Origin of the sequence: Actinomadura rubrobrunea NBRC 15275 (assembly GCF_001552235.1) — a bacterium.
GTDB classification, from domain to species: domain Bacteria; phylum Actinomycetota; class Actinomycetes; order Streptosporangiales; family Streptosporangiaceae; genus Spirillospora; species Spirillospora viridilutea.
On record NZ_BCQU01000006.1, the window covers coordinates 1 to 115218 of the forward strand.

General features: G+C 72.9%; 97 protein-coding genes and 2 pseudogenes. 52 read left to right on the forward strand and 47 right to left on the reverse strand.

Annotated features, from left to right (window positions below):
- Window positions 1-1065: CHAT domain-containing protein (locus AR3_RS02910; protein WP_157406602.1), on the forward strand; the 1065-nt coding region annotated here is incomplete at its 5' end.
- A gap of 133 nt (window positions 1066-1198) precedes the next feature.
- Here the strand turns inward: AR3_RS02910 and AR3_RS02915 are convergent.
- The 4 genes from AR3_RS02915 to AR3_RS02930 form a co-directional block, all read right to left on the reverse strand.
- A complete protein-coding gene (locus AR3_RS02915) occupies window positions 1199-2026 on the reverse strand; it encodes a sulfurtransferase (RefSeq protein ID WP_067907910.1) in 828 nt (275 codons plus the stop codon).
- A 53-nt stretch (window positions 2027-2079) separates the two neighbouring features.
- A complete protein-coding gene (locus tag AR3_RS02920) occupies window positions 2080-3204 on the reverse strand; it encodes an alkaline phosphatase family protein (protein ID WP_067907913.1) in 1125 nt (374 codons plus the stop codon).
- Between the two features lie 76 nt (window positions 3205-3280).
- Complete coding sequence (locus AR3_RS02925; RefSeq protein WP_067907918.1) at window positions 3281-3874, reverse strand: DUF5998 family protein; 594 nt, start codon at window positions 3872-3874, stop codon at window positions 3281-3283.
- Between the two features lie 281 nt (window positions 3875-4155).
- On the reverse strand, window positions 4156-6636 hold the full coding sequence (locus AR3_RS02930) for a bifunctional acetate--CoA ligase family protein/GNAT family N-acetyltransferase (RefSeq protein WP_067907921.1): 2481 nt from the start codon (window positions 6634-6636) through the stop codon (window positions 4156-4158).
- A 167-nt stretch (window positions 6637-6803) separates the two neighbouring features.
- Here AR3_RS02930 and AR3_RS02935 point away from each other — a divergent pair, with 167 nt between their 5' ends.
- Entirely contained in the window at window positions 6804-7727 is a 924-nt protein-coding gene (locus tag AR3_RS02935) for a carbohydrate kinase family protein (RefSeq protein WP_067907925.1), read from the forward strand.
- A 111-nt stretch (window positions 7728-7838) separates the two neighbouring features.
- On the opposite strand, the gene AR3_RS02940 is transcribed toward AR3_RS02935, so the two are convergent.
- The gene (locus tag AR3_RS02940) at window positions 7839-8888 is read right to left on the reverse strand and encodes a LysR family transcriptional regulator (RefSeq protein ID WP_083950885.1); all 1050 of its coding nucleotides are present in this window, start codon (window positions 8886-8888) and stop codon (window positions 7839-7841) included.
- Window positions 8889-9025: 137 nt separating this feature from the next.
- On the opposite strand from AR3_RS02940, the gene AR3_RS02945 reads away from it, so the two are divergent.
- The 3 genes from AR3_RS02945 to AR3_RS02955 all read left to right on the forward strand — a co-directional run bounded on the left by AR3_RS02945 (window position 9026) and on the right by AR3_RS02955 (window position 11935).
- Entirely contained in the window at window positions 9026-10402 is a 1377-nt protein-coding gene (locus AR3_RS02945; protein ID WP_067908160.1) for a threonine/serine exporter family protein, read from the forward strand.
- Window positions 10403-10526: 124 nt separating this feature from the next.
- The gene (locus AR3_RS02950) at window positions 10527-10853 is read left to right on the forward strand and encodes a DUF8820 family protein (RefSeq protein ID WP_067907928.1); all 327 of its coding nucleotides are present in this window, start codon (window positions 10527-10529) and stop codon (window positions 10851-10853) included.
- Window positions 10853-11935: a DUF6745 domain-containing protein gene (locus AR3_RS02955; protein WP_067907931.1), complete on the forward strand. Its 1083-nt coding sequence runs from the start codon at window positions 10853-10855 to the stop codon at window positions 11933-11935. Before AR3_RS02950 ends, AR3_RS02955 begins: the two co-directional genes overlap by 1 nt.
- A gap of 198 nt (window positions 11936-12133) precedes the next feature.
- Here the strand turns inward: AR3_RS02955 and AR3_RS02960 are convergent, their stop codons facing one another.
- From AR3_RS02960 to AR3_RS03020, 13 genes are all read right to left on the reverse strand, one after another.
- The gene (locus tag AR3_RS02960) at window positions 12134-13033 is read right to left on the reverse strand and encodes a helix-turn-helix domain-containing protein (protein WP_067907934.1); all 900 of its coding nucleotides are present in this window, start codon (window positions 13031-13033) and stop codon (window positions 12134-12136) included.
- A 208-nt stretch (window positions 13034-13241) separates the two neighbouring features.
- Window positions 13242-14054: an SAM-dependent methyltransferase gene (locus AR3_RS02965; RefSeq protein WP_067907936.1), complete on the reverse strand. Its 813-nt coding sequence runs from the start codon at window positions 14052-14054 to the stop codon at window positions 13242-13244.
- Between the two features lie 112 nt (window positions 14055-14166).
- Window positions 14167-15021, reverse strand: coding sequence for an STM4011 family radical SAM protein (locus AR3_RS02970; protein WP_067908164.1), 855 nt, complete (start codon window positions 15019-15021; stop codon window positions 14167-14169).
- 76 nt (window positions 15022-15097) lie between these two features.
- Window positions 15098-16393, reverse strand: coding sequence for an STM4012 family radical SAM protein (locus AR3_RS02975; RefSeq protein WP_067908167.1), 1296 nt, complete (start codon window positions 16391-16393; stop codon window positions 15098-15100).
- A gap of 29 nt (window positions 16394-16422) precedes the next feature.
- Window positions 16423-17214, reverse strand: a complete 792-nt coding sequence (locus AR3_RS02980) for an STM4013/SEN3800 family hydrolase (protein WP_067908170.1) — start codon at window positions 17212-17214, stop codon at window positions 16423-16425.
- Window positions 17211-18497: an STM4014 family protein gene (locus tag AR3_RS02985; protein WP_227023309.1), complete on the reverse strand. Its 1287-nt coding sequence runs from the start codon at window positions 18495-18497 to the stop codon at window positions 17211-17213. The genes AR3_RS02980 and AR3_RS02985 overlap by 4 nt, the downstream gene beginning before the upstream one ends.
- 49 nt (window positions 18498-18546) lie before the next feature.
- Window positions 18547-19449 (reverse strand): STM4015 family protein, encoded by a 903-nt coding sequence (locus tag AR3_RS02990; RefSeq protein ID WP_067907939.1) that lies wholly within the window; start codon window positions 19447-19449, stop codon window positions 18547-18549.
- Window positions 19450-19563: 114 nt separating this feature from the next.
- Window positions 19564-20472: an STM4015 family protein gene (locus tag AR3_RS02995; RefSeq protein ID WP_067907942.1), complete on the reverse strand. Its 909-nt coding sequence runs from the start codon at window positions 20470-20472 to the stop codon at window positions 19564-19566.
- A gap of 123 nt (window positions 20473-20595) precedes the next feature.
- Entirely contained in the window at window positions 20596-21501 is a 906-nt protein-coding gene (locus tag AR3_RS03000) for an STM4015 family protein (protein WP_067907945.1), read from the reverse strand.
- Window positions 21502-21615: 114 nt separating this feature from the next.
- Window positions 21616-22539, reverse strand: a complete 924-nt coding sequence (locus tag AR3_RS03005) for an STM4015 family protein (protein WP_067907948.1) — start codon at window positions 22537-22539, stop codon at window positions 21616-21618.
- A 145-nt stretch (window positions 22540-22684) separates the two neighbouring features.
- Window positions 22685-23491: a MetQ/NlpA family ABC transporter substrate-binding protein gene (locus tag AR3_RS03010; protein WP_067907951.1), complete on the reverse strand. Its 807-nt coding sequence runs from the start codon at window positions 23489-23491 to the stop codon at window positions 22685-22687.
- A 97-nt stretch (window positions 23492-23588) separates the two neighbouring features.
- A complete protein-coding gene (locus AR3_RS03015; protein ID WP_067907955.1) occupies window positions 23589-24245 on the reverse strand; it encodes a methionine ABC transporter permease in 657 nt (218 codons plus the stop codon).
- Window positions 24242-25285 (reverse strand): methionine ABC transporter ATP-binding protein, encoded by a 1044-nt coding sequence (locus AR3_RS03020; RefSeq protein WP_067907958.1) that lies wholly within the window; start codon window positions 25283-25285, stop codon window positions 24242-24244. The genes AR3_RS03015 and AR3_RS03020 overlap by 4 nt, the downstream gene beginning before the upstream one ends.
- Before the next feature lie 616 nt (window positions 25286-25901).
- On the opposite strand from AR3_RS03020, the gene AR3_RS03025 reads away from it, so the two are divergent.
- Window positions 25902-26474 (forward strand): hypothetical protein, encoded by a 573-nt coding sequence (locus AR3_RS03025; protein WP_067907961.1) that lies wholly within the window; start codon window positions 25902-25904, stop codon window positions 26472-26474.
- A gap of 23 nt (window positions 26475-26497) precedes the next feature.
- Window positions 26498-26893: a CopD family protein gene (locus AR3_RS03030; RefSeq protein WP_067907964.1), complete on the forward strand. Its 396-nt coding sequence runs from the start codon at window positions 26498-26500 to the stop codon at window positions 26891-26893.
- A gap of 499 nt (window positions 26894-27392) precedes the next feature.
- On the opposite strand, the gene AR3_RS03035 is transcribed toward AR3_RS03030, so the two are convergent.
- Window positions 27393-28562, reverse strand: a complete 1170-nt coding sequence (locus AR3_RS03035; RefSeq protein WP_067907967.1) for a lactate 2-monooxygenase — start codon at window positions 28560-28562, stop codon at window positions 27393-27395.
- 203 nt (window positions 28563-28765) lie between these two features.
- Between AR3_RS03035 and AR3_RS03040 the strand changes: the two genes are divergently transcribed.
- A complete protein-coding gene (locus tag AR3_RS03040) occupies window positions 28766-31225 on the forward strand; it encodes a DNA gyrase/topoisomerase IV subunit A (RefSeq protein ID WP_067908173.1) in 2460 nt (819 codons plus the stop codon).
- A gap of 123 nt (window positions 31226-31348) precedes the next feature.
- Here the strand turns inward: AR3_RS03040 and AR3_RS03045 are convergent, their stop codons facing one another.
- Window positions 31349-32314 carry a DUF5996 family protein gene (locus AR3_RS03045; RefSeq protein ID WP_227023310.1) on the reverse strand — a complete coding sequence of 322 codons (966 nt, stop codon included), beginning with the start codon at window positions 32312-32314 and terminating at the stop codon, window positions 31349-31351.
- A gap of 185 nt (window positions 32315-32499) precedes the next feature.
- Here AR3_RS03045 and AR3_RS03050 point away from each other — a divergent pair, with 185 nt between their 5' ends.
- Both AR3_RS03050 and AR3_RS03055 read left to right on the forward strand, forming a co-directional pair.
- Window positions 32500-33342, forward strand: a complete 843-nt coding sequence (locus AR3_RS03050) for a 3-hydroxyacyl-CoA dehydrogenase family protein (protein ID WP_067907974.1) — start codon at window positions 32500-32502, stop codon at window positions 33340-33342.
- Window positions 33342-34085, forward strand: coding sequence for an enoyl-CoA hydratase/isomerase family protein (locus AR3_RS03055; protein ID WP_067907977.1), 744 nt, complete (start codon window positions 33342-33344; stop codon window positions 34083-34085). The genes AR3_RS03050 and AR3_RS03055 overlap by 1 nt, the downstream gene beginning before the upstream one ends.
- 20 nt (window positions 34086-34105) lie before the next feature.
- Here AR3_RS03055 and AR3_RS03060 read toward each other — a convergent pair whose 3' ends face one another.
- Together AR3_RS03060 and AR3_RS03065 are read right to left on the reverse strand one after the other, a co-directional pair.
- The gene (locus AR3_RS03060) at window positions 34106-34942 is read right to left on the reverse strand and encodes a PaaX family transcriptional regulator (protein WP_067907980.1); all 837 of its coding nucleotides are present in this window, start codon (window positions 34940-34942) and stop codon (window positions 34106-34108) included.
- A 135-nt stretch (window positions 34943-35077) separates the two neighbouring features.
- Window positions 35078-36505, reverse strand: a complete 1428-nt coding sequence (locus AR3_RS03065; protein ID WP_067907983.1) for an aldehyde dehydrogenase family protein — start codon at window positions 36503-36505, stop codon at window positions 35078-35080.
- A gap of 105 nt (window positions 36506-36610) precedes the next feature.
- Here AR3_RS03065 and boxC point away from each other — a divergent pair, with 105 nt between their 5' ends.
- The 15 genes from boxC to AR3_RS03140 all read left to right on the forward strand — a co-directional run bounded on the left by boxC (window position 36611) and on the right by AR3_RS03140 (window position 51923).
- Window positions 36611-38314 (forward strand): 2,3-epoxybenzoyl-CoA dihydrolase, encoded by a 1704-nt coding sequence (boxC, locus tag AR3_RS03070; RefSeq protein WP_067907986.1) that lies wholly within the window; start codon window positions 36611-36613, stop codon window positions 38312-38314.
- Window positions 38315-38316: 2 nt separating this feature from the next.
- Window positions 38317-39735 carry a benzoyl-CoA 2,3-epoxidase subunit BoxB gene (gene boxB, locus AR3_RS03075; RefSeq protein WP_067907989.1) on the forward strand — a complete coding sequence of 473 codons (1419 nt, stop codon included), beginning with the start codon at window positions 38317-38319 and terminating at the stop codon, window positions 39733-39735.
- A 13-nt stretch (window positions 39736-39748) separates the two neighbouring features.
- Window positions 39749-41347 (forward strand): benzoate-CoA ligase family protein, encoded by a 1599-nt coding sequence (locus AR3_RS03080; protein WP_067907992.1) that lies wholly within the window; start codon window positions 39749-39751, stop codon window positions 41345-41347.
- The gene (locus AR3_RS03085) at window positions 41344-42318 is read left to right on the forward strand and encodes an NAD(P)/FAD-dependent oxidoreductase (protein ID WP_067907994.1); all 975 of its coding nucleotides are present in this window, start codon (window positions 41344-41346) and stop codon (window positions 42316-42318) included. Before AR3_RS03080 ends, AR3_RS03085 begins: the two co-directional genes overlap by 4 nt.
- A gap of 35 nt (window positions 42319-42353) precedes the next feature.
- Window positions 42354-42692: a ferredoxin gene (gene fdxA / locus AR3_RS03090; protein ID WP_067907997.1), complete on the forward strand. Its 339-nt coding sequence runs from the start codon at window positions 42354-42356 to the stop codon at window positions 42690-42692.
- An 11-nt stretch (window positions 42693-42703) separates the two neighbouring features.
- A complete protein-coding gene (locus tag AR3_RS03095; RefSeq protein ID WP_067908000.1) occupies window positions 42704-43570 on the forward strand; it encodes an amidohydrolase family protein in 867 nt (288 codons plus the stop codon).
- A gap of 74 nt (window positions 43571-43644) precedes the next feature.
- Window positions 43645-44172, forward strand: coding sequence for a gamma carbonic anhydrase family protein (locus AR3_RS03100; protein ID WP_067908003.1), 528 nt, complete (start codon window positions 43645-43647; stop codon window positions 44170-44172).
- Window positions 44173-44453: 281 nt separating this feature from the next.
- Window positions 44454-45653, forward strand: coding sequence for an ABC transporter substrate-binding protein (locus AR3_RS03105; protein ID WP_067908008.1), 1200 nt, complete (start codon window positions 44454-44456; stop codon window positions 45651-45653).
- Between the two features lie 23 nt (window positions 45654-45676).
- On the forward strand, window positions 45677-46549 hold the full coding sequence (locus tag AR3_RS03110) for a branched-chain amino acid ABC transporter permease (protein WP_067908013.1): 873 nt from the start codon (window positions 45677-45679) through the stop codon (window positions 46547-46549).
- Window positions 46546-47538 (forward strand): branched-chain amino acid ABC transporter permease, encoded by a 993-nt coding sequence (locus AR3_RS03115; RefSeq protein WP_083950886.1) that lies wholly within the window; start codon window positions 46546-46548, stop codon window positions 47536-47538. The genes AR3_RS03110 and AR3_RS03115 overlap by 4 nt, the downstream gene beginning before the upstream one ends.
- On the forward strand, window positions 47535-48311 hold the full coding sequence (locus AR3_RS03120; protein WP_067908017.1) for an ABC transporter ATP-binding protein: 777 nt from the start codon (window positions 47535-47537) through the stop codon (window positions 48309-48311). Before AR3_RS03115 ends, AR3_RS03120 begins: the two co-directional genes overlap by 4 nt.
- On the forward strand, window positions 48308-49015 hold the full coding sequence (locus AR3_RS03125; RefSeq protein ID WP_169803777.1) for an ABC transporter ATP-binding protein: 708 nt from the start codon (window positions 48308-48310) through the stop codon (window positions 49013-49015). Before AR3_RS03120 ends, AR3_RS03125 begins: the two co-directional genes overlap by 4 nt.
- Before the next feature lie 106 nt (window positions 49016-49121).
- Complete coding sequence (locus AR3_RS03130) at window positions 49122-49688, forward strand: thioredoxin family protein (protein WP_067908019.1); 567 nt, start codon at window positions 49122-49124, stop codon at window positions 49686-49688.
- 133 nt (window positions 49689-49821) lie between these two features.
- Complete coding sequence (locus AR3_RS03135) at window positions 49822-50952, forward strand: acyl-CoA dehydrogenase family protein (RefSeq protein WP_067908022.1); 1131 nt, start codon at window positions 49822-49824, stop codon at window positions 50950-50952.
- Complete coding sequence (locus AR3_RS03140; RefSeq protein WP_067908026.1) at window positions 50949-51923, forward strand: acyl-CoA dehydrogenase family protein; 975 nt, start codon at window positions 50949-50951, stop codon at window positions 51921-51923. Before AR3_RS03135 ends, AR3_RS03140 begins: the two co-directional genes overlap by 4 nt.
- Before the next feature lie 17 nt (window positions 51924-51940).
- On the opposite strand, the gene AR3_RS03145 is transcribed toward AR3_RS03140, so the two are convergent.
- On the reverse strand, window positions 51941-52561 hold the full coding sequence (locus AR3_RS03145; RefSeq protein ID WP_067908030.1) for a TetR/AcrR family transcriptional regulator: 621 nt from the start codon (window positions 52559-52561) through the stop codon (window positions 51941-51943).
- 165 nt (window positions 52562-52726) lie between these two features.
- Here AR3_RS03145 and AR3_RS03150 point away from each other — a divergent pair, with 165 nt between their 5' ends.
- Complete coding sequence (locus AR3_RS03150) at window positions 52727-54628, forward strand: CocE/NonD family hydrolase (RefSeq protein ID WP_067908033.1); 1902 nt, start codon at window positions 52727-52729, stop codon at window positions 54626-54628.
- Window positions 54629-54640: 12 nt separating this feature from the next.
- On the opposite strand, the gene AR3_RS03155 is transcribed toward AR3_RS03150, so the two are convergent.
- The gene (locus tag AR3_RS03155; RefSeq protein WP_067908036.1) at window positions 54641-56011 is read right to left on the reverse strand and encodes an APC family permease; all 1371 of its coding nucleotides are present in this window, start codon (window positions 56009-56011) and stop codon (window positions 54641-54643) included.
- Window positions 56012-56130: 119 nt separating this feature from the next.
- Window positions 56131-58218, reverse strand: a complete 2088-nt coding sequence (locus AR3_RS03160) for a DNA gyrase/topoisomerase IV subunit B (RefSeq protein WP_067908038.1) — start codon at window positions 58216-58218, stop codon at window positions 56131-56133.
- 557 nt (window positions 58219-58775) lie between these two features.
- Between AR3_RS03160 and AR3_RS31965 the strand changes: the two genes are divergently transcribed.
- Window positions 58776-59006, forward strand: a complete 231-nt coding sequence (locus AR3_RS31965) for a DUF7455 domain-containing protein (RefSeq protein WP_067908041.1) — start codon at window positions 58776-58778, stop codon at window positions 59004-59006.
- A 191-nt stretch (window positions 59007-59197) separates the two neighbouring features.
- The gene (locus AR3_RS03170) at window positions 59198-59941 is read left to right on the forward strand and encodes a YaaA family protein (protein WP_067908044.1); all 744 of its coding nucleotides are present in this window, start codon (window positions 59198-59200) and stop codon (window positions 59939-59941) included.
- A 63-nt stretch (window positions 59942-60004) separates the two neighbouring features.
- Here AR3_RS03170 and AR3_RS03175 read toward each other — a convergent pair whose 3' ends face one another.
- The 3 genes from AR3_RS03175 to AR3_RS03185 all read right to left on the reverse strand — a co-directional run bounded on the left by AR3_RS03175 (window position 60005) and on the right by AR3_RS03185 (window position 65253).
- Window positions 60005-61681, reverse strand: a complete 1677-nt coding sequence (locus tag AR3_RS03175) for an RNA polymerase sigma factor (protein WP_067908046.1) — start codon at window positions 61679-61681, stop codon at window positions 60005-60007.
- 259 nt (window positions 61682-61940) lie between these two features.
- On the reverse strand, window positions 61941-64175 hold the full coding sequence (locus AR3_RS03180; RefSeq protein ID WP_067908049.1) for a SpoIIE family protein phosphatase: 2235 nt from the start codon (window positions 64173-64175) through the stop codon (window positions 61941-61943).
- Between the two features lie 502 nt (window positions 64176-64677).
- Window positions 64678-65253: an HhH-GPD-type base excision DNA repair protein gene (locus tag AR3_RS03185; RefSeq protein WP_067908051.1), complete on the reverse strand. Its 576-nt coding sequence runs from the start codon at window positions 65251-65253 to the stop codon at window positions 64678-64680.
- 193 nt (window positions 65254-65446) lie between these two features.
- Here AR3_RS03185 and AR3_RS03190 point away from each other — a divergent pair, with 193 nt between their 5' ends.
- The 10 genes from AR3_RS03190 (at window position 65447) to AR3_RS03235 (ending at window position 75272) form a co-directional block, all read left to right on the forward strand.
- A complete protein-coding gene (locus tag AR3_RS03190) occupies window positions 65447-66172 on the forward strand; it encodes a molybdopterin-dependent oxidoreductase (protein WP_067908054.1) in 726 nt (241 codons plus the stop codon).
- Complete coding sequence (locus AR3_RS03195; protein WP_227023311.1) at window positions 66159-66890, forward strand: cytochrome b/b6 domain-containing protein; 732 nt, start codon at window positions 66159-66161, stop codon at window positions 66888-66890. Before AR3_RS03190 ends, AR3_RS03195 begins: the two co-directional genes overlap by 14 nt.
- A 190-nt stretch (window positions 66891-67080) precedes the next feature.
- A complete protein-coding gene (locus tag AR3_RS03200; protein WP_067908057.1) occupies window positions 67081-67371 on the forward strand; it encodes a hypothetical protein in 291 nt (96 codons plus the stop codon).
- A 259-nt stretch (window positions 67372-67630) separates the two neighbouring features.
- Window positions 67631-69169 (forward strand): hypothetical protein, encoded by a 1539-nt coding sequence (locus tag AR3_RS31455; RefSeq protein ID WP_067908060.1) that lies wholly within the window; start codon window positions 67631-67633, stop codon window positions 69167-69169.
- Between the two features lie 148 nt (window positions 69170-69317).
- Entirely contained in the window at window positions 69318-70874 is a 1557-nt protein-coding gene (locus tag AR3_RS03210; protein WP_227023312.1) for a TY-Chap domain-containing protein, read from the forward strand.
- An 85-nt stretch (window positions 70875-70959) separates the two neighbouring features.
- Window positions 70960-72546: a TY-Chap domain-containing protein gene (locus AR3_RS03215; RefSeq protein WP_067908066.1), complete on the forward strand. Its 1587-nt coding sequence runs from the start codon at window positions 70960-70962 to the stop codon at window positions 72544-72546.
- Window positions 72546-72914 (forward strand): UCP033725 family protein, encoded by a 369-nt coding sequence (locus tag AR3_RS03220; protein WP_067908070.1) that lies wholly within the window; start codon window positions 72546-72548, stop codon window positions 72912-72914. The genes AR3_RS03215 and AR3_RS03220 overlap by 1 nt, the downstream gene beginning before the upstream one ends.
- A gap of 125 nt (window positions 72915-73039) precedes the next feature.
- Window positions 73040-73792, forward strand: a complete 753-nt coding sequence (locus AR3_RS03225; protein WP_067908073.1) for a LamB/YcsF family protein — start codon at window positions 73040-73042, stop codon at window positions 73790-73792.
- Window positions 73789-74406, forward strand: a complete 618-nt coding sequence (pxpB, locus tag AR3_RS03230) for a 5-oxoprolinase subunit PxpB (protein WP_067908076.1) — start codon at window positions 73789-73791, stop codon at window positions 74404-74406. The genes AR3_RS03225 and pxpB overlap by 4 nt, the downstream gene beginning before the upstream one ends.
- Complete coding sequence (locus AR3_RS03235; RefSeq protein ID WP_067908079.1) at window positions 74403-75272, forward strand: 5-oxoprolinase subunit C family protein; 870 nt, start codon at window positions 74403-74405, stop codon at window positions 75270-75272. The genes pxpB and AR3_RS03235 overlap by 4 nt, the downstream gene beginning before the upstream one ends.
- Here the strand turns inward: AR3_RS03235 and AR3_RS03240 are convergent.
- A complete protein-coding gene (locus AR3_RS03240; RefSeq protein WP_067908083.1) occupies window positions 75260-76000 on the reverse strand; it encodes an SDR family oxidoreductase in 741 nt (246 codons plus the stop codon). The two genes, AR3_RS03235 and AR3_RS03240, sit on opposite strands and share 13 nt — an antisense overlap.
- A 77-nt stretch (window positions 76001-76077) precedes the next feature.
- Here AR3_RS03240 and AR3_RS03245 point away from each other — a divergent pair, with 77 nt between their 5' ends.
- Window positions 76078-76665: a TetR/AcrR family transcriptional regulator gene (locus tag AR3_RS03245; RefSeq protein WP_067908086.1), complete on the forward strand. Its 588-nt coding sequence runs from the start codon at window positions 76078-76080 to the stop codon at window positions 76663-76665.
- A 25-nt stretch (window positions 76666-76690) separates the two neighbouring features.
- On the opposite strand, the gene AR3_RS29280 is transcribed toward AR3_RS03245, so the two are convergent.
- Window positions 76691-79387 (reverse strand): AAA family ATPase, encoded by a 2697-nt coding sequence (locus tag AR3_RS29280; RefSeq protein WP_067908089.1) that lies wholly within the window; start codon window positions 79385-79387, stop codon window positions 76691-76693.
- 462 nt (window positions 79388-79849) lie between these two features.
- Between AR3_RS29280 and AR3_RS03255 the strand changes: the two genes are divergently transcribed.
- Both AR3_RS03255 and AR3_RS03260 read left to right on the forward strand, forming a co-directional pair.
- Window positions 79850-80623 carry a ribonuclease HII gene (locus tag AR3_RS03255; RefSeq protein WP_067908179.1) on the forward strand — a complete coding sequence of 258 codons (774 nt, stop codon included), beginning with the start codon at window positions 79850-79852 and terminating at the stop codon, window positions 80621-80623.
- 172 nt (window positions 80624-80795) lie between these two features.
- Window positions 80796-81434 carry an HhH-GDP family DNA glycosylase gene (locus AR3_RS03260; RefSeq protein ID WP_067908092.1) on the forward strand — a complete coding sequence of 213 codons (639 nt, stop codon included), beginning with the start codon at window positions 80796-80798 and terminating at the stop codon, window positions 81432-81434.
- A gap of 93 nt (window positions 81435-81527) precedes the next feature.
- Here the strand turns inward: AR3_RS03260 and AR3_RS03265 are convergent, their stop codons facing one another.
- The 5 genes from AR3_RS03265 to AR3_RS30225 form a co-directional block, all read right to left on the reverse strand.
- A complete protein-coding gene (locus AR3_RS03265; protein WP_067908095.1) occupies window positions 81528-82577 on the reverse strand; it encodes a lipoate-protein ligase LplAB in 1050 nt (349 codons plus the stop codon).
- Between the two features lie 410 nt (window positions 82578-82987).
- Window positions 82988-83605 carry a TetR/AcrR family transcriptional regulator gene (locus tag AR3_RS03270; protein ID WP_067908098.1) on the reverse strand — a complete coding sequence of 206 codons (618 nt, stop codon included), beginning with the start codon at window positions 83603-83605 and terminating at the stop codon, window positions 82988-82990.
- A gap of 668 nt (window positions 83606-84273) precedes the next feature.
- A complete protein-coding gene (locus AR3_RS03275; RefSeq protein WP_067908101.1) occupies window positions 84274-87099 on the reverse strand; it encodes a vitamin B12-dependent ribonucleotide reductase in 2826 nt (941 codons plus the stop codon).
- A gap of 110 nt (window positions 87100-87209) precedes the next feature.
- On the reverse strand, window positions 87210-87686 hold the full coding sequence (gene nrdR, locus AR3_RS03280; protein WP_067908104.1) for a transcriptional regulator NrdR: 477 nt from the start codon (window positions 87684-87686) through the stop codon (window positions 87210-87212).
- A 1542-nt stretch (window positions 87687-89228) separates the two neighbouring features.
- Window positions 89229-89534, reverse strand: coding sequence for a LysM peptidoglycan-binding domain-containing protein (locus AR3_RS30225; protein ID WP_067908107.1), 306 nt, complete (start codon window positions 89532-89534; stop codon window positions 89229-89231).
- Between the two features lie 308 nt (window positions 89535-89842).
- On the opposite strand from AR3_RS30225, the gene lexA reads away from it, so the two are divergent.
- Window positions 89843-90544 (forward strand): transcriptional repressor LexA, encoded by a 702-nt coding sequence (gene lexA, locus AR3_RS03290; protein WP_067908110.1) that lies wholly within the window; start codon window positions 89843-89845, stop codon window positions 90542-90544.
- 414 nt (window positions 90545-90958) lie between these two features.
- On the opposite strand, the gene AR3_RS03295 is transcribed toward lexA, so the two are convergent.
- Together AR3_RS03295 and leuS are read right to left on the reverse strand one after the other, a co-directional pair.
- Complete coding sequence (locus tag AR3_RS03295) at window positions 90959-91300, reverse strand: YciI family protein (RefSeq protein WP_083950892.1); 342 nt, start codon at window positions 91298-91300, stop codon at window positions 90959-90961.
- Complete coding sequence (gene leuS, locus AR3_RS03300; RefSeq protein ID WP_067908185.1) at window positions 91297-93777, reverse strand: leucine--tRNA ligase; 2481 nt, start codon at window positions 93775-93777, stop codon at window positions 91297-91299. The genes AR3_RS03295 and leuS overlap by 4 nt, the downstream gene beginning before the upstream one ends.
- A 429-nt stretch (window positions 93778-94206) precedes the next feature.
- Here leuS and AR3_RS03305 point away from each other — a divergent pair, with 429 nt between their 5' ends.
- On the forward strand, window positions 94207-94797 hold the full coding sequence (locus tag AR3_RS03305) for a lytic polysaccharide monooxygenase auxiliary activity family 9 protein (RefSeq protein WP_067908113.1): 591 nt from the start codon (window positions 94207-94209) through the stop codon (window positions 94795-94797).
- Window positions 94798-95067: 270 nt separating this feature from the next.
- Window positions 95068-96609: a long-chain-fatty-acid--CoA ligase gene (locus AR3_RS03310; protein ID WP_067908116.1), complete on the forward strand. Its 1542-nt coding sequence runs from the start codon at window positions 95068-95070 to the stop codon at window positions 96607-96609.
- Window positions 96610-96869: 260 nt separating this feature from the next.
- Here AR3_RS03310 and AR3_RS03315 read toward each other — a convergent pair whose 3' ends face one another.
- Together AR3_RS03315 and AR3_RS03320 are read right to left on the reverse strand one after the other, a co-directional pair.
- A complete protein-coding gene (locus AR3_RS03315) occupies window positions 96870-98117 on the reverse strand; it encodes a cytochrome P450 (protein ID WP_067908118.1) in 1248 nt (415 codons plus the stop codon).
- 91 nt (window positions 98118-98208) lie between these two features.
- Window positions 98209-99111 (reverse strand): alpha/beta fold hydrolase, encoded by a 903-nt coding sequence (locus tag AR3_RS03320; RefSeq protein WP_067908188.1) that lies wholly within the window; start codon window positions 99109-99111, stop codon window positions 98209-98211.
- A gap of 199 nt (window positions 99112-99310) precedes the next feature.
- Here AR3_RS03320 and AR3_RS32865 point away from each other — a divergent pair.
- Window positions 99311-99472: pseudogene (locus AR3_RS32865) on the forward strand (transposase); the annotation flags it as partial.
- A 468-nt stretch (window positions 99473-99940) separates the two neighbouring features.
- Here the strand turns inward: AR3_RS32865 and AR3_RS03325 are convergent.
- The gene (locus AR3_RS03325; protein WP_067908121.1) at window positions 99941-101206 is read right to left on the reverse strand and encodes a class I SAM-dependent methyltransferase; all 1266 of its coding nucleotides are present in this window, start codon (window positions 101204-101206) and stop codon (window positions 99941-99943) included.
- A gap of 75 nt (window positions 101207-101281) precedes the next feature.
- The gene (locus AR3_RS03330; protein ID WP_067908123.1) at window positions 101282-102649 is read right to left on the reverse strand and encodes an FAD-binding oxidoreductase; all 1368 of its coding nucleotides are present in this window, start codon (window positions 102647-102649) and stop codon (window positions 101282-101284) included.
- Window positions 102650-102740: 91 nt separating this feature from the next.
- On the opposite strand from AR3_RS03330, the gene AR3_RS03335 reads away from it, so the two are divergent.
- Window positions 102741-103289 (forward strand): pyridoxamine 5'-phosphate oxidase family protein, encoded by a 549-nt coding sequence (locus AR3_RS03335; RefSeq protein ID WP_067908126.1) that lies wholly within the window; start codon window positions 102741-102743, stop codon window positions 103287-103289.
- A gap of 147 nt (window positions 103290-103436) precedes the next feature.
- Here AR3_RS03335 and AR3_RS03340 read toward each other — a convergent pair whose 3' ends face one another.
- Entirely contained in the window at window positions 103437-103949 is a 513-nt protein-coding gene (locus tag AR3_RS03340) for a DUF1707 and DUF4870 domain-containing protein (RefSeq protein ID WP_067908129.1), read from the reverse strand.
- Window positions 103950-104041: 92 nt separating this feature from the next.
- On the reverse strand, window positions 104042-104692 hold the full coding sequence (locus AR3_RS03345) for a polysaccharide deacetylase family protein (protein WP_083950894.1): 651 nt from the start codon (window positions 104690-104692) through the stop codon (window positions 104042-104044).
- A gap of 380 nt (window positions 104693-105072) precedes the next feature.
- Here AR3_RS03345 and AR3_RS03350 point away from each other — a divergent pair, with 380 nt between their 5' ends.
- Complete coding sequence (locus tag AR3_RS03350; RefSeq protein WP_067908132.1) at window positions 105073-105441, forward strand: hypothetical protein; 369 nt, start codon at window positions 105073-105075, stop codon at window positions 105439-105441.
- 225 nt (window positions 105442-105666) lie between these two features.
- Window positions 105667-105784, forward strand: a pseudogene (locus AR3_RS31970) (IS5/IS1182 family transposase); the annotation flags it as partial.
- 377 nt (window positions 105785-106161) lie between these two features.
- Here AR3_RS31970 and AR3_RS03355 read toward each other — a convergent pair.
- The 3 genes from AR3_RS03355 to AR3_RS03365 all read right to left on the reverse strand — a co-directional run bounded on the left by AR3_RS03355 (window position 106162) and on the right by AR3_RS03365 (window position 108633).
- A complete protein-coding gene (locus tag AR3_RS03355; protein WP_067908135.1) occupies window positions 106162-106437 on the reverse strand; it encodes a GlsB/YeaQ/YmgE family stress response membrane protein in 276 nt (91 codons plus the stop codon).
- A 605-nt stretch (window positions 106438-107042) separates the two neighbouring features.
- On the reverse strand, window positions 107043-108065 hold the full coding sequence (locus AR3_RS03360) for a DUF4192 domain-containing protein (protein ID WP_067908138.1): 1023 nt from the start codon (window positions 108063-108065) through the stop codon (window positions 107043-107045).
- A 70-nt stretch (window positions 108066-108135) separates the two neighbouring features.
- Window positions 108136-108633, reverse strand: a complete 498-nt coding sequence (locus AR3_RS03365) for a phosphoribosyltransferase (protein WP_067908141.1) — start codon at window positions 108631-108633, stop codon at window positions 108136-108138.
- Window positions 108634-108747: 114 nt separating this feature from the next.
- Here AR3_RS03365 and AR3_RS03370 point away from each other — a divergent pair, with 114 nt between their 5' ends.
- From AR3_RS03370 to AR3_RS03385, 4 genes are all read left to right on the forward strand, one after another.
- Complete coding sequence (locus tag AR3_RS03370; protein WP_067908191.1) at window positions 108748-110883, forward strand: ATP-dependent DNA helicase; 2136 nt, start codon at window positions 108748-108750, stop codon at window positions 110881-110883.
- 232 nt (window positions 110884-111115) lie between these two features.
- Window positions 111116-112009: an IclR family transcriptional regulator gene (locus AR3_RS03375; protein WP_169803778.1), complete on the forward strand. Its 894-nt coding sequence runs from the start codon at window positions 111116-111118 to the stop codon at window positions 112007-112009.
- Window positions 112010-112144: 135 nt separating this feature from the next.
- A complete protein-coding gene (locus tag AR3_RS03380) occupies window positions 112145-113164 on the forward strand; it encodes a sugar kinase (protein WP_083950896.1) in 1020 nt (339 codons plus the stop codon).
- Window positions 113161-113790, forward strand: coding sequence for a bifunctional 4-hydroxy-2-oxoglutarate aldolase/2-dehydro-3-deoxy-phosphogluconate aldolase (locus tag AR3_RS03385; RefSeq protein ID WP_067908150.1), 630 nt, complete (start codon window positions 113161-113163; stop codon window positions 113788-113790). Before AR3_RS03380 ends, AR3_RS03385 begins: the two co-directional genes overlap by 4 nt.
- 93 nt (window positions 113791-113883) lie before the next feature.
- Here the strand turns inward: AR3_RS03385 and AR3_RS03390 are convergent, their stop codons facing one another.
- Window positions 113884-115110, reverse strand: coding sequence for a pyridoxal phosphate-dependent aminotransferase (locus tag AR3_RS03390; RefSeq protein WP_067908153.1), 1227 nt, complete (start codon window positions 115108-115110; stop codon window positions 113884-113886).
- Window positions 115111-115218: the final 108 nt, after the last annotated feature.

Genomic DNA, 115218 nt, shown 5'->3' on the forward strand with positions numbered 1-115218 from the left:
GCCGACCTGGCCGCGTCCGCCGAACGGCTCGCCCGGCTGGAGCGGGCCGTGCAGACGGCGACCCGGGCCCGGGCCGCCGCGGCGCGGGTGCCGCCCTGGGATCCGGCGGACGTCCCGCTGGCGCTGATGCGGCTCCCCGACGCTCTCGGCGACCGCGCGCTGCTGGAGCTGGTGCGGATCGGCGACGACCTGCACGCCGTGACCGTCGCCGGCGGACGGTGCCGCCGCCTGCGCCTCGGCCCCTACCGGGCGGTGGAGCGGGACGTGCACCTGGTGCGGTTCGCCCTGCGGAGCCTGGTGATGGCCGACGGCCTCGACGAGGCGGCCTGGGCGGGCCTGACGCAGGCGGCGAGACGCGTCCAGGCCGCCGTTCTGGAGCCGCCCGCCGACGCGCTGGGCGACCGGGAGCTGGTCATCGCGCCCACGGGAGCGCTGCACGGGCTCCCCTGGCGGGCGCTTCCCCTGCTGGCGGCTCGGCCGTTCACCGTGGTGCCGTCCGCCGCGGCCTGGCTGCGCGCCCACGAGGCGTCCAGGCCGCGCGCGGGCCGGGTCGTCCTGGTCTCGGGGCCCAGGCTGGAGCACGCCGCGGGAGAGGTGCTGGCGCTGGCCGAGCTCCACCCCGACGCGACCGTGCTGACCGGGTCCGCGGCGCGCGTCGACGACGTCCGCCGTGCCCTGGACGGCGCCGCCATGACACACCTGGCGGCGCACGGATACGTGCGGCGGGGCAACGCCCTGCTGTCCCATCTGGAACTGGCCGACGGCCCGCTGATGGGCTACGACCTGCAGGACCTCGAGCGTCCCCCCGCCACGATCGTCCTGTCGGGGTGCGACACCGGGCGGTCGGAGGCCGGGGACGCGGTGACCGGGCTGGCCGGGGTGCTGCTCGGCGCCGGCACGGCCACCGTGATCGCCAGCGTCGCCCCCGTCGGGGACCGCGCCGCCCGCGACGCGATGATCGACTTCCACGTGCGGCTGGCCCGGGGCGTCCCGCCGGCGGCGGCGCTCGCCGCCGTCCCCCGCACCCCCGGCATCACCGGCTTCCAGTGCTTCGGCGCCGGGTGAGCGGCAGGGCGCGGGGGCGGGTCACGGCTCCCCGGTCACGGCTCCCTTGTCACAGCTCCCTGGTCACAGCTCCCTGGTCACAGCTCCCTGGTCACAGCTCCCTGGTCACAGCTCCCTGGTCACGAGGTCCCGGTCACAGCTCCCCGGTCGCGACGGGGTTGGTCGGATCGCTGATCCAGTTGGACCAGGAGCCGACGTACAGGGCGGCGGGGATGCCGGCCACGGTCAACGCCAGCACCTCGTGGGCGGCGGTCACCCCGGAGCCGCAGTAGACGCCGACGTCCACCGCGTCCGTCGCGCCGAGCTTGCCGAAACGGTCGCGCAGCACCGCGGGCGGCAGGAAACGGCCGTCCACGCCCACGTTGCCGGTGGTGGGCGCGCTCACCGCCCCGGGGATGTGCCCGGCGACGGGGTCCACCGGCTCGTTCTCGCCCCGGTAGCGCTCGGCGGAGCGGGCGTCGAGCAGCACGCCGGTCTTGGCGAGCGCGGCGGCGCCGTCGGCGTCCAGCAGGGGCATGCCGCCGGGCCGGGCCACGAAGTCACCGGGCCGGACGTCGGGCACGTCGGTGCTCACCGGAAGGCCCGCGTTCACCCACGCGTGGTACCCGCCGTCCAGGACGCGCACGCGGGTGTGGCCGAAGTAGCGCAGGGTCCACCAGGCGCGCCCGGCGGCGGTGGAGTCGGCGTCGTCGTAGACCACCACGGTGCGGTCCGCGGACACGCCGGCGCGCCGCATCGCGTCCTGGAAGTCCCGCGGCGACGGCAGCGGGTGGCGGCCCTGCGGCCCCGGCGGCGCGGCCAGGTCGTGGTCCAGGTCGACGAAGACCGCGCCGGGCAGATGGCCCCGCTCGTAGGCGGCGCGGCCGGGCGGGCCGCCCAGCCGCCAGCGCACGTCCAGCAGCGTCGGGGGGTCGCGGCGCAGGAGCCGCTCGAGGTCGGTGACGTCGATGAGAGGCTGCACATCGCCAGTTTGACCGTGCTTGCCCGACTTTGACAGTGGAGTGTCCACGTTCCTCACCCTCGGTGAACGGCCAGCAGCGGGACCAGCTGCTCGGCGGGCAGCAGCGAGCCGTGCATGCCGACCAGCCGGGACGGCACGGGCTCGGCCCGGCTCGCGATGATCGCCAGGTCGCCGTCGGGGACGGCGACGACGTCGCCGACGCGCGGCAGGACCGCCGGATCCACCGGCCCGAACCAGCCCGCGTCCACGGCCTCCTCGCGGCTGAGCACCCACGCCTTGCCGCCCAGCGTCTCCCGCCAGGCCGCCAGGACGTCGCCGGCGGCGCCCGGCTCGGCGTACACGTGCCGCGCCCGCGCCTCGCCGCCCAGCCGCGCCACGCCCGCGCGCAGCGCCGGCATCTCGTCGACGTCGACGCGCTCGGACGGATTGATCATGCCGTGGTCGGCGGTGACGTACAGGGACGCGCCGGGCGGCAGCGCCTCGGCCAGGCGCTCGGCCAGCAGGTCGACGAACCGCAGCTGGTGGCGCCAGTGCGGCGAGCCCGCGCCGAACACGTGGCCGGTGGAGTCCAGGTCGGGGTGGTAGACGGTGACGTACGCCCGGTCGGCGCGCAGGGCGTTCTCGGCCTGGGCGACGAGCTGGCCGAGGGTGTCGGCGGCCAGGTAGTCGGCGCCGCGCGCCGTGGCCAGGCTCAGGCCGCTGCCGCGGTAGGCGCCGGAGGCGACGTAGGACACGGACACGCCCGCCGCCGCGGCCCGCTCGTAGGCGGTCGGCCGGGGCTGCACCACCACCGGATCGGCGTCCTCGACGCGCCACTTGAGGCACTGCAGCAGCCCGTTCACGCCCGGCACGGCGAACGCGATGCCGACCAGCCCGTGCGCGCCGGGCGGCAGCCCGGTGCCCAGGGACGCCAGGCTGGTGGCGGTGGTGGCCGGGAACCCGGCGGTCAGGGAGCGCCCCTCGGGGATCAGCGAGCCGAGGAACGGCGCGTCCTGCGCGTGCTCGCGCAGCAGCTCCCAGCCGAGCCCGTCGACCAGCAGGACGCAGACGCGGGGGCGCTCCGGAAGGCCCAGCACGTTGGCGGCGCCGGGGACGCCCAGCGCCGCCAACGCCGACGTGGGCAGATCGGCCAGCGCCCCGGAGCCGTAGCGCGGCGCCGCCGGCAGCCCGGCGGTCACGGCGCGCTCCCGCGGCCCGGGCCGCGCGTCGGTGTCCCGCTCATCGTCCCGTTCATCGTCCCGTTCATCGTCCCGCTCATCGGGCGGAGGCGCGGGCGGTGGCCGCGGACAGGGCCTCGGCGAAGGCCAGCACCTGCGCGACCGCGTCCGCGCCGTCGGCGGCCTCGCTGACCCGCAGCGACAGGTCGTCGGCGGTGACGCTGCCGGTGTAGCCGTGGTCGGCCTCGCAGTTCTCGTCGCCGCAGGTCGCCGGCTCCAGGTCGACGTGGGAGATCGCGCCCCAGCCGATCGTGAGCACGACCTCCGAGGGCGGCATGCCCGGGACGTAGGACGCCGGGTCGGGCACCACGCGCGTCACCGCGAGCGACTGCACCCGGTCGAGCCGGACGGCCTCGGTGGTGGTGGAGGCGTGCGGCCGGGGGTTGCCCTCGCCGGGCGGGTGCTCGTCGGTGTGGCAGACCAGCAGGCGGGTCGGCGACAGGACCAGCACGGTCACGTGCCGCCGCATCTCCATCGCGGGATCGAAGGTCGCCTCATGGTGCACCACGAAGGCGTCCACCTGCTCGGCGCCGATGGCCGACTCGACCGCGTCCGCCACGAGGGCCGGGTAGTAGCCGCTGCGTTCGATCGCCGTGCGCAGCCCATGCGCCGTCGCTCGGGTGTCCCTCATGCCCCCATCCTGCCCTGTCGCGTCGCACCTCGCACGCCGATGCCGCCGCCGGGGTCGCCGCGCGCGGGCCGGGTAGGGGTGGAGCATGAGCACGACCGATCCGCCGCCGGTGCCGCCGCCGAAGCCGCCGCCGCGGCCTCCGCAGCCGGTCCCCGAGCCCGAGCCCGAACCGATTCCGCCCATTCCGGAGCCGGACCCGGTGCCGCCCGAACCGGGACCGTCGCCTTACCCGGAGTAGTCGCCTTACCCGGAGTAGTCGGCGGCCGCGCCGCCGGCGCGCCCTAGCGCAGGCGCCGGGGCGCCAGTTCCTGGCGGGGGCCGGGCGGACGGTGCAGGCGCAGCGACGCGCGCCGCACGGAGACCCCGGAGGCGTCCGCGAGGACGGGGTCGAGTTCCAGCCGGGCCACCTCCGGCAGGTCGTCGGCGAGGCGCGCCACGCGCAGCAGCAGCTCCTCGAGGGCGCCCACGTCCACCGGGTCGGCGCCGCGGTGGCCCAGCAGCAGCGGGGCGGTGCGGATCGCCCGCACCATCTCGGCCGCGTCCACGTCGGTGAGGGGCGCCAGACGGTAGGCCCGGTCGTCCAGCAGCGCGGCCGTCTCGTCGGCCAGCCCGAACGAGACGATGGCACCGAAGGCGGGGTCCTCCCTTGTGGAGATGCGCGTCCGCACGCCGCCGTGCTCCCCCATCGCGATCTGCTCCCCGACCGCGATGCCGTAGCAGCGCAGCAGCGCGGCGGCCTGATCGGCGGTGGCCTCCACCGGGGCGTCCGCGGAGTCCAGCCAGCCTTCCACGAGGGTGCGCGCGCCCTTGCGGTCGACGTTGGGCAGGTCCGGGACGGATCCCTGCGGGCGCCGCCGCCACTGCGCGTACCGGATCACGTAGGCGAGGGCCCGCACCGCGTCCTCGGGCGCCGGATACGAGGGGATGGACCCGGCCGCCGCCGTCCCGTCCGGGCCCGTGACGCGCAGCTCCTCCGGCATGCCCGTCATGCCCAGGTAGGTCGCGACGATCGGCTTGGAGCCGCCCGCCGCCAGCTTCATGATGCGCTCGGGCACGCGCACGTCGTAGCCGCCGATCGTGGGCGGGGTGAACAGCGCCACCACCGCGTCCACCCGATCGTCGTCGAGGGCCTCGGCCAGCGCCGCCTCGTACTCGGCGGCGCCCGCCCGCGGCCCCAGGTCGACCGGCGGCCGCACCTCCAGGCCGTGCGCGATGGCCGCGTCCTGGGCCAGCAGCCGCAGCGAGTCGGAGTTGTCGATGATCGCGATGCGGTCCCCGGCGGGCAGCGGCTGGTAGGCCAGCAGCTGGGCCACGTCGAACAGCTCGGCCAGGTTCTCGACCCTGATCACCCCGGCCTGCGCGAACAGCGCGCTGACGGCGTGGTCGGGCAGGGTGAGCGCCTGCGCCGCGTGCCCGAGCGGCACGCCCTGGGTGCTGCGCCCGCTCTTGACCGCCACGATCGGCTTGCGGCGGCTCAGCCGGCGCGCCAGCCGGGCGAACTTGCGGGGGTTGCCCAGCGACTCCAGGTACAGCAGGACGGCCTTGGTGGCGGGGTCCTCCTCCCAGTACTGCAGCAGGTCGTTGCCGGACACGTCGGCCCGGTTGCCCGCCGACACGAACGTCGACAGGCCGAGGCCCCGTTCCGCCGTCCGCTGCAGGATCGCGATGCCGAGCGCGCCGGACTGGGAGAAGAACCCCACCGGGCCGCGGCCCGGCATCGTGGGGGCCAGGGTCGCGTTCAGCCGCACCTCGGGGTCGGTGTTGGCGATGCCCAGGCAGTTGGGGCCCACCACGCGCATCCCGTTGGCGCGGGCCAGGCGCACCAGCTCCTCCTGGCGTTCCCGGCCCTCCGGCCCCGTCTCGCCGAACCCGGACGACACCACCACCAGGCCGTGCACGCCCTTGCCCGCGCACTGCCGGACGACCTCGTGCACGGCGTCGGCGCGGACGGCCACCACCGCCAGGTCCACCTCGTCGGGGATGTCGAGGACCGACGCGTACGCCCGCACCCCCGCCACCGCCGTCGCCGTCGGGTGGACGGGGTACACCGGGCCGCTGAAGTCCCCGTGCAGGAGATTGCGCAGCACGGTGCGCCCGACGCTGTGCTCGGCCCGGCTCGCGCCGATCACCGCCACCGACCGGGGGAACAGCAGCCGCTGGATCGACCGCGACTCGGCCCGGTGCTCGCGCGCCGCCATGACCTCCACGGACGTCTCGGTGGGCTCCAGGTCGAGCACCAGCTCGATCACGCCCTCCTCGAAGCGCTGCTCGGCGCGGTACCCGGCCTCGCGGAACACCCGGGTCATCCGCCGGTTCTCGGGCAGCACGCTGGCGACGAACCGCCGCACGCCCCGCTCGCGCGCCGCCGCCGCGATGTGCTCCAGCAGGACCGCCCCGAGCCCCCGCCCCTGGTGGGCGTCCTCGACCAGGAACGCCACCTCCGCGGTCGTCCCCGGCTTGTCGCCGTCGGCGAGCCGGTCGTAGCGGACCACCGCCACCATCGCGGTGCCGATCGTGGCGATCAGCGCCACCCGGTTGTCGTAGTCGACGGTGACGAAGTGCTCTACTTCACGGTCCGACAGCGTCGGCCGCGGCGAGAAGAAGCGGTAATAGATTGACTCGGGCGACAGCCGGGCGTAGAAGGCGCGCAGCAGCGGGCCGTCATCGGGCCTGATGGGGCGCAGGTGCGCGGTGCCGCCGTCGGTCAGGACGACGTCCGCCTCCCAGTGGTCCGGATACGCCCCGGCGCGCCCATCGGTCACGTACCAGAGCGTAAGGCACCGTCCGCGGCGCGGCGGCGGTCGGGAAAACGCGGCGTTCTGGTTTTCGCTGCGAGTTCGAGACCTAATCAGGGGTCAAGAACTGTTACGGTCGAGCACACGCCCAGTATGCCGCTCGCGCGGGCCGTGTTGATCGAGGTGATGACTCCATGACGCGCGTGGTCGTGGTCGGCGATCTGATGACAGACACCGTGGCACGTGCCGCCTACCCTCTGGCCAAGGGCAGCGACACGCCCGCCGCCGTGACGACGCACGGAGGCGGCTCGGGCGCCAACGTCGCTTCGTGGCTGGCCCTCGAGGGCGTCGAGGTGGCGTTCGTGGGCCGCCGCGGATCCGACATCGCGGGCCGGAACCGGGACATGGAGCTGATGGGGTACGGCGTGGACGCCCGTCTCGTCATGGACTCCGAGCGTCCCACCGGCACCTGCGTGGTGCTCGTCACCCACAAGGGCGACCGCACCATGCTGTCGGACCCGGGCGCCAACGCCGCGCTGCTGCCCGAGGACGTCGAACGCTGCCGGGACCTGTTCACCCAGGGCAGCCACCTGCACCTGTCCGGCTACTCGCTGATCAACGAGGGCTCGCGGAAGGCCGCCACGCACGCCCTCGAGCTGGCCCGCCAGGCCCAGATGTCGATCTCGGTGGACGGGGGGTCGTCGTCCCCGCTCAAGCGCATGGGCGCCGAGCCGTTCCTGGAGTGGACGCAGGGCGCCCGCCTGCTGGTGGTGGACGAGCGCGAGGCCGAGGTGCTGACCGGCCGCGAGAACGCCGACCAGGCCGCCAAGGTGCTCACCGCCTGGTACCCGCAGGTGGTGATCAAGCTGGGCGCCGACGGCGCGCTGTGGTTCACCAACGGCCGCGCCGAACCGGTCACCGTGGCCGCCGAGCCGATCGACAAGATCGTCGACGGCACGGGCGCGGGCGACGCGTTCATCGCGGGCTTCCTGCCGCCCTGGCTGGACGGCAAGCCGCCCGCCGAGGCCCTGGCCGCCGGCTGCCGCCTGGCCTCCCGGGCCATGCAGCACCTGGGCGCCCGCCCCACCCTGGACGTCGTCGACAACCAGATCAAGTAGTCGGGCGGCGCCCCGCCGTCCCGGCGTCCCGGCGGCGCGGCACGGCGGCGCACGGCGGTCTCCTCCCCCGGCGCACGGGTGCGACCGCCTCGCGCGGCGGACCCGGAACGCTCAGGTGGACCGGTAGGCGCGGGCGTCCTCGCGCACGGCCGTCCAGATGCGGTTCAGGGGGTGGTCGCGCGCGTAGCGCATGAGGTCGGCCCGGCGGACGAACGCGCCCGTCATGATCTCGACGCGGGGCTCCCGGTCGTCGCGCAGCCGCAGGGAGCGCAGCGCGACGTCCTCGGGGGCGCCCTGGGCGGTCATCCGGCGGCCGATCGACGCGGTGACGATCATGCAGCCGCGGACGAAGCCGGAGCGCAGCAGCGACAGCCCGTAGTGGACGTCGTCGATGTCGGCCACCACGTTCAACCGGTCCCGGAAGTTGGGGCCGTACCAGCTGCTGAGGTACTCGGCGACCAGCCCGGCCGGGGGCACGACGAGGGGCAGGTCGGCCAGGGCCGCGGTGCCGACCGCGTCGCCGGGCAGCTCCGCCTCGGTGAGGTTGGTCAGCAGCTCGGGGCGCCCGCGGGCGTACTCCACCACCTCGTAGTCGGCGAGCCTGCCGTCGTCCCCGGACGTGACGATGCTGCCGCACATCAGGTCCACCTGCCGGGCCTCCAGGCGGCTCCACAGGTCGCGGGTGCGGACGTGGACGACCTTGAACTCCACCTCTTGGCGGCGGAACTGCTCGGCGACCCGCTCCCAGGCCCGGGAGATGATCGGCAGGGTGAACTCGGTGGTGCCCACGGTGAGCATCCGGCCGAGGCGCCGCCGGTTGCGGTGGATCGACTCCTGCCACTGCGACAGCGTGGCGCGGGCCAGCCGGACGGCGGCCTCCCCGGTCTCGGTGAACAGGCAGTCCTTGCCGCGGCCCTGCCGGATGGTGAGCACGTCGCCGCACGCCGCATGGCTGTTGCGGTTGAGCGTGTTGAGCTGCTTTTGCACGCTGGACTGCTCGCGGCCCAGCGCCCGTGCCGCGCGCAGGGCCGAGCCGGTCTCGTAGACGACCAGCAGCGTCCTGAGCTGGTCGAACGTGGTGTCCAGCAGTGCGGGCGGGCAGTTCAGCAGCTCGTCCAGGGCCCGCTGGACGGTCACGCGGGCGTGATTCGAGGCGGCCACGGACTCGGACGGTACTACCGCCCGCGTCGGGGGCGCGAGCGCGGGACGGGCCGGCGTCCGGTCCAGGCCACGAACGCGCCGTCGGTAGCCTGCCCCAAACGAGTCGTTTACCGCCGCTTGGGGAGGTCGTGGGCGGCATGGAAAGGGTCCGGGAGCGTCTGCGGCGCACGTGGCACGCCCTGATGGACGGGACGCCGTCCGAGCCGCCCGAGGAGGAGCCGTCCGAGGTCGTCGACGCGCGCGCCATGGACCTGGTGCTGCGCGTGGGCGAGCTCCTGGTGGCCAGCGGCGAGTCCACCGAGCGGGTCAACGAGGCCATGCTCAGCCTGGCCGTGGCCTACGAGCTGCCGCGCGCGGAGGTGCAGGTGACCTTCACGGGCCTGCTGGTGTCGGCGCATCCCGGGGCGGGCGCGCCCCCGGTCACGGGCGCCCGCGCCATCCGGCGCCGCACCCCCGCGTTCTGGCGGCTCACCGCGTTGCACGCCCTCGTTCAGGACGCCTCGATCGGCATGTTGGATCTGGATGAGGCGCACCGGCGGCTGCGGGAGATCAAGCGGGGGCGCGGCCCGTACCCCCGGTGGCTGCTCGTGGTCTCGCTCGGGCTCATCGCCGCCTCGGCGAGCGTCCTGGTGGGCGGCGGGCCGCTGGTCGCCGGGACCGCGTTCGTCGCCACGCTGCTGGGCGACCGCGCCGCCGTCGCCCTGGCCCGGCGCGGCGTCGCCGAGTTCTTCCAGCTGGCGGTGGCGGCCGCGATCGGCGCGGCGGCCGCGGCCCTCGTGGTGGCGTGGGCGGGAGACCCGGCCCGCGCGTCCACCATCGTCACCGGGGCGATCCTGGCGCTGCTGCCGGGGCGCCCCCTGGTGGCCAGCGTCCAGGACGGCATCACCGGCGACCTGGTGAGCGCGGGCGCCCGCCTGCTGGAGGTCTTCTACATCATCGCGGCGATCGTGTCCGGGCTGGGCGTCGTCGTGTACGCCGCGGTCCGGCTGGACGTCCCGATCGACGTGGCGCACCTGCCGAACGTCCCGGCGCTGCTGCAGCCGGTGCCGGTGATCGCGGCCGCGGCGGTGTCGCTGTCGTTCGCGATCTCCCTGGCCGCGCCGTGGAAGGTGCTGCCCGCGGCGGCGCTGGGCGGCGCGCTGATCTGGGTCCTGTACGTGGGCCTGCTGAACCTGGACGTCACGTCCGTGCTCGCCACGGCCGTCGCCGCCGTCGTCGTCGGCCTGCTGGGCAGCCTGCTGGCGCGCCGCCACCAGGCCCCCGCCCTGCCGTACGTCGTCCCGGCCATGAGCCCGCTGCTTCCCGGGACGCTGCTGTACCGGGGCATGGTCGAGCTGAACACGGGCGCCCCGCAGGCGGGCATGCTGAGCCTGATCGGCGCGTTGTCCACGGCGCTGGCGCTCGGCGCCGGGCTCAACCTCGGAAGCGAGCTCGTGCGCGCCTTCCAGCGCGTCGGGCTGGGCGCCTCCGGCCGCTGGGCCCGCCCGGCCGCCCGCCGCACCCGCGGCTACTGACGCCCCGCGCCGGAACCGGGGCGGCGACGGCGCACCGACCGTCCTGGCACGCCCGCCGGCCCGCGCTCCGAGCCGAAGATCCTGATCCTCGAGAAATGTCAGTGGCGGCGGTTACGTTCGCGGCATGTACCGACAGGGAGACATACTTCTCGTGCGGGTGCCGGAGGACGAGGTCCCTCAGGAGGTCCGCGACCTTCCTCCCGAGCCCCGGGACGCCCGCGGGCGCATGGTGCTGGCGCTGGGCGAGGCGACCGGACACGCGCACGCCGTCAAGGCGCCCGGGACGCTGCTGCGCTCGCCGGACCCGCTGACCCCCGATCATCTGCACCTTCCGTCCGGGGGCCGGCTCGAACACGAGGAGCACGCGGCGATCTCGCTGCCCAAGGGCTGGTACCGGGTGATCCGCCAGCGCGAGTACGTTCCCGGCTCGGTGCGCGTGGTGGCCGACTGATGACCGTCGCCGTCGAGAAGGCCGCCGACTGGGCGTCCATCCCGTTCACCACCGGCCCGGCGGACCGCGCCCGGGCCGAGGCCGCCATCGCCGACGCCTACGCCCGCGCGGGCCTCGCCGCCCCCGAACGGGTGGTGTGGCTGCCGTCGCCCGTCCACGGCGCGGTCGCCGCGGCGCTGCTCGCCGGGCACGCCCTGGACGCCGAACCGCTCGCCGGGTTCGTCGGGCCGGTGCGGGAGGCGCTCGGCGACGCCGATCCCGGGCCGAGCGTGCGCGACGCCGTGCGGACCCGCCCCTGGGAGGCCGCCCGCACCGCGGCCTGCGCCGACCTGGGCCCGCAGGAGTGGCCGCGGCTGTGGGCGCGGACGGGGGGACCGCTCTGGGATCCGGTCACCGCCCTGGTCACGCGCATCCGGCAGGCGATCGGCGGGCTGGGCGGCGACGACGAGGCGCTGCTGCGCGCCGCGACGCTGGACGCGGTGCTGGGCCAGCACGACGCGCCCTGGCTGGCGGCCTTCGACGCCCTGGGGATGCTGGACGGACCGTTGGCCGGGCTGGCCGAGACGGCGCGCCACACGGGCTGGTGGTGGCCGTACGAGCGCCTCGCGGTCGTGACGGAGCGGCCGGTGGAGCTGCACCGCGACGAGCAGGGGCGGCTGCATCGAGGGGACGGTCCCGCGCTCGCCCACGAGGGCGGATTCGCCCTGCACGCGTGGCGGGGCATGCCGGTGCCGCCGGACTTCATCGCGTCCCTGACCGACCTCACCGCCGACCGCATCCTGCGGGAGGAGAACGCCGAGCTGCGCCGGGTGATGTTGGAGGTGTTCGGCTACGACCGCTACCTGGCCGAGACCGGCGCCGAGCCCGTGCACCGCGATGAGACCGGGGTGCTGTGGCGCATCGATCTGCCCGGCGACGAGCCCGTGGTGATGGTGGAGGTGGTCAACTCCACCCCCGAGCCGGACGGGTCGTTCCGCACCTACTACCTGCGCGTCCCGCCCCACACGAGAACGGCCCGCGAGGGCGTCGCCTGGACGTTCGGGGTGGACGAGGCGTCCTACCGCCCCGAAGTCCAGACCTGACCCGCGCCCACCCGGCGGCGGGTCGCACCGACTCCGGCGGGGACCGGACGGCGGGCGGGCGTCCGTTGGTGGTACTTCCCCTGCCACCAACGGCCCCCGCCCGCCGGCAATCGCCCGCCGGCTCTCGACTGCGGGGATGCCCGCCCGTGGCGCGCGGACAGCGCCGCCCCCGGCCGGCGGGGGCGCGGACGTCCCTTCTCAGTAGGAGGCGAGGACGCCGGTGAGGATGCGCGGGGTGTGTTCGGGGAGCGCGGCGTCGGTCACCAGGGTGTTGAAGGCGTGCCAGTGGCGTTCGATCTGCTCGGGCCGGGACGGATAGCACGCCCCCTCGGGGCGGTCGAGGTACACCAGGTCCGGCAGGTCCTGCTGCATGAAGCGGACCAGGGTGAACGGGGTCTCGAGATGGCCGGTCGCGGTGTGCGGCGCGACCTGCACGGTGACGTTCGGCCGCCGGGCGACGTCGATGATGTGCTGGAGCTGCGCGCGCATCGTCGCCGTGCCGCCGACGGGCCGCCACAGCACGACCTCGTCCAGCACCACCCACAGGTTGACCGGCCGCGGCCGGGCCCGCAGGACGCGCTGGCGGCCGATGCGCAGCGCGACGCGGCGGCGCAGCTCCTCGGCGGTGGCGTCGGGGTGGCGCCGGGCGATGTCCGCGCGCGCGTAGTCGGGGGTCTGCAGCAGCACCGGCACGGCGTCGGGTTCGAAGCAGCGGATCAGCCGGGCGGACTGCTCCGCCGACAGGTAGAGGCGCTCCCGGGCGGGCACGAGGTCGCGTTCGGCGTCCCACCAGCCGGGGGCGCGGGTCTGCTCCACCAGGGCCAGCGCCGTGGCGCGTTCGGCCTCGTCGTACACGCCGTACAGGGCGAGCAGGGCGGCGACGTCGCGGTGCTTGAAGCCGGTCCGGCCGCGCTCCATGCGCCCGAGCGTGGTCGCGGACACGCCGACGGCCTTGGCCGCCTGCACCCTCGTCAGACCGCTCTCCTCGCGCAGGGCGCGCAGGCGCCTGCCCAGCAGCAGCCGCGGGACGAGCGGTCCGCTGGGCGGGGCCGCGGCGGTCGGGTCGCTGGATCGTGCGCTCCGGACGACGGCGACCAAGGCGGGCTCCTCGATTGGACTGCCATGGACGAATGAACACCGGCTCTACACGGTACCGCTCCGCTTCTGCGAAAGCGCTTGCACGACGGATCGGGTCTGGCGCCGCCCGGCGGCGCGGCGCGGTCGGCGGACACGGCGCGACCTGCGGTTCAGGGGTCGTCCAGGGACGGGCGCGAACGCGCGCTGCGCCAAAAATTACCCATACGGCCTAGGGTTTACGGGCGACACCGCACAGGGTCGGCTGGACGACCGCTTCCAGCGGCTCGACCTCCGGGCGCCACAGGGGGCACGGCACGATCCCCGGTTCGACCGGCTGGAAGCCTTCGAAGTAGCGGCGGACGTAGTCGGGCGAGCGCAGCCGGTAGGGGACGGCCCCGGTGTCGTCGTAGGCGCGCTGCGCCTCCTTGAACGCCGCGTCGGTGTCGGTGGCGTCGTACATGGCCAGGTAGCTGCCGGGGGCCAGCGCGTCCTTCAGGCGCCGCACGATCGACTGCGCCTCCTCGTCGTCGACGATGTGGCCCATGACGCCCATCAGCAGGAGCGCGACCGGACGGGACAGGTCCAGGAACTCCCCCGCCATCTCGATGATCTTCTCGGGCTCGTGCAGGTCGGCGTCGAGGTAGTGGGTGGCGCCCTCGGGGGTGCTGGTGAGCAGGGCGCGCGCGTGCGCCAGGACGAGGGGGTCGTTGTCGACGTACACGATGCGCGACTCGGGGGCGACGCGCTGGGCGACCTCGTGGGTGTTGTCGACGGTGGGCAGGCCGGTGCCGATGTCGAGGAACTGGCGCACGCCGGCCTCCCCGGCGAGGAACTCGATGGCGCGGGACAGGAACAGCCGCCCGGTGCGGGCGATCTCGACGATCTGCGGGAAGACCTCGACGTACGCGTCGCCGGCGCGGCGGTCGACCTCGTAGTTGTCGGTGCCGCCGAGCCAGTAGTTCCAGATGCGGGCCGAGTGCGGCACCGAGGTGTCGATCTTGGGGGTGGACCCCGGGGAGGCGGCCGGGTGGTCGTGGGTCACTGCCGACTGTCCTTCCGTCCACGATGGCGGGCACGGTGGCTCACCAACGTAGACGCGCGGCGCCGCCCGGCCAGTGGAACGCGATATTCGGACAGGCCGGAAGAATGCTTGTCTACTTCACATCTGCCAACCGGGGAATGCGTTCCAGCACACCCCCCGCAAAGACGTCATAGAGGCCGAGCGGCTCCAGGTGCACGTAGCCGATATGGCAGTCGCAGTAGTCCAGAGGGCAGGGGCGGGGCGTGAGGTTGTGGCGGAACGTGCCGTCGTAGAGGTTCCCCAGCACCGCCGGGACGAAATGGCAGCGCCGCACCGTCCCGTCGCCGTCCACGGAGATCACGCTGTGGCCGGTGCGGCACGGCAGGCCGCGGCTGCGGTGCGGGTACCGGCTGTAGGAGAACAAGGGGTCCAGCTCCGTCCAGGCGGCGGCCTCCTCATCGGTGTAGGCGCGCCCTTCGGCGGCGTTCACCCACAGGTAGACGTGGTCGGGCAGCGCGGCCCGCAGCCGTCGCGCGGCGTCGAGGTGCTCCGGCAGGCCCACGACGCCGACGCTGAAGCGCACGCCGTACTGGAGCAGCTCTCGGCACCTGTCCAGGAACCGCTCGGACGGCACCTGCCCCGGGTGGTAGGTGGTCCACAGCGCCAGCCGCGAAAGGTCGGCGTCGGCCGTCCAGCCGACGCGGTGGCTGAGGTTGGTCTGGACGGCGGCGCGCACGACGTGCGGCATGTGGCTGAGGTCGACCAGCGCCCGCCGGTACCAGGACCGGACCAGTCCCTCCCCCCAGGGCGTGAACAGCACAGAAACGGGGTGGGTCTGCTCCGAGACCCAGCTCACGAAGCGTTCCAGTGCGGCGCGGTCCGCGCGCAGCTGGGCGGGGGTGTCACGTCGCTTGGCGAAGGGGCAGTACGGGCAGTCGTAATCGCAGCTCGCCAGCGGTCCGCGATAGAGGATGGTGAGGTGGTCCATGGGCGTCGCGTCCCGGTGGTCCCCGCCCGCGTTCCGGTGCTCCGTGCAGGCGCGTCGGTTTCCCATCAGCGTCCTCTCAGCGCGTCTCGTAGGTCTCCATGAGGCCGCGTACGCGGGGCGAGAACAGCGCGGGCCCGATCGCGTCGGAATAGGCGAGCCCCTCTGGGGTGAGCCGCAAGACGTCGGGCGTCTCCTCCAGCCAGCCTTGGTGAGCGAACCGCTCCATCTCGGGGCCGAAGTCGGCGACGGGGTCGCTGCCGAAACGCGCGTGGTAGGAGGCGCGGTCGAGGCCCGACGCCTGGAGCAGCGACTGGATGAGATGGCGTCGACGCCGTTCGTCGTCGTCCATTTCGAAACCGACGCGTGCGACGCCGAAGTCCTTCTCGCTGATGTAGTCGTCGAGGATGGCGCGCACGGCCCGGATGTCGACGGCGTACTCGAACGAGTAATGCAGATCCGTGGTGTAGGAGCGGGCGCCGCAGCCCAGGCCGACCATACCGTCGGTCTGGCAGCAGTAGCGGGTGTCGGCCTCGGCCACGCCGCGCCGCCGGAACATGCGCATCGACACCTGCTCGTAGCCGTTGGCCAGCAGGTGGTCGCGCCCGACCCGGTACAGGGTGAGCCGCTGGTCGTCCCAGCCGTCCGAGCCTCCCGCGCGGCGGCCGAGCCCCGTGAGCGGGCGGACGTACAGCGGATACAGGTAGATCTCCTCGGGGCGCCACGCTAGGGCGGCGTCCAGGGACGACAGCCACGACGACGGCGTCTGCCCCTCGATGCCGTAGATGAGGTCGATGTTGAGCGTCGGGAAGCCCGCGGCGCGGATACGGCCGAGGGCGGCCTCGACCTCGGCGCGCTTCTGCGGCCGTACGGCGGCGCGCGTCTCAGCCTCCACGAAGCTCTGCACGCCGATCGACACGCGGGTGGCGCCGCGTTCGGCCAGGACGGCGAGGCGGTCTGCGGTCGCCGTCGCCGGGGACGTCTCCACGGCCAGCGGCACGGCCTCCAGGTCGGCGAAACGGGCGGCGATGTCGCACAACCGTTCCAGCTCGGCGGCGGTGAGGTAGGTCGGGGTGCCGCCCCCGAATGCGGCGACCTCGAACGACGCCTCCCCCAGGGCGTCGCGCACTGCGGTCGCCTGCCGGTCGAGCGCATCCAGATAGGCGCCGGTGAGCTCCTCGGACGCGCCGGTGCGGGCGAACAGGTTGCAGAAGCCGCAGCGCACCTCGCAGAACGGCACGTGCAGGTAGAGGAACAGCGCGTCGCGCCGCTCTTCGGCCCACACCTCGCGAAGCGGCCGCCGCGGCGTCAGTGGCCGGTAGGCGGTCTTGTGCGGGTAGGCGTAGACGTAGCCCTGATAGGGGCTGGTGGACATGATGGTGGACGCTGTGGTGGGCGTGATGGTCACGACAGCACGAACTCCCCGTACGGAACGGTCCAGACGACCTCGTGGCCGATCCGGTGCCCGACGTGGCCGTCCTCGCCGTAGGCCGTTCCGTGGTCGGAACAGACGATCACGAAGCAGGGTCGGCGCATGAGGTCGAACAGGCGGCCCAGGTGGCGGTCGACGTAGCGCAGCGCGGCGGCGTGGCTTTCCCGGGTGTCGCCGTCCTCCCGGGTGGCGCCGTCGAGGTAGAACCAGTTGGGCTGGTGCAGCGCGGACACGTTGAGCAGCAGGAACAGCCGCCGATCGGCGGGCAGCCGCGCCATCGTCCGCTCCACCCGGTCGATCTGGCGCTCCAGCGACGCGGGCTCGGTGACGCCGAACTCCGGCTCCCAGTGGCTCTCGGCGAACAGGTTCGGCAGCACCGAGCCGAGCGGCGTGCGCTTGTTGAAGAACCCGACGCCGCCGACGCACACCGTGTGGTAGCCGCCCCGCGCGAGCCCGGTCGGCAGGTCGGCCGCGTCGAACACCCACGTCGTCTTCGCGGTCGTCTCGCTGCCGGGGAAGCGCGCGGCGAACAGCCGCGGATGCGGGCCGGGGCGCGCCGGGGTGGGCAGGAATCCGGCGAGCATGGCGGCGTGCGCGGCGTAGGTGAAGCTGCCGGGGCTGTGCCGCCGCTCCCACCGGCCGCCCGGCAGCAGCCCGGTGAGCGTCGGGGTCTGCCCGGACGCCGCCAGCTCGGCCGCCACGTCGTAGCGCAGCGTGTCCAGCGTCACCAGCAGCAGATCGTGGCTGCCGACGATCTCGTTCATGTCGCGCACGCGCTCACCTCCCCGTGCATGGGCGCGACGGGTCGTCCCTGGTCCGCCTCGTGAACGTCTCGGCCAGAGACGTCGCGCTCCCCTTCCGTCCCGGCCGTGCGCGCGCCGCGCGCCGTCGTGTCCTCGGACGGTCCGCCGCTCCCGGCCGCGTCGTGCGGCGTCGCGGACGGCCGGGCGAGGGCGGCGCGGACCTGCGCGGCATAGGTGTCGAGGCCCTCCGCGAACGTGCCCGGCAGGCCGGTCAGCCGGGGAAGCAGGTCGCCGAAGGCGTTCACCTCGGCGACCGCGAACTCCCGCCAGCCGATGCCGACCATGAGGTCGACGCCGACCATGCCGCTGCCTGGAAAACAGGCCGCCGCCTGCGCGCACACGTCGAGCGCGCGCCGCCACCCGTGCTCCCCCAGCGCGCGCCGCACCGCCTCCAGATCACCGCGCGCGCCGCCAAGGTGCAGGTTGGTCATGGGGGAACGGCTCATCCGCACGACGGCATGGGTCGGCTCCCCCGCGATGACGACCACGCGCAGGTCGAACACGCGGCCGTTCACTGCGGCCTTGGGGAACCACCGCTCGACGTGCAACCCGTCCGGGGCGAGCGTGTCGACCAGGTGCGCCACGTCCCGCTCGGTCTCGTACGACCGGACGCGCAGCGAGTTGACGTACCCGTCCGGCGTCCGGGCGGCGGAGGTGACCGCCTTGATCCGGCCGCCGGGCGCGGTCTGCAACGCGATGACCCCGGAGGCGGAAGAGCCGTGCGCGGGCTTGACGAACACGCGGCGCATGCCCGCCTCGGCCATCCGGTCGCGCAGCTGCGCGTACCCGTCGACCGGGGGCAGCGCGTCCGGGACCGGCACACCGGCGGCCTGGAGACGGGCGTGGCAGAGCCGCTTGTCGAACATCACGGCGATGTCGTCCACGTCGCCGACGAGCCGCGCGCCGCGCCGCTGCGCGTCCGCCCGGATGCGCGTCAGCGCCTGGACGAACGTCCGGTACCAGCGGGCGCCGCCGCCCACGCGCGCCGGATTCCCGGGGCCGCGCAGCAGAGCGTCGACGTTCGCGTCCTCCCCCGGCGAGTCGATGCGCACCAGCGTGTCCGTGACGTCCAGGTGCGCCGCCGCCCCCGCCAGCGGGTCGCGGGTCGCCCTGAGCACGTCCGTCCAGGGAACGACGCGCGGCTCGGGCAGGCCGGACGCCCGGCAGGCGGCGGCGAACAGCTCCGTGCGCCGGTCGCCGGGCGTGCCGATCACGAGGAACGCCGGCACCGTCGCTCCGCGCACCGACAGATGGTCATCATGGGTATCCCTTAAGAGTGCTCCGCGTCGACCGTCACTCGTCGACCGCGACGTAGACCCAACCGTCCTGGTCCCGCTGCTCCTGCTCGTCGAGGTTCACCTCGACGCCGGGCAGGGCCTGCCGCACCCGCTCCATCATCGCGTCGCTGAGGAAGTGGTGATGCAGGTCGAGCCGACGCAGATGAGTGAGCGGCTGCCCCGACAGCAACGCCTCCGCCCCCTCATCGGTCAACGTGCCGAGGGCCAGGCTCAGCGACTCCAACCGCGCGACCACCGGGGCGCTCGCCAGCGCCGCCGCCAGCTCATCGGCGTGCTCGGCGTTCTCCAGCCCCAGATGGCGCAGCGCTGAGAAACGCTCCCCGTTCAGAATCGGCGCCAGATCCGCCACGGTGACGTCGCCGCCGTAGTTCTCGACGCCCAGCCACAAATCCAGGTGCTCCAGGTTGGGCAGGTCGCAGGCGCCGACGGCGCGCACCACCTCGGAGGGCAGCCCGCAGCTTTCGAACCGCAGCCGCCGCAGCGCCGTGCGGGCGATGGGCCGCAGTCGCAGTTTCTCGCTGCCGCGCACCTCGAAGCACTCCAGGTCGGGGAACGCCTCGAACAGCGGGGTGATGTCCTCGCGTTCGATCCAGGACATCTCCATCTGCTCCCACACGATGTCGCCGAGGAACACGTTGCGCAGCGCCGGCAGGCGGCCGACGTGCTCGGCGAGCATCCGGGGCACATCGGTGGTGTTGTCGTCGAAGCCGAAGACCAGGTGGGACACCCGGGTGGTGTCGACGGCGTCCAGAAACTCGTCGAAGACGTCCGAAAGGCGGCCGTTGTAGTCCGTCGCGATGCGCCAGGCGGTCGCGCTCGGGTCGCCGGTCGGCGGTGCGGAGGGCGTGAAGTCCTCGACCGGCAGACCGGCGAAGTGCGTCAGATGATGAACGGACATGGATCCCTTTCCGCGTCGAACGGGACCTGTCCTACCAAGCGCCCCCGACAGTCCGCGCGCTTTCCGCCGTCCGCGTCCGACGACCTGCGCGAACGGCCTCCGGCGCGGACGGCGTCACTCGGAGACCGCGACATACGGACAATCATCCAGCTCCTTCTGCTCGTCGAGGTTCACCTCGACGCCGGGCAGGGCCTGCCGCACCCGCTCCATCATCGCGTCGCTGAGGAAGTGGTGATGCAGGTCGAGCCGACGCAGGCGAGTGAGCGGCTGCCCCGACAGCAACGCCTCGGCACCCTCGTCGGTCAACGTGCCGAGGGCCAGGCTCAGCGACTCCAACCGCGCCGCGATCGGGGCGTCCGCAACCGCCGCCGCGATCTCGTCGGCCCTCGGGGCGTCCTCCAGCCCAAGATGGCGCAGGGACGGGAACCGCTCCCCGCTCAAGATCGGCGCCAGATCGGCCACGGTGGTGTCACCGCCGTAGTCGTCGACGCCCAACCACAGGTCCAAGTGCTCCAGATTGGGCAGGTCGCAGGCGCAGAGGTTGCGCACGACCCGGCCTGGCAGTCCGCCGGTCTCCAGCCGCAGCCGCCGCAGGGCCTCGCTGGCGAACGGGCGCCCCTGCATATCGCAGTTGCCGCGCACCTCCAGGGTCTCCAACCGGGGGAACGCCTCGACCAGCCGGGTGATGTCGCCCCGCCCGATCCAGGAGATCTCGCTCTCCCAGTACGCGATGTCGCCGACGAACAGGTGGCGCAGCGCCGGCAGGCGGTCGGCGGCGTCGACGAGCAGCTCGATCGTGTCGCAGCTGTCGTCCCAGCCGGTGACCAGGTGGGTCAGCCGAGCGGCGTCGACGGTGTCCAGGAACTCGTGGAGGATCTCCGGGAACGGCGTCTGCCAGTCGTATTGCACCCGCCAGGCCGTCGGGCCGGGGACGTCGGCGGGCCGGGGGCGGCGCCCGTCCTCGTCGGGGAAGTCGGTCACCGGCAGCCCGGCGAAGTGTGACAGGTGCTCGTTGACGGTCATGGATTCCCTTTCGGTGTCGAACGGGACCTGTCCTACCAAGCGCCCCCGACAGTCCGCAGCGCAGAACCCCGGGTCGACACGCGCGAACGGCCCCTCGCGCGGGCGGACGTCACTCGGAGACCGTCACTCGGAGACCGCGACGTACGGCCAACCACCCGACTCCTTCTGCTCGTCGAGGTCCACCTCGACGCCGGGCAGGGCCTGCCGCACCCGCTGCATCATCGCGTCGCTGAGGAAGTGGTGATGCAGGTCGAGCCGACGCAGATGAGTGAGCGGCTGCCCCGACAGCAACGCCTCCGCCCCCTCATCGGTCAACGCACCCAGGGCCAGGCTCAGCGACTCCAACCGCGCCACGATCGGAGCGCTCGCCAGCGCCGCCGCGATCTCGTCGGCGATCTCGGCGTCCTCCAGCCCCAGACGGCGCAGGGACGGAAACCGCTCCCCGCTCAAGATCGGCGCCAAGTCCGCCGCGGTGACGTCGCCCCCGTACTCCTCGGCGCCCAGCCACAGGTCGAGATGCTCCAGATTGGGCAGGTCAGAGGAGGTGATCGCGCGCACCACTCCGGGGGCCATACCGCCGGTCTCCAGCCGCAGCCGCCGCAGCGCCGTGCCGGCGAACGGCCGCATCCGCAGCGTGCCGCCGCGCACCTCCAGGGTCTCCAACCGGGGGAACGCCTCGACCAGCCGGGTGATGTCCTCCCGCTCGATCCAGGAGATCTCGCTCTCCTCGTACACGACGTCGCCGACGAACAAGTGGCGCAGCGCGGGCAGCCGGTCGGCGTGCTCGGCGAGCAGCGAGATCGTGTCGCAGCCGTCGTCCCAGCCGGTGACCAGGTGAGTCAGCCGGGCGGCGTCGACGGTGTCCAGGAACTCCTGGAAGATCTCCGGGAACGGCCGCTTCCAGTCGTATCGCACCCGCCAGGCCGTCGCGCCGGGGACGTCGGCGGGCCGGGGGCGGCGCCCGTCCTCGTCGAAGACGTCGGTCACCGACAGCCCGGCGAAGTGTGACAGGTGCTCGTTGACGGTCATGGATGTCCTTTCGGCGTCGAACGGGACCGCTCCTACCAAGCGCCCCCGACAGTCCGCAGCACCGAATCCCGGGGCGACATGCGCGAACGGCTTCCCCGGCGAGGCGGGCGGGCGTCACTCGGAGACCGCGACGTAGATCCAGTCGCCCCGTCGCTCCATCTGCTCGTCGAGGTCCACCTCGACGCCGGGCAGGGCCTGCCGCACCCGCTGCATCATCGCGTCGCTGAGGAAGTGGTGATGCAGGTCGAGCCGACGCAGATGGGTGAGCGGCTGCCCCGACAGCAGCGCCTCCGCCCCCTCATCGGTCAACGCACCCAGGGCCAGGCTCAGCGACTCCAACCGCGCCACGATCGGAGCGCCCGCGACCGCCGCCGCGATCTCGTCGGCGATCTCGGCGTCCTCCAGCCCCAGATGGCGCAGGGACGGGAACCGCTCCCCGCTCAAGATCGGCGCCAGATCGGCCACGGTGGTGTCGCCGCCGTAGATCTCGACGCCCAGCCACAGGTCCAGGTGCTCCAGGTCGGGCAGGTCGCAGGCGCCGACCGCGCGCACCACCTCGGAGGGCAGCCCGCCGCTTTCGAGCCGCAGCCGCCGCAGCGCCGTACTGGCGAACGGCCTCATTCGCAGCGTGCCGCTGCGCACCTCCAGGGTCTCCAACCGGGGGAACGACTCGACCAGCGGGGTGATGTCCTCCCGCTCGATCCAGGAGATCTCGCTCTCCTCGTACACAACGTCGCCGACGAACAAGTGGCGCAGCGCCGGCAGGCGGTCGGCGTGCTCGGCGAGCAGCAGGGGGATGTCGACGGTCCGCTCGCCGAAGTCGTCGAAGCCCCCCTCGAAGCCGATGACCAGATGGGACACCCGGGTGGTGTCCACGGCGTCGAGGAAGTCCCGGAAGATCTCCTCGAAGGGTCTGCCGTCGTACTCGGTCCGGATGCGCCAGGCGGTCGCGCCCGGGTCACCGGTCGGCGGCGCGTCGGCGGAGAAGTCTTCGACCGGCAGTCCGGCGAAGTCCGACAGATGCTCGTAGATGGCCATCGAGTCCCTTTCCGTGTCGAACGGGACCCGTTCCTACCAACCGCCGCGGACATTCCGCTGCGTTTTCGGTCGGCGCGACGGCGGACTGCGCGGGACGGCCCCCGGCGCGGGAGCGACCGGGGGCCGTCGGGATCGCCGCGGCGCGTCAGAACGCGGGCAGCACCGAGCCCTTGTAGGTGTCCTCGATGAACTTCTTGACCTCGGGGCTGCGCAGCAGCTCGACCAGCTTCTTGATCTGCGGGTCGTCGGCGTCCTCCGGCTTGGTGACGACGCCGTTGACGTACGGGTTGCCCTCGGCCTTCTCGCTGACCAGCGCGTCCTCGGCGGGGGTCAGCTTGGCCTCCAGGGCGTAGTTGCCGTTGATGACCGAGGCGTCGACGTCCGGCAGCTGGCGCGGCAGCGCGGCGGCGTCGGCGGGCTTGATCGTGATGTTCTTGGGGTTGGCGGCGATGTCCTTCTCGGTGGCGTTCTGGCCCGCGCCCGGCTTGAGGGTGATCAGGCCGTTGTCGGCCAGCAGCTTCAGCGCCCGCGCCTCGTTGGACGGGTCGCTGGGCACCGCGACGGTGGCTCCCTGCCGCAGGTCCTGCAGGTCGCCGACCTTCTTGGAGTAGACGCCGAGGGGCTCCAGGTGCACGCCGGCGACGAAGGTCAGCTTCTGTCCCGTCTTCTGGTTGGACTCGTCCAGGTACGGCTTGTGCTGGAAGTAGTTGGCGTCGAGCTGGCCGTCGTTGAGCGCGGGGTTCAGCTGCTCGTAGTTGCTGAACTCGCGGATCTCCAGCTTGAGGCCGTTCTTGGCCGCGAGGTTGTCCTTGACGAACTTGAGGATCTCGGCGTGCGGCACCGAGGTGGCGCCGACGGTGAGGGTGTCGTCGGAGTCGGCGCCGCCGCCGCAGCCGGCCAGGCCCAGCAGCAATCCGGCGGACGCGACGAGGGCAGTGATCTTGCGCAGCACGAGAAGTGCCTTTCTGCTCGGTGACTACGGGGTCGGACAAGCGGGGTCGGACAAGCGGGGTCGGGGACGCGGGTCCGGGCGTCGGCCGGACCCGGTGTCATTTGTGGGTGAGGCGCCGCACGGCCAGGTCGCCCAGCGACTGCACCAGCTGCACCAGCGCGATGAGCAGCACGAGGATGGCCAGCATCATCCCGGTCTCGAAGCGCTGGTAGCCGTAGCGGATCGCCAGGTCGCCCAGGCCGCCGCCGCCGATCGCGCCCGCCATCGCCGAGTAGCTGATGAGGGCGACGACGGTGACGGTCAGGCCCGCCACGAGCCCGGGGCGCGCCTCGCGCAGCAGCACCTTCCCCACGATCTGGACGCGGGAGGCGCCCATCGCCTGGGCGGCGGCGACCACGCCCGGGTCCACCTCGCGCAGCGCGGTCTCCACCAGGCGCGCGTAGAACGGGATGGCCGACAGTGTCAGCGGCACGATCGCCGCCTGGGTGCCGATGGACGTGCCGACCAGTGCCCGCGTGAACGGGATGATCGCCATCATCAGGATCACGAACGGCAGCGACCGGCCGATGTTGACGATCACGCCGAGCACCTGGTTGACCGGCGGCGCGGGCAGCAGCCCGCCGCGGTCGGTCAGCACCAGCAGCACCCCGAGCAGGATGCCGCCGAGCGCGGTGAACAGCGTCGACCACACGGTCATCTGCAGCGTCTCCAGGGTGCCCTGGCGCAGCAGCGGAACCATCTCGTCCCAGGTCATGAGACCGGCGCCTCCTCTTCGGTCGCGGTGTCGCCCGCGCCGGCCGCGTCGCCCGCGACGCCGTGGACCTCGACGGTCAGGCCCGCCTCGCGCAGATGGGCCAGCTGCGCGGCGTTGACGTCGGGCGGGCCGGGCAGCTCGATGCGCAGCCGTCCGATGCGCGTGCCGCCGATGTCCTCGACGGCGCCGCCGAGGATGTTGACGTCGATGGAGTACGTGCGGGCCAGCGTCGACACGAACGGCCGGTCCGCGCTCTCCCCCTCGAAGGTGACGTCCACCACGGTCGTGTCGCCTCGCAGCACCGGCTCGGGCAGCGGGAACAGCCCGCGGGCCAGTTCCGAGCCGGGGCGCAGCAGCAGCTCGCGGACCGGGCCGGACTCCACCACGCGGCCCTGGCGCATGACGGCGGCCGAGTCGCAGATGCGCTTGACCACGTCCATCTCGTGGGTGATCAGCAGGATGGTCAGGCCGAGCCGCCGGTTGAGGTCGCGCAGCAGCTCCAGGATGGACGCGGTGGTCTCGGGGTCGAGCGCGGAGGTGGCCTCGTCCGACAGCAGCACCTTGGGCCGCCCGGCCAGGGCGCGGGCGATGCCGACGCGCTGCTTCTGCCCGCCGGAGATCTGCGCCGGGTAGGCGTCCGCGTGCTCGGTCAGCCCGACGAGCTCCAGCAGCTCGGCCACGCGCGCGGCGCGTTCGGCGCGGGGCACGCCCATCACCTCGAGCGGGAACGCGACGTTGCCCGCCACGGTCCGGCTGGACAGCAGCCCGAAATGCTGGTGGATCATGCCGATGCGCTGCCGGGCGCGGCGCAGCTCGCCGCCGGACAGCTCCAGCAGGTCCCGCCCGTCCACCCGGACGCGCCCCTCGTCGGGGCGTTCCAGGAGGTTGACGCAGCGCAGCAGGGTGCTCTTGCCCGCGCCGCTGCGGCCGAGCACGCCGAACACCTCGCCTTCGCGGACGGTCAGGTCGACGCCGTCGACGGCGGTCACCTCGCGCCCGCGGGCGCGGTAGACCTTTCGGAGTTTCTCGATCTGAATCAAGGGGATTTCACCCGTGCGGGTCGACCGCGCAGGAGTCGCCGCGCGGTTGCGTGGACGGTCGGTCGGGGACGCGGAGCCGGATCGGGCCGTGCGGACGGCGGGGTTCTAGGCGCGGCCGGGCGGATACGGCGCGTGGCTCAGCAGATGGATCTCAAAGGTCATGTGCGCTGCTCGATGTCGTGCGGAGGTCGGCTCGCTTCGGGGCGCGAGGCTTCGGTCGGGGCCCTCAGCGGTCGCACATTCGACACCGACAGGTACACCCCGTCGCGCGCATGGCTCGCGGACGGCGCGTCGGGCAGGGGTGTACGGCAGTCACGGGTCATCAGTAAACCGGGCCGACACTGATGGTGCAAATCCAGACGTTCGGGTCGAAGGCGGTCGTGACAGGACTCACAGCGCCGCGCCCGCGCCGGCCGACGCGGCGGCGCCGGAGCCCGCGGGCCCGCCCACCGGCGGACTGTGGCGTCCCGGTGGGAGCGATCTCCCACGGCGAACAGTCCAATCTCATGGTGCGAACAGGTGAAACGAGACGTTCTGGACGTCTAGAGTGTCGACACGGGGCCCTCCTCAGGAGGGCTCTTTTCCTGTACCTCGCGTCATCCAGAGGACCCGAAGCATGAACGAGCATGAGCTGCGCGCGGAGTTGGTGCGGCTGCTGCGCGACGGGATTACCGAACCCGCTCCGACCGCGGTGGACGGTGAGCGCGGACTCGTGCCGCTCGCGCTCGACGTGGACGGCGACGTCGCCGTCATCTCGTTCCTGCGACATCAGAACGGCGCCCCGGGCGGCTGCTTCATCGAAGGTGTCACGTTCCACAAGCGGGACGGCGAATGGATCGAGCTCGGCGGCGGCGGGTCGTGGGCGCCCGACGAGCCGCTGGCGCGGCGTCCGGCCGCCGAGCTCGGCGGCCACCTGATCCGGTACGCCACGGGCCGCGCCGTCCGCAACGCCAACCGCCTGTTCCCGTGGGGCGCCAAGTGGGTCAACCAGGCGAAGCTGCGCGCCTCGAGCGAGGTCGCGCGGATCCGGGTCGGCACCCGTCTGCTGGACGTCCCCGCGCACGGGCACGTCGTGGTGGTGTGGACGGCGCGCCGCGACCCGGTCGTCGAGGCGCTGGCCCACGACGGCACCGTCCTGCAGACCCTGGACCTCGGTCCTCGGCTCGCCCCCCTGGCCACGACGGCCTGACCCCATCTCCCCCGAGAAGAACCATGCTCGCCATCACCTGGGACACCGTCCGGATCTTCCTGCACGTGCTGGCCGCGACCGTATGGGTCGGCGGACAGCTGACCCTGACCGCCCTGCTGCCCGTGCTGCGCGGCGCGGGCGGTGACCTCTCACGGCGCGCCGCCCGCCAGTTCAACCGGGTCGCGTGGGCCGCGTTCGCCGTGCTCGTGGCGACGGGCGTGTGGAACATCGCGGCGGTGGGCGACACGGAGGGGGCGTACCAGACGACCCTCCACGTGAAACTGGCCGTCGTGCTGGTGTCGGGCGTCGCCGCCTTCCTCCACGGCAGGGCGTCGACGCCGAAGGGGCTGGCCGTGTCCGGGGCCGTCAGCGGCGTGTCCGCCCTCGCCGCCCTGTTCCTCGGCGTCATGCTCGGCTGAGATCGGCTGTCCGTCTCCCGGACGCCGGAGCGCGACGCGCCGACGTCCGGGCGAGGCCGCAGGCGCCGGTCGTCGGCGCCGAGTGCGGCTGCCGCGGCCGACAGGCGGGCGCGAACCGTCCCCTCCGACGAGTCGAGCACGCGGGCGACGCACGCGACGAAGGCGCCGCCCGCCGCGGCCCCGCGCGGCGTGAGCGGGCGCTCCTCGGCGTTCGCGCTTCGGCGTCCGCCGCGAGGCGACGCAGCGGGACGCGGTGGCGACCTGCCAGATGACCTGCGCCGACCGCACGCCGGGGCGTCCTCCGCGGGGACCGCGCACGACCGCGCCCATGGTGCGGCGCAGGTCGCCGGGACGGCCGTGCGCGGTGACGATCACGACGTGGCGGCGCGGAACGTCGCGGGCGAGCCGCTCGGCGACGGCCGGCCCGTCCAGGCAGGGCGGGTCCCGGTCGAGCACGGCCGCGTCCGGCTCGAGCGGCGGGTCGTCCCCCCGGCCGTCGTCAGGCGTCGCTCCGCACGAGCAGATCCGGGCCGAGGTCGCCGGGCCGGGTGTGGCCCGAGAGCATCATGGTCAAGTCGAGCTCTGCCTGCAGGCAGCGCAGCACGTGCGTGACGCCTGCCTGGCCTCCGAGCGCCAGCCCGTACACGTAGGGGCGTCCCACCAGAACCGCCTTGGCGCCCAGGGCGAGCGCCTTGACGACGTCGGCGCCGGTGCGGATTCCGCTGTCGAACAGCACCTCCGCCCGGTCGCCCACCGCCTCCACGACGGGCGCCAGCGCGTCCAGGGACGCCACGGCCCCGTCGACCTGCCGGCCGCCGTGGTTGGACACGATCACGCCGTCCATGCCCGCGTCCACCGCGCGCCGCGCGTCGTCGGGGTGCTGGATGCCCTTCAGCGCGATCGGACCGCGCCAGTGGTCGCGCAGGAACGCCAGGTCGTCCCAGGTCAGCGAGGGGTTGCTGAAGTTGGCCGCCCAGTGCAGGATCGCCGTCTCGCGGTTGGCGTCGGTGACCGGCCCGCCGACCGCCTTCTGGAACACCGGGTCGCTGAAGTAGTTGGCCAGGCCGATCCCGCGCAGGAACGGCAGGTACGCCTGGTCCAGGTCGCGGGGCCGCCACGCCAGCGCGACGGTGTCGAGCGTGACCACCAGCGCCGAGTATCCGGCGGCGGCCGCGCGCTCCAGGAAGCTGACGGCCAGCTCGCGGTCCTTCGGCCAGTACAGCTGGTACCAGCGGGGCCCGTCCCCGTTCGCCTCGGCGACCTCCTCGATCGAGTACGACGCCGCAGTGCTCAGCACGTAGGGCAGCCCGGCCGCCGCCGCGGCCCGCGCCGCCGCGAGCTCCCCGTCCGGATGGAAGATCGACTGGACGCCGACGGGGGCCAGCGCCACCGGGGCGGGCATGTCCGTGCCCAGCACGCGCACGGACAGGTCGCGCTCCGCCACGTCCCGCAGCATCCGCGGCACGATCCGCCACCGGTCGAACGCCGCCCGGTTGGCCCGGGCGGTCGCCTCGCTGCCCGCCGCGCCGGCCGCGTACCCGAACGCCGCGGACGACAGCCGCCGCTCGGCCAGCGCCTCCAGCCCGGTCAGGTCGGTCGGCAGCTCGGGGACGGCGTCGCCGAGGCCCTTGAGGTAGATCTCGTTCTGGAAGTCGGCCGGCGCGCTCATGCGCGCCTCCCGCCCGCCGGCGACGCGCCGGGACGGCGCCGCCGTCCCCCTTCGCCCGCTCCTGGCCGGTCGCTCCAGGCGACGCCGCGGTTCTCCGCCTCGGTCATGTGCACCCTCCTCGGGCCGTCCGGACGGCGACGTCCCCGACCACGCCGGGGACGTCCGGTACGAATATGTCTGCGGAACCGGCAACAATGTTCCCCATGGCACGACGCGGATCCCAAGCCCCACCGCCGCCCGACTTCGAAGAGAACATCATCGACGTCGACGTCTCCGAGGAGATGCGCGGCAGCTTCCTCGAGTACGCCTACTCGGTGATCTACCAGAGGGCGCTGCCGGACGCGCGCGACGGGCTCAAGCCCGTGCAGCGCCGCATCCTCTACTCGATGAACGAGATGGGGCTGCGTCCCGACCGCGGCCACGTCAAGTGCGCCCGCGTCGTCGGCGAGGTCATGGGCAAGCTGCATCCGCACGGCGACAGCGCCATCTACGACGCCATGGTGCGCATGGCCCAGCGCTGGGCCATGCGGATGCCGCTGGTCGACGGGCACGGCAACTTCGGCTCGCTCGGCGGCGACGACCTGCCCGCCGCCATGCGGTACACCGAGGCGCGCATGTCCCGCGAGGCGACGCTGATGGTCGCCTCCATCGACGAGGACACCGTCGACTTCCGGCCCAACTACGACGGGCAGGAGACCGAGCCGGAGGTGCTGCCCGCCGCGTTCCCGAACCTGCTGGTCAACGGGGCGTCCGGGATCGCGGTCGGGATGGCCACCAACATGGCCCCGCACAACCTCGGGGAGGTCGTCGCCGCCGCCCGGCACCTGATCGACAACCCCGACGCCACCCTCGACGACCTCATGCGCTTCGTGCCCGGCCCCGACCTGCCCACCGGCGGCAAGATCGTCGGGTTGGACGGCATCCGCGACGCCTACGCCACCGGCCGCGGCACGTTCCGCACCCGCGCCACCGCGCACATCGAGAACGTCACGCCCCGGCGCAAGGGCATCGTGGTCACCGAGCTGCCGTACGCGGTCGGCCCGGAGCGCGTCAAGGCCAAGATCAAGGAGCTGGTCAACGCCAAGAAGCTCCAGGGCATCGCCGACCTGAAGGACCTCACCGACCGCACCACCGGGCTGCGCCTGGTCATCGAGGTCAAGAACGGCTTCCACCCCGAGGCCGTGCTGGAGGAGCTCTACCGGCTCACGCCGATGGAGGAGACCTTCGGCATCAACAACGTGGCGCTGGTCGACGGGCAGCCCCGCACCCTGGGTCTGCGCGACCTGCTGCAGGTCTACGTCGACCACCGCATCGACGTGGTGCGCCGCCGCTCGGCGCACCGGCGCCGCAAGCGCCAGGACCGGCTGCACCTGGTCGACGGCCTGCTGGTGGCGCTGCTCAACATCGACGAGGTCATCCAGGTCATCCGCGGCAGCGACGACGCCGCGCAGGCCCGGCAGCGGCTCATGCAGATCTTCGAGCTGTCCGAGGTGCAGGCCCAGTACATCCTCGACACGCCGCTGCGCCGCCTGACCCGGTACGACCGGCTGGAGCTGGAGAAGGAGAAGGAGCAGCTCACCCGCGAGATCGCCGAGCTGACCGAGATCCTCGAGTCGGAGGCCAAGCTGCGCCGCGTGGTGTCGGACGAGCTGGCCGAGGTCGCCGCCGAGTACGGCACGCCCCGCCGCACCGTCCTGCTGGAGTCGTCCGGCGAGACCGCGGCGGCGGCCGTGCCGCTGGAGGTGCCCGACGACCCGTGCCTGGTGCTGATGTCGTCCACCGGCCTCCTCGCCCGCACCACCACCGCCGACCCGCTGCCCGCCGAGGGCGACCGGGCCCCCCACGACGTGCTGACGGCGGTGGTCCGCGCCACCGCGCGCGGCCAGATCGGCGCGGTCACGTCGGCCGGGCGGATGCTCCGCATCGACGTCATCGACCTGCCGGCGCTGCCGCCGTCGGAGGCCGCGCCGTCCCTGGCCGGGGGCGCGCCCCTCGACGAGTACGTCGTGCTGGAGGAGGGCGAGACGGTCGTCGGACTGGCCGCGCTGGACGACTCCGGCGCCGGGCTCGCGCTCGGCACCGAGCAGGGCGTGGTCAAACGCGTCGTCCCCGACTATCCCAACCGGGACGAGTTCGAGGTGATCGGCCTCAAGGAGGGCGACCGCGTGGTGGGGGCCGTCCAGCTCGACTCCGAGGACCAGGACCTGGTGTTCATCACCACGGACGCCCAGCTCCTGCACTACAGCGCGTCCAACGTGCGGCCCCAGGGCCGCCCGGCGGGGGGCATGGCGGGCATCAAGCTGTCCGCCGGCGCCCGCGTCCTGTGGTTCGGCGCCGTCGATCCGAGTCGCGAGAACCGCGTGGTGACGGTCGCCGGCTCGTCCACGGCCCTGCCCGGCACCCAGACCGGGGCGGTCAAGGTGTCCGACTACGCCGATTTCCCGGCCAAGGGCCGCGCCACCGGCGGCGTCCGCTCGCACCGGTTCCTCAAGGGCGAGGACTGCCTCATCCTCGCCTGGGCGGGCCCCGCCCCGGTGCGCGCCGCGTCCTCCACCGGCAAGCCGATGCCGCTGCCCACGGAACTCGGCCGCCGCGACGGGTCCGGCGAGAAGCTCGACAAGCCCATCGCCGCCGTGGGCGGCGCCCTGGCCTCCGAGGCGTGACGGGCAGGTGCGGGCGCGGCCGGGCTCCCCGCCCGCGCCCGCACCGCTCCCTCGACGCCGCCGCTGACATCGCGACGCCCCGTCCCGTCAGGTCCCGACGAGGGGCCTGTCCGTGTCGGTGGTTCAGGGTCCGTGCTCGTGGTCGTCGTGGTGCTGGTCGTCCCAGCGGTGCGGGTCGGCCTCCAGGGCCGCACGGTCCCATCCGCCCAGGTCCGCCGCTGCGGCATAGGTGGTCTCGAGGAACTCGGTCAGCTCCCCGTCCGGGTCCGGTGCGGTGGCGACCGCCTCGTACGGCAGCAGGAACTGGCCGTTCTCGCGGCTGTAGAACGCCGCGTCCGGGCCGACGGGGTAGTCGGCGAACCCGTCCGGCTCGGGATAGGCGTAGGCGTAGAACGCGCCCTCCTCGCCGCCCCCGGGCCAGAACCCGCAGCTGGACAGCTCGTGCGAGTAGCCCTCCACCGTCACGTAGTGCGGGCAGTTGGGAGGGTCGCCGGGGTGCGGCGGTGCCTTCCGGCCGGAGAACCGGGTGCAGGCGAGGTCGAACGACCCCCAGAAGAAGTGCACCGGGCTGACCTTGCCGATGAACCGGGACCGGAACCGTCCGATCACCCGGTCGGCCTGCAGGAGCTGCCGCCAGAACAGCCGCGCCGCGTCGGGATCGTAGGAGGCGTGCCGGTCGTCCTCGGCGAACCGGATGGCCGGGTCCACCTCGTTCGGCCTGGCGTGGATCCGTGTCGGCACGCCCAGCTCGTCCAGCACCGCCATGACCTCGGCGTAGAAGCGGGCCACCGGCATGGGCGCCAGCGCCACCCCTCCGTCCCCGCCGTCGCTGGTGCGGACGCGCAGCCGGTCGTCCAGGAAGTCGAACTCGATGTCGAACGCCCCGGCGCCGTACGGGATCGCCGAGGTGGTCAGCCCGCGCGGCGACACGTACAGGGTGACCTGCCACCAGTGGTTGACCAGCGGCGCGTGCGCCAACCGGATCTTGCCGACGATCTGGGTCCACATGTGCAGGGTGTCCCGCGTGTCGGCCCAGTCCGCCACCCGCAACCGCGGCCACTCCGCAGGTCGGGTCTTCAGCTCAGTCACGACGCCGCCCCCGATCCCCGACACGGTCGGTACGCTCGCACTGCCACCGGCGCTCCTGCGAGCCTTCCCGCGTCGCGACCGCCAAACCGGCGCCCCGGCAAAGCCCCGTGCTGACTTCTTGCCTGGTGACGCGGCAGATACCACACCCAAGTGGCGCGACAACACGGGAATGTAGAGTGTCGCCCATGAATGGAGTGGTGATCGGCGCCGGGACCATGGGTCTCGGCATCGCATACGTGCTGTCGGCCGCCGGCGGCACCGTGACCGTGGTGGAGCCCGACGACCGCCAGGCCCAGGCCGCCCGGACCCGGATCGCGGAGGTCGCCCGGCGCGCCGTCGAGCGCGGCAAGCTCGGCTCCGAGGAGGCCGACGCGCTGGTGGGCCGGATCGTCGTCGCGTCCTCGCTCGAGCAGGTGGAGGCGGCGGCGCCCGATGTGGTCGTCGAGGCGGTCCCCGAACGCCTCGAGCTCAAGCGGACCGTGCTGCGGGAAGCCGAGGCCCTCAAGCCCCGGATGCTCGCGACCAACACCAGCGGCCTGTCCATCGACGCCATCGCCGAGGGCCTGACCGAGCCCGCGGCCTTCATCGGGCTGCACTTCTTCAACCCGGTGTGGGCGATGCCGCTGGTGGAGATCGTGCGCGGTTCGGCCACCGGCGACGCGACCCTGCGGGCGGCCCGCGAGCTGGTGGCCCGCATCGGCAAGGAGTCCATCGTCGTCAAGGACACCCCCGGCTTCGCCACCAGCCGCCTGGGCGTCGCGCTCGGCCTGGAGGCCATGCGGATGCTGGAGGAGGGCGTGGGCGAGGCCGCCGACATCGACCGCGCGATGGAGCTCGGCTACCGGCACCCGATGGGGCCGCTGCGGCTGACCGACCTGGTGGGCCTGGACGTCCGCCTGGACATCGCCCGGCATCTCGCCGAGACCTACGGCCCGCGCTTCGCCCCGCCGCGCATCCTGGAGGAGAAGGTCGCCAAGGGCGAACTGGGCAAGAAGTCCGGCCGCGGGTTCTACGACTGGAGCGAGTGATGGAGTTTCGGACCCTCGACGTGCAGGAGGGCGACGGCCGCGTCACCGTACGGCTCGACCGCCCCGAGCAGCGCAACGCCATCGACCTCGACATGGTGCGGGAGCTGCACGCCGTGTGCGAGGACCTCGAGCGGAACCCGCGCGTCATGATCCTGACCGGCGGAGCGGACGGGGTGTTCGCGGCCGGCGCCGACATCGGCCAGCTGCTGCGGCGCCGCAGGGACGACGCCCTGGCGGGCATCAACCTCAAGGTGTTCCAGCGCATCCGCGAGCTGCCGATGCCCACGGTCGCGGCGGTCGACGGCTACGCCCTGGGCGGCGGCGCCGAGCTCGCCTACTCCTGCGACCTGCGCATCGCCACCGACCGGGCGGTGTTCGGCCAGCCCGAGGCGGCCCTGGGGATCATCGCGGGCGCCGGCGCCACCTGGCGCCTGCCGCGGCTGGTCGGCGAGAGCCTCGCCAAGGAGATGCTGCTGACCGGCCGCCGGCTCAACGCCGAAGAGGCGCGGCGCTTCGGCCTGGTCACCGCCGTCGTCCCGCCGGAGCAGCTGCTGGCCGAGGCCAACGCGCTGGTGGACACGATGCTCCGGAACGGCCCGCTGGCCCTGCGCCTGTCCAAGCTGGCGGTCGACGCCCCCGAGGGCGCCCATCCCGCGCTGGAGCTGGTCGCCCAGGCGGTGCTGTTCGAGAGCGAGGACAAGCACGAACGCATGACCGCGTTCCTCGAGAAGCGGCGGCGCTGACGCCGCGCCCCGGGAGGGGCTCAGGAGTCGGCGAGTTCCCGCCAGCGCTGCTCGGCGCCCGCCTTCCAGGCGGCGTGCTTGTCCTCGAAGACGCGCCGGGCCCTGCGGCCGATCCACCCGGGCGGCAGCAGGGCGTCCGGGAGCATCGGGTCCAGCAGCGGGAAGCGCCGCCATTCGTGCACCAGCCACACCTGGGCCTGGAGCATCGGGTCGCCGGGCCGGGGCTTCATCGCGGAGAACCGGTCGAGGAACGCCTCGTAGCGCTCGGCGACCTCGTCCAGGTTCCAGGCCCGGGCCACCAGCTCGGCCTCCGAGCCGATGCCCGCGAAGGGGCCGATGAAGGAGAAGGCCGTGGAGCCGATGCCGAGGTCGGTCATGATCTGCTTGACCTCGGCCTCGCGGTCGGGATGGGGGCTCACCCACATCCCGGCGGTGGGGTTGCCGAAGCCGGCCCAGGCCAGCCGCGTGTACAGCTGGTGGCGCAGGCGGCGCTGGGACTCGGGGACGGAGGCCATGACGACCAGCCAGCGGCCGTCCCAGGAGCCGCCGCCGGCGCCGAACGAGTAGATCCGCTCGGCGCCCTCGGTGAGCATGCGGCGGCCGGGCGGGGTCAGCTCCCAGCGGACGCGGCGGCCCTCGCGGCGGGAGACGATCCAGCCGTCGGCGGCGGTGCGGGTGATGGCCTGGCGGGAGGACTTCTCCTCCACGCCGAGGCCCGCCAGGACGTGCAGCAGGGTGGAGGTCCACACCGGCTCGCCGGCGGGGAGCACGAACTCGCCGAGGACGGTGAGCAGCAGCGAGCGCGCGCTGGCGCCGCCGCTGCCGCCGCGCCGGGGCAGCGCCTCCCTGGTCCCCATCCGGCCTCCGATCACGCGGGAAGAACCCGCGCGGCCCCGCCGTCCGCCCGCTCGGCGGGCACGGGGCCGCGCGCCGAAAGATTCATTTCCAGTATGACAGCCGCGACGACATCTTTTTGTCGGATGTCGGCATGGTCACAGCTGGATGGACTTGATCTCGCAGAACTCCTCGAGTCCGGCCTCGCCCAGCTCCCGGCCCACACCCGACCGCTTGTAGCCGCCGAACGGCGCCAGGGGGTTCCACGCCGCGCCGTTGACGTCGACCTGCCCGGTGCGCAGCCGGCGGGCGACCCGCAGCGCCCGGTCGGGGTCGGCCGACCAGACCGCGCCGTGCAGGCCGTAGTCGCTGTCGTTGGCGATCCGCACCGCCTCGTCCTCGTCGTCGTACGGCAGCACCGCCAGCACCGGGCCGAAGATCTCCTCGCGGGCGATCCGCATGTCGGCGCGGACGTCGGCGAAGATCGTGGGCCGCACGTAGAAACCGGGGCCCTCGGGCCGGTCGGGCCCGCCGTGGACCAGCCGGGCGCCCTCGGCGATACCGATCGCGATGTACTCCAGGACGGTGTCGCGCTGCCGGGCCGAGACCAGCGGGCCCAGGCGGGTCGACTCGTCCAGCGGGTGCCCGACGGTCAGCCGCTGGGCGGCCTGCACGGCGATGTCCAGCGCCTTCTCCTGCAGCGGACGGGGCACCAGCATCCGCGTCCAGGCCGAGCAGGTCTGGCCGGAGTTGAGGAACGCGTTGTTGACGCCGGTCCGCACGGCGCGCTCGAGGTCGGCGTCGTCGAGGACGACGTTGGCCGACTTGCCGCCGAGCTCCAGCGCCACCCTCTTGACGGTGCGGGCGGCCAGCCCGGCGACCCGCGTGCCGGCCCGGGTCGATCCGGTGAAGGACACCATGTCGACGCCGGGGTGGGCGGCGATGGCCTCGCCGACGACCGCACCCGGGCCGGTCACCAGGTTGAGCACTCCCGCGGGCACTCCGGCCTCGTGGGCGGCCTCCATCAGCATGAACACGCTCAGCGGGGCGTCGTCGGCGGGTTTGAGCACGACGGTGCAGCCCGCCGCCAGCGCCGCGCCGACCTTCGCGACGACCTGGTGCAGCGGGTAGTTCCACGGCGTGATGGCGCCGACGACCCCGGCGGGTTCGCGGACGACCAGCGAGTTGCCGACGCGGCGCTCGTAGGCGTAGCCGGCGGCCATGTCGGCGTAGGACTCCAGCACTGACAGCGGCGCCCCGACCTGCACGCGGCGGGCCATCTTCAGCGGGGTGCCGACCTCCTGCGCGATGGTGGCGGCCAGTTCCTCGCCGCGCGCCGCCAGCGCCCGGTGCAGCGCGGCGAGCACGGCGGCGCGCTCGCCGGGCGGGGCCGCCGCCCAGCCGTCGAACGCCGCGCGCGCCGCCCCCACCGCCGCGTCCACGTCCGCCGGTCCGCCGCGCGGGACGCGCCCGATCGGCTGCGCGTCGGCCGCCCCGACCACGTCGACGGACGCCGGGGCCGCCGGGGCGACCCACGTCCCGTCGATGTAGAGGGCGTCGTAGCAGAGGGCGTCGTAGCGCCTCATCGTCCACCTCCCCAGGCCGAATATGCGACAGAGTCTTGACGCAACGGAATGAAGATGTCAAAGATTAGCTCACCCAACCGTTCCGACCAGGGGAGGCACCGACTCATGTCCCTCACCGCGGCGGCGGAGACACCCACCGGGCACGACTCGGTGCCCGCGGTGTCGTTCGACGCGCATCCCGACTCCTACCGGCACCTGCGGCTGGAGATCGACGGGGAGATCGCCCGCATCGTGCTCCAGGTCGACGAGAACGGCGGGCTGGTCCCCGGCTACGAGCTCAAGCTGAACTCCTACGACCTGGGCGTGGACATCGAGCTGTACGACGCGGTGCAGCGGCTGCGCTTCGAGCATCCCGAGGTGCGCGCCGTGGTGATCACCGGCGGGCTGGACAAGGTGTTCTGCGCGGGCGCGAACATCCGGATGCTGGCCCAGTCCAGCCACCCGTGGAAGGTGAACTTCTGCAAGTTCACCAACGAGACCCGCAACGGCATCGAGGACGCCACGGCGAACTCCGGCCAGACCTACATCGCCGCGGTCAACGGCACGGCCGCCGGCGGCGGCTACGAGCTGGCGCTGGCCTGCGAGCACATCATCCTCATCGACGACGGCTCGTCGGCGGTCTCGCTGCCGGAGGTGCCGCTGCTGGCGGTGCTGCCCGGCACCGGCGGTCTGACCCGGGTCGTCGACAAGCGCGGCGTCCGCAAGGACCTCGCCGACGTGTTCGCCACCAAGAGCGAGGGGGTGCGCGGCACGACCGCCGTGGAGTGGAAGCTGGTGGACGAGGCCGTGCCGCGCAGCCGGTTCGAGGAGACGGTGCGGCGGCGCGCGCAGGAGTTCGCCGCCCGCTCCACCCGCCCGCGCGACGCCAAGGGCGTCACGCTCACCCCGCTGGAGCGGACGATCACCGCCGACCGCATCGCGTACCGGCACGTCACCGCCGAGCTGGACCGCGAGCAGGGGATCGTCGCCATCACCCTGCGCGGCCCCGAGGAGGACGCCCCGCAGACCGTCGACGGCATCCACGACCTCGGCGCCGACTTCTGGCCGCTGGCGCTGACCCGCGAGCTGGACGACCTGATCCTGCGGCTGCGCACCAACGAGCTGGAGGCGGGCACCTGGGTGTTCCGCACCCGCGGCGACCTCGGACGCGTGCTGGCCTACGACGACCTGCTCGCCGTGCACGCCGACGACTGGCTGGTCAACGAGATCCGCCACTACCTCAAGCGGACCCTCAAGCGCCTCGACGTCACCAGCCGCAGCCTGATCGCCCTCATCGAGCCGGGCTCCTGCTTCGCCGGGCCGCTGCTGGAGGTCGTCCTGGCCTGCGACCGCTCCTACATGCTCGAGGGGACCTTCGAGGACGACCCCGACGCCGAGCCCGCCCGGATCGTGCTGACCGGCGCGAACTTCGGCCTCTACCCGATGGGCAACGACCTGACCCGGCTGCAGTCCCGCTTCTACGGCGAGCCCGGGCGGGTCGAGCGGCTGCGGGAGCTGACGGGCCGTCCCCTCGAGGCGGCCGAGGCCGCCGAGCTGGGCCTGGTCACCTTCGCCTTCGACGACATCGACTGGGAGGACGAGGTGCGCATCGCCCTGGAGGAGCGCACCTCGCTCAGCCCGGACGCGCTCACGGGCATGGAGGCCAACCACCGCTTCGTCGGCCCCGAGACCGTGGAGACCAAGATCTTCGGCCGGCTGTCGGCCTGGCAGAACTGGATCTTCCAGCGCCCCAACGCCGCCGGCCCGGACGGCGCGCTGCGCAAGTACGGCACCGGACTCAAGGCCGCCTACGACCGGAAGCGAGTGTGAACATGACCACCGGCATCGACTACACCGAGCGGATCCCCAACAACGTCGACCTGTCCAGCGACCGGCGGCTGCAGCGGGCGCTGGAGTCCTGGCAGCCCAAGTTCCTGCAGTGGTGGAGCGAGATGGGGCCGGCGCTGCCGACCAAGGACGTCTACCTGCGCACCGCCGTGTCCGTGGGCCGCGAGGGCTGGGCGCAGTTCGGGCACGTGGCGCTTCCGGAGTACCGGTGGGGCATCTTCCTGTCCGAGCGCGACCCCGACCGGCGCATCGCGTTCGGCGAGCACAAGGGCGAGCCGGTGTGGCAGCAGGTCCCCGGCGAGTACCGCGCGGACCTGCAGCGGCTGATCGTCATCCAGGGCGACACCGAGCCCGCGTCCGTCGAGCAGCAGCGGCACCTCGGCATGACCGCGCCGAGCCTGTACGACCTGCGCAACCTGTTCCAGGTCAACGTGGAGGAGGGCCGTCACCTGTGGGCGATGGTCTACCTGCTGCACGCCTACTTCGGCCGGACCGGGCGCGAGGAGGCCGAGGCGCTGCTGCACCGCAACTCCGGCAGCGACGACTCCCCGCGCATCCTCGGCGCGTTCAACGAGGAGACGCCCGACTGGCTGTCGTTCTACATGTTCACCTACTTCACCGACCGGGACGGCAAGTACCAGCTCGGCACGCTGAAGGAGAGCGCGTTCGACCCGCTGTCGCGCACCTGCCAGTTCATGCTGAAGGAGGAGGCCCACCACATGTTCGTGGGCACCACCGGCGTGGACCGGGTGGTCGAGCGCACCGCGCAGATCATGCGCGAGCACGACACCGCCGACGTGCGGCCCTACGGCGGCATCCCCCTGGAGATCATCCAGAAGTACCTCAACTTCCACTACAGCGTCTCGCTGGACCTGTTCGGCTCGGAGACCTCCACCAACGTCGCCAACTACTTCACCGCCGGTCTCAAGGGGCGCTGGCAGGAGGAGCGCCGCAAGGACGACCACCAGCTCACCGACGCCGTCGCCACCGTCACCCAGGTCGAGGACGGCCGGCTCGTCGAGGTCGAGACGCCCGCGCTGATCGCCCTCAACAACGACCTGCGGGGCGAGTACACCGCCGACTGCCAGAACGGCGTGACCCGCTGGAACCGGATCCTCGAGGACGCCGGCATCGACTTCCGGCTGCGGCTGCCGCACGTGGGCTTCCACCGCCAGGTCGGGGCGTTCGCCGGGCACCACGTCTCCCCCGACGGCGAGGTCCTCACCGCGGAGGAGTGGGACCGCCGCAAGGGCGACTGGCTGCCGACCGACGAGGACCGCGCCTACGTCGCCTCGGTGATGCAGCCGGTGTACGAGCCCGGCAAGATCGCCGCCTGGGTCGCCCCGCCCAAGCAGGGCATCAACGGCCGCCCGTTCGACTACGAGTACGTCCACCTGGCCTGAGCGGGAGCCCTCGATGCCCGACCCCTTCAACGCCTCCGTCTACCTGGTCGACAGGCAGCTCGAGCTCGGCCGCGGCGACCGCATCGCGGTCGCCGGGCCGGGCGGCGCCCTCACGTACGCGCAGCTGGCCGAGCGGGTCCGGCGGGCCGCCGCCGGGCTGCGCGCCGCCGGGCTGCGCCCCGAGGAGCGGATCGTGCTGTTCGCCGCCGACGGGCCCGAGCTGCTGATCACCTTCCTGGCCGGGATGCGGATCGGGGCCGTGCCCGTGCCGGTGTCCAGCATGTACAACGGCACGGAGCTGGGCCACCTGCTCGCCGACTCGCGGGCGCGGATGCTGCTGGTCACCCCGCAGTTCACGGCCGCCGCGCAGGACGCGCTGGCGGTCTCGGAGCTCCGGGACGTGGTGCTGGCGGGCGGCGCCCGCGTCGAGACGCCCGCGGGGATGCGGACCTGGACGTGGGACGAGCTGCTGTCCGCCGGGGACGACGAGTCGGTGTACGGGACGTGGGACGAGTCGCCCGCGTTCTGGCTCTACACCTCCGGCACCACCGGCACGCCCAAGGCCGCCATGCACCGGCACGGCAGCGTCCGGCACGTCGCCGAGACCTACGCCGCGCACGTCCTCGGGATCACCGAGGAGGACCGGTGCTTCTCGGTGGCCAAGCTGTTCTTCGCCTACGGGCTCGGGAACGCGGCGCTGTTCCCCCTGTCGGCCGGGGCGACGACGATCCTGGACCCGGCCCGTCCGACGCCCGCCGGCGTGACCGAACGGCTGCTGGCCGACCGGCCGACGCTGTTCTTCGCCGTCCCGACGTTCTACGCGGCGCTCCTGGACGCCGACGCGCCGCGTGAGGCGTTCGCCTCGGTGCGGCTGGCGGCGTCGGCCGGGGAGCCGCTCCCGCCGGACCTGTACCGCCGCTTCACCGAGCGGTACGGCGTCGAGCTGCTGGACGGGATCGGGTCGACGGAGGCCCTGCACATCTTCCTGTCCAACCGGCCCGGCGACGTGCGGCCGGGGACCTCCGGACGCCCGGTGCCGGGCTACGAGGTGAAGCTGGTGGACGAGACCGGGGCGGAGGTCCCGCCCGGGGAGCCCGGCGACCTGCTGGTCCGGGGGCCGTCGCTGACCACCGGGTACTGGTGCCGCACCGAGGTCACCCGCAAGGCGTTCCAGGGCGAGTGGATGCGGACCGGCGACAAGTACGTGCGGTCCGAGGACGGCTACTACACCTGCCTGGGACGCAGCAACGACATGATCAAGGCGGGCGGGATCTGGGTGTCGCCGACCGAGGTCGAGCGGTGCCTGAGCGAGCATCCCGCCGTCGCCGAGGTCGCCGTGGTGGGCGTCCCGGACGAGCACGGCCTGGACAAGCCGGTCGCCTGCGTCGTCCCCGCCTCCGGGGCCCGGGTCGACGCCGAGGAGCTGATCGCCCACTGCCGCGAGCGCCTGGCGGCGTTCAAGCGGCCCCGGCAGGTCGTCGTCGTGGACGAGCTGCCCAAGACCGCCACCGGCAAGCTCCGCCGCTTCGCCATCCGCGAGCTGACCATGGAGCTGGTCCGCGGGCGGGCCGCCGCGGGCGAGCAGGCCGAGGAGAGGGTGACGCCCGTATGACCGAGGTCGACCTGCTGATCGTGGGGGCCGGGCCGGTGGGGCTGTTCGGCGCCTACTACGCGGGCTTCCGGGAGATGTCGGTGGCGGTGATGGACTCGCTGCCCGAGCCCGGCGGTCAGATCACCGCGATGTACCCGGAGAAACCGATCTACGACATCGCCGGGTTCCCGTCCGTGAAGGGCCGGGACCTGGTCGCCGGGCTCGTGGAGCAGGCGGGCCGGTTCGACCCGGCCTATCTGCTCGGTCACTGCGCGCAGACCCTCGACGAGGACGGGGACCGCTTCGTGGTGACCAGCCGGGAAGGGGCCTCGGTGCGGTGCCGGGCCGTGCTGGTGACCGGCGGGATCGGGACGTTCACCCCCCGGCCGCTGCCCGCCGGCCGCGAGTACGAGGGACGGGGCCTCGCCTACTTCGTGCCGCGTCCCGAGGAGTACACCGACACCGACGTGGTGATCGTCGGGGGCGGGGACAGCGCCTTCGACTGGGCGCTGGCCCTGCATCCCATCGCCCGCTCGGTGACGCTGGTGCACCGGCGGGAGACGTTCCGCGCCCACGCCCACACCGTGCGGCAGGTGCGGGACGCGGGCGTGGAGATCCTCACCAGTTGCCAGGTGGCCGCGCTGCGCGGCGCGACGGAGGTCGAGTCCGTCGAGGTCGTGCACACCCCCACCGGGGAGCGGCGGGAGCTGAAGGCGCAGCGCGTGATCGCCGCGCTGGGCTTCACCGCCAACCTGGGGCCGCTGAACGACTGGGGCCTGGACGTCCGCGACCGCCGGCACATCCCCGTGGACACCACCATGAGCACCGTCCGCCGCGGTGTCTTCGCGGCCGGGGACATCACCGACTACCCCGGCAAGGTCCGGTTGATCGCGGTGGGCTTCGGGGAGGCCGCGACCGCCGTCAACAACGCGGCGGTGCTCATCGATCCGGAGGCCGCGCTCTTCCCCGGCCATTCCACCGACGCGCTATAGACACCGACGCGCTATAGACGCTGTAGAGGAGCCTGATGCCGTACGTCATCGCCGAGCCCTGCATCGACGAAATGGACATGTCCTGCGTGGACGAATGCCCCGTCGACTGCATTTACCAGGGCGAGCGCAAGCTTTACATCAACCCGAAGGAATGCATCGACTGCGGCGCCTGCGAGCCGGCCTGCCCCGTGGAGGCCATCGCGCAGGACCGCCGCGTCCGCCCCGAGTACCAGGAGCACATCGCCGACAACGCCCGCTTCTTCAACGAGCCGCTGCCGGGCAGGTCCGAGAGCCTGGGCAATCCCGGGGGCGCGTCGAACATCGGGAAGGTCGGCGTGGACACCGAGCTGGTGGCCGCCCACCCCGTCGCCTGAGGGGAGGCCGCATGCTGGACGGGCACCTGCTGATCGACGCGCACGTGCACGCCGCCCGGCTGCCCACGCTGCGGCCGGCGTGGCTGGCGTGGGCGGAGGAGTTCGGGCGCTCCCACCCGTGGCCCGACCTGTACGACGCGGACGGCGCGCTGGTGCCCGAGCGGGTCGACGCGCATTTCGCGGCCGAGGGCGTGGACGCGGCCCTGGTGTTCTGCGAGTACAGCCCCAAGGCCACCGGGATGCAGCCGATCGAGGACGTGCTGCCGCTGGTCAAGCACAACCCGCGGCGGTTCCGCCCGGTCGCGAGCGTCAACCCCCACCTGCACTATCCGATCGACGCGGAGCTGGGCCGGCAGATCGAGCTGGGGGCGGTGGCGTTGAAGCTGCACCCGGTGCACGGGGGGTTCAGTCCGTCCGACCGGGCGCTGTATCCGGCGTACGCCCTGTGCCGCGAGGCCGGCATCCCGGTGATCGTGCACTGCGGGACCAGCACGTTCCCGGGGTCCTCGAACAAGTTCGCCGACCCCGTCCTGCTGGACGACGTGCTGCGGGACTTCCCCGGCCTGGACATCGTGCTGGCGCACGGCGGCCGCGGCTGGTGGTACGACGCGGCGGCGTTCCTGGCCCTGTCGCGCGACAACGTGTGGATCGAGTTGTCGGGCCTGCCGCCGCGCCGCCTGCCGGAGTACTACGCCCGGTACGACCTGGCCAGGCTGGCCCGCAAGTTCATCTTCGGGACCGACTGGCCGGGCGTTCCGGGCGTCGCCCGGAACGCCCGCGCCGTCGCCGACCTAGGCTTGGACGAGGAGACCGTCGCGCTCGTCTACGGACGCAATGCCCTCCAGGTGTATCCAGCGCTGCGCGATTTGGAACGCTAGGCCGGCGCGGTGTCCCGCGTTCCCGGCATGCCCGGCCGGGAGCCCGCCCCTGCCGTCTGTCTAAGGAGGACCGCATGGCCGTCTACGCGCTCGGCGACCGGGTGCCCGTCATCCACGAGACCGCCTACGTGCACCCCGACGCGGTGGTGATCGGCGCGGTGACGCTGGGGCCGGAGTCGTCGGTCTGGCCCAACGCCGTGCTGCGCGGCGACTACGGCCGCATCGAGGTCGGCGCCCGCACGTCCGTCCAGGACGGCACGGTGCTGCACACGACCGAGGAATGGCCCACGGTGATCGGCGCCGACTGCGTCGTCGGCCACAACGTCCACGCCGAGGGCTGCACGGTCGAGGACCGGTGCCTGATCGGCTCCGGCTCGGTCGTCCTCAACCGCGCCCGGATCGGCGCCGGCTCCATCGTCGGCGCCGCCGCCCTGGTCCCCGAGGATCTGCAGGTGCCGCCCGGCTCCATGGCGCTCGGCGTCCCCGCCCGCATCCGCCCGATGAGCGAGCAGGCCCGCCACGGGGACTGGCTGGACGAGGCCGTGCGGCTCTACGTGGGCAACGCCCGCGACTACCGCGAGAACCTGCGCCGCCTCGACTGACGCCGCGCGACGACCGAAGGGCCCGTGTGACGTGGAGCACACGGGCCCTTTCAGCTTCGCGCAGCCGCGAACTTTTGTCAACAGAGTCATGTGTTAACAAACGTTCACTGTAGAACGTAAGGGCGCCTCCCACCCCGACGGCCAGATCACAGCAGGTGAGCAGCCGTACCGCAATGAGAATTATTCAAGACAAAGTCTTGACGTGACTGCCATCACATGTAGATTCTTGGCCCAGTTTCCGCCGACCGGACGAGGTCGGCGCTCACCCCTAAGGAGGCGCCATGGGTGCTCTGTGCGCCGTTCTCCGCTCCCTCCGCCGCTCCGCGACGATCAGCGGGCTCGCCGTCGGCGCCCTCGCGCTGGCCGGGTGCGCCGGCTCCAGCCTGGGCCCGTCCGGGGCGGGCGGCTCCGGCGACGAGGTCACGCTCGGCCTGCTCGTGCCGCTGTCGGGCGTCTACGCCCCGCTCGGCGAGGACATGCGCGACGGCTTCCGGCTCTACCTCGACCAGCACGGCGGCAGGCTCGGCGGCCGGACCGTCAAGGTCGTCACCGCCGACGAGGGCGAGACCCCGCAGACCGGCGTGCCCGCCGCCCAGAAGCTCGTCACCCAGGACCGGGCCGCCGCGGTCGTCGGAGTGGTCAACTCCGCCACCGCGCTCGGGCTGCGGGACTTCTTCCACGAGTCGAAGGTGCCGCTGCTGGTCGCCAACGCCGGCGCGGACGCCATCACCGGCGACCGCGGCTCCCCGTACGTGTGGCGGACCAGCTTCGCCAACGGCAAGGTCGGCGCCGCGCTCGGCCCGGCGGTGGCCGACGAGGTCGACGGCGGCGTCTACCTGATCACCGCGGACTACGCCGCCGGCCGGGAGATGGTCGGCGGGTTCCGCAAGGCGTTCACGGCGGCCGGCGGCAAGGTCGCCGGGGAGAAGTACACGCCGTTCGGCAAGACCCAGGACTACCAGCCGTACCTGTCGGCGATCCGCAGCTCCGGCGCCAAGGCGGTGTTCAGCTTCTACGCCGGGGCCGAGGCGGTGAACTTCGTCAAGCAGTACAAGCAGTTCGGGCTGGCCGACAAGATCCCGCTGTACGGCACCGGGTTCCTCACCGAGGGCGGCGTGCTGAGCGCCCAGGGAGCTGCCGCGGTCGGCGTGAAGACCTCCCTGCACTACTCCACCGAGCTGGACACCCCGGCGAACAAGGCGTTCGTGGACGCCTACCGCAAGAAGTACAACGAGGCCCCCACCGTCTACTCCGTGCAGGCCTACGACGCCGCCGCCGTGCTGGACAAGGCGCTGGCCAAGGCGACCGGCGCCACGGGCGAGGACCTGGCGAAGGCCCTCGGCCAGGTCGGCACCATCGACAGCCCGCGCGGACCGTGGAGCTTCGACGCCCAGCACGACGCCCAGCAGAAGTACTACCTGCGCGAGGTCCGCTCCGACGGCGGCGCCATCGTCAACGCGGTCGTGCGGGAACTGGGCTGACGTCGTGCGGGAACTGGGCTGACATGGACACGTACCTGGTGAGCGTCCTGAACGGGCTGGCGATGGGCTCGCTGCTGTTCGCCATCGCGCTGGGCCTGTCGCTGGTGTTCGGGATGATGGACGTGCTCAACCTCGCGCACGGCGCGGTCTACCTCGTCGGCGCCTACGTCGCGGTCGCGCTGCTCGGCGACGGGGGCGGCCCGGCGGCGTTCGTGGCGGCGGTGCTGACCGCGGCCGCGGCGGGCGCGGCGCTCGGCGGCGCGCTGGCGGCCATGACCCGGGCCGCCCCGCACCACCTCGACCAGGCGCTGCTGACCCTCGGTGTGGCGCTGGTCGTCGCGGAACTGCTGACAGTGGCGTTCGGCAGCGACGTGCACTCGCTGCCGGCCCCCGTCCCTGTCGACGGCGGGGTGCGGATCCTCGGCGAGACCTACCCGGTGTACCGGCTGCTGGTCATCGCGTTCGGTGTCGTCCTCGCGATCGCCGTCCACCGCCTGGTGGAGCGCGGCCCGCTCGGAGCGGTGATCCGGGCGGCGGTCGCCGACCGGGCCATGGTGGCGGCGCTCGGCGTGAACACCGGCCGGGTGCTGGTCGGGGTCTTCGCGGCGGGCGCGGCGCTGGCCGCGGTCGGCGGGGTGCTGGCCGGGCCGATCCTGGGCGCCCAGCCCGGTCTGGACGAGAAGGTGCTGCTGCTGGCGCTGGTCGTGGTGGTCGTCGGGGGGCTCGGCTCGGTGCGCGGGGCGCTGCTCGGCGCGGTGCTGATCGGGCAGGTGCAGGCGCTCGGCGTGGCGCTGCTGCCCGAGTACGCCTCGTTCCTGCTGTTCGCGGCCATGGCGGCGGTGCTGCTGGTGCGGCCGGCCGGGCTGCTGCCGGCCGCGGCGGGGGTGCGCGCATGACGATGCTGCAGACCTCGGCGCCCGCTCCGACGGGCACGGTGCGCGGGCCGCGTCCGGCGCGGCGCGGCGCGGTGATCGCGACGGCCGTGGGGGTCCTGCTGGTCGCGGCCCCGCTGGTGCTCGGCGCCTACCCGGTGTCGATGATGACGCGGATGCTGGCGTTCGCGGTGCTGGTGCTCAGCGTCGATCTGCTGACCGGTGTCACGGGAATGCCGACGCTCGGACAGGCCGCCTATTTCGGAGTCGGCGCGTACACGGCGGCGCTGGTCGGCGTGCACGTCACCTCGGACGGCGCGGTGCAGGCGGCGGCGGCCCTGGCGGCGGGGCTGGTCGCGGCGGCGGCGACCGGCTGGGTCGCGGTGCGGGCGCGCGGGATCGTGTTCCTGATGCTCACGCTGGCGATCGGCGAGTCGGTGCACCAGCTCGCCGACACGTGGTCGGCGGTGGGCGGCAGCAACGGACTGGCCGGCATGCCGCCGATCAGCGTGTTCGGCGCCGCGCTCCCGGCCGCCGGGTTCGTCTACTGGTGGGTGCTGGCCGTGGCCGCACTGGTCTTCGCCGCGGTGGCGCTGGTCGCGCGGTCCCCCTACGGGCGGACGCTGCGCGGCATCCGCGACAACGAGGCCCGCATGCGGGCCTTGGGCTACCGGCCGGCGCTCGCCAGGTTCGGCGTGTACTGCCTGGCGGGCGCGGTCGCCGGGGTGGGCGGCGCGCTGTGGGCGGCGCAGGCCCGGTTCGTGTCGCCGGGCGACCTGGGCTTCGAGGTCGCGGCGCTGGCGCTGCTCAGCGTCGTGATCGGAGGGTCGGGGAGCCTGTGGGGGCCGTGCCTGGGCGCGGCGCTGGTGCTGCTCGTCCGCGACAGCCTGTCCGCCTACGTCGGCGGGCACGGGGCGCTCGTGCTGGGGGTGGTGTTCGTCGCAGTGGTGTTCCTGATGCCTCGAGGGCTGGCCGGCCTCGCCAGGAGCCGCCGCAAGGAGGTGCGGTCATGACCGCCGTCCTGGAACTGCAGGGGCTGACCCGCTCGTACGGTTCGCTGACCGCCGTCGACCATGTGGACCTGGTCGTCCGGGAGGGCGAGCGGCACGCCCTCATCGGCCCGAACGGCGCGGGCAAGTCGACGCTGTTCGCCACCGTCGCCGGGACGCTGCGGGCGACCTCCGGGCGGGTGCTGCTGAACGGGCGGGACGTGACGGCGCTGCCGGAGTCCGCCCGGGCCCGGCGCGGCCTGCTGCGCACCTACCAGCATTCGAGCCTGTTCCTCGGCTGCACCGTGCTGGACAACGTGGCGCTGGCGGCGCAGCGGGTGCAGCGGGTCGCGCACCGTTTCGACCGTCCGGCGCGCAGGTTCCGGCGCACCCAGGCGCGGGCGCTGGAGCACCTGGAGTCGGTCGGGCTGGCCGGGCGCGCCCACGACCTGGTGTCGGCGCTGTCGCACGGGGAGCGGCGGCAGCTGGAGGTGGCGATGGTGCTGGCCGCCGAGCCGACGCTGGTGATGTTCGACGAACCCACCGCCGGGATGTCGGCCGCCGAGACCGAGCGGTTCGTGACGCTGCTGGAAGGGCTGCCCCGCACCCTGACCGTCGTCATCGTCGAACACGACCTGGACGTGGTGTTCCGGTTGGCCGACCGGGTGACCGTGCTGCACCTGGGCTCCGTCCTGGCCTCCGGGCCGCCCGAGGCGATCCGCGCCGACGAGGCGGTGCAGGCGGCCTACCTCGGCGCCGCCCGCACCGAGGACCTGTTCACCGGAGGTGCCCGATGACCGACCTGCTCGCCGTCTCCGGCCTGCGCGCCGGGTACGCGGGCACCACCGTGCTCGACGGCGTGGACCTGACCGTTCCCGCCGGCGCGGTGGTGGCGCTGCTCGGCCGCAACGGCGTCGGCAAGACCACGTTCGTGCACACGGTGATGGGGATGCTGCGGCCCTACTCCGGCAGCATCCGCCTGGACGGGCGCGAGCTCGCCGGGGCGGCGGCGCACGCCGTCGCCCGCGCCGGCGTCGCCATCGTGCCGCAGGGCCGCCGGGTGTTCGCGCCGCTCACCGTCGAGGAGAACCTGCGCATCGCCGCCGGGCGCCGCCGGCGCGGCCCCTGGACCGTGGACCGCGTCTACGAGCTGATGCCCCGGCTCGCCGAACGCCGCGCCAACCGGGGCGACCAGCTCTCCGGAGGCGAGCAGCAGATGCTCGCCATCGGCCGGGCGCTGCTGCGCAACCCGCGCCTGCTGCTGCTCGACGAGCCGTCCGACGGTCTGGCCCCGGCGGTGGTCGGCCAGATCGCGGAGGTGCTGGAGCGGCTGCGCGGCGACGGCATCTCCGCCCTCCTGGTCGAGCAGGACCTGCGCCTGGCGTTCCGGCTGGCCGACGAGGTCGCGGTCATGCGCAAGGGCCGCATCGCGCACCGCGGCCCGACCGCCGAGTTCCGCTCCGACCGCGACCGGGCCCGCGCCCTGCTCGGCGTGGGCTGAACCGGCCGAGACCACGGGCCTCGGGCGGCGGGAGCCGCGGCGGACCCCCCACGCCGCGGCTCCCGCCGCCCCGCTTCCGTACGGGACGGCAGGTCAGAATGGGGGCATGGCGATCGCATCTTTCATGGTTCCGCTGGGGACGCCCGCGCCCGGGTTCACGCTGCCGTCGATCGACGGCGAGACCGTCTCGCTCACCGACTTCGACGGCACGCCCGCGCTGCTGGTGGTGTTCCTGTCGAACCACTGCCCATATGTACGGCGGATCGAGCACGGCATCGGCAAGGTGACGGCCGAGTACCGCGACAAGGGACTGGCCACCGTGGCGATCTGCAGCAACGACGTCGAGAGGTACCCCGACGACGGCGCCGAGCATCTGCGCGAGCAGGCGAAGCGGGCGGGGTTCGCCTTCCCGTACCTGGTGGACGCGTCGCAGGACGTCGCCAAGGCGTACCGGGCCGCGTGCACGCCGGACTTCTTCCTGTACGACGCCGACCGGCGGCTGGCGTACCGAGGGCAGTTCGACGCCGCGCGTCCCGGGAACGACGCGCCCGTGGACGGGTCGTCGCTGCGCGCGGCGATCGACCGCGTCCTCGCGGGCGAGCCGGTCCCCGAGCCGCACACGCCCAGCCTGGGGTGCGGCATCAAGTGGAAGCCGGGCAACGAGCCCGCGTAGGCGGCCGTCCGGGCCCTGAAGCGGCAGCGGCGGCCTCCGGACCGCCGCTGCGCGGGCCGCGCCGCATGGGTTAACCTACCAAGCGATTGCTAGATCGCTGTCAGATCGCCCGTGCGAGCGGAGGCGGCCGGGGATGGATCTTGAGTTCGGCGCGGCCGACGAGGCGTTCCGGGACGAGGTGCGGGCGTGGCTGCGCGCGCACGTCCCCGCCGAGCCGCTGCCGTCGCTGGAGACCGCGGAGGGCTTCGCGGCGCACCGGGAGTGGGAGCGCACGCTGGGCGAGGCCCGCCTGTCGGCGGTGTCGTGGCCGCGGGAGTACGGCGGGCGCGGCGCGACCGTGCTGCAGTGGCTGATCTTCGAGGAGGAGTACTACGCCGCGGGCGCCCCCGGACGCGTCAACCAGAACGGCATCAACCTCCTCGCGCCCACGCTGTTCGAGCACGGCACGCCCGAGCAGCTCGCCCGCGTCCTGCCGCCCATGGCGCGCGGCGAGGTGATCTGGGCGCAGGCGTGGTCGGAACCGGGCGCGGGCAGCGACCTGGCGTCCCTGCGCGCCGCCGCCGCCCGCGTCGACGGCGGCTGGCTGCTCAACGGGCAGAAGACGTGGAGCTCGCGGGCGGCGTTCGCCGACCGCGCGTTCGGCCTGTTCCGCTCCGATCCGGACGCCGAACGGCACCGGGGGCTGACGTACCTGATGTTCCCGCTGGACGCCGACGGCGTGACCGTGCGCCCGATCGGACGGCTGGACGGCAAGCCCGCGTTCGCCGAGCTCTTCCTGGACGACGTGTTCGTCCCGGACGAGGACGTGATCGGCGCCCCCGGCGACGGCTGGCGGGCGGCGATGAGCACCGCGGGCAGCGAACGCGGCCTCACGCTGCGCTTCCCCGGCCGGTTCACCGCCGCGGCCGACCGGCTCGTGGCGCTGTGGCGGGAGCGCGCCGACCCGTCCGACGCGGCCCTGCGGGACCGGGTCGCCGACGCGTGGATCAAGGCCCGCGCCTACCGGCTCAAGGGCTTCGAGACGGTGTCGCGGACCGACGGGACCGCCGCCGAGGCCAGCCTGAACAAGATCTTCTGGTCGGAGCTGGACGTGGCGCTGCACGAGGCCGCGCTGGACCTGCTCGGCGCCGACGGCGAGCTCGCCGGGCCCTGGCTGGAGGGCTACGTGTTCTCCCTGGCGGGCCCGATCTACGCGGGCACCAACGAGATCCAGCGCGACGTCGTCGCCGAGCGCGTGCTCGGCCTGCCGAGGGGGACGCGGTGAGGTTCGTCCTGGACGCCGAGCAGCGGCTGTTCGCCGAGACCCTCGACAAGCTGCTCGCCGAGGCCGACACCCCGGCAGCGATCCGCGCGTGGGCGGCGGGCGACGCCGCGCCCGGGCGGGCGCTGTGGCGGTCGCTGGCCGAGACGGGGGTGTTCGCGCTGGCGGTGCCCGAGTCGCACGGCGGGGCCGGGACGCTGCCGGTGGAGCTGGTCACGGCGGCGTTCGAACTGGGGCGCCACGCGGTTCCGGGGCCGTTCGTGGAGACGCTCGCCGGCGCGGCGCTGATCGGCGGTCTCGGCGACGACGCGCTCGCCGCCGCCTGGCTGCCGCGCGTCGCCGCCGGGGACGCGATGATCTCGCTGGCCCGGCCCTACGCGCTCGACGCCGACGTCGCCGACCTCGTCGTGTCCGTCGCCGAGGACGACGGGCCGCCGCGGACCGCCCGTCCCGCCGCGATGCGTTGCGGAGTCGACCCGGCGCGGCGGCTGTTCGAGGTGCGTCCGGACGCTCCCCTCGCCGCCGGACCGGACGACGCGCACGCGACCGCAGCGGCCGTCGACCTGGCCGCCCTGCTGTGCGCGGCCCAGCAGCTGGGCGTCGGCCGGGCGCTGCTGGACGCGTCGGTGGAGTACGCCAAGACGCGCCGGCAGTTCGGCCGCGCCATCGGCGAGTTCCAGGCCGTCAAGCACCACCTGGCGAACGCGCTCGTGCACCTGGAGTTCGCCCGGCCGCTCGTGTACGGGGCGGCGCTCTCCTACGGGACGGCGGTTTTCCCCCGGGACGTGTCCGCGGCGAAAGCGGCTGCGGCCGAGGCGTCCTACATGACCGCGAAGACCGCCCTTCAGGTGCACGGCGCCATCGCCTACACCGACGAGTACGCCCCGTCCCTGTGGATCCGCAAGGCCCGCGCCCTGTACTCGGCCTGGGGGGCGCCGGCGGCCCACCGCGCACGCGTCCTGAGCCTCTTGTGAGCCGCCCGGCGCCGGGCTCAGCCCTTCGCTGACGGGGGCGGACCGGCCAAGCCGTGCAGCAGAAGCTCGGTGAGGGCGTCGACGATCTGGCCGTCGCCGAGGTCCGGGACGTCCTCGCCGCCGGTGAGCAGGGCGAATCCGAGCAGGGTGAGCATCGCGCCCATGGCCGCGGCGATCAGCGCGGGGTCTCCGGGAAGCTCGCGCCCCCGCTCGCGCGCGTGCTCCAGATGCTCGCGGAGGACGGCCGTGTTGTCCGCCAGGGCGCGCCAGGCGCGGCCCGATCCGGGCGGCGCGGCGATCGTCGTCTGGAACCGCGCGACCACGACCGGAAGACGGTCGCGCAGCGTCCTCCAGAAGTCCTCGATGTGCGCGCGCAGCTGCGCGGGATCGGTCAGGTCGTGGTCGCGGGGATGCCCCTTCGCCTCCCCTCCGGCGTCCCCGTTCATGTCGCGCAGCAGCGCCGAGAGCAGCTCCTGCTTGCCGGTGAAGTGGTCGTAGAAGGACCCGGTGGCCCGCCCCGCCGCCCGGGTGATGTCCGTGACCTTGGTGTCGAGGTAGCCCCGTTCGACGAACAGCCTGCGGGCGGCGTCCTTCAGCGCCCGTTCCGTCTCGGCCGCCTTCCGATTGCGAACGCCCAACGCGCCCCCCTCCGTTCCGGGCCGCCACGGCAGTCGCCCCAGGATATTGGCCTCCGGCTCCCTCCCCCGGCCCAGGTAGACGCTACTGGACCACATGTCAATACTTGTCCGCGGATAAGCGAGTGGTTACGTTACCGGCGGGAAACCGCCCAGGAGGTCCCCCCGATGCGCCCCGCCACCCGCTGGACCGCTCCCCTCGCCGCCGCCGCGCTCGCGTTCACCGCCGGCACCGCCCCCGTCCACGCCGCACCCGCCGTCGACCCCGCCGTCGCCCCCGCCGCCCGCACGGCCGCCGTCCCGGCCGCCTGGGCGCCGAGCGGATGGACGCCCCGCCCCGCCGTCTACGAGGTGGCGACCGAGAGGGACGTCACGCTGACGATGAGCGACGGCGTCCGGCTGGTCGCCGACGTCCGGCGGCCCGCCCGCGACGGCCGGCCCGTGCCCGGCCGCTTCCCGGTGATCGTCACCATGACCCCGTACAACAAGTCGCTGCCCGGCGCGAACATGGCCAGCGACCACCTGGTGCGGCGCGGCTACGTCCAGGTGATCGTGGACGTGCGCGGCACCGGCGGCTCGCAGGGCCGCTGGGAGGCCTTCAGCGCCCGTGAACAGCGCGACGGCGCCGAGGCCGTCGCCTGGGCCGCGTCCCGCGAGCGGCCCTGGAGCGACGGGCGGGTGGGCATGGTCGGCGCCTCGTACGGCGCCATCAACCAGCTGTTCACCGCCGCGCAGCGTCCCCGGGGGCTCAAGGCCCTGTTCCCCGTCGTGCCGATGGGCGACGCCTACCGCGATGTCATCGGCACCGGCGGGCAGCTGGGTCTGGGCTTCGTGCCGATGTGGCTGGCAGCGGTCTCGGTGACCGGACTGCTGCCGCCCACCTACGCCGGCGCCGACCCCGCGCGGGCCGCGCGGGTGCTGCGCGAGCACTTCGGCAACATCGCCGACTTCCAGATCGCCATGCTGCTCGACGCGCTCGCCGGCGGGGACAAGGCGTTCGACGGCCCCTTCTACCGGACGCGCTCGCCGCTGGAGATCGTCGACAGGGTCGACGTGCCGACGTTCATCGTCGGCGGCGAGTTCGACATCTTCCAACGCAGCGAGCCGATGCTCTACCAGCGGCTGGCGCGCCGCGTCCCCGCCCGGTTCGTGTACGGGCCGTGGTACCACATCGACGGCGCCTCGCCCGCGCTCGGCGTGACCATCCCCGGCACACCGGTGCCGCCCGGCCCGTCGCTGCAGGACCTCATGCTCCGCTGGTTCGACCGCTACGTCCGGGACGTCCCCGACCCGGCGCTGGACCGGGACGTGCCGCCGGTCACCTACTTCGAGAACGGGTCGGGACGCTGGGTGAAGACCGCCCAGTGGCCGCCCGCCGGGACCCGCTACCAGGCGTTCCGGCTCTCCGGGCGGGCCGCTCCGGGACGGCCCGGCGCCCTGACGACCGGTCAGGCCACAGGAGGCCCCGACCACGTCCCGTGGAACCCGTTCGCCGGCCTGTGCACCCGCTCCACGGTCCAGTGGGCGGGCGCGGGGCTCCTGAAGTACCTGGACCTGTCCTGCGAGCACGACAACAGCTCCAACGACGCGCTCGGGGTCGTCTACGACCTGCCCGTCCGCCGGCCGCTGCGCCTCGCCGGACCGATCAACGCGCACCTGGTGGTGTCCGGCTCCGCCCGCGACGGCCAGCTCACCGTGCGCGTCGAGGACGTCGCCCCCGACGGGACGGCCACCCAGCTCACCAGCGGCTGGCAGGTGCTCTCCCTGCGGGCGCTGGACGAGGCCCGCACCGTCCGGCGCGACGGCCTGATCGTCCAGCCGTACCACCCGTACACCAGGGCGTCGGCCAAGGCCATGCCGAAGAACACGCCCGTCGCCGTCGACGTGGAGGTCTTCCCGATCGCCGCCGAGATCAAGCCCGGCCACCGGCTGCGCGTGTCGATCCAGACCGGCGACTTCCCCCACCTGTTCCCGCCGCTGCCCCAGCTGGGCCGCTCGATCGGCAAGGGCGTCAAGATCTGGCACGACCCGGCCCACCCGTCCTGGGTGGCCCTCCCCGTGACACCGTGACGGCCACGGCGGTCACCGACCGGTGCCCGCGCCCGCGCGACCGCTCGCGTCGCCGCTCCTCCCTCCGGCGACCAGACGGTCGACCGACCAGAGCACCGCGCCGATCCCCAGCAGCACGGCGGCGCGCAGGTAGACCTCCCCGTCGCGGCCGGTGATCGGCAGGGCGAGCAGCAGGCTGCCGACCGCGCCCAGCACCGGCATCCACGTCGGCGCCTGGAAGTGGTCGCGGGCGGCCCGCTCGCGCCGCAGCACCAGCACGCACACGTCGACCAGCGCGAACACCAGGAGCAGCAGCAGCACGGTGGTGTCGGCCAGCCCGCCGACGTCCCCCGTGCTCACCAGCACCACGGCGACGCCGGTGGTGAACACGATCGCCGTCCACGGCACGGCCCGGGTCGGATGCACCGCGCCGAACACGCGCGGCACGACGCCCTCCCGCGCCATCCCGTACACCAGCCGCGACGCCATGATCATGTTGATCAGCGCGGTGTTCCCGACGGCCAGCAGCGCGATGAGCGCGAACAGCTTCGGCGGGAAGCCGAGTCCGGCCGCGCGGACGACCTCCAGCAGCGGCCCCGTCGACCGCTCCAGCGTCCGGGCGTCCACCAGCATGGTCGCGGTGAACGCCACCGCCGTGTACACCACCGCGGTGACCGCCAGCCCGCCGAACAGCGCGAGCGGGAAGTCGCGGCGCGGGTCGCGCGCCTCCTCGGCCAGGTTCACCGAGTCCTCGAAGCCCAGCAGCGCGTAGAACGCCAGCGCCGTCCCGCCGAGCACGCCCATGAACGCGCCGCCCGCCGGGTGGAAGTCCAGGGCGCGCCCGGGATCGCCGTTCCCGGTCGCCAGCGCCACCGCGCCGATCGCCATGATGACGACCAGGCCGGACGCCTCGACCACCGTGAGCACCACGTTGACCTTGACGGACTCGGAGATCCCCGCGAGGTTGACCAGGGTCACCAGCGCCAGGAAGCCGAGCGCGCCCGCCGGCGCGGGCAGCGGCGCGAACTCGGCCAGATACTCGCCGCCGAAGGCGCGCGCCGCGGCGCTCGCCGACGTGACCCCGCTCATCATCACCGCGAACGCCACGAGGAACGTCACGAACGGCACCCCGAACGCCCGGTGGGCGTACAGGGCCGCCCCGGCCGCCCGCGGATACTTGCCGACCAGCTCGGCGTAGGCCGCGGCGGTCAGCGCGGCCAGCATGAACGCCACCGGGAACGGTATCCACACCGCCCCGCCGACCTCGCCGGCGACCTGCCCGACCAGCGCGTAGACGCCCGCGCCGAGGATGTCCCCGATCACGAACACCAGCAGCATCCGGCGACCGATGACGCGCCGCAGCCCGCCCTCCACCGTCCGCGGATCGCCCGACGCCCCCGCCATGCCCCCTCCTGCCCGGCGCTTCGGCCCTCCACTACCCGCAGCAGCAAGAAGTAACGCAGCGCCACCACAGGCAGCGCCACCACAGACCTGGCGCCGGGGAGGGGCGGCGGTGCGGCGGGTCAGACGTCGATGCGGCCGGCGTCGAGTTCGGCGGCGCCGGCGGCGATGAACTCGCGGCGCGGGGCGACCTCGCTGCCCATGAGGAGGTCGAAGATGCGCGCGGCCTCCTCGGCGTCCTCGATGCGGATGCGGCGCAGGATGCGGTGGCGCGGGTCCATGGTGGTCTCGGCCAGCTGGTCGGCGTCCATCTCGCCGAGGCCCTTGTAGCGCTGGACGGGCTCCTTCCAGCGCAGGCCCTTGCGCTCGAACTCCACCAGCTTCTTGCGCAGCTCGGCGTCGCTGTAGCAGTAGACGTACTTGTCCTGGCCCTTCTTGGGCTTGAGGAGCTCGATGCGGTGCAGCGGCGGGACGGCGGCGAAGACGCGGCCGGCCTCCAGCATGGGCCGCATGTAGCGGTAGAACAGCGTGAGCAGCAGGCAGCGGATGTGCGAGCCGTCCACGTCGGCGTCCGCCATGAGGATGATGCGGCCGTAGCGGGCCGAGTCCAGGTCGAACGTCCGGCCGGAGCCGGCGCCGACCACCTGGATGATCGCGGCGCACTCGGCGTTCTTGAGCATGTCGGCCGTGGACGCCTTCTGCACGTTGAGGATCTTGCCGCGGATCGGCAGCAGCGCCTGGAACTCGGAGTCGCGGGCCAGCTTGGCGGTGCCGAGCGCCGAGTCGCCCTCCACGATGAACAGCTCGCTGCGGTCGTCGGTGGTGCGGCAGTCGACCAGCTTGGCGGGCAGCGCGGAGTTCTCCAGGGCGTTCTTGCGGCGCTGGTTGTCGCGCTGGGTGCGGGCCGCGATCCGGGTCCGGGCCGCGCCGACGACCTTCTCCAGCACGGCGCGCAGCTGCTGCTTCTGCCCGCGCGGCGGGTTCTCGAAGATCGCCTTGAGCTCGCGGGTGACGACCTGCTGGACGATCCGGGTCGCGGCCGAGGTGCCCAGCACCTCCTTGGTCTGCCCCTCGAACTGCGGCTCGGGCAGCCGGACGGTGACCACGGCGGTCAGGCCCTCCAGGACGTCGTCCTTGATGACGTCCTCGTCGCTGTTCTTCAGCAGCCGGGTGGCCCGCAGCTGGTCGTTGATCACCCTGACCAGGGCCCGGTCGAACCCGCGCACGTGGGTGCCGTGCTTGGGCGTGGCGATCACGTTGACGAACGACTTGCAGACGGTGTCGTAGCCGGTGCCCCAGCGCAGCGCCACGTCCACCTCGAGGTCGCGTTCGACGTCCCGCGGGATGAGGTGGCCCTGCTCGTCCAGGACGGGGACGGTCTCGGTGAAGTGGCCCCGGCCCCGCAGCCGCAGCACGTCCACCACGGGCGGGTCCTTGGCGAGGAAGGAGCAGAACTCGCTGATGCCGCCGTCGAAGCGGAAGGTCTCCTCGACGACCTCCTCGCCGCGCTCGTCGCGCACGTCGATGGTCAGGCCGGGGATCAGGAACGCGGTCTGCCGCATCCGGTCGAGGACCTGCTCGGTCTCCACCGTGGCGCCCTTGAGGAAGATCCGCATGTCCGGCCAGAACCGCACCCTGGTGCCGGTGGTCGTCTTGGCGACCCGGCGGATCTTGCGCAGCCCCGACTTCCTCTTGAACTTGGCGGTGGGGCCGTCCCCGTCGAACTCGCCGGGCAGGCCGCGGCGGAAGCTGATGGCGTGGGTGTGCCCCTCGCGGTCGACCTCGACGTCCAGGCGGGCCGACAGCGCGTTGACCACCGAGGCGCCCACGCCGTGCAGGCCGCCGGAGGCGGTGTAGGACACGCCGCCGAACTTGCCGCCCGCGTGCAGCCGGGTCATCACCAGCTCGACGCCGGACAGCTTGGTCTTGGGCTCGATGTCGACCGGGATGCCCCGCCCGTTGTCGGCCACCTCGAACGAGCCGTCGGCGCGGAGGGTGACGGAGATGTGCGTGCAGTACCCCGCCAGGGCCTCATCGACGCAGTTGTCGACGATCTCCCACAGGCAGTGCGCGAGCCCGCGCCCGTCGGTGGACCCGATGTACATGCCGGGTCGCTTCCGGACGGCCTCCAGGCCCTCCAGCACCGTCAGGTGCCGGGCGGAGTAACCGTGCGGGTCGTCGGTGGTCGCTTCAGCGGTCGCGGCGGTCAACTGGTGCGCTCCTCGGGGATGAGGCAGGCTCGGGTGGTCGAATCGGTCGAGTTCGGCAGAAGGTTACCCCCGCCCGCCGACACTCCTTTCACCGGCGCGCCGCGGCGTCCGGGCGGGCCGCGCGGCGCTCGCGACAAGACCGGTGCCGGGGGCGGCCGTTCCATCGGCCGCGTGATCCCCGCGTCGCTTCCATCAAACCACGGCGGACGGGCGATGGCCTGGGAATACGCATTCCCGATCAGTGGCGCGGCGACGCCCGGCCCCTCCGCGGCTCCGCGGGACACGATCATGATCGCGCGCAGCGGGCGCGCGGCGCCATCACCTCGGACGATCACCTCGGACGACTACCTCGGACGATCACCTCGGACGTCGCGCGGACGCCGACGAACGGCCTTCCGGCGGGCCGTCGAGAAAACACCACGAACCGCCCGCGAATGCTGTGACCTCGGTCACTTATTGGGCCATTCTGCTGTAGGCGTACTAAGAAGCAGGTTGGGAACGTCGAGGTCGGGTTAGATGTTGTCCTAAGTACCGACCCCGAGCATGAGGAAGGTGCCGTGACTGGAGCCCTTGCCCCGACGAAGCCGCTGACCGTCGCAGACCGCTGCGACCGTTGCGGCGCTCAGGCGTACGTCCGTGCGGTCCTTGCGGGCGGCGGCGACCTTCTGTTCTGCGCTCACCACGGGCGCAAGTACGCAGAAGCGCTCCGTGCCATCGGGGCCGACATCCAGGACGAGACCGACAGGCTGAACGCGACCGCGGCCTCCGCCACCCATGCGGAGCGGTAGCCGTCCCCATAAATGGTTGCGACGGCGGTCACCGCGGGGTGGCCGCCGTTTCGCATTCCCGAGCACGGCCGGCGGACGCGCATTGCATCCAGTCGATTACAGATAGTGACGGACGGGCGGAAGAACGCCGCCATTATTCCGTTGTGCAATGCATTCGCACGGTCACTGAGCGTAGAAACGGATCGCAGAAAGTGCACATCCTGCTGCCGCCGTCGGAGCGCAAGGCGTCCGCCGCGGACGGTCCGCCGCTGGACCTGTCCGCGCTGAGCTTCCCCGACCTCACGCCGACGCGGGAGCGCGTGCTCGCGGCGCTGCGCGACGTGTGCCGGCGGCACGACGCCGCCGACGTCCTCGGGCTGCCCGCCGGGCAGGCGGAGGAGGCCCTCGCCCGCAACCGCGCCCTGGCCGAGGCGCCCGCCCTGCCGGTCGCCCGCCTCTACACCGGCGTCCTCTACGACAACCTGGACCTGCCCGCCCTCGACCCCGACCGGGCCGCCGAGCAGATCATCGTGTTCTCCGGGCTGTGGGGCGCGCTGCGGCTCACCGACCGCGTGCCCGCGTACCGGCTGGCGATGAACGCCTCGCTGCCGCCGCTCGGCAGGCTCGCCGCGGTGTGGCGCCCCGCGCTCACGGGGGCGCTGCGGCCGGCCGGCCTGATCGTCGACATGCGGTCCGGGCCGTACGCCGCCGCCTGGAAGGCCGGCCCCGGACCCGTCGTCGCCGTGCGGGTGTTCCGCGAACGCGTCGTGGACGGCGTGCCGCGGCGCACGGTGGTCAGCCACATGGCCAAGGCGACGCGGGGCAGGCTCGCGCACGACCTGATCAAGGCCGGGGCGTCGCCGCGGACCCCGGAGGAACTGGCCAAGGTCGCGGCCGACCTCGGCCACACCGTCGAGCTGAACGGCGCGAACCTCGACGTCGTCCTGCACTCCTGAGCGCGCCGCGCCGACCGCGCGCCCGCCGCCTCCCCCGGGCGCGGCGGGCGTGCGTGCAGACGATCAGTCCAGGTAGTCGCGCAGCACCTGGGACCGGGACGGGTGGCGCAGCTTGGACATGGTCTTGGACTCGATCTGCCGGATGCGCTCGCGGGTCACCCCGTACACCTTGCCGATCTCGTCCAGCGTCTTGGGCTGGCCGTCGGTCAGGCCGAACCGCATGGACACCACGCCCGCCTCGCGCTCGCTCAGCGTGTCGAGCACCGAGTGCAGCTGCTCCTGCAGCAGCGTGAAGCTGACCGCGTCGGCCGGGACGATCGCCTCGGAGTCCTCGATCAGGTCGCCGAACTCGCTGTCGCCGTCCTCGCCCAGCGGGGTGTGCAGGGAGATCGGCTCGCGGCCGTACTTCTGGACCTCGACGACCTTCTCCGGGGTCATGTCGAGCTCCTTGGCCAGCTCCTCCGGGGTGGGCTCGCGGCCGAGGTCCTGCAGCATCTGCCGCTGCACCCGGGCCAGCTTGTTGATCACCTCGACCATGTGCACCGGGATGCGGATGGTGCGGGCCTGGTCGGCCATGGCCCGGGTGATCGCCTGCCGGATCCACCAGGTGGCGTAGGTGGAGAACTTGTAGCCCTTGGTGTAGTCGAACTTCTCGACGGCGCGGATCAGACCGAGGTTGCCCTCCTGGATCAGGTCCAGGAACAGCATGCCGCGGCCGGTGTAGCGCTTGGCCAGCGACACCACCAGCCGCAGGTTGGCCTCGAGCAGGTGGTTCTTGGCGCGGCGGCCGTCCTCGGCGATCCACTCGTAGTCGAGCCGGTCCTCCTCGGACATCAGGTGGCCCTCTTTGGCCAGCTTCTCCTCGGCGAACAGACCGGCCTCGATGCGCTTGGCCAGCTCGACCTCCTGCTCGGCGTTGAGCAGGGGGACCTTGCCGATCTGCTTGAGGTAGTCCTTGACCGGGTCGGCGGTGGCCCCCGCGGCGGCGATCTGCTGGGCCGGGGCGTCCTCGTCGTCATCGCCGAGGACGAACGCCTCCTCCTCGCCGTCGCCCGCGTCGTCGTCCTTGGCGGACGACTTGCCCTGGGCCTCCTCCTCGTCCTCGACGTCGGCCTGGTCATCGACGACCGCGTCGTCGGCCAGGTCGGCCTCGAGGTCGCTGAGGTCGGCGTCCAGGTCGGTCACATCGACGTCGTCCTCGAGGTCGGGCTCGTCGCCCGGGCGGGTCGCGCCCACCTTGACGGCGGAGGGGCCGGCGGCCTTCTTCCTCGTGGTCTTGGTCGTGGACGAGGACTTCTTGGCGGTGCCCGTGCCGCTCTTCTTGGCCTGCTTCTTGGCGGCCGGCTTGGCCGCGCTCTTGCCGGACTTGCGGGAGGTCGACCGCGCGGCCGACTCGCCGGAGGTTCCAGTGTCGCCGGATCGCTCCGTCACGACGGCGGTCACCGTGTCGGGCTGCTCCTTGGCGGCGGCGGCGGTCTTGGCTCTGCGCGGCGTGGTCGCCCGCTTGCGCGAACGCTTCGGCGCCGCAGAGTCGGCAGCGCTGACCATGACGGTCACACCCTTCTCGCTGAGGCTCCGCAGAATCCTGGAGGCCATCGACACGGGGATGTCGGCCTCTTCGAACGTACGGCGTACGTCGTCGGCTTCGAGGTAACCCTGGGACCGTCCACGCTCGATCAGCTGCGCGATCACTTGCTCGTGCAGTTCCGACGCTTTCGAGGTCGAGCTAGCAGGCGACACAAATACCTCTCGAACGAACGTGTGGGTTGGTTGACCCAAGTGCCCTGACGGGCTCGGCCTCACACGGGGTGGGACCACACACCGGGCGGGGCCACCCTGTGCGGGACCGCAGCGTACCCGCTCTTACAAGGGTCAAGCATTCTGGCACGGCTGCGCATTCCGCTTCTCGTGATGTCTGCCCGGTAACACACCACCTTAGAGGGCGCCGAGCGGTCCTTTGTACGGACCGGGCCCGCTCAGCGCGGCTCCGGGGGCGTCACTACCCGCTCTTGGGCGGGACGTGTAGGGCGAGTACGGTCACATCGTCCACTTGCTCATACCCCGCAAGCATCCGATCGACCAGGAAGTCGACGAGTCTCTCCGGATCTCCTACCACTTCAGGTGGAGCGTCCGCCGCGGCCGCGACCAGCTCGTCCAGCCCGGCGTCCACCCCACGCCTACGGTTCTCCACCAGTCCATCGGAATAGAAGACCACAGTGTTGCCGGTTTCGATGGAAAAACTCGCCTGCTGCCGCTGCGACGGCCAGCCCAGCGGGGTCCCGGGCTCGCGCGAGCTGAGCTCGGCGGTGCCGTCACCGGAGATCAGCAGGAGCGGAGGGTGGCCCGCGTTGCTGAACGCCCCGCGGCCGGTCTCCGGGTCGATGACCGCGTAGGCGACGGTGGTGAACTGCTCCTCGTCCTCGGTGGCGCTGAACAGCCGGTCCAGGCCCGCCAGCACGGCGGCGGGCCGGGGGTCGTTGAGCGCCAGCGCCCGCAGCGCGTTGCGCACGCGTCCCATTCCGGCCGCGGCCAGCACGCCCTTGCCCATGACGTCGCCGACGGCGACGGCGAGCCGGTCGTCGGGCAGCCGGAACACGTCGTACCAGTCGCCGCCGACCTGCACGTGCCGGGTGGCGGGGTCGTAGCGGGCGGCCAGTTGCATGCCGGGCAGCCGCGGCAGGTCGCTGGGCAGGAGGCTGCGCTGCAGCTCCTCGGCGGTGCGGTGTTCGCGCTCGAACAGCAGCGCCCGCTCCACGGCCAGGGCGCACTGCCCGGCGAGGGCCTCCAGGAAGACCCGCTCCTCCTCGGTGATCTCGCGCGGCCGGGTGAAGGAGAACCGCAGCGCGCCGATCGGCGCCCCGGCCGCCAGCAGCGGCAGGCCCACCCAGGCGCGCTCCTCGGTGTGCTGCAGGAACAAGCCCGCCTCGTCGCGGCCGAGCTGCAGCCGCAGGCTGTCGGGGTGCTCGGCGAGGAACGGCCGGCTCTCGCGCACCGCCACCGACATCACCGTCTGGTCGGAGACCTTGATCTCCTCGCGGACCGCGCGGCCCTCGCCGCCGCGGCCGTCGCCGGGCGGGGACACCACCGACAGCCGCAGCTTGTCGTCGTCCAGCAGCGCCACCGCCGAGTAGTCGGCGCCGATCGCCGACCGGCCCACCTCGGTGATCACCTGGACGACCTGGCTGACGGTCAGCGCCTCGGCCAGCATCGAGGTGGCCTGCTGCAGCCGGGCGGTGCGCAGCGCGGCGGCCGACAGCTGCTCGGTCAGGCGGCCGCGCATCTCCTCGGCCTCGCGCTGGCCGGTGACGTCGGTGTTGGCGCCGACCCACTCGATGACCTTGTCGCCCCGCCAGATCGGCACGGCGCGCACGTCGAAGTGCCGGTAGGTGCCGCTCTTGGTGCGGATGCGGTAGCCGGTCTCGAAGACCCGGTTCTCCTCGACGCACTCGCGCCAGTGCGCCTCGATGCGCGGGCGGTCCTCGGGATGGACGACGGCCAGCCACCCGCCCAGGGCGTACTCCTCGGGGGTCTGACCGGTGATCGCCCGCCACTCGGGCGCGTCGTCGAGCACGCCGCCCTCGGGCGCGGCCACCCACACCACCTGGGAGCTGGCCTCGACCAGGGAGCGGTAGCGCTGCTCCTTGCGCCGGATGACCTCCTCCGCGCGGCGCCGCTCGGTGACGTCCAGCGCGGTCAGCACGACCCCGAGCTGGCGGCCGTCGGGGCCGTGGGAGGGCAGCCAGGAGCAGGCCAGGATGCGTTCGTCGGCGCCGGGCCCGGGCACCGTGGCGGCCGGGGGCAGGGCGTCGGCGGAAGGCATCGCGGGCGTCGGCACGGCCGCCGGGTCGGCGTCCCGCCCGGTCTCGGCGGCCGTCTCCTCGGCGCCGTCCTCGGGCGACGCGGCGTCCCGCCCGGCGAGCCGGACGGTCAGGTCCTGCTCCGACAGCGGCCGGTCGTCGGCCAGCACGCGGCGCAGCGCCTCCTCGAACACCGCGGCCAGGTCGTCGGGCAGCACCTCGCGCGGGCGCTTGCGGTGCAGCCGGGACGCGGGGACGCCGAGCATCCCGGCCAGGGCGTCGCTGGCCCGGCGGCAGCGCAGGTCGGTGTCGAAGAACGCGAAACCGGCGGGCGCCTCCCGCATCAGCGTGGCGTACAGGGCGGAGTCGGACGCGTCCATGGGCTGGCCCTCCGTCCCCGAGAGCCGGGGATGCGGAACGGACGTATCGGTGCTCATGGACAACACCTCCGTCCCCGAGGGTCCCCTACCGCGCGGCAATTCTTCATCACTATGCGTGAATGGGAGCAGGCTGGCGCTCCCGCCTCCATCACAACACCGGTCGGAGTCAGGTTCTCATCATCCCGATGGCAGGGCGCGGACGGAAGTCCCGCGGGACAACCCCTGTCATACACCCGCCACCGCAATGTCGAAAATGAGGACCGCCCGGCGTGGCGCCTTGCGGGACGGGCCCGGACGCCCACACGGACGGTGAGTAGCCGATGGTATGACGTCCGCGGCCCGCGGGTCCGCCAACTCCCGTCCGTCGGCGAGTTGCGGCCGCACCGCACCGCCCTCCGCGGTTCGTCCGCATCCCGGCCTGCGGGGCGGGCAAAAACAACACAAAGAAACGTGGTGCGGCGGCGTTCTCCCCCCGGACGCCCCCGAACGCCCGCGAGCGTCCCGGTGGCACCCGAGGCGCGCGCCGCCCCTGGGGCCGCCTGCTTCTCGGCCACGGCGGCTACTTCTTGGCGGCGGCCTTCATCTGCTGTTTGAACTCGCGGACTTTGGCCAGCGACTCGGGTCCGGTGATGTCGGCGACGGACCGGTAGGAGCCCTCCTCGCCGTACGCGCCGGCCGCCTCGCGCCAGCCCTGCGGGCGCACCCCGAAGCGCTTGCCCAGCAGCGCCACGAAGATCTGCGCCTTCTGCTTGCCGTAGCCGGGCAGGGCGTTGAGCCTCGTGAACAGCTCCGCGCCCGACTCGACGTCGCGCCAGATCGCCCCGGCGTCGCCGTCGTAGTGCTCCACCAGGTACTGGCAGAGCTGCTGGATGCGCTTGGCCATCGAGCCCGGGTACCGGTGCACGGCGGGCTTCTCCGCCAGCAGCGCGGCGAAGCGCTCCGGGTCGCAGGCGGCGATCTCGTGCGCGTCCAGGTCGTCGGCGCCCATCCGCCGCGCGATGACGTACGGTCCGGAAAACGCCCGTTCCATGGGGATCTGCTGGTCGAGCAGCATGCCCGTCAGCAGGGCCAGCGGGCTGCGTCCGAGCAGCTCATCGGCCTCCGGCTGCTGGCTGAGGTGAACCTTGGTGGCCATGGAGCCAGCTTAGGACCTCGCCTCCGACGAATCCCTGTGACTTCCATGCGGCTCCCTGCGACTTCCCTGCGACTGCCTGCGACTCCCTGCGACTTCCCTACGACTCCCTGCGACTTCCATGCGACGGAGCCGAGGCCGTGGCGGGACGCCGCGCGGGGTGTTCGAATACCGGCAGAGGGTCCCAGCGAGAGGCATGAAGGTGGACGATGTGGACGTGGACGACAGGGAACCGTCGGGCACGCCCGTAGGACGGCGCATCGTGCTCGGCATGCTCGGCCTGGGCGCGGCGGGGGTCGCGGTCGGCGCGTCGCTGCAGGACCGGGTGAGCGAAACGCTGTCCCCGATCGGCGCCCCCTTCCAGGATGTGCTGCCCGCCGCGGGCGGCTTCCGCTACTACTCGGTGGTCGACGAGGTGCCCCGGCGCGACCCGCGCAGCCACCGGATCACGGTCGGCGGGCTGGTGGAGCGGCCCCGCTCGTTCGGGATGGCCGATCTGGCGGCGCTCCCGCAGACCCGGCTCACCCGCGACTTCCAGTGCGTGACGGGCTGGCGCGTGCGGGACGTGGCGTGGGCGGGCGTGGCTCTGCCCGATCTGCTGGATGCGGTCGGCGTGTCGCCCCGGGCGCGGGCCGTGCGGTTCGAGTCGTTCGACGGCGCCTACACCGAGTCGCTCACGCTGGAGCAGGCGCGGCGCCGGGACGTGCTGGTCGCCACCCAGATGCAGGGCGGCCCCGTCTCGCACGACCACGGCGGCCCGACGCGTCTCCTCGTCGCGCCGATGTACGGGTACAAGTCGCTGAAGTGGCTGGGCGGGATCGAGGTCACCGACCGGGTGATCCCCGGCTACTGGGAGCGCCGCGGCTATGACGTGGACGCCTGGGTGGGCCGGTCGAACGGACGTGACGATGCGCCGACCTGAGCGAGAGCGCCCCGGTGATCGGCTGCCCCGGTTCACACGGGCGGAGCGGTGGGTGCACCACGCGACCGCGCTGCTGATGCTGGGGTGCCTGGCGACGGCCTTGACGCTGTACGTGCCGGGCCTGTCGACGGCCGTCGGCCGCCGCGACCTGATCAGGTCGCTGCACCTGTGGTGCGGGTTCGCGCTGCCGGTCCCGGTCCTGCTCGGACTGGCGTCACGGGCCTTCCGCGCGGACCTGAGGCGGCTCAACCGGTTCGGCCCGCACGACATGGAGTGGCTGCGCCGCGCCGACCGGCGGGCGGTACGCCGCGTCGGCGGTCTGGAGCGCGGCGTGGTGCCGGTGGGCAAGTTCAACGCCGGGCAGAAGCTGAACGCCGCGTTCACCGCGGGGGCGATCCTGGTCATGCTCGGCACCGGCGCGATGCTGGCCTTCCCGGATCCCTGGCCCGTCGACGTGCGGACGGGCGCGACCTTCGTCCACGACTGGCTGTTCCTGATCGTCGCCGTGGTGACCGCGGGGCATCTGTGGTACGCGCTGCGCGACCGGGGAGCCCTCCTCGGGATGGCCACGGGGCGGGTCGATCGGGCGTGGGCGGCACGGCATCACCCCGCATGGCTGGACGCCGTGGAGGGCGCAGTGGAGGGCGCCGTGGAGGGCGCAGTGGAGGGCGCGCCGACTCCGCCCGGCCCCGCCTCCGCCGCCGAAAGGGATGCTTAGGTTATACGCCAGTAAAGGTTGTGTTTCCGGCAATCGGCAGGCCTTGACTGCACCTCCGGAGGCGGTGGAATGGGACTCTGGGGCGAGGCCGGGCCGGTGACCCTCGTGCGGGGCCGCCGCGCCGTTCCGGGTTCCGTCCCGCCCGGCGGTCGTCCCGCACCGCCGGAATCCCGGGCGCGGAGGGACAGCGTTGAGGCCTCCTGCACTTGCCGACCACCGGAGCCGGACGCGCGAGCTGCTGGCGCGGCGGCTGGCGGACGAGTTCGCGACCTTCGACGCGGCCACCGTGGCGCGCTGCGTGGCCGACGTCCAGGCGTGCCTCGCTCATCTCGGCGTCGACGCGACGCCCGAGATGGTGGAGCGGATGGCCCGCGAGCATCTGGTCGGGATGGTCAAGTCCCTGCCGCCGTCGGGGCGCGCCGCTCGGGCGTGGGACGACACGCCCGCCGGCGGCCGCTCTTCGGGGGCCGTGGGCCGCTGAGCGCCGCGCCGTCCGGTGCCGCCGCCGGCGTGTCGCGGACGCGCCTTGGACGCGGATTCGGGGGCCGGATGGCCGCGACGCGTGCGCGGCCGCATTCCGGCGCGTCCCATTTCTGCACACCCCTAATGTCATGCACGATACGCGGCCCCGAATCTGAGAAGCTAAGGACGTGAGTCCCCGAAGCCGCCGCCGTTCCTCCGGGGATCCAGCGCGCAACAGCTCGCAGCCCTCGGACGAAGTCCACGCGATTTTCGACGGCATGCTCCGGCACGCCCGGGAACTGCTGGCGGTGCGCAGTCCGCTGGACGCCGAGCTGATCGTCAGCGAGATCCTCGGCTCCTGGTGGGGGCACCGCGTCGAGGGCGGGGACGTCGAGAAGATCATCGGCGAGGGCCTGGTCGACCACGCCGCCGCCGCGGGCACCCCCGCGGCGCTGGCGCTGCTGACCGGCATGGCGTACCTGGGGACGACCCGGCAGGCGATCAAGGCCGAGCGGGCGGCGCTGGAGCTGATGGACCGGGGCGTCGCGCGTCCCGGCTGGGCCGACCGCGTGGGGATGGTGGCGCCCGAGGCGTGCTACGTGTCCCGCGACGTGTACGGCGACCAGGACTCGGTCGTGTGCGTCTACTCCTACGGCGGCGAGGAGCGGCACGCCCTGGTGGTGCTGGTCGACCGCACCAGGCCGGGCGCGCCGCCGTCGGCGTACGCGGCGCAGGGGGCGCCCGCGGCGGGCGACGGCGAGCGCGCGGCGCCGGCCGGGATGGTCCGCGACGCGTGGGTGTCGTCCCAGGTCGACCGGCTGCTCGACCACTGTCGCCGGGAGGGCCGCGAGAACCCGCTGGTGCGCTTCGAGGAGCTCGACCCGCGGCAGGCGCGCGCCCTGCTGGAGGCGGCGCTGCGGGCGACCGACCAGACCGACGACCCGCCCGTGGGCGAGACCTTCGGCGCCTACCACGCGTTCGTGCGGGCCCGCGTGCGGGCCCTGCCGCCGGGCGGGCGGCTGCCGCGGCCGCCGGCGTGCAGCAGCGACCTGCACGCCAAGATCGGCGTGGAGTTCCTGGCGTCCGACGAGGCCGAGGAGCTGTCGGACCGGTCGGCCGCCAGCCGCTGCGTCGACCGCATCATCGACTACGGGTGCACCTGCGACTTCGGCCGCCCGCTGCGGGTCAGCCCCGTCAAATGCCAGCGGTTCCTGCTCGACTGGCTGCCGCGCAAGGTGCTGCTGTCGCCCACCGAGCAGGAGGCGGTGCCGCACGTGCTGGCCGCGTGGGTGCGGTGGGCGGGCCGCCGCACCGGGCTGCCCGAGGAGGGCATCCGCGCCACCCTGGACGCGGTCTGGGACGCCACCGCCAAGTTCGCCGAGGCGTACCGCGACCCGTCGGCGTTCGGGCTGGACCGGGAGGTGGTCGACCGGCTGCTGCCGGACGGGGACATGGAGGCGCTGCCCCGGCGGGCGTTCGCGCTGCCGTTCCTGTCGGGCACGCACCGGCTGCCGGACCGCGTGGTCGACCTGGCCGCCCTGGACCCGGCCGATCCGCGCGACCGGCGCGTCATGATCGAGTTCGAGCATCCGGGGGCGCCGCCGGAGCACGTGGCGGCGCACGAGCGGCTGGCGGAGCGGCTGTGGGACGGGGACCCGCCGCAGCTGTGGGAGACGGCGCAGGCGCTGCTGGACGTGGGGTACGAACGGCACGAGATCCTGCACAAGCTGATCGACCTGCTGGACGTCTACCACGACGATCCGCAGGGGCTGCGACGCGCGCTGCGTGTGCTGCGTCACGAACCTCCACCGGACTGAACTCCCGGTTTGCCAGAGGCGTCGAGGACGACAATCATCGGGATCTCGGCCATCGTCTCGGCCGGCGGTCCCGCACGGGAGGCCGGCCGGATCGGCCGGTGAGGGTCGGCGGGCCCAGGGCCGCGTGCCCCGGCCGTAGGGAGTGATCTTGTTGGAGTGGTCCGAGTTCGCCCGGCGTCTTGGACGCGAACTGGCGGTGCTCGAACGGGACACCATCCTCATCGTGCGCGAACGCGACGAAAGCCGCCATTACGTCCAGGCGATGCGCGAGCCGGACCGGCTGTACGCCGAGGCGGTCAGCAACAACTTCCTGGACGGCCCGCTGCTGCTGACCCTCGCCGACGAGGAGGTGCTCAGCGAGGCGGGCTGGCGTCCCCCCGAGGACCCGGCCCCGCGCAACTGGTGGACCGAGCTGCCCGCCTTCGCCGCCCTGGACGACCACGCCCGCCTGTCGGACATGATGGTCACCGCGCTGCGCGACGTGCAGGGCGTGCGGCGCCCCTCCGACCTGGTGTACGAGTCGTTCCACCGGCTCGGCACGGGCCAGATCGAGCTGACGGACTTCGGCATCGAGGCGGCCAGCCCCGCCCAGATCACGCGGCGCCGCAGCGCCACGGAGGCGCTCGCCCGGGGCGAGTTCGGCAGCGGCCTGGCGGGCGGGCTCGGGCAGGGGCGCGCGCCCATGCCCCGCCGGCCGCTGGACCCGCGGGACGTGGCCGTGCCGCCGACCGAGCCGAAGGGGCTGACCGGTCCGGAAGGGCCGACCCCGCCGCTGTCGGGCGCCGCCGGGCCGTCCGCGGCGCCGGGGGGCTCCGCCTCGGGGGCCGCGGTCGACCTCGCGCAGCGGGTCGGCCCCGCGCCGCTGGGCGCCCCCGTCCCGGAGCCGGAGGCGGGAGTCGCCCCGAGGCCCGCGGGGCGGACGCCGCCGTGGCCCACCGCGGGGCCCGACGAGCTGGAGACCCGGCTCGCCGACGCCAAGCAGCGCGGCGACCACACCACCTACTTCGAGCTGCTGCTGTCGGCCGACCTCGTGCTGCCCGCGTCCACCGGGCAGGCGGCCCACCCGCGCGGCGCCGGGTTCCCCACGACGACGATCGGCACGAGCACCTACATCACGGTGTTCACCTCGCCGCAGTCGCTGGCCCGGTCGATCGGGCGTCCCGGCGACCCGCCGTCGAGCCTGTACCGCCAGACCTCCTTCGCCCAGCTCGCCACCGAGTGGCCCGACCCGTCGTGGCAGCTGGCGGTCAACCCGGGGCTGCCCAGCGAGGTGCACCTGGACGCGGCCGCCGTCGCCCGTCTGGACGCCCAGCAGCGCGCCCTGGGGCGGCACGCCGCGCCGCGGCGCGCGCCCGCCGAGACGCCCCGTGAGGCGCCCGCCGAGGCGCCGGCCCAGACGTCCCCGGCGACGCCTCCGGAGACGCCCACGGACGCGTCGGCGGCTTCCGCGCCGCCCGTGGAGGGGCCCCGGCCGGAGGCGCCGCCCGCTCCCGCGCGGCAGCAGGGTCCGGCGGCGCCCGACGCCCAGCCGTCCATGCCGGGGGGCACGGGTCCGGTCGTGCTGCGGCCGCAGCACGGCACGCGGCTGTACCGCTGGCCCGGCGAGGGCGAGGAGGTCGTGGTGGCGGTGTACGACGCGGTCGGCGGCGTCTGGACCCCCGTGCAGCCGGGCTCCGACGCCGCTCCCGCCCCGTCCACCGGATGATCTTCCGCACCGCACCGGCGCGGCGGCGCCCGGGAGGCTACCGTCGGGTAGGGCACACCCTTACGGACGCGGGAGTGGGGCGCGATTGGACCGGAACGACTTGGACTGGAACGAGTTCGCCAAACGGCTGACGGTCGCGCTGCTGCGGCTGCCGGTCCAGGCGTTCCTGATCGTGGAGGCGCGGGGCGGCCTGCCGTACGCGCAGGCGATGCGCACCGAGGAGGACCTGCGGGCCGAGACGGTCGGCAGCGCGTTCCTGCCGAAGCCGCTGTCGCCCGGCCAGGAGCGCTGGCTCGCCGCGCTCGGCTGGCAGCGCCCCGACGAGCAGGACGGCACTGAGGGCGGCGCTGAGGGCGGCGGAGACGGCGAGGCGGACGGCGCGGACGGCGAGGAGCGGCGCAACTGGTGGCACCGGTTCGAGGCGAGCGACGGGTCGAAGCGCGGCGACCGGCGCTTCGCCGAGGAGTGCGCGATCCTCGCCGGGATGATCGTCGGCGCCTTCCGGGACGTGCACCGCGTGTCCTCGCCCCGCGAGCTGGTCTACCAGGCGGCCCGTACCGGCCCTGACGCCGGCGCCCTTGCGCTGCCGGCGCTCGGCATCCAGGCGGCGCCCGCGGAGGAGGACGCGGCGGCGGCCGTCGTCGCGGACGCCTCTCCCCCGACCGACGTGGAGAAGGCGCTCGCCGACGCCCGGGCCCGCGGCGACCAGGACGCCTACCTGCGCATCCTCACCGAGGCCACCCTGTACCTCCCGGCCCCCGGCGGGCCGGAGTCCCCGGCGGGCGGCGGGCGGCACTACGCCACCGCGCGGTTCGGCGAGGGGACCTACGTGCTGGCGTTCACCTCCCCCGAGGCCATGGACGCCTCTCTGCGCGGCCAGGCGGTCCACCATCGGACGAGCTCCCTGGCCGAGCTGGCCCGGCAGTGGCCGCACCCGCACTGGCAGCTGGCCGTCAACCCGGGCCTGCCCAGCGCCGCCTACCTCGACGCGCCCGCCGCGCCCGAGCCGCAGTCGGCGACGCCGCCGGACCGCGGCCCCGCGCAGGCCGAAGCCACGCAGCTCGACGTCCCGCGCCCCCGTGTGGAGGAACCCCCGTCCGGGCGCGGCGAGGCTCCGGGCATGCCGCAGCAGGAGAGGGCCACCGACGCGACCGTGATGCAGAAGGTCGTGCGCCCCGATCACGTGGTGCATTACCTGGAGGGCGGCTACGACCTGGTCGCCGGGTACGTGCACCGCCTGCAGGACGTGCGGGAGCTGAACACTCCCGCGCGGCTCGTCCGCGGGCTCGGACTGGTGTGGGAGGGGTCGCCGTTCTCGGCCGCGGACGAGGCGATCCACGTCATCCGCTGGCCCGCCGTCCGCCCCGCCCTGTTCCGCAGGCCGCTGGGCGGCATCGACGAGTGGAGCATGGGCATCATCCCCGGCGGCTGGGTCATCGAGAAGGCGCCGTTCCACGGCTCCGGGTACGCCTCGGGCGAGGGGCCCGCCATCCCGGAGTTCAAGGTGGACAGCGTCCGGCTGCCGCACGGCGCCGAACTGTGGCGCATCGACCGTTCCGGAAAGGAGACGCTGGTGGCCGTCTACGACGCCGACCTGCGCCGATGGACGCGACGGGACGCGGACGCCGCGGCCTTCGGCCGTCCGTCCCGGCAGCGGGCCGGAGGGCGCTGATGGCCGTCCGGCACGGGTACTTCGCGGGCTGGCGCGGCGGCGAGTACGAGGCGAGCCCTGACGGCGACCGCGTCCGGCTGTACTCGCCGCGCCCGGCCGAGGGCTTCACCCGCGTCGCGCCGGACCGGTACGTGCGGGTGGTGCCGGTCGCGGAGGTCGACCGCCTGTCCTACGTCCGGACGCGGTGCAGCTGGCGGGGCGAGCCGTTCATCGTCCTCGGCGAGCACGGCGACTGGCTGCGCGTGGAATACGTGGGCGGCAAGGCGCCGACCGCGGAGCGGCTCGGCCTGGAGCCGTTCGACCGCGGCGTGTACCAGGCGTGGGCGCCGCGCGGCGAGATCCGCGATCTGCGCGAGGAGACGGTGTAGCGGGAAAGACGGTCAGCGGGAAAGACGGTCAGCGGGAAAGACGGTCAGCGGGAAAGACGGTTAGCGGGAAAAACCGTGGAGCCGCCGCGCTCGCATGGGCCCGCGGCGGTGGTAGATCTGGGGACATGGCCGTCATCGACATCAACGCCGACCTCGGCGAGGGGTTCGGCATCTGGACGCTGGGCGACGACGTCGCGCTGCTCGACGTGATCACCAGCGCGAACGTGGCGTGCGGGTTCCACGCGGGCGATCCGCTGACCATCCGCCGGGTGTGCGCGGAGGCCGTGCGGCGCGGCGTGCGGATCGGCGCGCAGGTGTCGTACCGCGACCTGGCGGGGTTCGGGCGCCGGGAGATGGACGTCGCCCCGGAGGAGCTGACCGCCGAGGTGCTGTACCAGATCGCCGCGTTGGACGGCATCGCCCGGGCGGAGGGCGGCCGGATCTCCTATGTCAAGCCGCACGGCGCGCTGTACAACCGCGTCGCCCGCGACCCCGTCCAGGCGCGGGCGGTGACGGACGCGGTGCGCGCGTACGACGCGTCCCTGCCCGTCCTGACGCTGCCGGGGTCGTCGGTGTACGAGGTGGCCGAAGGACTGACCGTGGTGGCCGAGTGCTTCGCCGACCGGGCCTACACGCCCGCCGGGGCCCTGGTGTCGCGCCGCGAGCCCGGCGCGGTCATCCACGACCGCGACACCGTGGTGCGGCGGGCCGTGCGGATGGCGGTCGACGGCGTCGTCGAGGCCGTGGACGGCACGGAGGTCGCGCTGCGGGCGCGGTCCATCTGCGTCCACGGCGACACTCCGGGCGCGGTGGAGCTGGCCCGGTCGGTGCGCAAGGCGCTGACCGAGGCCGGGGTGCGGGCGGAGCCGTTCGCATGAGGGTCCGCAGGGCGGGCGACGCGGCGCTGCTGGTGGAGACGGACGACCTGGCGGCGGCGCACCGGCTGCACGCCGCCGTCCGCGACGCCGCGCTGCCGGGCGTGGTGGACGTCGTGCCGGGCGAGCGGACGGTGCTGGTGGTCGCCGACCCGGCGCGCTGCGACCTCGGCCGCCTCGCCGCCCGGCTGACCGACCTGCCGCTGCCCGCCTCGGCGTCTGAGGACGCGCCCCCGGTGGAGATCCCGGTGGTGTACGACGGGGCGGACCTGGAGGAGGTCGCCGAGCTGACCGGGCTGTCGCCGGAGGAGGTCGCGCGGCGGCACGCCGGGAGCAGCTACACCGTCGCCTACCTCGGCTTCTCCCCCGGCTTCGGCTACCTGACCGGGCTGGACCCGGTGCTCCACGTCCCGCGCCGCGCGTCGCCCCGCACGGCGGTGCCGGCGGGCTCGGTGGCGATCGCGGGCCCGTACAGCGCGGTGTACCCGTCGCAGTCGCCGGGCGGATGGCGGCTGCTCGGCCGCAGCGATCTGCCCCTGTGGGACGTGCGGCGCGACCCGCCGTCCCTGCTGCAGCCGGGCACCCGCGTGCGGTTCGTGCCGAAGGAGACGCCGTGATCGAGATCGTGCGGCCGGGGCCGCTGGCGACCGTGCAGGACCTGGGCAGGCCGGGTCACGCGCACCTCGGCGTCCCCCGGTCCGGGGCGGCGGACGAGCGGGCGCTGCGGCTGGCCAACCGCCTCGTCGGCAATCCCGAGGGCGCCGCCGGCGTGGAGCTCACCCTGGGCGGGGCCGCGCTGCGCTTCCACGCCCGCGCGTGGATCGCCGTCACCGGCGCGCCCGTGCCGTTCCGGATCGACGGGCGGCCGCACGGCATGAACGCCCCCTGCTACGTGCCGGCGGGCGCCTGCGTCGAGTTCGGCACGCCGTCCGCGGGCCTGCGCAGCTACCTCGCGGTGCGGGGCGGCGTGGCGGTCGACGAGGTCCTGGGCAGCCGCTCCACCGACCTGCTGTCCGGGCTGGGGCCCGCGCCTTTGGCGCCGGGCGCCCGGCTGCCGGTCGGCCCGGCCGACGGCCACGCCGACATCCACGTGGACGTCGCGCCCGGCCTGATGCTGCCCGACGTGCCCGTCCTGCGGGTCCTGCCGGGCCCCCGCGACGACTGGTTCACCGAGGACGCGCTCGCCACGCTCGCGTCCACGCCGTACGAGGTCACCGCGGACAGCAACCGCGTGGGCGTGCGCCTCGGCGGCGCGCCCCTGCCCCGCGCCCGCGACGGGGAGCTGGGCAGCGAGGGCATGGTCACGGGGGCGATCCAGGTGCCGCCCAGCGGACTGCCGATCATCTTCCTCACCGACCACCCCACCACCGGCGGCTACCCGGTGGTGGGGGTCCTGGTGTCGGACGACGTTCCGCTGGCCGCCCAGCTCCGGCCCGGCCAGCGCCTGCGGTTCCAGGTGCGCGCGGCGCGTCAGGCGAAGTAGCCGCCGTCGATCGGGATCACGGCCCCGGTGATGAACGAGGCGCCGGGGCCGGCCAGGAACACCACGCCCGCGGCGATCTCCTCCGGGCGGCCGTAGCGGCCCAGCGCGTTCGCCGCGCGCTGGGCGTCGGAGGTCGGGCCGTCCGGCGGGTTCATGTCGGTCGCCACCGAGCCGGACTGGACGACGTTCACCGTGACGCCGCGCGCCGCCAGGTCGCGGGCGGCGCCGCGGCTGTAGCCGACGACCGCGGCCTTGGTCGCCGCGTAGTCGGCGACGCCGGGGTGCCCGGTCCGGGCGGCCAGGTTGGAGCCGATCGTGATGATCCGCCCGTCGTCCTCGATCACCTGCGCGGCGGCGCGGATCGCCGCGATCACGCCGCCCAGGTTCACCGCGTACATGCGGTCCAGCTCCGCGCGGTCGGCGCCGGCGTCGTCGGTGCGCGCGGTGCCGAAGACGCCGGCGTTGTTGACGAGGACGTCCAGCCGTCCGAACTGCTCGGCCACCGTCATGACCAGGCGTTCGACCTGCTCGGGGTCGGCCTGGTCGGCCCGGTGGGCGGCGGCGCGGCGCCCCCGGGCCTTGATGTCGTCCACGACTGCGAGCGCCTTGTCCTCCGCGGCCGCGTAGCTGATCGCCACGTCCGCGCCGGCGTCGGCCAGTGCGCGCGCGGTCGCCGCCCCGATGCCTCGCGATCCGCCGGTCACCAGCGCGACCTTGCCGTCCAGCATCTGCGCCTCCTTTTTTATACCAATCGGTACTTAATTGGGGACGGTATCATACCGATCGATACAAAAAGGAGGGGGGCATGGGACGGGGACGGCCGCGCGCCTTCGACGTCGAGGAACGCCTGGACCGGGCGATGGAGGTCTTCTGGCGGCACGGGTACGAAGGGGCCGCGCTGTCGGACCTGACCGCGGCGATGGGCATCAACCGCCCCAGCCTGTACGCCGCCTACGGCAACAAGGAGCAGCTGTTCCGCAAGGCCCTGGAGCGCTACCTCAACGGCCCCGGCGGATACCTCGAACGCGCCCTGGAGGCCCCCACGGCCCGCCAGGTCGCCGAGGAGGTGCTGCGCGGCGCCATCCGGGCCACCACGGCCGAGGGCCGTCCCCGCGGCTGCCTCGTCGTCCAGGGGGCGCTCGCCACCGGCGAGGACGCCGCCCCCGTCCGCGAGGAGGTCCTCGCGCACCGCCGCGCCGCCCATGCGGCGCTGCGCGAGCGCCTCGAACGCGCCCAGGCCGAAGGCGACCTCCCGCCCCACGTCGACCCGGGCGACCTGGCCCGCTACCTGTGGACCACGGCCGACGGCCTGTCCGTCCAGGCCGCGGGCGGCGCCACCCGCGAAGAGCTGGACCGCGTCGCCGACCTCGCCCTCGCCGGCTGGCCCTCCTGACCGCCGCCGGCCCGCGCGGGCCCGGTCACGTCAGGCGCTGCGCCAGTTCGGCGATGGCGGCGTGGACGTCCTCGGCGGTGAGGACCGTCAGGTCTGCGGGGGTGGCGGCCGGGCCGAGCTCGGCGGCGCGCAGGGCGCGCGACGCGCACGCCTTCTCGTAGATGGAGCGGGCGAACCGGCCGTTGCCCAGTTCGTCGATGAGGCCGAGGCCGCAGGCCCGCTGGAACACCAGCGCCAGGTCGTCCAGGGCGCGCTCCTCCCACCGGTCCCCGCTCTCCTCGGCGATCAGCTGGGCGATCTGCAGCAGCTCGTCGGGACCGTAGGAGGGGAAGTCCACGCGCACGTCGAAGCGGGAGGCCAGGCCCGGGTTGGACGCCAGGAAGCGCTCCATGGCGTCCTGGTAACCGGCCAGGACGATCACCAGGCGGTCGCGGTCGTCCTCGGCCCGCTTCAGCAGCGTCTGCACGGCCTCGGCGCCGAACGCGTCGCCGCCGCTGTAGCCGGAGTTGCTCAGCGCGTAGGCCTCGTCGACGAACAGCACCCCGCCCAGCGCCGAGTCGATCACCTTGTTGGTCTTGATCGCGGTGGCGCCGAGGTGGTCGCCGACCAGGTCGGCCCGCTGCGCCTCGACCACCTCGGGACGGGCCAGCAGGCCGAGCGCGGCGAACACCCGGCCGAGCACCCGCGCCACGGTGGTCTTGCCCGTGCCGGGCGGGCCGGTGAACACGAAGTGCCGGGTCGGCGGGCGGGTGACCAGCCCCTGCTCCTCGCGCATCTTGGCGACCTGCAGCTGCGCGGCGATCTCCCGCACCTGCCGCTTCACCGGCTCCAGCCCGATCATGGCGTCCAGCGAGCCGAGCGCCTCGTCCAGGGTCGGCGTCTCGGCGTAGCCGCGGTACCGCTCGGTGATCTCGGCGAACGCGGCCTCGACGTCCTCGGCGCGCAGGGTGACGAGCTCGTCGGCGGTGGGGCGCCGCCCCTGCTCGGCGGCCGCGGCCACGACCCGCATGTCGCGGGCGCGCGCGGCGGCCTCGGTGAGCGACCGGACGAACCGCCCGTTGCCCAGCTCGTCGACGATGCCGCGCCGCTCCACCTCGTCGAAGCGGGCGCGCAGGCGGCGGCGGGCGGCCTCGTCGAGCCGGTCGTCGCGCAGCCCGGTGTGGTACTCGGCGATGCGCAGCAGCTCGGCCGGGCGGTAGCTCGGGAAGTGCACGCGGGTGCCGAACCGGGAGGCCAGGCCGGGGTTGGACGCCAGGAACTCGGTCATCTGCGGCTCGTACCCGGCCAGGATGATCACCAGGTTGTCGCGGTCGTCCTCGGCCCGCTTCAGCAGCGTCTGCACGGCCTCGTTGCCGAACCGGTCCGGCTGCCCCTCGGCCGCGTTGACCAGCCCGTACGCCTCGTCGATGAACAGCACCCCGCCGAGCGCCGAGTCGATGAGCCGGTTGGTCTTGATCGCGGTGGCGCCGAGGTGCTCCCCGACCAGGTCGGCGCGGTGCGCCTCGACGACGTTCGGGGTGGGCAGCAGCCCGAACGCGTAGAAGATCTTGGCGAGGACGCGGGCGACGGTGGTCTTGCCGGTGCCGGACGGGCCGACGAACACCAGGTGCCGCAGCGGCTTCTCGGCGGGCACTCCGGCGGCGGCGCGCAGCCGGGCGGCCTCGATGGACGCGGCGATCGACCGGACCTGCCGCTTCACCGGCTCCAGCCCGACCATCGCCTCCAGCTCGGCCAGCGCCTCCTCGACCGAGATCTCCGGCTGCCCGGCGGCGCCCGCCCCGTCCGGCTCCGGCACCGGGGCGGGCATCGGCGCGGCCTTCGCGGCCGCCTCGGCGGACGTCGCCGCCCGCGCCTTGGCGGCCGCGGCGCGCTGCTCGTAGGCCGCCTGCGTGGCCGCGGGCACCCCGGAGGGGAACGCGTCGACGTCGTCGGGGGCGCGTCCCGCCGCGCCGCGGCGTCCCATGTCGAACCGGGTCCACGAACCGCTCTCCGAACCGTCGAACGGCAGCTCGCGCGGAGCCGCTCCGTCCCTTCGAGAGGCGGTGGGCGCGCCCTCACCGGACGCGCGCGGCGGCCTGACATCCTCGACCCTTCCGCCCTCGAGCATGCCGTCCTCGAGCAGGCCGGTCTGCTCCTGCACCCAGCCCGTCTCGTACGCTTCCGCGGAAACGGCGCGGCGGGCCTGGACCCAGCGGTGGACCAGGACGCCCAGCGCGGCGAGCCAGGCGGGCGCCACGTGCAGGTCCGGGAACGGGTGCACGGTCGCGGCGGCGACGAGGCCCGCCGCTCCCAGCGCGAGCAGGGCGGTGCGCCAGGGCGCGTACCCGCGCAGCCGCAGCGCCACCAACGCCACCGGCACGGCGAGCAGCCCGAGCAGCAGCGACGCGTTCAAGTACGGGTCGTCGGCCCGCTGCGGGTACAGCCGTCCCAGCGGCACCGACACCGCGAGCCAGCCCGCGACCACCGCAACGACGGCCATGCCCGCCGGCGACCGCAGCGTCAGGTGCGCCACGACCATCAGGATGAGGGTGAACACGACCGCGCCGAGCAGCGGCCCGTTCAGGACCACCGCGACCGACGCGACGATCCCGACCAGCAGCGCGCCGCCCAGGAACCGCACTCCGGGCAGGATCTGGAAGTAGCGCACGCGCACACGCTCGAAAAGATCCCGCGCCGCGGTGCCCACCGGCGGGCGGGAGCGGGATCTGCCGAACAATGCCATCAAGGCGAGTAAAGCGCAGGAGCCCTCGGATCGGCACCATCTGGACGCGGTTCACCGCCCCGTGTCAAGCCGGAACCGTCATGGGAACGGCGGCTCCCGTCGCCAAATGCGCCCCCGCTGACCAGCGAATTCTCCCGATGTCACGATGCGGGTGAACAACGCCGCCCATTCCATTGAGATCGTCATCGCGAAAGGACGCGTGCACGCTCCCGACGGCGTGCTCCGCCGCACGTCCCCGCGCGGACCTTGACGCGCACGCCCGTCCGTGGCCCGTCAAGCCCCCGCGGCGCGGCCGCAGTCGGCCCGCGGCGCCGCCGTGGCGCGGCGGCACGGAACAAGATCCCGCCCCTACGATCTAATCGCGCGGCCCATTGCCGGAGAGCGCCCTCGGCACCGCGCCGTAAGGATCGCCGCCTTCGAACGGGAGATTTCGTGACGGACCCCATTGTCGCGCTTCCGGGCCTGGAGCCGCCGCCCGGATCCGATGCGCCCGAGTCCCCGGCCGCGCCGCCGGCCGGGTACGAGATCGAGCACGAACTGCGCGCCGCTCTCGGCGCGCGGCGCATCGCCGGGGTGGACGAGGTGGGCCGCGGCGCGTGGGCCGGGCCGGTGGTGGTGTGCGCGGCGGTCACCGACCTGTCTCCCCCGCCGGAGCTGCCGGGACGCGGCGGCCGCACGATCCGGCTGACCGACTCCAAGCTGCTGTCGGCGGCGCACCGTGAGGCGTTCGCCGAGGTGCTGCCCGGCTGGCTGACCGCGTACGCGTTCGGCTCGGCCGAGCCGGAGGAGATCGACGAGGTGGGCATGACCGAGGCGCTGCGCCGCGCCGCCGTCCGCGCCCTGGAGGCGCTGCCCGAGCCGCCCGACGCCGTCATTCTGGACGGCAAGCACGACTACATCGGCCGCTTGGGCGCCGCGTCCGGGGGCCGACCCCGCTGGCGGGCCCGCTGCGAGATCAAGGCGGACCAGCGGTCGGTGTCGGTGGCGGCGGCCTCGGTGCTGGCCAAGGTGCACCGGGACCGGCTCATGGCCGCCCTCGACGCCCGCTTCCCGGGATACGGCTTCGCCGACAGCGCCGGCTACCCGTCCCCCGCGCACCAGAAGGCCCTCGCGGAGTCCGGTCCGACGCCGCACCACCGGCTGTCGTGGTCCTACCTGGACGACCTGCCGCGCTGGCGCCACCTGAAGAAGCACCGCGACCCACAGGCGGGCAACGGTCAGCTCACCCTTTTGTAATTTGTCAACCGTCTCCTCAACTTCCGATACCCGGGCCGGTATTGCGAACGCTCCAATCCGACATCGACGACATACGGCACTTTTTCGGACGTGTCGTCCGGTCCCGTGGCGCGTCCGCGGGAGTCATCCGCGCCTGCCTGGGTAAAGCGCCGAGTGACGGGAGGTGCGAGTCATGGACGCTGTTGTGAAGAGGCTGCTGCGCGAAGCGGGCGAGACCTTCGCCGAGGAGGCCGGTGTTCCCCTCAAGGACCAACCCGCCGCCCTGTGGAAGCTGTTGGTCCTGGCCAACCTTCTCAGCGCCCGCATCTCATCCGAGATCGCGATGGCGGCCACCCGGGAGCTGTTCCAAGCCGGCGGCGGCACCGCGCGCGGCATGGCACGGCTCACCTGGCAGCAGCGAGTGGACGCGCTCGGCCGCGGTCACTACGTGCGCTATGACGAGAGCACGGCGAGCCACCTTGGGGACATGGCCGAGATGGTCCAGGAGAAGTACAACGGCGATCTGCGGCGGCTGGCGATCGAGTCCCAACGCGACAGGGAACGGGCCGGGCAGCTGCTGCGCGAGTTCCCCGGCATCGGCCCGGCCGGCGTGGACATCTTCTGCCGCGAAGCGCAGGCGATCTGGCCATGGCTGCGCCCCTACTTCGACGAGCAGGCCCTCAAGGGCGCCGAACGCCTCGGCCTGCCCCAGGACCCCAAGCGGCTCGCCGACGAAGTCCCCGAGAAGGACCTGGCCCGCTTCGCCGCCGCCCTCGTCCGTGTAGCCCGGGACAAGGACCTCGCCGACTCCATCACCAAGAACGGCGGCTGACCCGCCGTCCCGCAGAGACGCGCCCCACGCACCGGACGGGCCCCTTGCCGCAAGGGGCCCGTCCGGTCGTTCCTCAACGATGCAGAGCGCGGGTCAGGGGATGCGGGCGGTCCAGGTCGGATCGGTGAACTTCTCGGCCGCCAGCTTCTCGGCCGCGCGCAGCTCGTCGTCGGTGAGCCGGTCGTCGGTCAGCCCGTAACGGCCCCGGAAGTGGGCGATGAACCGTTCGATGATCTGCTCGCGGGGCAGACCGGTCTGACGCCGCAGCGGGTCGACCCGCTTGTTCGCGCTGGCGATGCCCTTGTCGGAGATCTTCTCCCGGCCGATGCGCAGCACGCGGGTGAGCTTGTCGGCGTCGATGTCGTAGGCCATCGTCGCGTGGTGCAGGACGGTGCCCGACGCCAGCCGCTTCTGCGCCGCTCCGCCGATCTTGCCCTGGTCGGAGGCGATGTCGTTGAGCGGCTGGTACCACGCCCGGACGCCCAGTTCGCCGAGGGCGCCGAGCACCCAGTCGTCGAGGAAGGCGTAGCTCTCGGCGAACGACATCCCCGCCACCAGGGAGTCGGGGACGTAGAGCGAGTAGGTGATGGTGTTGCCCGGCTCGATGAACATCGCGCCGCCGCCGCTGATACGGCGCACCACGGTGACGCCGTAGCGCTCGGCCGCCTCGGCGTCCACCTCGTTGCGCAACGACTGGAAGCTGCCGATGACCACGGCGGGCGACGCCCATTCCCAGATGCGCAGCGTCGGCGGCCGGCGGCCGGCGCCGACCTCCACGGCCAGCACCTCGTCCAGCGCCATGTGCAGCGCCGGGTCCTGCGGTCCTTCGTGGATCAGCCGCCAGTCGTGGTCGTGCCAGTCCGAGGCGCTGGTGAGGGCGCGTCGCACGGCGACACCGATCGCCTCGGCGGACACGCCGAGCATGACCGTCCCCTCGGGAAGGCGCGCCTGGACGGCGGCGGCGATGTCGTGGGCCTCGGCGGCCGCGGGCACGCCCTCGATCGCCGCGTTGATCGCCTCCAGGGCCTCGTCGGGCTCCAGGAAGAAGTCCCCGCTCACCCGTACGTCGCGCAGCCGGTCGTCCACCACGTCCAGGTCGACCACGACGAGCTTGCCGCCGGGGATTTTGTATTCACCGTGCATCACGTCGATAACCAACCCGGATGATCGGGCCTGGATTCCAGGCCCGAAGACGCACCGCACACAGCGACGCCACCGCCCGCCGAAGCCCGGCCACGTCCCCCGGCATGAGCTCGAGCTGGGCGGACGGGTCGCCGGTCACCTCGGCCATGCTGAAGCACGGCGCGACCCGCCCGTAGACCTGGCCGTCGGCCTGGGCGCACTCGCCGATCGCCCAGACCGCTGCTCCCTTCGACGTGCCGACCGGCGTCCGAGAGCGGCGGACGTTGCACCGAAGCGGCACGCTCACAGTGCGCACCGCGCACAGAGGCCCCCATCGGTACCTGAGCGAACGGCTGCTCGGCCTCACCTACGCCGCGCTGGAGGCCTGCGTGCTTCGGCGAGGTTCGGTCATCGGATGTCCACGGCGACGATCACGGTGCCGAGGGCGGCGGGCCGGGGAGTTCCCCGGGCTGGGCGGTACGCAGGCCGTCCAGCATGATCTGCAGGTTGCGCTCCCACTGGTGCTCGCTCGCGCGCACGCCGAGCGCGTGATCGCCGGTGGAGGCCGACACGAGCAGGAACGCCACGTCCGGCCAGGTGACGTCCGGCCGCACCACTCCGGCCCGCTGGACACGCTCGACGAGCAGGCGCAGCCGTTCGCGCAGGTCCGCGCGGGCGTGCTCGACGTTCCCGCCCAGCGCCTCGTTGATGTCGCACAGCTCGTTGCGCAGACGGATGTAGTCCCCCGCGAACTCCCGGAAGCCCGTCCAAGGGTCGGGATGGGCGAGGGCCTCGTCGGCCCGTGCCACGATCTCGCCCAGCACCTCCTCGAGAACCGCCTCCAGCAGCGTCTCCAGGGAGCCGACGCGGCGGTAGAACGTGCCGATGCCCACGCCCGCGCGACGAGCGATCTCGTGGGCGGTGACCTCCCCGCCGAGCTCACGGACGGCCTCCCGGGTGGCGGCCACCAACCGCTCCAGGTTGCGCCGCGCGTCGGCCCGGGGGCGCCGCCCGGACGCGCCGCCCAAGAGCCGGTCCACCGCGTTCATAACCAAATCCTACAAACCGGACCTCGCCCCTCCGTTTCTCCGGACGACCGCCGTCCGCTTTGAAAAGAACCTGGAAGATTCGACGTTCCCCATCAACCTCGATGACCCGCTGCCGGACGCGACGGGCCCACAGCGGCACACGGCGCGTTGCCGCTCGCCGCGCCGCGCAACGAGATCAGCGCGGTGAGCACCGACCGCCGGCAAGGCGTCCGCTGGACGACGAGGGCATCGGACAGGCCGCTCGGCCGCCACCCGCGGTGCCTTGAGTCCTCGAGGCGGAGTGGACGTCGTCTCGGATCATCATCGGCGTCGATGGCGGCCATGACGGCGACGCTGCGTGAGCGTCAACGCCGGCGGCAGGCCGTGAACCGGGATCTTTGACGGCCGATCGCGCGAAGGCGACGGGCCGTCCGCCGCGGCAACGTTGCAGGAGGCGCCGTCGGCTGCGAGACCGACGCAGCAACGGTCACCAGCGGCATCGGCTCGTCCACCACATCGCCTGTCGACAGCGACAGCGGCGTCGACCCGCATGGGCGAGCCAGCACTCACGAAGGTGAAACGCCTTTGCGCGGCTCCTCAGAGAGCACGAACGTGCACGGGCGGCCGAGGCGGAAGAGGAGCATCGGCCCTCCTCCGCCCGGCCGCCCGTGCGGGAACCGTGTCGTCGATCAGCTGCAGCCGCTGGTGGAGCCGCAGCCTTCGCAGACGTAGCAGCTGCCGGCCGGACGCATCTTGGTGCCGCAGGTCAGGCAGAGCGGCGCGTCGGCGGTGCGGCCCTGGCGGCTCTCGATGACCTCCATCGAGGACTGCGGCCGGGACTCCGCGGCCGGGCGCGGCTGCTCGGCCGGCTTGGAGATCTCGGCGGACTGGGCCAGGGTCTCGCGGTCGAGCTCGGCGTCGGCGTGCAGCGTGGCCGGGTCCTCCCCGTTGACCTGCATCGCCCGCTCCTCGGCGGTGAAGATGCCCAGTTCGGCGCGGGTCTCGTACGGCAGGTGGTCGAGGGCCAGGCGGCGGAAGATGTAGTCCATCACCGAGGTGGCCATGCGGATGTCCGGGTCGTCGGTCATGCCGGCCGGCTCGAACCGCATGTTGGTGAACTTCTCCACCCAGGTCTCCAGCGGCACCCCGTACTGCAGGCTGATGGAGATCGCCATGGAGAAGGCGTCCATCACGCCGGCCAGGGTGGACCCCTGCTTGCCGAGCTTGAGGAACACCTCGCCGAGACCGTCGTCGGGGTAGGTCGAGGCCGTCATGTAGCCCTCGGCGCCGGCGACGGAGAAGCGGGTGACGGTCGCGGGCCGCTGCTTGGGCAGCCGCTTGCGGACCGGGCGCACCTCCGCCGGACGCTTGTCCGCCTGGGCCTCCGCGGACTTGTCGGCCTTCTTGGCCGCCGACAGCGGCTGTCCGACCTTGCAGTTGTCCCGGTAGATCGCCAGGGCCTTCAGGCCGAGCTTCCAGCCCTCGAAGTACACCTTCTCGATGTCCTCGACGGTGGCGTGCTCGGGCATGTTGACGGTCTTGGAGATCGCCCCGGACAGGAACGGCTGGACGGCGGCCATCATCCGCACGTGGCCCATCGGGCTGATCGCCCGCTCGCCCATCGCGCAGTCGAACACCTCGTAGTGCTCGGGACGCAGGCCCGGCGCGTCCACCACGTGCCCGTGCTCGGCGATGTACTCGACGATCGCCTCGATCTGCTCCTGCTGGTAGCCGAGCTTCTTCAGGGCGCGCGGGACGGTGTGGTTGACGATCTGCATCGAGCCGCCGCCGACCAGCTTCTTGAACTTCACCAGCGCCAGGTCGGGCTCGATGCCGGTGGTGTCGCAGTCCATCATCAGGCCGATGGTGCCGGTGGGGGCCAGCAGCGACGCCTGGGCGTTGCGGTACCCGTTCTTCTCACCGATCTTCAGGCACTGCTGCCACTGCTTGGTCGCGGCGGCGTGCACCGCCCGGCTCATCTCGTCCAGCGTGCGGATCTGGTCGTTGGCGGCGGCGTGCTTGCGCATCACCCGCTTGTGCGCCTCGGCGTTGCGCGCGTACCCGTTGTACGGGCCGACGATGCCGGCCAGCTCCGCGGAGCGGCGGTAGGCCGTCCCGGTCATCAGCGAGGTGATCGTCGCGGCGAGGGACCGGCCGCCCTCGGAGTCGTAGGCGTGCCCGGTGGCCATGAGCAGGGCGCCCAGGTTGGCGTAGCCGATGCCGAGCTGGCGGAAGTCGCGCGTGGTCTTGGCGATCTTCTCGGTGGGGAAGTCGGCGAAGGTGATGGAGATGTCCATCGCCGTGATGATCAGCTCGGTGAGCTTGACGAACGTGTCGACGTCGAAGGTGTCGTCGTCGCGCAGGAACTTCAGCAGGTTGATGCTGGCCAGGTTGCAGGACGAGTTGTCCAGGCTCATGTACTCCGAGCACGGGTTGCTGGCGGTGATGCGGCCCGACTCGGGGTTGGTGTGCCAGTCGTTGATGGTGTCGTCGTACTGGATGCCCGGGTCGGCGCACTCCCAGGCCGCCTGCGCCATCTGCCGGAACAGGTCGCGGGCCTTGACGGTCTCCACGACCTCGCCGGTCAGGCGGGCGCGCAGTCCGAACTCGCCGTCGTTCTCCACGGCGCGCATGAACTCGTCCGACACGCGCACCGAGTTGTTGGCGTTCTGGTACTGGACGCTGACGATGTCCTTGCCGCCGAGGTCCATGTCGAACCCGGCGTCGCGCAGCGCCCGGATCTTGTGCTCCTCGCGGGCCTTGGTCTCGATGAACTCGACGATGTCGGGGTGGTCGACGTCCAGCACGACCATCTTGGCGGCCCGGCGGGTGGCGCCGCCCGACTTGATCGTGCCCGCGGAGGCGTCGGCGCCGCGCATGAACGACACCGGGCCGCTGGCGGTGCCGCCGGACGACAGCAGTTCCCGGCTGGACCGGATGCGCGACAGATTGACACCGGCGCCGGAACCGCCCTTGAAAATGATCCCCTCTTCCTTGTACCAGTCCAGGATCGACTCCATCGAGTCGTCCACCGAGAGGATGAAACAGGCGCTGACCTGCTGCGGGGACTTGGTGCCGACGTTGAACCACACGGGGGAGTTGAAGCTGAACATCTGGTGCACCAGCGCGTACTTCAACTCGTGGTCGAAGATCTCGGCGTCCTCCTCGGAGGCGAAGTACCCCTCGGCGAGGCCGGTGTCCACGTAAACCTTGACCACCCGGTCGATCAGCTGCTTGAGGCTGTGCTCGCGCTGCGGCGTGCCGAGGGCGCCGCGAAAGTACTTCGAGGTCACGATGTTGACGGCGTTCACCGACCAGAAGTCGGGGAACTCCACCCCGTGCTGCTCGAAGTTGACCGAACCGTCACGCCAGTTGGTCATGACCACGTCACGACGCTCCCAGCGCACCGTGTCGTACGGATGCACGCCGGGCGTGGTGAAGATCCGCTCGACCTTGAGGCCCTTGCGGCTCCCCCTGCCGCGCCGGGCCGCCGAGCCGCTCACCGTCTCCGTCATGACCTTCCCCCTCTCGGGCCCACCCATCGGACCCTGTCCAGGAATAACTCCACCCGTCGGCCGTTTGCTCCCGCCGCGGGCGCTGTCAACCACCGTCTTGATGCCGCCCCTTACCGGGGCCGACCAGGCTCCCCCGAGGAACCGGCCTTGTTACGCAACGCCTCGATCTCTCTGGCGAAGTCGTCCAGCGACTCGAACCCCCGGTAGACCGAGGCGAACCGCAGATAGGCGACCTCGTCGAGTTCGCTGAGCGGGCCGAGGATGGCCAGTCCGATCTCATGCGAGGCAATCTCGGCCACACCCGTCGCCCTGATCGCCTCCTCCACCCGCTGCCCGAGCTTGGCCAGCGCGTCCTCGTCCACCGGACGCCCCTGGCAGGCCCGGCGCACGCCAGCGATGATCTTGTCTCGGGAGAACGGCTCGGTGACGCCGCTGCGCTTGGCCACCATGAGCAGCACGTTCTCCTGCGTGGTGAACCTCTTGCCGCAATCCGGGCACGACCGGCGGCGTCGGATGGCCGATCCGTCGTCGGTGGAGCGGCTGTCGATCACCTTGGTGTCAGGGTGGCGGCAGAACGGGCAGTGCACGCGTTCCCTCCTCCCCTGACAGATCACGTCACACGAGAAATCGTTCCCCACAAGACACAACTTGTGGTTAATGACGCCCGTGTAACTACTAGATGTTGTGGTCAACCGTAGGACCCCGGGAGGGGCAACGCAACCTGGATCAGCCGCCTCGGCAGTAGACCCATGTCACACCGAGCCTCCCGGACCCCGCCCGGGCGTGTCGCCTCACGAGTTCCCACAACCCCCACAAAGCCACCGAAACCCCGTCCACGCAGGGCCTCCCGCGCCCTCTCGGACCTCCGCGGCGACGCCCCACCCTCGCCCCCGCCACGCCGCACAGATCACCGAAAGAAGCCGTCCGATCACGACGTCGACGCGGCCTGCTCACCCCCGCCCCCTCCACACCGCGTCACCGAACCCCACTCAGTCAGTGACCCCCGCCCCACCACCGCGCCCGGACATACGGCGGGAGCGCCTTGCATCCGGGCATCTCCGCGCGGCAGGCGGTGGTCGCGGCGGTGCGCGGCGTGCCCACGAGTCGCGAGCATGCCCGGCGCCTGCGGCATCGCACTGGGGACCGCCACCCTGCCCTGCCGGATCGGCGCTGCTCATGCTGACCGCAGTGTGGGCGCTGGTCACCGGGCTGCTTGAGATCGTCACGGCGACCCGTCTGCGCCCGGAGCCGCGGCGAGTGGCCGTACGTGCTCGCCGGCGCCATGCCGGTGCTGTCCGGGGCGCTACCGCCACCGCGGTCGGCGCCCCCGTTCGGCGTTGGGCGTTGCGATCGGCGGACGCGTCCCGAAGAGGACGCCGAAGGACGGGCCGTTCGCCGCTCCGCGACGGCCGCGAGCAACTCAGCGGCCACCGCGCCGTCGCGGGTCAGCCTCAACGCCAAGGGAGGTGAGGCGCGCCTGTGCAGCGCCGGGATCAGGCCCGGCGGACGGTGCCTGCGGCGGGCGGCCCGTGGCGAATGTGGGCCACAGCCCGAGCGACTCCGGCAGCCAGAAGACGGCGCGTCGGGCGGCTCATGCCGCCGCACCACGATCCCGTCGAGCCGCACCCGGCCCGTCGCTGAGCCCCCGACGGAGCCCTGGCCATGAGCGACAACGGCACGTCACAGCTGATCAGTGACGCCCCACCGCAGCGCGGTCAGCCGAGCCGCCCTCCGCGCATCGCGCGCATGCGACCACGGCCGGGCCTGCGGTCTTGCGTGCGGCGGTGTCGCCAGACGGCCCTTTCCCTGCGGCACGGAGAACGGTGCCCCGTCGAAGTGCGCCGCAGGGGCAGGGGTTCGGAGCCGACGAGTGGCGACGGGCGCGTGGTCCGCGCGCGTCGGCGAGGGAGCATGTCGCATTTCCTCGTCGTCCCCGCGACGACGGCCGGTTGTCGGACCCGGGTGGCAAGATCCCGATTTGCGGGCCGCCGGATCGGGAGGACGTGCCGCAGGGATGACGGCGCGACCGATGCTCGCTGCGCGCGGAGGAACCAGGCCGCCGTCGGCGAGTCGACGAACGGGAACCCGCGACGGCGGCTCTGCGACTAATACAGCGACCGCGTCTACGGCTAGTCGGCGGGGAGGTGAAGGCGTTGGCCGGGTCGGACGATCGTGGTGGACATGTTGTTGAGGTCCATGATGCGGCGGACGACCAGGCGCGTGTCGCCGCCGGGGCGCTCGCGCTGCGCGATGCTCCACAGCGAGTCGCCGTCGCCGACGACGACCGTCTTGCCCGGGCGGCCCTGCCGGCTCGGATCGGACAGCTCGGGGCCGCCCGCGCCCGCGCGCTCGGTCGCGGTCAGCCACAACGCGACCAGGAGCGGCACCGCCAGCAGGCAGATCACCACGACGCGACCGCGTCGCGTCAGCCGCACCTCCCCCCACTCGTCCTCCGCCGGAGCGCCCAGGGGCGGCGCAGCGGCGGCCGGGGTTGGCGCTTGTCTCGCCAGGGCCGGGGCCTCGGCCGTTGTGCAGTGCTGGTGGAACGAACCCGCCATCTCGGTCCCCTTCGCGACCGACCACCGATCTTCGAATGAATATTCGATCGAACGGTTGTACGATGTTGTACCGCAGCCCCCCGTGAAACGCGAGTACATTCTTCGAACAATTGTTTGATCATCGCAGCGGAACGCGATAACGTTCGGCTCGGAGTGACGGAGCGAGCGCCGGGAGGCGACGAGCGATGAGCAAGGTCCGGGAGCTGCCCGACGGTCCCAGAGACGAGGCCGGGCTGACCCAACGGCAGCGCATGGTCCTGGAGGTTATCCGCGACTCGGTGCAGCGCCGCGGCTACCCCCCCTCCATGCGCGAGATCGGCGAGGCCGTCGGTCTGACCAGCACCTCCAGCGTGTCGCACCAGCTCCGGGCGCTCCAGCGCAAGGGCTACCTGCGCCGCGACCCCAACCGCCCGCGGGCCGTCGAGGTGCGCGTCCCGGGCACCGCTCCGGTGCGCGCCGACGGCGAGGCCTACGAGGCGCCCGGCTCCGGTCAGGACGCCGCGCCGCGTCCCGCCCCCGCCTACGTGCCGCTGGTGGGACGGATCGCCGCCGGCGGGCCGATCCTGGCCGAGGAGGCCGTGGAGGACGTGTTCGCCCTGCCCCGGCAGCTCGTCGGCGAGGGCACCCACTTCCTGCTGAAGGTCACCGGCGACTCGATGATCGACGCGGCGATCGCCGACGGCGACTGGGTCGTGGTGCGCCAGCAGCCGGTGGCCGAGCAGGGCGACATCGTCGCCGCGATGATCGACGGCGAGGCCACGGTGAAGACGTTCAAGCGCCGCGACGGCCACATCTGGCTCGTCCCGCAGAACCCGGCCTACGAGCCGATCCCCGGCGACGAGGCGTCCATCCTGGGTCGGGTGGTCGCCGTGCTGCGCAAGATGTGACGTTCCCGTGAGCCCGGCCGCTCCCGGCCGCGTCGTTCCGCTCGCTCCCGCGGCGCGTCGCGTCACGCGACCGCCGCGCCGCCCGCCATCCGCCCGCCCGGCGGTGGCGGGCGTACGCGTGCGCACCGGGCCCCGCTCGCCGGGGAGCCCGTCGAAGACCGCGTGCGGACGCACTCGCCTCAACCCATTCCACATCCATACGTCCACGGACGCCGTTCAGCGCCCGTGTCCGTTTCGGCACGCTCCACAGTCCGCGCCATGACGCTCCGGGCCGACCACGCGGCACCGCGGGACGGCATCCCCCTGAGGCCGTTGTGCGACACGGTGCGCTGAGGCCGGCCGTACGCGGCCGTCCAGCTGGGAATCGGTGCCCGCCGGTGCCGGACCACGCGCTGCGCGGCTGGTCGCGCCGCGTCAGCCGGGCGGCTCCCCCGGGGCGCGGACGCGGGACGGGTCGTCGCCGACCAGTCCCGCGAGGGCCGGATCAACCCGGCCCGCATCTACCGTCATGATCTCGTACTCGGCCACGCCCGCGCAGACGAATGGGTCAGTCGCGGCGATTTTTTCGATCTCGGGGCGGTCCACCCCGCACGCGATGATCACGCCGCCGTGCTCGGACGGCACGGTCTGCCCCGAGAGCACGAACGTGCCCGCCCGGTGGTGGCGTTCGAGGTACGCCACGTGGGCGGGCACGTGCGGCCCGGCGGCCTCCTCGGAGCCGAGGTAGCGCAGCCGAAGGACGTGCAGGGTGCTCACTTCGCGGGCACGATGTTCACGATCTTGGGGGGCCGGACGATGACCCGGTTGATCTGCGCGCCGCCCAAAGCCTCGTTGACCTTGGCGGAGGCCAGCGCCAGCCGCTCCAGCTCCTCCTCGGAGATGTCGGGCGGCACCTGCAGGCGGTCGCGGACCTTGCCCGCGACCTGCACCACGCAGGTCACCGACTCCTGCACCACCAGCGACGGGTCGGCCGACGGCCAGCCCGCGGTCGCCACGGACGGCTCGTGGCCCAGCCGCTCCCACGCCTCCTCGGCGGTGTAGGGGGCGAACAGCGACAGCAGCACCGCGATCGTCTCGGCGGCCTCCCGCACGGCCGGGTCGGCGGGGCCGGGGCCGTCGTCGATGGCGCGGCGGGTGGCGGTGACCAGCGACATGATCCGGGCGATCGCCACGTTGTAGCGGTGCTGCTCGATCAGCGCGGTGGCCTCGTCGATGGTGCGGTGCGTGACGCGCCGCAGGTCGACCGCGCCGCCCGCCGGGTCGGTGCCGGGCGCGGACGTCACGTCGGCGGCGATGCGGTGCACGCGCGCCAGGAACTTCGACATGCCGGACGGCGACACGTCGGCCCAGTCGATGTCGTCCTCGGGCGGCCCGGAGAACAGCAGCGCCAGGCGCACCACGTCCACGCCCCACTGCTCGATCTGCTCGCCCAGGTCGACCATGTTGCCCAGCGACTTGGACATGGCCTTGCCGTTCAGGATCACCTGGCCCTGGTTGACCAGCCGGGTGAACGGCTCGGTGAAGTCGACCATGCCCATGTCGTACAGCACCTTGGTGAAGAACCGGCTGTACAGCAGGTGCAGGATGGCGTGCTCGACGCCGCCGGTGTACTGGTCGACCGGCATCCACTTGCGGACCTGCTCGACGTCGAACGGACCGTCCTCGTAGCCCGGGGAGCAGTACCGGAAGTAGTACCAGGACGAGTCCACGAACGTGTCCATGGTGTCGCTGTCGCGCTTGGCGGCGCCGCCGCACTTGGGACAGTCGACGTTGACCCAGTTCTCCGCCGCGGCCAGCGGCGAGGTGCCCTTGGGCGCCAGGTCGGCGCCGCGCAGGTCGTCGGGCAGCAGCACCGGCAGCTGGTCGTCGGGCACCGGGACCTCGCCGCACGACGGGCAGTGCACGATCGGGATCGGGCAGCCCCAGAACCGCTGCCGGGACACCAGCCAGTCGCGCAGCCGGAAGTTGACCGCGGCCTTGCCCAGCCCCTTCTCCTCCAGGATCTGGATGATGCGGGCGATCGCGTCGGCCTTGTTCAGCCCGTCGAGGGGCCCGGAGTTGACGATGCGCCCGTCGCCCGTGGTGGCCACGCCGGTCTCGGCCGGGTCGGGCTCGCCGGTGTCCACCACGACCCGCACCGGCAGCCCGAACTTCAGGGCGAAGTCCAGGTCGCGCTGGTCGTGGGCGGGAACCGCCATGATCGCGCCGTGCCCGTACTCGGCCAGCACGTAGTCGGACGCCCAGATCGGCAGGCGCTCGCCGTTGACCGGGTTGATCGCGTACCGGCCCAGGAACACGCCGGTCTTCTCGCGCTCGGTGGACAGCCGCTCGATCTCGCTCTCCCGGGAGACCTCCTCCCGGTAGGCCTCGAACGCGGCGCGCTGCTCGGGGGCGCAGATCTCCTCGGCCAGGTCGGCGTCGGCGGCCACCACCATGAAGGTGGCGCCGTACAGGGTGTCGGGACGGGTGGTGTAGACGGTGACCGGCTCGTCACGGCCCTCGATGACGAAGTCGACGTCGGCGCCCTCGGAGCGGCCGATCCAGTTGCGCTGCATCAGCAGCACCCGGTCGGGCCACTTGCCCTCCAGGGCGGCCATGTCGTCCAGCAGCCGGTCCGCGTACTCGGTGATCTTGAAGTACCACTGGGTCAGCACGCGCCGTTCGACCAGCGCGCCGCAGCGCTCGCAGTGCCCGCCGACGACCTGCTCGTTGGCCAGCACCGTCTGGTCGTTGGGGCACCAGTTGACCTGGCCGCCGCGGCGGTAGGCCAGCCCGCGCTCGTAGAAGCGCAGGAACAGCCACTGCGTCCACTTGTAGTACTCGGGGTCGGAGGTGTGCAGCCGCCGCGACCAGTCGAAGGAGGGGGCGTAGCGCCGGAACGAGGACGCCTGGGTCTCGATGTTGGCGTAGGTCCACTGGGCGGGGTGCTCGTTGCGCTTGATCGCGGCATTCTCGGCGGGCAGGCCGAAGGAGTCCCAGCCGATGGGGTGCAGGACGTTGTAGCCGCGCTGCCGCCAGTAGCGGGCGGCCACGTCGCCGATGGCGTACGCCTCGGCGTGCCCCATGTGCAGGTCGCCCGACGGGTACGGGAACATGTCCAGCGCGTAGCGGCGCTCGCGGCCGTCGTCCTCCTCGACCGCCTTGAACGGGTCGAGCTCCGCCCAGCGGGCCTGCCACTTGTCCTGGATGGCCCGGGGGTCGTACCCGTCGTCCTGTGCTCCCCCCCGGTTCAGAGAGGCCGCCCCCCCTGAAGCGCCCGGCGCGGTGCGGGAGGTGTCGTCGCTGCTCACGGTCGCTACTCCACTGGTCCTCTTGGTACCTGACGGCTCTGGCTGCGGGGCCTCGAGGCGCGCGGCTCGCGCGGGGACGGTGCGCCGGCCCCCGGCGCCCTCGCCGGACAGACACGAAACGACCCCTCGCCATAGGAGGGGTCGCCGCGCCGACTGGGGTCGTCCGTCAGCGCGGCCGGCTGAGAAGCAGCCTTCCGGTCCGCATATACCAAGACTAGCGCAGAGGCAAGGCCCCCCGGAGGCGCGTTGCCGGGCGGGCGAATTTTCCGATTGGGCCTTGACGGGGCGCCGCCGACCGCTACCCTCTGGAACCAATAGGAAGGTTTCCTATTAGATTCGCCGGTCACTCCGACCCCGCCAGGAGGAAGGCGCATGTCACGAAAGGTCTCCTTCGCCGTCGCCGCGGCCGTCGCCGTCGGCCTGCCTCTGGTCAGCGCCGCGCCCGCGTACGCGCACGGCTACACCACCTCGCCGGTCAGCCGCGCGCTGCACTGCAAGCAGGGCACCGTCCAGAACTGCGGCCCCATCCAGTGGGAGCCGCAGAGCGTCGAAGGCCCCAAGGGCTTCCCCGCGGCCGGGCCCGCGGACGGCACGATCTGCGCCGCCGGCGACAGCCGCTGGGCCCCGCTCGACGACCCGCGCGGCGGCCAGTGGCCCGCCACCCGGGTGCAGTCCGGGCAGTCCTTCACCTTCTCCTGGACGCTCACGGCCGCGCACGCCACCACGTCGTTCCGCTACTTCATCACCCGCGACGGCTGGAACCCGTCCCAGCCGCTCACCCGAGCCGCCCTCGAGTCGACTCCGTTCCTGCAGCAGGACTACGGCGGCCAGCGTCCGCCCTCCACCGTCTCGCACACCGGCAGGCTGCCGAACAAGTCCGGCCGCCACCTGATCCTGGCGGTGTGGGACATCGCCGACACGGGCAACGCGTTCTACCAGTGCGCTGACGTCGACTTCGGCTGATCCGCGCCCCCGCGGGCGACCCGCGGGTGATCCGCCGACACCGGAAGGGATCCTCCAACGGGCGGCCTGCCGCCGACTCCCCGGCAGGCCGCCCGTCGCCGTGTCCGGGCCCGACCCTCAAAAAATAACCCCCCGGTCACGATTTGCCGCGAGATGGCGAACGGGTTCTGTCAGGGGGCTGCGCGGACGCGTCGTCTTCCAGCAGGATGACCGACACCGTTCCTACACTCATCGGTAACAACCGGCTGGTGACGCCCGGCGAGGAGTGCCATGCTCAATCTCTCGGTCCTGCTGGAGGACGCCGCTCGCAAGTCGCCCGACCGCGACGCCGTCGTCTTCGGCGACATGCGGCTGTCGTACGCGACGATCGACACCATCGCCAACCAGGTGGCGAACCTGCTGCGCTCGCGCGGGATCGGCCCGGGGGACAAGGTCGCGCTGTCGTGCCCCAACGTGCCGTACTTCCCGATGGTGTACTTCGGGATCCTCAAGGCGGGCGCCGCGGTCGTCCCGCTGAACGTGCTCCTCAAGCCGCGCGAGATCGCCTACCACCTCGACGACTCGGGCGCCAAGGCGCTGTTCGCGTTCGAGGGCACCCCCGAGCTGCCGCTCGGCGAGATGGGCCACGCCGGGTTCCAGCAGGCCGACGGCTGCGAGCACCTGTTCCTCATGACGGTCGACCCGGGGGCCGCCGAGTCGCCGTTCGAGGACGCCGAGCTGTTCTGGCCCGCCGTCGGGGCGCAGCCGAGCGCCTTCGAGTCCGCGCGGACGTCCGCCGAGGACACCGCGGTCATCCTCTACACCAGCGGCACCACCGGCCGGCCCAAGGGCGCCGAGCTGACCCACAGCAACATGCTGATGAACGCGCTGGTGTCGGACATGATGTTCGACCGCACCGCCCACGACGTGTCGCTGGTGACGCTGCCGATGTTCCACGCCTTCGGGCAGTCGTGCGTGATGAACGTGGGCATCCGGCGGCGCGCCACGCTGGTGCTGCAGCCGCGGTTCGAGGCGGCCGAGGCGCTGCGCCTCATGGCCAAGGAGAAGGTCACGATCTTCGCGGGCGTCCCGACCATGTACTGGGCCCTGCTGTCCGACCAGGGCACGGTGCCTCCCGAGGACGTCGCCCGGCACCTGCACACCTGCGTGTCCGGCGGGGCGTCGTTGCCGCTGGAGGTGCTCAAGGGCTTCGAGGCCAAGTTCGGCGTCAAGATCCTCGAGGGCTACGGGCTGTCGGAGACCTCGCCGGTGGTCTCGTTCAACCAGGCGGACGTGGGCCTCAAGCCCGGTTCGATCGGCACGCCGATCTGGGGCGTGGAGATGAAGCTGATCGACGACGACTGGAAGACGATCGAGGGCGAGGGTCCCGGCGAGATCGCCGTGCGCGGCCACAACGTGATGAAGGGCTACCTCGGCCGTCCGGACGCGACCGCGGAGGCCATCCGGGACGGCTGGTTCCGCACCGGCGACATCGCCCGCCGCGACGAGGACGGCTTCTACTACATCATCGACCGCTCCAAGGACATGATCATCCGCGGCGGCTTCAACGTGTACCCGCGGGAGGTCGAGGAGGTCCTCATGACCCACCCGCAGGTCTCGCTGGCCGCGGTGGTGGGCGTGCCGCACGACACCCACGGCGAGGAGATCAAGGCGTACGTGATCCGCACCCCGGACGCCACCCTCACCGAGGACGAGCTGATCGCCTGGGCCAAGGAGCAGCTCGCCGCGTACAAGTACCCGCGCATCGTGGAGTTCCGCGACGAGCTCCCCATGACCGCCACCGGCAAGATCCTCAAGCGCGAACTGCGCTGACCCGGACCGCCTCGGACGCGCGCCCGCGCCGCCCGTCCTCCGCGGCGGCCGCGGCGAAGCTCCCGCCCGCGAGCCGGACGACCGGTTCGCGGGCGGTGCGCGTGGAAAGGGTGGTCCCCACGACCTCGTCAGCCGGCTCATCTGCCGGCGCGACGGGTCCCCTAACGAGACCGGCACGGCGCGCCCTGCACAACGCCCGGCCGCGCCGTCGGCCGCCTGCCGGGTCCGCTCCGCGACGCGGAGACCGGGGCGGACCGGGGTCAGAACGTGTAGGGCAGGCGTTTGATTCCGTTGATGAAGCTCGATTCGAGGCGGTCGGGTTCACCGTCGGCCCTGATGCCGGGCAGGCGGCTCAGCAGCTGGCGGAACATCACGGCGATCTCGCGGCGGGCCAGGTGGGCGCCCAGGCAGAAGTGCGGGCCCGGACCGCCGAAGCCGACGTGCGGGTTGGGGTCGCGCAGGATGTCGAACCGCTCGGGGTCGGTGAAGACGGTCTCGTCCCGGTTGGCCGACCAGTAGTAGAGCAGCAGCTTGTCGCCTTCCTTGACCTCGTGTCCGGCGAGAGTGGTGTCGCGGGTGGCGGTGCGCCGCATCCACACCACCGGCGACACGTACCGCACGATCTCCTCGACGGCGCCGCCGATGCGCCCCTCGAAGTCCTCGACGAGCAGGGCCCGCTGGTCGGGGTGCCGGGTGAGCAGGTCGAGGCCGTGCGCGATCGCGTTGCGCGTGGTCTCGTTGCCGGCGACCACGAGCAGGATGAAGAACGAGCCGAGTTCCTGGTCGCTGAGCGACTCGCCGTCGATGTTCGCGTTGACGAGCGCGGACGTCAGGTCGTCGGTGGGCTCGGCACGGCGGCGGCGGGCCAGCTCCTCGACGAGGTCCTTGAGGGTCTGGCCGGCCTCCATGAGCCGCAGCGCGGTCCGTTCGGGGTCGCCCGACGGCAGGAACTCCGGGTCGTTGCCCGCCAGGATCACGTTGGTGGCGTCCAGGACGGCGGCGTGGTGCTCGGGGCCGATGCCCATCATGTCGCAGATGATCGTCAGCGGGAGCCGGGCGGCGACGTCGGCGACGAAGTCGCCGGTGCCGCGGCCCGCCGCCACCTCGTCCACCAGGCCGGCGGCGACGCGTTCCACCTTGTCCTCGAACCGCTGGACCATGCGCGGCGAGAACGCGCGGGACACGATGCGGCGCAGCCGGGCGTGCCGCGGATCGTCCATGTTGATCATGGAGCCGAAGTACTCGTGCAGGTCGCCCGGCATGTCGGGGATGTTGGTGGCGCCGCGTCCCGAGCAGAAGTCCTGGGGCCGCCGGGACGCCTCCAGCACCTCGGCGTGCCGGGTGAGCGCGTAGTAGCCGGGGCCGCGCGGGACGATCTTCACGTCCGGCTCCTCGAACCGGACCAGGCCGGGATGCCGGCGCAGCGCCGCGAACGCCTCGTGCCGGTGCTCCAGCGGACGCCGCCAGAAGTCCCTGTCCGTCAGGTTGATGTCCTCGACCTTGAGCATCGCGCCATCCGAGTCCCAGAACGCCATTCGGTTTACACACAGACTGGCAAAGTAAAGCGCCGACGGGGGAGACTCGGCGGCGTGACACGCGTCACATGTCCTGTCGGTCGTCGACGAGCCAGTCGAGGACGAGGCGGTCGACCTCGGCGGGCCGCTCCAGGTGCAGGAAGTGCCCCGCACCGGGGACGATCTGGGCCCGGGAACCGCGCGGCAGGCAGGCGAGGACGGCGGAGGCGTCCCCGTTCGGGAAGAACGCGTCCACGCCCAGGCAGCCGTCGTCGGCGCCGTGCAGGTAGAGCAGCGGCCGTTCGCCGACCGCCGAGACCGCGTCCTGCTGCGCGGCGTACCGGTCGGCATGCGCGGAGGGGTCCATGAGGGCGCGGTAGTAGCCGAGGGCGGCGGCGAGGTTGTCGGGCGCGGCCAGGCAGTCCATGACATGGGCGACGTCCGCCGTCGCGTCGTATCCCGGCGACCAGTCGCGCCACAGTCCGGCGACGAACGCCTCGTTCACCGCCGCTTCGGCGAACGGCGTCTGGAACAGGAAGATGTAGAACGAGCGTTTGAGCTGCTCGTACTCAAAGAACGAGCTCATCAGCGACGTCATCGGCGGCACCGCCAGCGCGACCGCGCGGCGCCACCGCTCGGGGGCGTACGCGACGGCGCCGTAGACGGCGAGCGCACCCCAGTCGTGCCCGATGAGCACCGCGTCGGGGCCGCCGCCGAACGCCTCGTGCAGCGCCACGGCGTCGGCGACCAGCGCGCCCGCCTGGCACGCGCCGTCGTCGGGCACCGCGGTGGGCGCGTAGCCGCGCATGAACGGCGCGACGGCGTGGTACCCGGCCTCGGCCAGTTCGGGAAGCAGATGCCGCCACGTGTGCGCCGAGTCGGGGAAGCCGTGCAGGCACAGCGCGAGCGGCCCGTCCTCCGGCCCCGCCTCCAGGTAACCGAACCGCAGTCCGTTCGCCTCGACGGTCCCCGCGCGCACGTCGTCCACCACGGCTCCTCCCTTCGCTCCGTGCCCGCGACGTTACTCCGCCTCGCATCAACGCGCCGCCGCTCATACGGCCGCCGCCTATCCGACCGCGTGCACGAATCAAGAAACACCCGACCGCCATGCAGCGCACACACTCTGCGAAGGTGCGACAGCGCCGAACGACAACGAGTACACGGAATCGACCGCACCCCCGGCACGTCCTCCGGAGGAGGCCGGGGCGACCGTCCAAGTGGACCAGAGGCAGCTCATCGATGGGATCCGCCGGCGGGTGCGCACCGGGGCGCCGTGGCGGGACGTACCCGCCTGCTACGGATCCTGGCAGGCGGTCAACGGGCTGCTTCGCCGCTGGCAGCGTGAAGGCGTCTGGCGCGCATCCTGGCCGCCCCGCAGGCTCGGCCGACGCGGCCGGGCTGATCGGCCGGCAGGTGGGCGTCGATTCCACCGTCATGTGCGGCGCACCAGCACGCCGCCGGGGTCCGGGCGGCACGGTGCGCTGCAGCGCGAGCCGCCCGGCGGCACGGCTGCCGAGCCGGTCGACCACGCGCTAACGCCCGTTCGGGTGCGGCACAGCGGCGTTGGGGGCACGGCTCCACCTCCGACAGCCACGTATTGCCGGCCACTGTCGTGCTTACAGCCTCGATTCATTTCGAACGCGAGCACCTGCCTGGCCACGTGCTGCCGGGCCGACGGCGCCGCAGTCATCCAGCCCGTGCCGACCTCTGATATCGGGAGGCTCGCTGTGCTCAGCGGGGTGCGGGCGCGCTCTTATGGCGAACGGGCTTCCCCGAGGACGTGCCCCGGGAAAGCCCGTTCGTCGTACGGGTGGAGGTCACGCGCCCCAGTCGGGACGCAGCGGCATGTGGGAGTTGCCGTTGCGGTCGAGCTTCACGCCCAGCGTCTGGTGCAGCTGGATCCAGTTGCGCTCGAAGCCGATGACGCAGCCGGCCATGTAGACCCGCCACACACGCGCGGTGCCCTCGCCGACTTCGGCGACGGCCTCGTCCCAGTGCGCGTCCAGGTTGCGGCACCAGGCCCGGAGGGTGCGGGCGTAATGCTCGCGGAGGTTCTCCTGGTGCCGGATCTCGAACCCCGCGTCGTTCATCTTCGACTGGATGTAGCCGGGGCCTTCGAGCTCCCCGTCGGGGAAGACGTACCGGTTGATGAACCCGCCCGGCTTCATCGGGGGGGCCATGTTGTCGGGCCGGGTGATGGTGTGGTTCAGCATCCGCCCGCCCGGCACCAGCTTGTCGTACAGGAAGGAGAAGTACGACGGCAGGTTGGCCTTGCCGATGTGCTCGGTGAGGCCGATCGAGCTGATGGCGTCGAACCCGGTCTCCTCCACGTCCCGGTAGTCCAGGTGACGCACCTCCGCCAGCTCCGACAGGCCGCGGTCGGCGATGGCCTTCTGCGCCCACTCGGCCTGCTGCTTGGACAGGGTGACGCCCAGCGCCTTGACCCCGTACTCCTTGGCGGCGTGCATCACCATGCCGCCCCAGCCGCAGCCCACGTCCAGCAGCCGCATGCCCGGCCGCAGCCCGAGCTTCTTGGCGACCAGGTCGTGCTTGTAACGCTGCGCCTCCTCCAGGGTGGCGTCCTCCCGGGGGTAGCACGCGCACGTGTAGGCCATGGACGGCCCCAGCACCCACTCGTAGAAGGTGTTGGACACGTCGTAGTGGTGGGAGATGGCCTTCGCGTCACGCCGCTTGGAGTGGCGCAGCCAGGACGGCACCCGGCTGAACGGCGCCTCCTGGGGCGGCGGCGGCAGACGACGGCTGACCGCTCCCCGCAGCAGCGGGTTGCGCAGCACCTCACTGAGGACGCGGAGCTTGTCGCCCCAGGACACCTCCCCCAGGGCCTGCTGCATCGTCGACAGCGCGGTGTACATGTCGCCGTGCACGTTGAGGTGCCCGCTGACGTACGCCCGGGCCAGCCCAAGAGAGCCCGGCGAGTGCACCAGGTAGGACACCGCGTACGGAGAACGCACCTCCAGCCGGATGTCGGCTCCGGGGGTGCCCGCCCGCGATCCGTCGTACGCGACGAACTCCACTGGCGCGTCAGGCCCGACGAGCTCCTCGAAGACCCTGGCCAGCGTCATGTTCTTCCTCCTGTCTCTCCGCCCCGAGCCGGGCCGAGCCCCGGCGTGGCCGGGGCGTCCCCCCGGTGGCGCGGCTCAGCGCCCGCGAACGCACTTGTCGTAGAGGTCCAGCAGGCGCTTGTCGGGGTCGTACGTCTCCTTGAGCCGTCGGTAGGTCTCCCCGTCGTAGTGCCGCCAGAACTCGTCACGGCTGTAAAAAGCAGTCGAGTACAGGGACTTATGCCCGTCAAGCGCGGCGACCTTACGCTCGATGAGCCGGTTGTGGTACTCGGGGATCTTCCCCGGGGGCAGCCGGACCGTCCCCCAGAAACCGACGTTGACGTACGTGCGGCCGGGCTCCAGCGGATACAGCGGCCAGCGGTCGCGTGCGCGCAGCGGGCACAGCCACACGGGGCTCATGCCCACCTTCTCGTGGAAGAAGTCCAGGAACTCCGGCAGCCGCTCCACCGGCACCTCGATGTCCTGGATGACGTCCTCGCGGGGACGCTGCCCCCGCCACCGGTCGATGCGGGCGACGATGCCGAAGCGGCGGTCGTAGGCCACCAGCTTGCGGTAGACGTCCGACCGCTTGGCCTTGTCCGGCCACACGCGGCGCACCAGCGGATGCTGGACGCCGAACGCGCGCGAGCACCAGAACCAGTCGGTGTCCCACCGCCAGATGTAGTCGCGCACCGTCAGGAAGTCGACCGACCGCTGCTGAATGGACCGGTAGTAGATCTTCTGGCCGGTGTAGTCGGACGTGTAGGGCGCGCTGTCGGCGAACGACCCGACCGTCAGGTACACCTCCTTCGGGCCGAACACCGTGCCGTCGAGGAAGTCGACCGGCTCGCCCTCGTACTCGCCCGCCTCGGTCAGCTCGGCGATGGCCCGCGCGCACGCCTCCGCCGACCCGTACCGCAGGTGCCGCAGCCGCACGAACGGCTTGACGGGGATCAGCTCGATCTTCAGCCGCAGGGTGTAGCCGAGCGTCCCGTAGGAGTTGGGGAAGCCGTAGAACAGGTCGGCGTGCTCGTTGTCGCGGGTGGCCGTGACGACGCGGCCGTCCCCGGTCAGCACCTGCATCTCCAGCACCGCCTCGTGCGGCAGGCCGAGCCGGAACGACGTCGACTCGATGCCGAGGCCGGTGACCGCGCCGCCCAGCGTGATCGTCTTGAGCTGCGGCACCACCGTGGGCATCAGCCCGTACGGCAGGGTCGCGTCCACCAGGGTCTCGTAGGTCGTCATGCCCTGCACGTCGGCGGTGCGCGCCTCCGGGTCGACGTGCAGCACCTTGTCGAACCCCGACACGTCCAGGCCCGGCGCCCGTGACGGCTCCCGCCAGCGGAACAGGTTCGAGGTCTTCTTCGCCAGCCGCACCGGCGTCCCCTTCGGAATCGCCTCATAGGACCGGCGCAGGGCCTCCACGGCGCGCTGATGGTCGTCTCTGATCGCAAGCTCGGTCATCTGCCCTCCCCCACGCACACAGTAAATCGATCATCCCATGTATCGTCCACATATCCGGGTGGTTCGCGTCATCACGGGGAAGAGTGGGAGGGTGGGAAGAATCTACGAGCGCCTGGACGAGCGCTTGCGGGCGTTCATCGCCGAACAGCCGATGTACTTCGTGGCCACCGCCCCCGCGAACGGTCACGTCAACGTCTCCCCCAAGGGATACGCCGACACCTTCGCGGTGTTGGACGACCACACCGTCGGCTACCTCGACCTGACCGGCTCGGGCGCCGAGACCATCGCCCACCTGCGTGAGAACGGCCGCATCACGATCATGTTCTGTTCGTTCGGCCGCACCCCGAAGGTGCTGCGGCTGTACGGCACCGGACGCGTCGTCACCCCCGGCTCCCCCGACTGGCCGGAATTGGCCCGCCGCTTCCCCGTCGACACCCCGGGCAGCCGCGCCATCATCGTCGTCGCCGTCGACCGCATCGCCGACTCGTGCGGTTACGCCGTCCCCTACATGGAACTGGCCGGCGAGCGCGGAATGCTCAAAGAATGGGCCGGCCGCAAGTCCCCCGAACAGATGCGCGCCTACCACGCCGAGAGGAACGCCACGAGCATCGACGGCCTCCCCGCCCTCGACGGCCTCTAGCCCCGCCAGGCAGACGTCAGACCGCGCGACTCGCGCGGGCGGCACCCCGGCAGAACCAGTCGTGCACACTCGCCGACGGGCATGCCACAGCGCAGCCGGGCGCCGCGCGAGCGTTCAGGGACGGGCCCGGCGCGCGGCGAGGCCGCCCTATCGGACGAGCCGAAGGATCCACGGGTAGCGGAACGGCTGCCCCACCAGCGCGTAGACGGCGGCGACGCCCGCCACGATCCAGGTGATGCTGTAGAGCACCGCGCCGATGCCGAACGTCAGAATGGTCACCCCCAGCACGGTCAGCTGGAAGTTGACCGCCTCGGCCGCGTGCCGCCGCACGTACGGCGACTTCTTCCCGTAGACCAGCATCAGCACGAGCGGCACGACGAACAGCGTGAAGAACCCGCCGAAGTGCGCGGCCGCCGCCACGAGCCGCTCCTCACCGGTCGGCTCGCCCTCCTCCGCCTCGGGGGCCGGACCAGGCGAAAGGTCGCGCGTCACCGCCGCCAGATCGCTCCGCGTCTTGGCCGTCAGGGCCAAGTGCATGCGCATGTCGAACTCGGCGTGGTCCAGGCGTCCCTCGGCGTAGGCGTCCTGAAGACGCGCGATGACCGGCTCGCGCTCCGCGTCCGACACCCGCAGGTGCCCGGTGGCGTGACTGATCTCCATGCCTTCATCGTCGGCGCGGCTCCGCCGCCCCGCATCGGGGACGACCCCTGAGCCGACCCTGAGTTCCTCCCCGGAGCCAGGAGGGGACGACGTCACCGCGAGCCGGCCGTCTCCCCGTCCCGATCATGCTCGTCGGACAGTTCGACGTACTCCTCGCCCGGTGTCAGCGGCCTGCCGAACAGCTGGGACACGGTCACGAAGGTATAGCCGTCGGCCCGGAGCCGCTCGATGATGGGCGACACGGCCTCGACCGTCGTCCCGTGGATGTCGTGCAGCAGCACGATCATTCCGGGACGCACCGCCTTGAGCACCCGCCGCTCGACGAGACGGGTGTCCCGGTCCCGCCAGTCGAGCGGGTCGACGGCCCACAGCACCTGCGCCAGCTTCATGCGCCTGGCGATGCCCGCGACCCTTGCGTCCGTCGACCCGTACGGCGGACGCATCAGGACGGGCGTCACGTGGGCGGCCTTGCGGATCGCGTGCTGCGTGCGCGCCAGTTCGCCTTCCACCTTCGCGACGGACGCGCGTCCCAGATCGGCGTGCGACCAGCTGTGGTTGGCCACCTCGTGGCCCTCCGCGACCTCCCGCCGGACGAGGTCGGGGTGCGTCGCCACGTTCCTGCCGATGAGGAAGAACGTCGCCTTGACGTTCTGCCGGGCCAGGATGTTCAGCAGCTTGGCGGTGCCGGGTGCCGGCCCGTCGTCGAACGTCAGCGCCACGCACTTGGCCCGTGTGCAGTCCACTCGGGGAGTCGGTGTGGGCGTGGGAGTGGGGACGCGCTCGGGCGCGCGCGGTGCGGCCTCACCGCGCAGAACCGCCACGGGCACGGACGGGCCCGCGTGTTCCGGCGTCGGTTCGAGTGCGCTGAGCCATCCGAAGAACGCCGTCACCGCGACGGCCGCGGCCGACTTCTGGATTGTGGCCGTCCAGCGTCGACCGGTCACCGAGCCCCCCGCACGCTCCCCCAACGCCGCCTACCAGGTCCGCAGTGTAAGCCGCTGCCTGCGCCGCCAGGGGGACATAGTCGCTGTGTCGGGAACCTGTTTCCTGAGAGGGTCGTTATCGTCTTACGCGTATGCGCCCCGGAGCGGTTCCGGGGCGGCTCTAGACGACGGGAACGGCGATGAGGTTCCGCGACCGCTTCGGGCTCCGCAAGAACCGCGGCGCATCCATCACCAAGCTGGACCGTGAGGCCACCGACGCCGACATCGAGGCTCTGATCGCCTTCGCGCGCAGCCGCCGAGGCGTGGAGTTCTACGTCGAGCCGGAGACGTTCGCCACCGACACCACCGCGGTGGCCGTCGCGCACGACGGCGAATGGACCCGCCGCCGCGTCGGCTCGCCGCAGGTCATCGCCAAGGTGGCCCGCGACCTGAAGCTCCCCGTGTACGACGTGCAGATCGTCGGTTATCCGGCCCGCATGCGCGCCTGGAACGAACGCAACCGCAACCGACGCATAGACCCCGGCGCCCCCGGCGAAGCCGTCTCCTGACGCCCGCCCCTAGCTCCAGCCATCTCTCACGCGCCGACGGCACACCGCCACTGGTGCTCGCGCTCACTTCCCACCTGCGCGCGAAAACCGCTGTCGCGCCCAGGTCATTCATGACAGCGGGGCCCACCCCCTACGCCGCCTCGACCTCCCGCAAGCTCGTCAAGCACGAACAGAGCGCCCGCCGCCCACCGGTGGCCACTCGACGCCCCACCCCACGCTGCTTGCTACGACCACCTGCGCGGATGGCTGCGTGTTCGTGGCTTCACACCACGTCTGGCCCGGCATCGACTCTTCGGCACGGCTGGGCCGCCACCGGTGGACCATCGAACGCACCATCGCCTGGCCGGCTCAGTGTGGAGATGACCTCCGCCGAACACGGCCGGTTCAAACGCTGGCTCATCGACGCCTTCGGCGGCGATGCCCGCGGCGCCCCCGTCATCAGGGCGCTCATGCACCGCCGAGGCCTACACCAACACCGCGCTGACAGGCCGGATGCCGCCCCGCCTGCATCGCGGTTACGAACGCAAGGCCGGCCGCTTCCTGGCCTTCACCGTCATCGCCTGCGCTCTCATCCGCCACCGCCGACTCACCCAGCGAGACGAGTTCTTCGTGGGCATCGCTTGAGGGGCGGACGGCGAGGAGCCCCCGGGCGGTCGACCCTCCCGGCGACCCCAAGCCGCCCCTCCGCCGCGCGCGTCGGACGGACGCCGCGATCGGCGGTCAGCGGCGGGCACCGCGGCGCCGCTGGAACGCGGAGACGGCGGCGACGCCGATGACCGCCAGACCGATCTGGAAGACCAGCTCGATCCAGTCGATGCCATCGGTGGTCGCGACGCCGACGTTCTGGGCGATCGCGGTGCCGATCAGGGCCGCCACGATGCCGACCGCGAGCGTCATGAGGATGCCGATGGGCTGCCGACCGGGCAGCAGCAGTCGGCCGAGCGCGCCGATGATGGCGCCGATGATAATGGCCGTGATGATTCCGGTGATGGTCACAGTCCCCAGCCTCCTTATATGAAGGACCGCTGCACCGTCTATGCCCCGCTCTGCCGCTTTACACCTTCGTGGCCACACTTCACACAGACCGCGACCTGACCAGCGCATCCAGGAGACGCAGCGAACACCGCCCATGGCCGCACCGCGCCTGGCAGCACGCCGTGAGGCACTCGATGAGCTGTATTGGCTGATCCGAGCAGTGCGGAATCGATAAATCTAAGCCGATAAAGGCAAGGCCATCGCGTTAGTTGAAGAGCATGTTCGCCGCACTGAGGACAACAGCGACGTGTCCACTGCGTTCGCAACCTCCGTGGTCAGTGCATTTGGCCTGCCCCGGACGCTCTCGAAGGGGCGTGCCGTGGCCGCGCGGTATGACAAGCCCGCCGTCCGCTGTGAGACCGGCTTCCAGGACGCAACGACTGGCCGGCCCGGTAATGAGCATGGAGGGACCGCGCATGGAGGCAGTGCGGAGCCTCATGCCCTCGCCATCGGGCTTGCCGCCGCCCGGCACGAGCCGGCCCTTGGCGAGTGGGATGGCAGCGTGGACGGGACGGGGCCGGGAGCCGGGGCGGCGGTGCGACGGTGCGGGGTCTGCAGGCGAGGGATCAGGGGTCGGGGTCGTCGGGGTCGGCATAGGCCCGGGCGAGGTCTTCGGGAGTCATGCCGAGGCGGGCCTTCGAGGGCGGGACGCCCGCGGCGATGATGTCGCGGAGCAGGGCGGCCATGGTGTAGTCGGGGTCGGCGCGGGCGGCGCGGTCCAGGGCGACGTTGGCGAGGCCGCCGTCGCCTGCGATGAAGGCGGCGAACGCCAGCAGGCAGGCGGGGGCGGGGACGTAGGGTTCCTCGACGCGGCGCAGGACGTGCCGCCAGAACTCGATGTCGGCGCCCGGGGCGGCCTCGTCGATGCGGACCCATGCTTCGTCGCGGACGCGCATGCTGGTCAGCAGGACGCCGAGCCAGGCGACGTCGTCCTCGTCGGGCGGGCGTTCACGGGACGACAGGTCGGTGAGCAGGGCGACGCCCTCCTCGACCATGCGGGAACGGATGCGGGCCGGCGACAGGCCCTCGCGAGCCCACGCCAGGAGGCGCCGTTCGGCGCGGTCGGTGGCCTCGCGCATGGCGGCGCGGACCGCGCCTTCCAGCGGCGCGACCGACCGGGCGAGGTGCTCGCGTCCGGGAAGGGCGACGTGGCCCGCGAGGACCGCCTGGGCGGCGACGGCGCTGGCGGTGATGTCGTACGGGCGGCCCTCCGGCGGGCAGCACCGGGAGTCCACGCAGGTCAGAGACCACCAGCGCCCGTCGGCCACGCGCAGCGCCTCGACCACCTCCAGGCCCTTGCCGGTCAGCTCCTCCCAGACGTCCGCGACCGCGGGCGCGACCGCGTCGGCCGGGCCGTAGCCGAGCACCAGGGCGCGCCGGAAGCCGTTGCGCGACAGGACGTCGGCGGTGCGTTCGCAGCTCACGCGGTGGGCCGGTAAGTCGAGCCGAAGGGCGCAGGTGCTGTGCGGGCCGTCGAAGCCGACCGCCACGAGGCTGTCGGCGGGATGGAATCCCAGCAGGTAGGGAACGGCGGCGATGGCGTCCTGGGGCGACCGGATGACCAGCGGCCCCGTCGTCGTGTCCGTCATGCAGTCGAGGTTCGCAGCCTCGACACGCTCGGCGACAGGCCGGTCGCGGATTGTGGACAACCGTGGCGGGTCAGGCGTCGAGGACCTGGTTCTCCCGCTGGACGACGGGCGGCAGCGTGGACCACGGGAAGTTGATCCACCGGTCGGTGCGGCGCCACACGTACTCGCACCGCACCGCGGAGCGGGGCTTCTCGTAGATGACGGCGCAGCGCACGTCGGCGACGTGGTCGGCGCAGAAGTCCCGGACCAGCTTGAGCGTGGCGCCGGTGTCGGCGACGTCGTCGGCGACCAGGACGCGGGCGCCCGACAGGTCGACGGCGTTCGGCACCGGGGGCAGCATCACGGGCATGTCGAGCCGCTGGTCGACGCCGGTGTAGAACTCCACGTTCATGACGTGCAGGTTCTTGACGTCGAGCGCGTAGCCGAGGGAGCCCGCCACGAACAGGCCGCCCCGGGCGATCGACAAGATCAGATCGGGCCGGTACCCGCTGTCGGCGACCGCCTGCGCGAGCTCGCGGCTCGCCTGCCCGAACAATTCCCAGGTCAGGACTTCTCTTTCACCAGACACGACCCCTATCTTTGCCGATCCGGACCGCTGCTCCGGCACCCGGGTGCCGTCCGGGCGGCCCCGACGGCGCGACCGGCCCACGGCACGGCGCCGGGAGGGGTAGCGTTGGGCGACGTGCCCGCCCCTGATCTCCTCTCCGAGAGCGTCACGCAAGACCGGCTTCCGGACGTCCCCACGCTGCTGGCCGCCGCCGTGGAGGCCGTCGGGGGGACGGAGCGGCCCGGCCAGGTGCGCATGGCCGAGGCGGTCGAGAAGGCCATCGCGTCCGGCGAGCACCTGGCGGCGCAGGCGGGCACGGGCACCGGGAAGTCGCTGGCCTACCTGGTGCCGGCGGTCCGGCACGCGGTCGCCAAGGGCACCACGGTGGTGGTGTCCACGGCGACGATCGCGTTGCAGCGCCAGCTCGTCGACCGGGACCTGCCGCGGCTGGCCGAGGCGCTGGCGCCGCTGCTGGGCGTGGAGCCCAGGTTCGCGATCCTCAAGGGACGCCGCAACTACCTGTGCCTGCACCGGGTGCAGACCGGCGCGCCCGAGGAACCGGAGGACGAAGGACTGTTCGACCCGCGGCGGCTGTCCGCGCTGGGCCGCCAGGTCAAGCGGCTGCACGAATGGGCCGACGAGACCGCCACCGGTGACCGCGACGAGCTGGTGCCGGGCGTGAGCGAGCAGGCGTGGCGGCAGGTGTCGGTGACCGCGCGCGAATGCCTGGGCGCGCAGCGCTGTCCGCAGGGCGCCGAATGCTTCGCCGAGCGGGCCAGGGCCGAGGCGGGCGAGGCGCACGTCGTGGTGACCAACCACGCGCTGCTGGCGATCGACGCGTTGGAGGACGTCCAGGTCCTGCCCGAGCACGACGTGGTGATCGTCGATGAGGCGCACGAGCTGGTGGACCGGGTCACGTCCGTGGCCACCGGCGAGCTGAGCGCGGGGTCCGTCGAGGCGGCCGCGCGGCGGGCCGGGCGGCTGGTGGAGGACGGCATCGCCGACCGGCTCAAGGAGGCGGGGGAAGGGCTCGGCGTCCTGCTGGACGAGATGCCGCCCGGCCGGATGGACGTGCTGTCGCCGGCGCTGGGCAACGCGCTGGCCGCGGTGCGGGACGCCGCGCACGCGTGTCTCACGGCGCTGGGCCCCGAGCGCAAGGAGAACGACGCCGGGGACATGGCGGCGCGCAAGGCCGCGCGGTCATCGCTGGAGGACGTGCACGACACGGCCGTGCGACTGCTGGACGCGTTCACCCCGGAGATCGCGTCGCGGACGGACGTGGTGTGGCTGGACAAACCGTTCGTCCAGGAAGGACGACCCCGGCGTCCGCCCTCCCTGCACGTGGCGCCGATCGGGGTGGGCGGCCTGCTGCGCGGCACGCTGTTCGACCGGCGCACCGCGATCCTGACGTCGGCGACGCTCACGCTGGGCGGGTCGTTCGATCCGCTGGCCCGGCAGTGGGGTCTGCCGCCCCTCGGCGGGAACACGACGGAGGACGCGGCGCGGCCCGAGACGGACGACGCCGCCGCTCCGGCCGCTCACACGTCGGACGGCGACGCCGCGAGGACGAAGGACGGCGACAAGATCTCCTGGTCGGCCCTGGACGCGGGTTCGCCGTTCGACCACGCCAAGGCGGGGATCCTCTACGTGGCGCGCCACCTGCCCCAGCCGGGGCGCGACGGGCTCACCGACGCCTATCTGACGGAGATCACCGAGCTGATCGAGGCGGCGGGCGGGCGGACGCTCGGGCTGTTCTCGTCCATGCGGGCGGCGCGGCAGGCCGCCGACGAGCTGAAGGACCACCTGTCGCACCCGCTGCTGTGCCAGGGCGACGACTCCACGTCCCTGCTGGTCAAGCGGTTCGCCGAGGACGAGCGCACGTGCCTGTTCGGCACGCTGTCGCTGTGGCAGGGCGTGGACGTCCCCGGCCCCTCCCTGCAGCTGGTGATCATGGATCGGATCCCGTTCCCGCGGCCGGACGATCCGGTGGCCTCGGCCCGGCAGCGGGCGGTCGCGGCGCGGGGCGGCAACGGGTTCATGGCGGTGGCCGCCACTCATGCGGCGCTGCTGCTCGCTCAGGGCGCGGGGCGCCTGCTGCGTTCGGCGAGCGACCGCGGCGTGGTGGCGATCCTCGACCCCCGTTTCGCGACGGCCCGTTACGGGTCCTTCCTGAGGGCGTCGCTGCCTCCGTTCTGGCCCACGACCGACCCGGACGTCGTCCGCAACGCGCTGCGACGTCTGGACGCGGCCGCGTCCGCCGACGCACAGTGACGGCCGACGGCCCGTACGCGGCCGTCGTCTGCCGGCACCGGTTCCCGCCAGGCCCGTGGCGCAGGACGAGGAGCAATGGCAGGTCCTGGACCGCCCTGGGCAGCGAACGCTTCGTCCCCTGTGAGCACGCGGGCGTCTCCCTGGACGGCACGCCCCGCGGATGCGGCATGCCTGGTCCTGTTGTACCGGTCGAAGCGCTCTGGTAGGAATGGACGCTGTGTCCAGACCTGAAATGGACGTTGCGCCCAAACTGCCGTCGAGGGGCGTGCCCGCGGGGGCGTCCGGGGCGCCGCGCGACGCCACCGGGACGGCCAAGGCGCTCGTCAAAGGACTGGCCCTGGTGGACCTGATCGCGGCCGACGGTCCGCTGCGGCTGACCGACCTGGTGGCGGCGACGGGGGTGCCCCGCGGCACCGTGGTGCGGCTGCTCGAGGTTCTGGTGGCGCACGGGGTGCTGCGCACCGACGCGTCCGGCCGCTACGACCTCGGCCCGCAGCTCGCGGTGTGGGGACAGGGCTTCCTCGGCCGGCTGGACGTGCGCGCCCAGGCCGAGGACCTCATGCGCGCGCTGACCGAGCAGACCCGGGAGACCTGCTTCCTGGGCGTGCGCCGCGGCTCGCAGGTGCTCTACATCGCCAAGACCGACAGCCCGCAGGCGGTGCGTCCGGCGGCCGTGGAGGGCAGCGTGAACCCGCTGCACTGCACCGCCATCGGCAAGGTTCTGCTCGCGCACTCCGCGCAGGACGTGGTCCGCGACCTGCTGGCCGGGCCGCTGGAGCGCCGCACCCCGAACACGATCACCGATCCGCGGGCGCTGGCCGCCGAGCTGGCGGCGGTGCGGGAACGCGGCTACGCGACCGACGAGATCGAGAACGAGGACGGGGTGCGGTGCGTGGCCGTCCCCGTCCGCGACCACGGCGGACAGGTCGTGGCGGCGCTGTCGGTGTCGGCGCCGGCCTACCGGTTCCCGCGCGAGGAGACGCCCGACGTGGCGCGGCGGCTGCTGGCCGCCGCGCAAACCCTCTCGGCCCGGTTGGGGTACCGGGCTCCGCGGCACGCACACGAGGAGGCCCCGTCCGGGAGCGGCACTGGTGCGGCGGCGCCCGAAGCAACAAGCGGGACGTGATGAACGGCCGCGCCGATGAACAGCCGGAGCGGGGTACGTGAGATGCAGCTGCCGCCGCCTCCCCCGATCAGATCCGCGGCGTGGTGATCCTCGCCGCGTCCGCCCAGTTCGTTCCGAGGCCCACAGGAGACCGCCATTTCCCCTCATCCCACCCCTTCCGACCAGGGAGTCCGGCGTGTCGTCGGGCTCGGCGAGTCGCTGCTGCGCCTGTCGCCGCCCGGCCACCAGCGCCTGGAACAGGCGTCCGACCTGGCCGTGCACGTCGGCGGCGCGGAGCTGAACACGCTGATCGCCGCCGCGGCGCTCGGCGTCCCGGCGGTCTGGGCGACCCGGCTGGCCGACAACCCGCTGGGCCGCCGGATCGCCGCGCACGCCGCCGCGCACGGGGTGCGCGCCGAGGTCGACTGGGACCCGTCCGCCCGCGCCCCGCTGTACTTCGTCGAGCACGGCGTGCCGCCGCGCCCCTCCGAGGTGCTGTACGACCGGTCCGGCACGGCGATGACCCGGCTGACGCCCGACGCCTTCGCCTGGAAGGACCTGGTGGCGGACGCCGGGGCGGCGCTGAGCACAGGCATCACGTGCGCGCTGGGCGAGGGGCCGGCGGCCGCGGTGACGGCCTTCTTCTGCGCCGCGCGCGAGGCGGGCGCGGTAACGGTGTTCGACGTCAACCACCGGGTGCGGCTGTGGTCGTGGGAGGAGGCCGTCCCGGTGCTGCGCGGAGTGCTCGGGCACGTCGACCTGCTGCTGGCCGGCCGCCAGGACCTGCTGCGCCTGCTGCCCGACGCCGACCCCGAGGCCGACCAGGTGGCGCTGGCGCGCCGCGCGATCGAGACCTACGGGCACCGGATGGTGGTGCTGCGGGAGACGTCCCAGCTTCCCGGACGCCGCGTCCGCACCGCCGTCACCGCCGTGACCGCGGACGAGGTGTGCGCCGGCCCCGCCTACGAGGCCGACGTGGTGGACGCCTTCGGCGCGGGCGACGCCGCCCTCGGGGTGCTGCTGGCGTCCCGGCTGGCGGGCGACGACCTGGCCACGACCGTCGACAAGGCCGCCTGGGCGGGCGCGTTCCAGCACACCCTGCCCGGCGACGTCTGCCTGGTCCGTCCGGCGGACCTGACGCGCCGGGGCGCCCCCGCCCGGAGGATCCTGCGATGATCGACGCGATCCGCGCCGCCGGAGCGGTGGCGATCCTGCGTCTGACCGACCACCGGCGCGCCGTGGCGGTCGGCACGGCCCTGTACGAGGCGGGCCTGCGCGCCATGGAGGTCACCTTCGACCATCCCGACGCCCCGGGCACGCTGCGCGCCCTGCGGGCCGAGCTGCCCGGCGACGCGCTGCTGGGCGCCGGGACGATCCGCACGCCGCGGCAGGTGGAGCGGGCGGCGGAGTGCGGGGCCCGCTACTGCGTCAGCCCGCACACCGACCCGGCGCTGATCAGAGCGGTGCTGGACGCGGGCCTGGAGCCGCTGCCCGGCGCCGGGACGGCGACCGAGGTCGCGACGGCGCTGGACGCGGGGGCGCGCCTGGTGAAGCTGTTCCCGGCCGGGCCGCTGGGCGTGCCGTACATGCGGGCGCTGCTCGGCCCGTTCCGCGGGACGGCGTTCGTCCCGACCGGCGGCATCGGCCACGAGGATGCGGGCGACTGGCTGCGGGCCGGGGCGGCCGCGGTCGGGCTCGGCTCCGACCTGGTGCCGTCGGCACCGGACGACATCTCCCGGATCGCGGCGCGGGCGACGCGGGTGGCGGAGCAGGTCGCGTCCGTCCGGCAGGCGACGACGTGATGGTCGCCGACGCGCACGTCCCAAGCCTGCGGCTGCGCTCACCATCGGCGTGCGATGCCGCGCCGCGCATCCGGGCGCGGGGCGGCACGCGGGTCAGCGCGGGCCCCTCTTGCGGCGGGTCTCCAGGAACTCGCCGATGCGACCCACCGCCTCCTCCAGGTCGTCGGCGTACTGGAGCGTGACAACGCGGAAGTGGTCGGGGGCGGGCCAGTTGAACCCGGTGCCCTGCACGATGAGGATCTTCTGCTGCTCCAGCAGGTCGAGGGCGAAGCGCACGTCGTCCTCGATCGGATAGACGTCCGGGTCGAGGCGGGGGAACACGTACACCGCGCCCTGCGGCCGGACGCAGCTCACCCCGGGCAGGTCGTTGAGCAGCTTCCAGGCGCGGTCGCGCTGCTCGCCCAGCCGCCCGGTCGGCAGCACCAGGTCGTCGATGCTCTGGTAGCCGCCGAGCGCGGCCTGGATGGCGTGCTGGGCGGGGACGTTCGGGCACAGCCGCATGTTGGCCAGGATGTCCAGTCCCTCGATGTAGGACTCGGCGTGCCGCTTGGGGCCCGACAGCACCACCCACCCGGACCGGAAGCCGGCGACCCGGTAGTTCTTGGACAGGCCGCTGAACGTCAGGCACAGCAGGTCGGGCGCGAGCGAGGCGATCGAGATGTGCCGGGCGCCGTCGTAGAGGATCCGGTCGTAGATCTCGTCCGCGAAGATGATCAGGTTGTGCCGGCGGGCGATCTCGACCAGGCGCTCCAGCACCTCGCGGGAGTAGACGGCGCCGGTCGGGTTGTTCGGATTGATGATCACCAGGGCCCGGGTCCGGTCGGTGATCTTGGATTCGATGTCGTCGGGGTCGGGGTTCCACCCCGCCGCCTCGTCGCAGGCGTAGTGGACGGGGGTGCCGCCGCACAGCGACACCGCCGCCGTCCACAGCGGGTAGTCGGGCGACGGGATGAGCACCTGGTCGCCGTTGTCCAGCAGCGCCTGCAGGGTCATCACGATCAGCTCGGACACGCCGTTGCCCAGGTAGACGTCCTCGACGTCCAGCCCCTGGATGCCGTGCTGCTCCTCGTAGCGCTGCACGATGGCGCGGCGGGCGGACAGGATGCCCTTGGAGTCGCTGTACCCGTGCGCCTCGGGCAGGTTGCGGATCATGTCCTGCAGCAGCTCGGGCGGCGCCTCGAAGCCGAACGGCGCGGGGTTGCCGATGTGCAGCTTGAGCACGCGGTGCCCTTGGGCCTCCAGCTCCTTGGCGCGCTTGAGCACCGGCCCCCGAATGTCGTAGCAGACGTTGGCGAGCTTCCCCGACTGGTTGACCTGCATGGACACACTGTAGCGACGGCCGGTCCCCGCCCCGCCGCCCGGGCGCGCCGATCACTCGGCCGCCGCGTCCCGGACGGCGCGGCGGGCCGCGCGGCGCGCCGGCGGCAG

What these genes read in the sequence shown, in the direction of transcription:
- AR3_RS03310 (WP_067908116.1), top strand. Translation starts at nt 95,068, where the DNA reads ATGCTCAATCTCTCGGTCCTGCTGGAGGACGCCGCTCGCAAGTCGCCC.
- AR3_RS03125 (WP_169803777.1), top strand. Translation starts at nt 48,308, where the DNA reads ATGACCGACCTGCTCGCCGTCTCCGGCCTGCGCGCCGGGTACGCGGGC.
- AR3_RS03005 (WP_067907948.1), bottom strand. Translation starts at nt 22,539, where the DNA reads ATGGCCATCTACGAGCATCTGTCGGACTTCGCCGGACTGCCGGTCGAA.
- fdxA (WP_067907997.1), top strand. Translation starts at nt 42,354, where the DNA reads ATGCCGTACGTCATCGCCGAGCCCTGCATCGACGAAATGGACATGTCC.
- AR3_RS03105 (WP_067908008.1), top strand. Translation starts at nt 44,454, where the DNA reads ATGGGTGCTCTGTGCGCCGTTCTCCGCTCCCTCCGCCGCTCCGCGACG.
- AR3_RS03185 (WP_067908051.1), bottom strand. Translation starts at nt 65,253, where the DNA reads ATGGCCACCAAGGTTCACCTCAGCCAGCAGCCGGAGGCCGATGAGCTG.
- boxC (WP_067907986.1), top strand. Translation starts at nt 36,611, where the DNA reads ATGTCCCTCACCGCGGCGGCGGAGACACCCACCGGGCACGACTCGGTG.
- AR3_RS03225 (WP_067908073.1), top strand. Translation starts at nt 73,040, where the DNA reads ATGGCCGTCATCGACATCAACGCCGACCTCGGCGAGGGGTTCGGCATC.
- AR3_RS29280 (WP_067908089.1), bottom strand. Translation starts at nt 79,387, where the DNA reads ATGGCATTGTTCGGCAGATCCCGCTCCCGCCCGCCGGTGGGCACCGCG.
- AR3_RS02955 (WP_067907931.1), top strand. Translation starts at nt 10,853, where the DNA reads ATGACCGTCGCCGTCGAGAAGGCCGCCGACTGGGCGTCCATCCCGTTC.
- AR3_RS03060 (WP_067907980.1), bottom strand. Translation starts at nt 34,942, where the DNA reads ATGGGGACCAGGGAGGCGCTGCCCCGGCGCGGCGGCAGCGGCGGCGCC.
- AR3_RS02975 (WP_067908167.1), bottom strand. Translation starts at nt 16,393, where the DNA reads ATGTCCACCAGCCCCTATCAGGGCTACGTCTACGCCTACCCGCACAAG.
- AR3_RS03220 (WP_067908070.1), top strand. Translation starts at nt 72,546, where the DNA reads ATGGCCGTCCGGCACGGGTACTTCGCGGGCTGGCGCGGCGGCGAGTAC.
- AR3_RS03360 (WP_067908138.1), bottom strand. Translation starts at nt 108,065, where the DNA reads ATGACGGACACGACGACGGGGCCGCTGGTCATCCGGTCGCCCCAGGAC.
- AR3_RS03030 (WP_067907964.1), top strand. Translation starts at nt 26,498, where the DNA reads ATGCTCGCCATCACCTGGGACACCGTCCGGATCTTCCTGCACGTGCTG.
- AR3_RS03190 (WP_067908054.1), top strand. Translation starts at nt 65,447, where the DNA reads ATGAAGGTGGACGATGTGGACGTGGACGACAGGGAACCGTCGGGCACG.
- AR3_RS03110 (WP_067908013.1), top strand. Translation starts at nt 45,677, where the DNA reads ATGGACACGTACCTGGTGAGCGTCCTGAACGGGCTGGCGATGGGCTCG.
- AR3_RS03350 (WP_067908132.1), top strand. Translation starts at nt 105,073, where the DNA reads ATGAGGTTCCGCGACCGCTTCGGGCTCCGCAAGAACCGCGGCGCATCC.
- AR3_RS02970 (WP_067908164.1), bottom strand. Translation starts at nt 15,021, where the DNA reads ATGGACCACCTCACCATCCTCTATCGCGGACCGCTGGCGAGCTGCGAT.
- AR3_RS02980 (WP_067908170.1), bottom strand. Translation starts at nt 17,214, where the DNA reads ATGAACGAGATCGTCGGCAGCCACGATCTGCTGCTGGTGACGCTGGAC.
- AR3_RS02950 (WP_067907928.1), top strand. Translation starts at nt 10,527, where the DNA reads ATGTACCGACAGGGAGACATACTTCTCGTGCGGGTGCCGGAGGACGAG.
- AR3_RS03240 (WP_067908083.1), bottom strand. Translation starts at nt 76,000, where the DNA reads ATGCTGGACGGCAAGGTCGCGCTGGTGACCGGCGGATCGCGAGGCATC.
- AR3_RS03115 (WP_083950886.1), top strand. Translation starts at nt 46,546, where the DNA reads ATGACGATGCTGCAGACCTCGGCGCCCGCTCCGACGGGCACGGTGCGC.
- AR3_RS03340 (WP_067908129.1), bottom strand. Translation starts at nt 103,949, where the DNA reads ATGGAGATCAGTCACGCCACCGGGCACCTGCGGGTGTCGGACGCGGAG.
- AR3_RS03155 (WP_067908036.1), bottom strand. Translation starts at nt 56,011, where the DNA reads ATGGCGGGGGCGTCGGGCGATCCGCGGACGGTGGAGGGCGGGCTGCGG.
- AR3_RS03120 (WP_067908017.1), top strand. Translation starts at nt 47,535, where the DNA reads ATGACCGCCGTCCTGGAACTGCAGGGGCTGACCCGCTCGTACGGTTCG.
- AR3_RS02990 (WP_067907939.1), bottom strand. Translation starts at nt 19,449, where the DNA reads ATGTCCGTTCATCATCTGACGCACTTCGCCGGTCTGCCGGTCGAGGAC.
- AR3_RS03080 (WP_067907992.1), top strand. Translation starts at nt 39,749, where the DNA reads ATGCCCGACCCCTTCAACGCCTCCGTCTACCTGGTCGACAGGCAGCTC.
- AR3_RS03305 (WP_067908113.1), top strand. Translation starts at nt 94,207, where the DNA reads ATGTCACGAAAGGTCTCCTTCGCCGTCGCCGCGGCCGTCGCCGTCGGC.
- AR3_RS03265 (WP_067908095.1), bottom strand. Translation starts at nt 82,577, where the DNA reads ATGCACGGTGAATACAAAATCCCCGGCGGCAAGCTCGTCGTGGTCGAC.
- AR3_RS03085 (WP_067907994.1), top strand. Translation starts at nt 41,344, where the DNA reads ATGACCGAGGTCGACCTGCTGATCGTGGGGGCCGGGCCGGTGGGGCTG.
- pxpB (WP_067908076.1), top strand. Translation starts at nt 73,789, where the DNA reads ATGAGGGTCCGCAGGGCGGGCGACGCGGCGCTGCTGGTGGAGACGGAC.
- AR3_RS03275 (WP_067908101.1), bottom strand. Translation starts at nt 87,099, where the DNA reads ATGACGGAGACGGTGAGCGGCTCGGCGGCCCGGCGCGGCAGGGGGAGC.
- AR3_RS31455 (WP_067908060.1), top strand. Translation starts at nt 67,631, where the DNA reads ATGCTCCGGCACGCCCGGGAACTGCTGGCGGTGCGCAGTCCGCTGGAC.
- AR3_RS03055 (WP_067907977.1), top strand. Translation starts at nt 33,342, where the DNA reads ATGGAGTTTCGGACCCTCGACGTGCAGGAGGGCGACGGCCGCGTCACC.
- AR3_RS03375 (WP_169803778.1), top strand. Translation starts at nt 111,116, where the DNA reads ATGGACGTTGCGCCCAAACTGCCGTCGAGGGGCGTGCCCGCGGGGGCG.
- AR3_RS03000 (WP_067907945.1), bottom strand. Translation starts at nt 21,501, where the DNA reads ATGACCGTCAACGAGCACCTGTCACACTTCGCCGGGCTGTCGGTGACC.
- AR3_RS03065 (WP_067907983.1), bottom strand. Translation starts at nt 36,505, where the DNA reads ATGAGGCGCTACGACGCCCTCTGCTACGACGCCCTCTACATCGACGGG.
- AR3_RS03095 (WP_067908000.1), top strand. Translation starts at nt 42,704, where the DNA reads ATGCTGGACGGGCACCTGCTGATCGACGCGCACGTGCACGCCGCCCGG.
- boxB (WP_067907989.1), top strand. Translation starts at nt 38,317, where the DNA reads ATGACCACCGGCATCGACTACACCGAGCGGATCCCCAACAACGTCGAC.
- AR3_RS02945 (WP_067908160.1), top strand. Translation starts at nt 9,026, where the DNA reads ATGGAAAGGGTCCGGGAGCGTCTGCGGCGCACGTGGCACGCCCTGATG.
- AR3_RS03135 (WP_067908022.1), top strand. Translation starts at nt 49,822, where the DNA reads ATGGATCTTGAGTTCGGCGCGGCCGACGAGGCGTTCCGGGACGAGGTG.
- lexA (WP_067908110.1), top strand. Translation starts at nt 89,843, where the DNA reads ATGAGCAAGGTCCGGGAGCTGCCCGACGGTCCCAGAGACGAGGCCGGG.
- AR3_RS03050 (WP_067907974.1), top strand. Translation starts at nt 32,500, where the DNA reads ATGAATGGAGTGGTGATCGGCGCCGGGACCATGGGTCTCGGCATCGCA.
- AR3_RS02935 (WP_067907925.1), top strand. Translation starts at nt 6,804, where the DNA reads ATGACGCGCGTGGTCGTGGTCGGCGATCTGATGACAGACACCGTGGCA.
- AR3_RS03180 (WP_067908049.1), bottom strand. Translation starts at nt 64,175, where the DNA reads ATGAGCACCGATACGTCCGTTCCGCATCCCCGGCTCTCGGGGACGGAG.
- AR3_RS03195 (WP_227023311.1), top strand. Translation starts at nt 66,159, where the DNA reads ATGCGCCGACCTGAGCGAGAGCGCCCCGGTGATCGGCTGCCCCGGTTC.
- AR3_RS02925 (WP_067907918.1), bottom strand. Translation starts at nt 3,874, where the DNA reads ATGAGGGACACCCGAGCGACGGCGCATGGGCTGCGCACGGCGATCGAA.
- AR3_RS03330 (WP_067908123.1), bottom strand. Translation starts at nt 102,649, where the DNA reads ATGACCGAGCTTGCGATCAGAGACGACCATCAGCGCGCCGTGGAGGCC.
- AR3_RS03035 (WP_067907967.1), bottom strand. Translation starts at nt 28,562, where the DNA reads ATGAGCGCGCCGGCCGACTTCCAGAACGAGATCTACCTCAAGGGCCTC.
- AR3_RS03100 (WP_067908003.1), top strand. Translation starts at nt 43,645, where the DNA reads ATGGCCGTCTACGCGCTCGGCGACCGGGTGCCCGTCATCCACGAGACC.
- AR3_RS03325 (WP_067908121.1), bottom strand. Translation starts at nt 101,206, where the DNA reads ATGACGCTGGCCAGGGTCTTCGAGGAGCTCGTCGGGCCTGACGCGCCA.
- AR3_RS03315 (WP_067908118.1), bottom strand. Translation starts at nt 98,117, where the DNA reads ATGCTCAAGGTCGAGGACATCAACCTGACGGACAGGGACTTCTGGCGG.
- AR3_RS03245 (WP_067908086.1), top strand. Translation starts at nt 76,078, where the DNA reads ATGGGACGGGGACGGCCGCGCGCCTTCGACGTCGAGGAACGCCTGGAC.
- AR3_RS03040 (WP_067908173.1), top strand. Translation starts at nt 28,766, where the DNA reads ATGGCACGACGCGGATCCCAAGCCCCACCGCCGCCCGACTTCGAAGAG.
- AR3_RS03390 (WP_067908153.1), bottom strand. Translation starts at nt 115,110, where the DNA reads ATGCAGGTCAACCAGTCGGGGAAGCTCGCCAACGTCTGCTACGACATT.
- AR3_RS03260 (WP_067908092.1), top strand. Translation starts at nt 80,796, where the DNA reads ATGGACGCTGTTGTGAAGAGGCTGCTGCGCGAAGCGGGCGAGACCTTC.
- AR3_RS03015 (WP_067907955.1), bottom strand. Translation starts at nt 24,245, where the DNA reads ATGACCTGGGACGAGATGGTTCCGCTGCTGCGCCAGGGCACCCTGGAG.
- AR3_RS02995 (WP_067907942.1), bottom strand. Translation starts at nt 20,472, where the DNA reads ATGACCGTCAACGAGCACCTGTCACACTTCGCCGGGCTGCCGGTGACC.
- AR3_RS03385 (WP_067908150.1), top strand. Translation starts at nt 113,161, where the DNA reads ATGATCGACGCGATCCGCGCCGCCGGAGCGGTGGCGATCCTGCGTCTG.
- AR3_RS03130 (WP_067908019.1), top strand. Translation starts at nt 49,122, where the DNA reads ATGGCGATCGCATCTTTCATGGTTCCGCTGGGGACGCCCGCGCCCGGG.
- AR3_RS03270 (WP_067908098.1), bottom strand. Translation starts at nt 83,605, where the DNA reads ATGAACGCGGTGGACCGGCTCTTGGGCGGCGCGTCCGGGCGGCGCCCC.
- AR3_RS03150 (WP_067908033.1), top strand. Translation starts at nt 52,727, where the DNA reads ATGCGCCCCGCCACCCGCTGGACCGCTCCCCTCGCCGCCGCCGCGCTC.
- AR3_RS03025 (WP_067907961.1), top strand. Translation starts at nt 25,902, where the DNA reads ATGAACGAGCATGAGCTGCGCGCGGAGTTGGTGCGGCTGCTGCGCGAC.